Raw genomic sequence first — 87,268 nt, 5'->3', positions numbered from 1 at the left:
GCCGCGAGCAGGTCGCTGCCCGTCACGTGCAGCGTATTGCCGGCACTGATGGACAAGTTGCCGTTGAGCGAGCCGATCGTGCTCGCGTTGTTCGTGACGCTCGATTCCTCATCCGTCGTCGCGAGCTTCTTGCTGCCGATCGATACCGACAGCCCCCCTCCCCCCATCAAGCCCGAGTGATGTTCCTCGTAGCTGCCCGACGACTGCATCGTGTCCTGCGTCGTCGTGATGGTCACGTCGTGCGCGGCACTGAGCGACACGTCGTTCGTCCCCACGACGGTGCTGCCCTTGACGTTCAGGTCCCGCCCGCTCGTGATCGTCACCGCGTCCGCCGAGATCGTGCTGCCGTCGGCCTGCGTGGTCGTCGTATCGCGCGTGCTCGCCTTGCTCGTGCTGCTCAGGAATCCCCCGTGGCTACCCGAACTGTAGCTATCGGACACGTGCGTCTCGGTCGCCGCGCCGATGTTCACGTCGCCGCCCGCCGCCAGCGTCGCAGTGCCCTTCGTCAGATCGATGCCGCTCCCGATCACGTTCAGGTCCTTGCCCGACACGAGGGTCAGGCTATCGCCGCTCGTGAGCGCCGTCCCCGTCACCGCATCGTCAGACGTGTGCAGCGACGTCGCATAAGCGCCGCGGCGGTCACTGCCCGAACTGTGACTATCCACCGTCGAGGTCGCGCTCGCCGCTTGCAGCGTCACGTTGCCGCCCGCCGCGATCGTGCCGCCGCCTCCCAGACTGAACGTCGCGCCGCTCGCCGTCAGATCGCCGCCCACCGCGATCGTGGACGCGCCGCCCACCTTCACGCTGCTGCCCGTGTCGCTCACGAGGTGCGTGTCGGAGAGCGCGCTCGGCAGCACCATCACCTTGGTCTCGCCGGTCTGCGCCACCCCCAGCGTCCAGTTGCCGCCGATGCTCATGCCCAGCGCGCCGCCCACGTTCAGCGCCGCCGCGTCCTGCTCGAAGTTCCCCCCGGTCACGATCGCCGCGTTGCCCGTCACGTTGATGCTCGCCAGCGGCCCGAGCGTCGAGGTATCCCGCGTCACACCGGCGCCGTTGACCTGGTGGAGCGTATTCACCGCGGTGCTCAAAGTCAGGTCCCCGCCCGCCTGCAGCGCCAGGCTGCCCGCGTTCACGGTCGCCGACGTGAGGTTCACGTTGCCCGCCGACACGAGCGACATCTGGCCGCCGCTTTGCAGCGTGCCGAACGAACTGTCGATGCTCTGCGCACTGAGCGCAAAGCTGTTGGCCGCCTTGATCGTGCCGCTGTTCGTCACCGACTGCGCGTTCTGCAAATCGAGGTCCGTCGCGGCGACGACCGGGCCATTGCCCATGTTTTCCTGGCTGGCTTTCGCCAGATAAACGACCGGCACGAGCACCGGCTGCCCGTCGACGACCTGCGTCTGCATGATCACGACGTTGCTCGTCAACTGCGCGACCTGTTCCGCCGACAGGCCCGCGCCCGGCGCCAGAGCGAGCGACTTCGCGAGTTGCGCGCCCAACGTCATCAGCGCCTGGAATTCATCCTGCGTGCTCGCGTAATTCGTCAGCACCGACTTGCCGGTCAGCGACAGAATCTGATCCTGCACGAGCTTCTGCTCGTAGAACCCGTCGCCCAGCCGCATCCGGATCAGGCCGGGGTTCATGCCCATCTGCTGGAAGTAGTAGTCGCTCGACAGCCACTGCTTCTGGTTCGTGAACGCCGGGTTGGTCTCGATCAGGTAGGGCGCGTTCGGGGCGCTATCCGCGTGGAAGAGCCCGCCCTGCGGCACCGTGAGGTTGTTCAGCACGTTGACCGCCGTCGCGGCCGCGATGATCGGATTGTTGAAGTTCGCCAGGCCGCTGCTGCCAACAACAGGGCCGCCCCGGAGCACGGCCACCGCCGTCGGACGCGTGCCGCCTGCACTGACGATCCCGCTCGCGGCACCGGCGCTCGTGCCCGACACCGTCTGCCCCGGCAGCAGTCCGAGCGGCTTCACCCCTGCGTTGCCGGCCGTATTGTTGATCGTCACACCCGTGCCGCTGATCGTGCCGCCCGCCGTGAAGGTGGACTCGTAGCTCGGCAGCGCATAGGTCCGAATATCCGCCGGCGCCGGTTGCGAGTAGCCGCCCGGATTGGCCGTCACGAACCCGGCATTGCCGAACGGCAGCTGCCAGTTGTGGATCGAATTGTCATAGTTGTTGTAGTGATATTCCCCCGAGTACGTGACCTGGACCTGGGGCGCCGTCTGGCCTGCCCAGCTGTTCTGGTCGAGCGTCTGGGGCGATGCGAGGTTGCCCGTGGCGGCCACCTGGCTCCAGTAGTTCTGGAACGTGCCGGACGACGACGCGTTCAGGTTGCCGCCGGCGAGAATCTGCGACTCGGGACTGGTGGAGGCGACCGTGTTGGCGACCGCGACGCCCGTATAGGTCGTGTACTGATACCCGCTGTTCCACTGGCCGCCGCCCCCTACCGGAATGGTGTATACACCGCCAATGAGGCCGACGAGGGCTGGATTGTTGGGCACGGTCCAGCCCACGTTCTGGCCGGCGCAGGCGGCCATGTGGAGGGCGGTGCAGCCGGACAGGCTGATGCCGAGGCTTTGCAGCAGGTTCGGATCGACCGACGACGTGAAGCCGGTGGTGGTCATCACGCGCCGGGTGTTCGTCACCTGGCTGGCGTGGATCTCCATGTCGCCGCCCGACTGGATCAGCGCGGACTGGTTCCGGATCAGGTTCGCGTTCGTGTAGTTGCCGCTCGCGTCCTTGCCACCTGCCAGGACGACCCTGCCGAGCCCGTAGATCGCGGTCGTCGCCTGGGTGTCGGTCGCCGTCGTGTCGTCCCGGTTCTCGATGTCGGGCGCGAGCAGCTCGAGCGTGCCGGCGCTGTCCGTCGCGCCGATCAGCGCGCTGGGGCCGAGATTGGACAGGGTCTGCGTGGCATTGAGCGACACGCTGCCGCCCACGATCGTGCCGGTATTCGTCAGCGTGTTCGACTGCGTGGTCAGGAGGCCCCCGGCCGCGAGCGTGCCGGAGTTCGTGATAGCGCCGGCGTTGACGGTCAGGCCGTTGACCGCCGTGAACGTACCGCTATTGCTGAACGTGCCCGGCAGCGTGAACGCGAGGTTGTTGCCCGCAGTGAAGCTATAGTTCGTCGAGGTGGTGAAATTCCCCTGCAGGTGCAGCGTGAGATTGTTCACCGCGCTGTACGAACCGCCGCTATATAGCGTGTTCGCGGTGACGGCCAGATTGCGCGATGCGTTGATCCGTCCGCTCCCATTGGTCAGGGTGCCCGTCGCGATCCCGACGTCGCCCGTGGTGTTCGCGGCATTGCCGATTTCCCCGCCGGAGTTATCGAAAGCGCTCGTGTTGATCTGCAGGTTCGCGCCGCTCACTTGGCCGCCCTGCGTGTTGGAAATCGACGCCGCGTTCAGCGTGACGCTTCCGTTGCCGCTGATCGAGCCCATGCCGGACACGCCGCCGGCATTGCTGTTCGTGATCTGGCTGCCGCCGTTGATCGTCGTCGCGCCGGTCCCGACGTTGGTGATCGCGCCTCCAGCGTTGTCGATCGACGTGGCGGTCAAGCTCAGTGTGCTGCCGGTCACGGCGCCGCCCGCGCCGATCACGCCGCCGGCATTGATCAGCTCGCCGCCGCTTGTCGCGGTGAGGCCGGTGCCCGACGACAGCTGGCCGTTCGTGTTATTCAGCGTTCCCTGGCCGGTCACGGACATCACGCCCTGCGAAGCCAGCGTGCCCCCGGTATTGTCGAGACTGCCAACCGACACCGATGCCTGACCGTTCGTCACGATCTTCCCGCCGACATTCGTCAGCGACCCCGCGCCGTTACCTGGATCGATCGTCAGCGTGCCGGTGCCTGCGTGCGTGATGGCGCCGCCGTTGTTGTTCAACGCGGCCGGGGCGATCGCGAGGTCCGTGCTGTTGGTCTGGATCGCACCGCCGCTGGAATTGTCGAGCGTGCCGGTCACGCCGAGCCCCATCGTGCCGGTCCCGAGCTGCGTGATGGAGCCGCCCTTGTTGGTCAGGTTCGTCGACGTGATGCTGAGCTGATTGGTGATGATCCGGCCATGGCTGTTGTCGAGCTGCGGAATCGACATCGACACCGCGTTGCCGCTCACGACGCCGCTCGCGTTCTTGAACGACGCGGCATTGGCCGTGACCGTCTGGGCGCTGAGCGTCCCGCTGCCGTTGTCGAGCGTGCCGCTGACGGTGGCATTCAACGCCTGCCCGGCCGTGATGCTGCCGCCGTTCGTCAGCGACGCGGCCTGTAGCGTGCCGTTGTCCGACGCGGCGATCGTGCCGTTGGTGTTCGTGATCGCCGCGCCGCTGGTGACGCTCAGATTCGCGTTCGATTCGAGCTGGCCGTTCGTGTTGTTCAGGGCGCCGCCGACTGTCGCGCTCAAGCCGGTCTGCGCGGTGATCGTGCCGCCCGTGTCGTCCACGCTGCCGGCCGACAGGTTGGCTTGCCCGTTGGTCACGATCTTGCCGCCGACGTTTGCGAGCGAACCCGCACCGCTGCCCGGCGTGATCGTCAGCGTGCCCGTGCCCGCATGGGTGATCGTCCCGCCGTCGTTGTTCAGCGTCGACGGCGCGAGCGTCAGGTCCGTGCTCTTGGTCTGAATGACGCCGCCATTCGAGTTGTCGAGCGTGCCGCTGACATTGACGCCCATCGCACCCGAGCCGAGCTGGGTCACGCTGCCGTTCTGGTTCGTCAGATTCGTGGCGATCACGTTGAGCTGATTCGCCGTGATCGTCCCGCTGCTGTTGTCGAGTTGCGGAATCGACAACGACACGGTGTTGGCGCTGATCGCCCCGCTTACGTTCTTCAGCGACGCGGCGTTGGCCGTCAGCGTCGCGCTGGTCATCGCGCCACCGCTGTCGTCGAGCGCGCCGGAAGTCGTGACGCCCAGATTCTGCGCGGCCGTGACCGTCCCGCTATTGGTCAGCGACGCGGCCTGGATCGCCGCGTTGCCGTTGCCGCCGATGACGCCGCCCATCGCGCCTTGCGCCGTCGTGCCCGCTGCGTTCGTGATCTGGCCGCTTGCCGTGAGCGTGAGGCCGTCGGCGTTCTGCGACACGATGCGCCCGCTCGTGTTCTGCACGTTCGCGCCCGACACGTTCACCGCACCGGCCGCTTCGACCCGGCCCGCGGTGTTGTCGATGTCGCCGCTCGACGTCACGCTGAGCGCCTGCGCCGACGTGATCGAGCCGGAGCGGTTCACGAGGCTCGCAGCCGCAATGGTCGCCGCGCCATTCGTGGCGATGCTGCCGTGGCTATCGTCGAGCGCGCCGGTCTGGACGCTCAACGCTCCCGTGCCGGCATGATTGATCGTCCCGTTCACGTTGGCCAGACTGGCCGATCGGATCGCGGCGGTTTGCCCGTTCGTCGTGACCGTGCCGCCGGTATTGTCGAACGCGCCCGATGCCGACAGTGTCGTGGCGAGCGTGCCCGTTTGCGACAGCGTGCCGCCGCGATTCGAAAGGGCGGCGGCCGACACGCTCAGCTGTGCGGCGCTCACCTGCCCCTGGTCGTTCGTGACGGTTCCTGCGGCGTTCGCGCTCAGGCTTCCTCCCGCCTGCAGCGCTGCGCCCGTATGCACGATGTTGCCCGTGTCGCCGCCCGCGCCCGTCGCCGTCAGGGAAACACCGCCCTTCGCCAAGGTTTGCGCGCCCGCCATGTTCAGGCTGCTGCCCGACAGGGCGAGATCGCCGCCCGCCATCTGCTGGCCGGTCGCGCTCACCGCTCCCGCGCCTGTCACCGAGAGGCTGCCGCTGCCGGTGACGTTGCCGTTCGCATCGATGCCCGCGCCAAGCGCGCCCGTCGCATTCACACCCGCGCCGCTCACGCTCGTGTTGCCGAGCGCGGCAAGCGTGCCGCTATTGGCGACCTGCCCCTGCGCGCTCACCGTCGCGTTCTGTGTGGCGTATAGCGAGCCGCTGTTCGACACGTCGCTCGCCGTCGAAATGCCCACGTTGCCGCTCGCGGTCGTCGTGCCCGTGAGCGTCACCTTGCCTTGGCTGCTCAGCGAGATGTCGCCCGCCTGCGCCTGCAGCGTGCCGGCCATGTTGACGCCGACGCCCGCCTCGGTGCCGACCAGCGTGATCTTGCCCGCGTACATCCCGCCGAGCTGCGCGACGTCGATGGCGACGCCCGGCGAATTGCCGTCCGGCGCGAGCGCCTGCGCGCTCAAGTCGTCATAGCGCACGTCGCTGGCGCCGGTGACGACGTTGAGCGCGCGGCCGGCCCACAGCTTGCCGTTGACCTGCACGCTGCGCGCGATCAGGTCGACCTGGTCGACATTGCTCGCGTTCAAGCCGCCGCTGTCGATCTGGATCTGGCCGCCGGTCACATGGAACGCATCGAGACTGCCGCTGCCGCCGAACACGGGCGTGCCCGTCGTGAGCACGCCGCGGCTCGTGTTGATGAACCCGCAGCCGTTGCAATAGATGCCGGCCGGATTCGCGATGACCACCTGCGCCTGCTGGCCGGCCACTTCGGTATAGCCGAGCAGTTGGCTGGTCCCGCCGCCCACCACCTGGTTGACGATGATGCGGGCGCTGCCCGACGCCAGATACGGATTGCCCGCCACGAGGCCCGCCTGCTGCGTCTGCACCGAGCCCGGCGAGTTGTTGAGGATGAGGCCTTGCTTGCCGACGTTGAAATTCGAATACACGTTGTTCGACACGCCCGCCCCGTTGGGCGTCGTGATCTGCACGATCGGCAAGCCGTTGGCCGTCGCGCCGACGGCCGGCTTGTTGGCGGGCGACGCCGAAGGCGAAGCTGCTACTTGAGCGTGCACCAGCACCGGCTGCATGCCGAAGACGCACAAGCCGGCGAAGACGATCTCGCGCATGTGCAGCATGTCGATGAAGCCCGCCGTGGCGGCCTTGGCGGCGCTCGCGCGCGGGCTGCCGGCCGAGCGCCCCTTGCCGAGGCTGCTGGCGGTCTCCTGCACGGCGACCCATAGTCCACGGGCTGCGTTGAAGATCACGCGATAGAGGAACCGGTTCATATCTGGAAGCTCACGCTGAAACCCGCAACCGGCCACCGGTTGGGAAACTGGGCGGGCTGATAGAGCGGGCCGCCGATGAACACGTCGTAATAGACGTTCTTGAAGGGACTGCCGCGCAGGCCCGCCACCGCGCCGGCCAGGCGCCGGCCCAAGAGGTTCTGCGCCTGCGGGCCGAACACCTCGCCGCCGTCGATGCCGATGTACAGCGTCTGGCCGGTTTGCAGGATCGGCACTTCGAGGTCGTTGCGCATGAAGACGCCCTTCTCGGCGGCCAGCATCGTGTCGCCGTCGAAGCCGCGCACCGTGTAGCGGCTGCCGATCGAGAAGTACTCGGTGGGGTAAAGGACGTTCGGCGAGTTCTGCGCGCGCACCGTCGCCGTATAGCGCAGCGGCAGCGAGCCGATCTGGAACGGCACGCTCAAGGTCGAGTCGAGCGTCTCGATGCCGTAGCGGTAGGTCGGCGCGCCGGGCAGGTCGCTTTGCGCGCCGAACCAGGGCACGCCCCAGCGATAGGCGATGGTGCTGTCCAGCTGCGCGGCGCCGAAATAGTGCTTGTGGACCCAGCCGACTTCGGCATAGCTGTTGTCGCGGTGCTGGACGTCGATCTCCGAGCCGTCGACGAACGCCTCGGCGAAGTACTTGCCGGTGCGGAATTCGATCGAGTTTTTCTGGACCTGGTTGCGGTAGAACAGGTACTCCGCCTTCACGTCGAACGTCTTCGACAAGCCGCTCGAGATGAACGTGGTGAACGCGCCGGCGATCTGCTGGTGGTAGTGGTACTGGTTCGCCGTCGCCGTGAAGGTCCAGTTGCCCCACGGGATCGAGTAGAACGCGCTGTCGCCGCGCGTGCCGTACTTGTCCGGATGACCGTTCGCGTCGTGGCTATAGCTGAGGTTGAACAGGTCCGAGAGGCCGAGCGGATTGACAATGGCGAAGTTCGCGCTGGCCTGCAGCTGGCCCGTCGACTTGAGGCCGCTGTCGTCGAGACTGAATGAGAGCGTCCACGGCTTGGTGCGCTTGACGGTGATGACGACGTCGCTTTCGCCGGTGGTTTGCCCCGGCACGATCTGCATGTCGACGTCCTGGTTCGTCACGCGCTTCATCTGCTCGAGTCCTTGCTCGAGGTCGCGCAGGTTCAGCAGGTTGCCGGCATGAGTCGGGAACGCGTTGCGCCAGATGCCGTAGGTCGACGGATCGGCAAAGCGGATCGCGCCGATCACGCCGGGGATCAGTTCGAGCGTGAGCTTGCCCGTCGACAGGTCTTGCGGCCCGATCACGACGCGCGTCGTCGTGTAGCCCTTCTCGAGAATCAGCGCGCCCAGACGATGGACGATCAGGTTGAGCCCTTCGCGGCCCACGCACTGGCCGCGGTAGCGCTGCAGGTAGTCCGTGGCGAACGCGAGCGCGCCCGGAAACAGCGGGTTCGGCGACAACGCGCGCGCGCCTGCGGCTTCCACCGCATCGCTGAGCCCCGTGGGAACCTCCAGCGCCAGCTGATCGACCTTGAAGCACGGCGACTCGACGGGCGCCTTGCCGTCGTCGGCCGCTTGCGGCTGCTTCTTCGGCTCGAGCTCGACGTTCGGCGCATTAAGCTGCCGCTCGCGCTCGATCGCCTGCTGCTGCGCGCGGCGGCGCTGCTCCTGCTCGTCGAACGCGCCCGTGCCCGACGCTTGGGCGTGCGCAACGCATGCATGCGCGACGACGAGCAGTGCGCCGCATGCGTGCGCCAGTCCCTTGAGATCCCGCGCCCCCGCGCGCGCGGAATGGGACCCAAAATGCGGCCAACCCCGGAGCCTGACGGCCTCAGGCTCACAACTTGGTTTCTTCATTGCTTCTTCTTGAATTCTTATTACGCGCCAGACGCCAAAGCGCCGCTCGAGACGCGTGAATTGTTTGACTCAACGGCAAAGCAGCGCCTAAGCAGCAGCTCCTAAGCGCGCGAATGCCATTGCGCAAACCAGCGACGAGTCAAACTCAAACTAAAAATCCGGACGACAGCGATCCAGGCATGCGCCTCGATCCTTGGGATCGCGCATGCCTTAATGCTTTTTTCGCGGAATGGTCCTGCTTGCGCTACCTGACCGGATGCGCTGCAACGGACGCGGAAAGAGGAACGAGCGCAGGCCTGCCGGCCTCGACGCTGAACGGTGCGGCGGTCGCGACGACTCTCAATATCGCGAACCGGGCGATGGCAATTGTTGTTGGCATTGTTAACCCCGAGCCATGAAAGCTATTTTTAATATTTACAGCAGCGACATTTCTGCTCTTGCATCGCAGGTGTCTATCGGTTGCCGTCTGTCGCCCTTGCGGGCGCTTTTGCACGGGTTTCCGATAGTCCACGCAACCTGTTCCGCATGAACTACATGGCGTATGTCGGCGGCAATGCCGTAATCTTTAGCAACTTTTCGTAATATCACCGCCTGAGATCTCTGGCCAGCGCACGCCCCCTCCTCCCCCGCAAACGCGCCGGACGCATATCCGCCGTATCCCGCCGCCTGCCATCGTGATCGCCGCCAACCGTCACCGTCACGACCACCCGCTTGTCGTCGCCCTGCCCGATCGCGCCATCTCGTGCGCCGGCGCCAGCCTTCATGAATCGTGTCTCTTCCATGCCTTTATCCTCGAACGTCAATCGGTTGATCCAACCATCACGCGCGCAGTGCAAAAAAAAGCGTCCCGCGAATCGCGGTCGAAAGACCGGATTCGGGGACGCCGTTGTCCTGCACCCTGTGACGATGCGGTGAAGCTCGCTGCCGTCACGCCGGATCGGCTTTGATCCGGCGCGTTGCTACCTTTCTTTGCTTCCCTTGTTAAGCCAGGGCCTTCGCCCCTTTGTCACTCACGCATCGCTTTCCACGCGCAACGCGGAGGCCGGCACCACACTCGCGACCGCCACGCCTTCCTTGGGCAGCGCCCATTCGAGCCAGCGCGCGCGATGCACGGCCACCAGTGCGAACGCCAGCGCCGACAAGCCGCCGAACGTCGCAAACCCCATCTGATAGCTGCCCGTGCTTTCCTTGGCGATGCCCATGATCACCGGCAGATAGAAGCCGCCGATGCCGCCGGCCGCGCCGATGATGCCGGACATCAAGCCGGTCTTGCCCACCCAGCGTTGCGGCACGAGCTGGAAAGTCGCGCCGTTGCCGAGGCCGAACAGCAGATACATGACCACGAGCAAGGCGATGCCGGCCGGCAGCGGCGGCATCCATGCCGCGAACGCGAAGTCGCACAGCGAGATGCCGGCCAGCAGGATCACGAGCGCGCGCACGCCGGAAATGCGGTCGGCAACGAGGCCGCCGATCGGGCGCACCAGCGCGCCGATGAACGCGAGCAGCGACATGAAGAGGCCCGCTTCGAGCTTCGGCAACTGGTAGAGCGAAATCAGCAGCGTGGTCACATACGAGGACATGCCGACGAACCCGCCGAACGTGATGCTGTAGACGAGCATCACGACCCACGTATCGCCCTCGACGAGCACGCCGCGGTAATGGCGCGGCAGCACGGCGATGGCGAGCAGCGCGCCCAGCACCGGCAGCAGCAGCACGCCGGTTTTTCCGGCTCCGAACACGCCTTCATGGACGAGGATCACCAGCGCGACGAGCCCCGCCAGCGTCACGATGAAGCTGCGGAACGCACCCGGCGCGCTGCCCGACTTCACGCCGAGATCCTTCGCCCAGAAGAACAAGGCGACCGCCGCGAGCGCGAGGAGCGGCAGCGCCGCGCCCGCCGCCTTGGCCCAGCCGAAATGCTCGGCGAGCCCAGGGAACATGAAGCCGTCGAGCACCGCGCCGATGTTGCCCGCTGCCGCGAGGCCGAGCACGAGGCCCTGGACCTTGGGCGGATAGTTGCTGCCGGCCATCGGCAGCGCCACCGCGAAGCTCGCGCCGCCGACGCCGAGGAACACGCCGAGCACGAGCAGCAGCGAATACGACGGCGCCACCGGCGAGAGCAGCAGCACGACCGGCGGAATCGCCGAGAGCAGCACGCCGAACAGCGCGACGCGGCGGCCGTCGTAAGCCTGGTAGAGGTTGCCGAGCGTCACGCGCAGGATGGCCGCGCCGAGCACCGGCACGGCGACGAGAAAGCCCTGCTCGGCGGGCGTCATCGCAATGTCCTTGTGGATGAACGGCGCGAGCGGGCCGAGCATCACCCACACGGTGAAGCCGGTATCGAAGTAGAGGAAACAGGCAAGCAGCGCGCGCCAGTTACCGCTCTTGAGCGAAGTCAGCAGGTGTTTCATGGGTCTCTCACACAGGGACGAAGGCTATTGAAAAGCGCGGCCGGCACTCGCGTGCCGGCTCTGCGGGATGGGACTGCCGGGGAGGCGTTTGGCGGACGCTTCGCGCGTGCCGCGAGTGTCGACCACGCTATGGATCAGCTGATCCATCTCCTTGATGATGTCGGCGAGGACCGTCGTGATCACCGCGAACTCGCGTCCGTATTGGCCCGCGCGCGCAGCCGCGATGCGCGCGTTGAGCGCGACGATGTTGGCCTGCATCGAGATGCTGCTCAGCTGCTCGGCGATCTCGGCCTGACGCTTGAGCGCCGCCGCTTCGATGCCGCGCATCTCGTTCTGATACGCGAGCGTGAGCTGCTGCAGCAGCTCGAGCAGCGGCGTGGCCTGCGCGACGAGCGCGTCGACCTGCTCGCCGGCGGACGCGGCGTTCGATTCGAGGCACGCGAGCGCCTCCGTGGTGTGCACGATGAACCGCCGGATATGGTCGTCCGCGCGCGCGGCGCCGAAATAGAGTTCCTTGAGCGCGTCGGAAAACACACCCGGCAAGTGCGCATTGCCGCCGACGAGATCCGCATGCGCCTTGGCGAATGTGGCGAGGCAGTCTCTTGCGACCGCGAGCGCGGCCCCGTCGCCGCGCGACGCGAGCAGCACGTGCAGCACGATCCGTTGCGAGAGCATCCGCTGCCGGCCGGATACGTTGATCAGCTCGCCGATCACTTGCCCGGAGACTTCGTCGTGACTGTAGGGTGTCCTTCGATTCATGGTTTGAAGCGGTTCTCTCGCGGCTGTCGATGGAGCACGCGAGGCGCTCCGCCGACAGCACAAAAAAAAGCGTCCCGAAGCAACTCCGCCCGGACCGGTTGCTCGGTCAGCGCAAGAGTCGCTTCGGGACGCCGTTGCCCCGTTAGCCGCACACAAAAGCAGCTAATAAGTCGTAAATACGTCAAGACCGCCGTTGGCCTTGCGGCGACTTAATGCAATAGGCGTGCCAGCCCGGTCTGGGGGCGTCGGGAGCCGAAGCTACGGGGACAAACGAGGGCGTGAGCGCCGCAGGAACCAGACCTTCGCGGTGCGGAAGGGATGGTGTTGGTGCAAGCCCGTGATGCAGCGCACCATGATCGCGCGCTTAGCTTGTCGCGTTATCGCCGTCTCACCTTCGTTGGGACGGCGGCACGACCGAAGTCGCGCTGCTGCCCTTGCTGATGGGCGGACTCAGGCCGGGTGTGCGCCAGACGCTGGCGAAGGTGGGGGAGCAGACGCGGGAGATCCTGGGACGTCTCACGGGCCGCGGAGCGTCTGAGACGCCTTGGAAGCTGTTGAGACATTAGTTAAACCAAGGCTTGAGGCGCGTCCAGCAAATCAAGGCGCAAGCTAACGAGAGGAAAGCCTCGTGGATATGAGCGTAGCGTTCATAGCGAATCTTCAGGCGTCGAAACGAGTGAAGCCAGGCAATCGAGCGCTCAACTTGCCAACGCGTTTTGCCGAGTCCGCTGCCATGGGGCGAGCCAATTTTTGCGAGCAAGGGCGTGATGCCACGTTCGCGCAAGCGCTGCCGATGTGGCTCGGAACTGTAGCCCCGGTCGCCCTGAACGATTTGCGGCTTGTGCAGGGGACGCCCCCGTTTGCCCCGGATATGTGGAATGGCCTGGACCAGTGCATCGAGCTGCGTAATGTCGTGGCGGTTTGCGCCGGTCAGGATGACCGCCAGCTCGGCGCGAATTGACGAGCTGTCGACGATGGCACGCGTTAAATCGATTTCGCCACGGCGGCGCAGTTCGGCCAGCAGCGTTTCGTGGATACGTTGCCAGACACCGGCCTTCTGCCATGCGACCAGCCGTCGCCAGCAGGCTGTGCCTGAACCGCAACCCATTTCCTGCGGCAGCAGGTTCCACGCAATGCCCGAGCGCAGCACGAACACGATGCCGGTCATTGCGGCCCGCATATTGGTGATTGCGCAGTGCTTGCGCGGGCAGAAGCGGTTCGATGAGTGACCACCGTGTTCAATCAGGATACCTCGCGCTTTCCGATGCCATGGATGCCGTCTTTCAGTGCATCCCTTCTATAAGGCCTTGCGCGCCATCCACAGGTTGCCCAGCGCAAACAGTGTTGTGATCTGGGCGGTGTTCTTCTTCAAGCCACGATATCGCGTCTTCGTGTAGCCCAATTGCCGCTTGAGGATGCGGAACGGATGTTCGACCTTGGCACGAACATCATCAGTCGTTCAATCTGATCGAATATCGCGTCCACTCGATCACTCAGGTCGAGCTTCCTGCGTCTGCCAGGCCTCATTGCAACGTGCCAGCGCACCGCCCCGCTTTTGCAGCGCTTTTCGATACCCTGATAGCCCGCATCGGCATACACATCCGCTTCTTCACCGTGCAGCTGTGCTTCGGCCGCGCTGATGAGCGGACCATAAGAAGGCTTATGGCGCACACCCCTCTTGCGGCATCGCACCATGCCGCTTCATTGAGGAAAGTCTTATCTTGAGCCACGGCTATTTCGCGACGTAGAATCGGTTTCACCCCGGCTTCTAGAGTGAATCCGTTCCATGACCCCGCTCATTTCCGTCAAGAAGCTCAGCAAAAGCTTTCCCGGCGTGAGAGCGCTTCACGAAGTGCAATTCGAGCTCATGGCGGGCGAAATCCATGCGCTGATGGGCGAGAACGGCGCCGGCAAATCGACGCTGATGAAAATCCTCGCCGGCGTCTACACGCGCGATACCGGCGACATCCTCCTCGACGGCCAGCCCGTCGCGTTCCAGAGCCCGCGCGAGGCGCAAGCGATGGGTGTGGGCATCATTCATCAGGAACTCCAACTGATGAACCACCTGAGCGTCGCCCAGAACATCTTCATCGGCCGCGAGCCGCGCGGGCGTCTTGGCCTGTTTCTCGACGAAGACAAACTCAATGCCCAAGCGCGCGACATTCTCGCCCGCATGCATGTGAAGCTCGATCCGCGGGCCGTGGTCGGCACGCTCACCGTCGCCAAGCAGCAGATGGTCGAGATCGCCAAGGCCTTGTCCTTCGATTCGCGCGTCCTGATCATGGACGAGCCGACCTCGGCGCTCAACGACGCCGAGATCGCCGAGCTCTTCCGCATCATCCGCCAGTTGAAAGAGCGCGGCGTCGGCGTGATCTACATTTCCCACAAGATGGACGAGCTCAAGCAGATCTCGGACCGCGTCACCGTGCTGCGCGACGGCGAATATGTGGCCACCGTCGCCACCCCGGACACCAGCGTCGAAGCGATCATCGGCATGATGGTGGGTCGCACGCTGACCGACGTCACGCCGCCCAACAGCGCCGCGGACAAAGGCGACGTCGCGCTCGAAGTCAGGCATCTGAACGCCGGGCCGCTCGTCAAGAACGTGAGCTTCACGCTGCACAAGGGCGAGATCCTGGGCTTCGCCGGCTTGCTGGGCGCCGGCCGTACCGAGGTCGCCCGCGCCGTGTTCGGCGCGGATCCGGTCGAGTCGGGCGAAATCGTCGTGAAGGGCGCCAAGGCGAAGATCAGAAAGCCGAGCGACGCGGTGGCGCACGGCATAGGCTATCTCTCGGAGGACCGCAAGCGCTTTGGCCTCGCGACCGGCATGGACGTCGAGTCGAACATCGTGATGTCCAACCTGAGCAAGTTCCTGTCGCTCAACTTTTTCCTGCGGCGCGCGCAAATACGCCGGACCGCCAGCCATTTCATCAAGCTGCTCGCCATTCGCACGCCCTCCGCGACGCAACAGGTGCGGCTGCTGTCGGGCGGCAATCAGCAGAAAATCGTGATCGCCAAATGGCTCGAGCGCGACTGCGACGTGCTGTTCTTCGACGAGCCGACGCGCGGCATCGACGTCGGCGCCAAGAGCGAAATCTACAAACTCCTGCGCTCGCTCGCCGGGCAAGGCAAGGCGATCGTGATGATCTCGTCGGAGCTGCCGGAAATCCTGCGCATGAGCGACCGCGTCGTCGTCATGTGCGAAGGCCGCATCACCGGCGAGCTTTCCGCCATGGACGCCACGCAGGAGCGCATCATGCAGCTGGCGACGCAACGCGAAACCTTGAAGGCGGCATGAGCCGCGAGAGGCGTATTACATGACACAGCCATCGGACACTTCGGCACTCGCGAGCGAGAGACGCTCATCCGGCCTGAGAGCCCGCATCTTTGCGCCAAATGCGCTGCAGAAAATGCTCGCGTTCGCGAGCCTGCTGCTGCTGCTGGTCTTTTTCAGCTTCGCCTCGTCCGCGTTCATGCAGATGGACAACATCCTCGGCATCCTGCAGGCGACGGCGGTCAACGGCGTGCTGGCGATCGCCTGCACGTTCGTCATCATCACGGGCGGCATCGACTTGTCGGTCGGCACGCTGATGACCTTCACCGCCGTCATTTGCGGCGTGTTTCTCACTTATTGGCATTTGCCGATGTGGACCGGCGTCATCGCGGCGATCGGGACGGGCACGATCTGCGGCACGGTTTCCGGCACCCTCACCGCGAAAATGAAGATCCCGCCCTTCATCGCCACGCTGGGCATGATGCTGCTGCTCAAAGGCCTTTCGCTCGTCGTCTCGTCCGACCAGCCGATCTATTTCAACGACACCGAAAATTTCTACATGATCTCGCAGGATTCGCTGATCGGCCGCATCCTGCCCAGCGTGCCCGTGCCGAACGCGGTCCTGATCCTGTTCCTGCTCGCGATCGCGAGCTCGATCGTTCTCAATCGCACGGCGCTGGGCCGCTATACGTTCGCGCTCGGCAGCAACGAAGAGGCGGTGCGCCTCTCCGGCGTGAACGCCGATCGCTGGAAGATCGCCATTTACGCCTTGGGCGGCGCGATTTGCGGCGTCGCCGGGCTGCTCATCGCCTCGCGCCTGAATTCGGCCCAGCCGGCGCTGGGCCAAGGCTACGAGCTCGAAGCGATCGCCGCCGTGGTGATCGGCGGCACCTCGTTGAGCGGAGGCTCGGGCACGGTGCTTGGCACCATCATCGGCGCGTTCATCATGAGCGTGCTGACCAACGGCCTGCGCATCCTGTCCGTCGCCCAGGAATGGCAGATCGTGGTGACGGGCCTGATCATCATTCTCGCGGTCTATGCCGACATATTGCGGCGCAAAAAAAGCTGACGCTATCCGCGGCAACGACAGCAACAAGATCAAGAAATGGGAGCGCCTCACTGCTCCCCCAACGGCTGGAGGTAGGCCCACCTTAGGAGGAAGACCCATGTTGAAAAGAAAACTCATCAGCGTTGCGATCGGCGTTGGCGCACTTGTCGGCGCAACGAGTCTTGCCCTTGCGGACGAGCCGTACATCCCGCTCATTTCCAAAGGCTTCCAGCACCAGTTCTGGCAGGCGGTGAAAGCCGGCGCGGAACAGTCGGCGAAAGAGCACAACGTCAGGATCACCTTCGAGGGCCCGGAAACCGAGGCCATGGTCGACAAGCAGATCGACATGCTCTCGGCCGCGCTCGCCAAGAAGCCCCAGGCGCTCGGCATCGCCGCGCTCGACAGCAAGGCGGCCATCCCGCTCCTGAAGCGGGCGCAGACCGACAAGATACCGGTCATCGCCTTCGACTCCGGCGTCGACAGCAACATTCCGCTGACGACCTGCGCGACGGACAACCTTGCCGCCGCCGCGCTGGCCGCCGACAAGATGGCCGAGATGATCGGCGATTCCGGCGAAGTCGGCGTGATCGTGCACGACCAGACGAGCCGCACCGGCATCGACCGCCGCGACGGCTTCCTCAACGAGATGAAGTCGAAGCATCCGAACGTCAAGATCGTCTCCGTTCAGTACGGCGGCGGCGACCACTTGAAGTCGGCGGAAATCGCCAAGGCGATGATCCAGGCCAATCCCAGCATCAAGGGGATGTTCGGCGCCAATGAAGGCTCGGCGGAAGGCGCGGCGATCGGCGTCAAGGAATCGGGCAAGAAGCTCGTGCTGATCGGCTACGACTCGGGCAAGGAGCAGAAAGAAGACATCATGTCGGGCCTGATGGCCGGCGCCATTACGCAGAATCCGGTCGGCATCGGCAAGTGCGTCGTCGACTCCGCGGTGAAGGCGCTCAAGGGCGAGAAGCTGCCCAAGAAAGTCGATACGGGCTTCTATTGGTATGACAAGACCAATATGAACGACCCCAAGATCGCGGCCGTGCTTTACGACTGACCGCCTTCAGCGTGGCGAAAGAGGAAGGGTCGCGGCCCTTCCTCTTCTTTCCGTCGTTCCGGGGGGAATGCTCAGATGACCACGATCACGAGGCTGTCCGTTCGCGACATCCGGTTTCCGACCTCGCGCTCGCTCGACGGCTCGGACGCGATGAACGCCGCGCCCGATTACTCCGCCGCCTATGTGACGCTCGAAACCGATTCTCCAAAGGGGCTCACAGGGCAAGGCCTCACCTTCACGATCGGACGCGGCAACGAAATTTGCGTGAGCGCGGTGCACGCGCTTGCCCCGCTGATCGTCGGCAAGACGCTCGAGGATATCGCGGCGGACATGGGCGCATTCTGGCGCGCGATGACCTCGGACAGCCAATTGCGATGGATCGGCCCGGACAAGGGCGCGATTCACCTGGCGACGGCCGCTGTCGTGAATGCGGCCTGGGACCTGTGGGCGAGAGCGGAAGGCAAGCCGGTGTGGAAGCTGCTCGTCGACATGAGCCCGGAAGCGCTCGTGCGCTGCCTCGATTTCCGCTATGTGACCGATGCGATCACCCCGCACGAAGCCATCGCGATGCTGCATCGTCATGCGAACACCAAGGGCAAGCGGGAAAAGGACATGCTCGCGCACGGCTATCCGGCCTATACGACTTCGGCGGGCTGGCTAGGCTACGACGACGACAAGATCCGCCGGCTCGCACGCGAAGGGGTCGCGCAGGGATGGACGCATTTCAAGCAGAAAGTGGGCGGAAATCTCGAAGAGGACGTGCGGCGAGCCCGCATCCTGCGAGAAGAAATCGGCGAGAGCCGCAAGCTGATGATGGACGCGAACCAGGTGTGGGACGTCGATGAAGCGATCGCGAACATGCGGCGCCTGGCGGAATTCGATCCGTGGTGGATCGAGGAGCCCACGAGCCCCGACGACATTCTCGGCCATGCGGCCATTCGGCAGCGGCTGCGTCCGATCGGCGTCGCGACCGGCGAGCACTGCCAGAACCGCGTGATGTTCAAGCAGCTGCTGCAGGCGAACGCCATCGACTTCTGCCAGGTGGACAGCTGCCGCCTGGGCGGCTTGAACGAAGTGATCGTGGTGCTGCTGATGGCGGCGAAATACGGCGTGCCCGTGTGTCCGCATGCGGGCGGCGTCGGCTTGTGCGAGTACGTTCAGCACATTTCCCTGTTCGACTATATCTGCGTGTCGGCGTCGCTGGAAAACCGGGTGCTCGAATACGTGGATCATCTGCATGAGCATTTCGTCGATCCGGTCGTGATTCGCAACGGGCGGTATATGCCGCCGCAACGGCCCGGCTATAGCATCGAAATGCATGCGGCATCGCTCGACCGGTATTGCTTTCCTGATGGGCCGGTCTGGCGCGCCTGATCGGAAAGAATCAACGCACGTTACTTTCGAGGACCGGCAAGTGAATCTCAAGGTCGATGAATTTCTAGGCAACGCCAAAAAGTGGCGGGAAGAATTCGAGCAATTGCGGGCGATCATTCTCGACTGCGCGTTGACCGAGGAATTGAAGTGGGGTGTTCCTTGCTATACGTTCGACGCCAAAAACGTAGTCTTGATGCATGGGTTCAAGGAGTACTGCGCGCTCCTGTTCATCAAGGGTGCTTTGCTGAAGGACGCCAAGGGCATTCTGATCACGCAAACGGAGAACGTGCAGGCAGGACGCCAGATACGGTTCACCAGCGCTTCGGAAATCACCAAGCTGAAAGCGGTCTTGAAGTCCTATATCCGCGAAGCCATCGAAGTCGAAAAAGCCGGCTTGAAGGTCCCGCACAAAAAGACCGAGGATTTCGCCATCGCCGAAGAATTCAAAAATAAATTGGATGACATTCCCGCATTGAAGACGGCGTTCGAATCGTTGACGCCGGGGCGGCAACGCGCTTACCTTCTGCATTTTTCCGCGCCAAAACAATCCAAAACCCGCGAGTCAAGGATCGAGAAATGCATGCAGCAGATTCTCGACGGCAAGGGGCTGGACGATCGGTAGATTCGAAGCTCACGCGCTGATCTGCACACGCCCGTTCACCACCGCGACGCGCGCGCCGCCGTTCAGGGACACGGCGGCCGGGCCGTGACCGAAGGGATGCACGGGCAGATCGGTCTGCCGCCACGCATGGCGCTTGAGCAGTTCGCCGTAGCCTCCGATCACGAAGCCGCTGCACTTGCTGCGGTAGGCGTCGCGCCGCATGCGGTACGCACGCGGCAGATGGAACCACGGCAATTCGGGCAGATCGTGATGCACGAGGTGGTAGTTGTTGTTCAAATACAGGAGCCGCATCAGCGGCCCTGCTTCGTTGATGACGATCCGCGCCTTGGGATGCGGCGCCGCACGGTGCTCGTAGAGCGAGCGCACCATCGCGAGACCGAGCGCCGGCCACGCCACGGCAAGCAGGTAATACCACCAAGGCACGCCGGCATACCGTTGCACACAGGCAAGCAGCACGGCCACGGCCGCAATGTGACCAACCCACATCGCGCCATGCCGCCCGTCGCCGCGCCGCAGCGCCTGCCATGCTTTCAGCAGCATGGCGCCGACGCTCATCGGCGGCCCGATCACGATGCGTCCGAGGAAGGTCTTGCGCGCATGCCACAGCGCACGCCGCCAGCGCGGCATCCGCGACCACTGTTCGCGCAGCACGTAGTTGGTCTCCGGATCGAAGCCCGGAACGGTCAGCGCCTCGTCGCGGTGGTGCTTCAGATGGTTTTCCCGATAGAGCGTGTACGGAACCCAGATCGCGAGCGGCGGCCAGCCGAGCAGTTTGTTCAGCCAGGGCCAGCGCGTCGGGTGCCCGTGCAATAGCTCGTGCTGCAGCGACATGTACCACGCGCACAGCACGATGAGCAGCGGCGTGCCCGCTGCAAGCGGCAAGCGCCCCGCCCCCAGGAGCCACAGCACGCTCACCCAGCCGCCATAGATCACGGCGATCAGCAGCCAGGTCGGCCACTCCGTTCGTGTGGTGAAGCTCGTCTTGAGCGCCGCGATCTCGCGCGCGTGGTCTACATCGAAATACTCGGCCATGTTCGTTTCGTTGGAAGGCCAGAAAACATCGACAGGAAGTCAGCTCGACAAAGGCGCGGGCGCGAGTACGCGCGTCGCCTGCCCCATCAAGTCATAAACGGCGATCGCCAGCAGCGCGACGACCAGGCCACCCTGCAACACGAACGCAGTGTTCGAGGTTTGCAGGCCGGCGATGATCACGTCGCCGAGACTCTTCGCAGCGACGGTCGAGCCGATCGTCGCGGTGCCCATGTTGATGACCACGGCAAGGCGCAAGCCGTTGAGAATCACCGGCAAGGCGAGCGGCAGCTCGACCGCGAAGAGACGCTGCCGCGCGTTCATGCCCATCGCGCGCGCCGCTTCGAGCGTCGTGCCGGGAATGCCCGCGAGGCCAGCGAGCGTGCTTTCGAAGATGGGCAGCAGCCCGTACAGAACGAGCGCCACCAGCACGGGCTTCACGCCGAAGCCCAATGCGGGCACAGCCAGCGCCAGCACGGCGACGGGTGGAAATGTCTGGCCGATGTTGACGACGCTGCGCGCGACCGGCAGAAATTCCGCGCCCGCGGGACGCGTCACGAAGATTCCCGCGCAAACCGCGAGCACCGAGCCCACCCCGCTCGCTGCCGCAACGAGCCCGAGATGCGCGAGCGCCAGATCGAGCAGGCTCGCGCGGTCGTAGAGCGCAGGCGCGCCGTTGTCGGCGAACGGCGCGAAAAGCGGCGCAACCCATTGGCCGCGCAGCAAGAGCACCAGCAACGCGAGCAGCAGCGCAATCCGCGCGACGGTGCCGGCGGGCTTCATTGCGGCCTCCGCGCGCGCGTGAGAATGGCGGGCAGCGAGATGCGCCGCCGCACGACACCATCGTCGTCGGCGACGGGAAGCGTCTCTACGCCGTGCCAAAGCAGCGCGCCCATGGCATCGCGCAGCGTCGCCGCGGAGGACAGCGGCGCCCCTGCCCGGCCCGCTGCTTCGCCGCTTCCGGCAGGTTCGGTCGACCCGACCGTCTCGGCGGCTTCGCCCACCCGCGTGAGTGCGAGCAGGCGCAGCGCGCGGTCGGCGTCACCGACCAGCTGCCGAACGAAATCCACTGCGGGACGCGCGAGGATCTGCTCCGGCGCACCCGCCTGCAGCACGCGGCCGTGATCCATCACGACGATCTGGTCGCCGAGGCGCAGTGCCTCGTCCATGTCGTGTGTGACGATCACCACCGTAATGCCTAGCCGCCGCTGCAGCGCCAGCAGGTCGTCCTGCGCACGCGCGCGGATGATCGGGTCGAGCGCGCCAAAAGGCTCGTCCATCAGCAGGATCTCGGGCTCGGCCGCCAGCGCACGGGCCACGCCCACGCGCTGCTGCTGGCCGCCGGACAGCGCGTGCGGCAGCTTGTTCGCATACACCGCGGGATCGAGCCCGAAGCGTTCGAGCAACTCGCGCACGCGCGCCTCGATGCGCGCCGCGTCCCAGCCGAGCAGCCGCGGTACCGTGGCGATGTTGCGGGCCACCGTCCAGTGCGGAAACAGGCCGTTGCCCTGGATCACGTAACCGATGCCGCGCCGCAACGCGACTTCCTCCAGCGTGGCGGTATCGATGCCGTCGATGCGGATGGTGCCTTCGTCGGGCGGGATCAAGCGGTTGATCATGCGCAGCAGCGTCGACTTCCCGCTGCCCGAGGTGCCCACGAGCGCGGTGATGCTGCCGCTCGGAACCGTGAGCGAAACGCGGTCAACCGCGACGGTGGCGCCAAAGCGCCGGCTTACCTGGTCGAATTCGATCACGCGCGGCCTCCACGGGCGAGTGCGGCCACCGCATCGAAGGCGGCGGCACTGACGAGGGCAAGGGCGATGGTCGGAATCGCGCCGAGCAGCACGAGGTCCATGGCGGATTGCCCGATCCCCTGGAAGATGAAGATGCCGAAGCCGCCGCCGCCAATCAGCGCGGCCACCGCCGCAAGCCCCACGTCCTGCACCAGCACGATGCGCACGCCGGCCAGAATCACGGGCAAGGCGAGCGGGAGCTCGACCTGCACAAGCCGCTGGATCGGCCTCATGCCCATGGCGGTGGCGGCCTCGACCGCCTGCGGAGAAATCTGCCGCAGCCCGACCACGACGCTGGACACGACCGGCAGCAGCGAGTAGACAAAGAGAGCGGTGAGCGCCGGCGCAGTGCCGATGCCGCTGATCCCCAGCGCCGCGGCGAGCGGCACATGCGCGGCCAACAAGCCGAGCGGGACCATCAGAAGACCGTACAACGCAATGCTCGGAATGGTTTGAACGATGTTGAGCGCAGGCAGGATCGTCGCGCGCAACGGCGCGACCTGCGCGCAGGCGATGCCGAGCGGCACGCCCACGACGAGCGCCGAGCCCACGGCGCCGACGACCAGCGCGACATGGCGGCCCGCTTCCTGCCGGAATGAATCGGCGCGCACTGCGTATTCCTGCATCACCGACAGGCCGTCCCACCAGCCGGAATGGCATAGCGCACCGAACACAGTCAGCGCACTCGTGAGCGCGGCAAGCCGCGCGAGCGGCCCGAAGCCGCGCTTCGCCCCGGCATCGACGACGAGCACCGCGTAGGCGAACGCGAGCGTCCACGCGCCGCTGGCGAGCGAAACGCGCGCCAGCGGCGTGTCAGCGCTCGTCACGAGGCGGCTGGGCGCGAGCCCCGTCACGACGGCGAGCCCCAGCAGCAGCGTCGCACCCGCGACGAAGCGCCAGCCCGGCCGCGCGCGCAGCAACGCGAAGCCCGCGCTCGCGGCGCCGACCGCATAGAGGGCGCTGGCCTGCCAAGCCGGGAAAACCTCGTCGAGGCGCATGCCATGCCCCTCGACGATGCGGTTCGCCCGAAACGTCACGAACGGCTGCGCGGCAAGCGCGAACACGACGAGCGCCGCGACAAGGCAGCCGACCTTGTCGACGCGCGGCAGGCGCCACACAGTGCCCGCAGCGGGAACGCCGTGCAAACGGCTGCTCGCACCCGTCGTCATTTCACGAAGCCCTTCGTTTTCAGGTAGCTGGCCGCCACGCTCGCCGCGGGCTCGCCGTTCAACTGGATGCGGCCGTTGAGCGTCTGCAGCGTCTTGAGGTCGAGGCTCGCGAACACCGGCTGCAGATAGCCCGCGATTTCCGGATGCGCCTTCAGCACGGCCTCGCGAATCACGGGCGCAGGCGCATACACGGGCTGCACGTGCTGGTTGTCCTCGAGCACGACAAGCCCCGCGGCGGCGATGCCCCCATCGGTGCCATAGACCATCGCCGCGTTCACGCCATCGGTCTGGTTAGCCGCGGCCTTGATGGTCGCTGCCGTATCGCCGCCCGAAAGCACGAGCAATTGGTCCTGCTGCAGCTTGAAGCCGTACGTTTTCTCGAACGACGGCAGCGCCGAGGCGCTGTTGACGAACTCCGCCGAGGCGACGAGCTTGACCTTGCCGCCGCTCGTCACCCACTTGCCGAAGTCGCCGAAGGTCTTCAGGTGATTCGCCTTTGCCTGCGCATCGACAACCGCGATGCCCCAGGTGTTGTTCGCCGGCGCGGGCGCGAGCCACACGAGCCGGTTGGCGGCGTAGTCGAGCTGCTTCGCCTCCTCATAGCCGCGCGCCGCGTCCTTCCAGAGCGGATCGTCGGCCTTGTTGAAGAAGAATGCCGCATTGCCCGTGTACTCCGGGCAGATGTCGATCTCGCCCGTCACCAGCGCCTTGCGCACGATGGGCGTCGTGCCGAGAGCGATTCGGTCCGTCACGGCGAGCCCGTGCGCCTTGAGCACCTGCACGATGAGGTTGCCGAGCAGATTGCCTTCGGTGTCGATCTTGGAGCCGACGGCAATCGGCGCGGCAACGCAAGCCGCGCTCGTGACGGCAAGCAGAAACGACGACGCCGCAAGGCGGAACGGGCGCAAATTCTTCATGGATGTGAAAGCTCCAGTGCAATACGCCAAAAGATGGCGAACAACGAACCGATGACAAAAAGCGGCGGCAAACGCCGCAGACCGCCAACCATAATCAATGCGCGCCGTGCGGCCAAACAACGAATTGGAAATTGCATATTTCGAAACGCGAAGCGGCAGCGCGAGCGCGCCCGCCGGCCGCTATTGCCTCGGCCTGAGAATCGATGTTCCAATTTGTTGGTTAGGCGGCATCGGATCGGCACGTATAGTCCGCATTCGCCTCCGCTTCAAACAACCCGAGCAGAGCAAGCGCAACCATGAGCCGCTGGACCGCCACCCTGCCGATGTACAACGTGACGCCGCAGCACGGCCGGTTGTGGCGCGCGCTGCTGCGCGACGCGCTGGAAGCGTTCGCGCGGGCCGGCGGTCCGGGCGACTTCGTGATCCTCGAAGAGGCGCCGGACGAGCTGATGCCGCTCTGGCGCCGGCCTGACCTGCTGCTCTCGCAGACCTGCGGTTTTCCATACCGGATGCTGGGCCTGCAGGAGGCCGTTCATCTGGTCGCCACACCGGTGTTCGACGCCGAGGGTTGCGAAGGCGCGCACTATCGCAGCGCTATTGCGGTGTCGGCCGCAGCGTGGGCGCGCGGCGCGACCACCCTCGCTGCCTGCCGCGGCCTGCGCGCCGCCTGCAACGGCAAGGATTCCCACAGCGGCATGAATGCGCTGCGTCACGCGGCGGCGCCGCTCGCACGCGACGGCCGCTTCTTCTCCTCGCTGATATGGACAGGCTCCCACCTGAACAGCCTGCTCGCGCTCAGCGCCGAAGCTGCGGACATCGCCGCCATCGACTGCGTCACGCTCGCCTTCCTGCGCGATGCGTGCCCCGAAAAGCTGCGCGACGTGAAGATCATTGGCATGACGGCGCTGGCGCCGGGGCTGCCATTCATCGCCTCCCGCGCGCTCGGCGACCGGCTCGGCGCGCTGCTGTTCGATGCGCTCGAAAGCGCCCGCCAGGCAGATGCGGGACGCGCCCGCTCGCTGCGCCTGCACGGGTTCGCGCGCCTCGCGAGCAGCGACTACGCGCCGATCGAGCAGATGGCGCAATTCGCCGCCGAGCTCGGGTACGGCGAGTTGCGCTAGACATCATGGTCGCCGCCTAGGCCGCCGGCTCGAAGTATTCGACGGCGAAGCCATCCGGATGGCGCACGATCATGTTGCGGCCTACGGGCGTTCGATGAAAATCCTCGGGCACGCTTGCGCCCAGCGCGCGCAGCGGTTCGACGAAATCGTCGAGAGCGTCCACGATCAGGGCCGCTTCGACATGCCGCACAGGAGCGAGCGCTTCGTCCGTGCCGGCCAGCACGATGAACGCACCGATGACGGCGGCCTCGATGCCCATTTCCGGAAAGCCGAGCCGCCGTTCGCATCGCATGCCTTGCAAGCTCTCGTAGAACGCGATGGTCGATTCGAATTGCACACCGTCGACATGACGCCGATACAGGGTCTTCAAGATCCGCACGGAACTCACTCCTCGTGGTTGATCAGAACGCACTCGAAACCCGGGGCATCGGCGGCGAGATCGATAGCCGTTTCGAGCTGCGCCATGCCGAAGATCAACGGACGCAGCGCGCCGAAATCCAGCGCTCCCGTGCCCGCCAGCGACAGCAGCCGTCGATAGGCATCGCGCGGATACATGAACTGGCCGATGATTTCCCAACCGTTCAACATCAGCTCGGTATACGGCACCGGCAGATCGACCGCCATGCTCCCCATCAGCACGAGCCGCCCTTCCCGTCCGAGGCTGCGCAGCGCCGCCAGCGTCATCTTCGGATCGCCTGCGTTGCCGACCATGTCGAACGCGAGATCGACGCGCCCTCGCGCGGCATCGCGGATCCTCTCTGCGTCGTGCGTGACGTCGCCGGTCACCGCCACCGGGACGATCCGGCCGTCGCCTTGTTCGGCGAGGGTCCCGAGCGTCTCTGCGTTGCGCCCGACGGCGACCACGCGGCCGGCCCCCATCGCCACGGCCAGCAATGCCGCCGCGCAGCCATATGCGCCGGTCGCGCCGGACACGGCCACGGTCTCGCCCACGGCAAGCCGCCCGCGCAACAGCCCGCCGAACGGCACGATGAATCGCGTCGAAAGCGCAAGCCGTGTCGCGTCGAGATCGGCTAGCGCGTCGGCGGCGGTCAACGTCGATGCCGGCAGCAACGCATATTCGGCGAGCGTGCCGTCCGGCCAATCCGATTGCATCGCATAGCCTTCGGCGCCCGCGGCGGTGACGCCGATCAGCATCTGCGCCGGGTCCCCCGCGTTCTCGTTGGCAACGAAATGCGACGAAATCACGACGCGTTGCCCCGGCTTCAGGTGCCACACGTCCTTGCCCACGGCATGAACGATGCCCACGCCGTTGCCCCCGGGAATGAACGGCCGGTCCGGCGCGTGATAGACCGGCAATTCGCCGGCGACGTAGCGGCGCATGTACGACATCACGGCCGACATCTGCATCCTGACGACGACGCTGCCGGGGCGTGGCTCGGGTAGCGGAAGATCGACGAATCGCAGGTCGCCGCCGAGGCGGGTAAGTTGCCAGGCTTTCATGGATGACGTCCTTGGGGAAGAAGGTACGCAGCACCCGTCAGTGCAGCGTTGACGTAATCTTCCCGCCTGCAACCCGAAGTTCATATAATCGATCAGCCCCATTTTCTTATCGATCGTACATTTATGGACGCTTTGTCCGACGTCTTGTCGGTATTGAAGGTGCGCAGCGGCCTCTCGTCGCGGTTCGAGGGCGAAGGCGCATGGGCCTTCCGGTTTCCCGCGTATCAGCACATGAAGTTCGGCACCGTGCTGCGCGGAAGGCTCTATCTGCGGATGGAGGGCGACGCCGGGCACCGCGTCATCGAAGAGGGGGATGTCTATCTGCTGACGAACGGGCAGCCGTTCTGTTCGGCGAGCGCTCCCGCCTGCGCCTTGCTCGACGGCCCTGCAACCTACCGGTCGATTCGCGGCGCGGACGGCGTCGTGAGATTTCGCGGGCCCGGCGATATCGCGCCTGTCAGTCTTGCAAGCGGACGCTTCATCTTCGACAACGACGTGACAGGCATGCTGCTCAAGCACTTGCCGCCGCTCATTCATCTGCGCGCCGCCGATGTCGCCGCGCATGCGCTTTCTCATGTGCTCGCGCTGCTCAGGATGGAAACGGACGACACGGCGCCGGGCTCCGACGTCGCGAAGACAAGTCTCGCGACGCTCGTCCTCGTGCAGGCCCTGCGCGCGTACATTTCCAGCGGCGAACTCGCGGACGGTTGGCTCAAGGCGCTATCCGACGCCAGGGTCGGCTCGGCGCTGTCGATGATGCACGGCTCGCCCGAGCGGCGCTGGACGATCGAAGCGCTGGCGTCGAACGTCGGCATGTCGCGCACGGCGTTCGCGTCGCGCTTCCGCCGGATGGTGGGCAGCGCGCCGCTCGAGTACCTCCAGCAATGGCGCATGGCGATCGCGATGACGGCGCTCAAGAGCTCCGACGAGCCGCTCGTATCGATCGCCGAACGCATCGGCTACCTGTCGGACACGGCGTTCAGCATCGCGTTCAAGCGCGCGACCGGCATCAGCCCCGGGCGCTATCGCGTCGAGCGGCGCCGCTTGAGCGAGGCGGTATGAACTCGATTCGTTTTCAACGACCCGCTCAAGCTCAGGTGATCGGAGGAAGGTCTGGCGACGCCAGGCTTCATTCCCCCGGCTTCTTGCGCTCCCTGCGGGCCGCGACACGTTTGAGCGTCATATACCGCTCAAATCCCGAATCCTGCTTCTTGTACCAAACCAGCTTGCCGCCTCGAAGCGCAAAGAGATCCGATTCCGGCTCGTAATTCGGGCAAACGAATTCTTCATTCCCGAACGCGCCATCGCTGCAAAAGCGCACGCGCAGCTGGTTTCCATGAACCACGCCTTTCAGCGACCCCGACCACACGCGCTGATCGCTCCCGTCACTCCATGTCACGGAGACTTGATTCAATCCTCATGCAGCGCGTCGACGATCAACGCCCTGAACCACCGGTTCCCCTCATCCGCATCGAACGCCTCGTGCCAATGCACGGTCACCTCCACCTCCGGAAGCTGAACCACTCCGTCCAAAGGAAATACGAGGATACGGATGGCGTAAATGACTCGAATAATGTCATTTGTGATGCTATGTCCGCAGACGGTTCGCGTCTATTCTGGGCGACAGAATACCTTCGATAGGGGAGCAGGCAATGTCCGAGGCAGCAGCAAGGAAAGATATCGGGTTATTCGATGCCCGCCCTCATTCACATGGAGGTGAGCGTGCGGCGACGCCTGCGAAGACCACCGACATGAAACACCGAGCTCGGGCCTCAGTGTCTTAAAGAGAGTTACGCATGCTGGCGCTGCTTGGTGGAGGCCTTGATCCCCATCGAGATTGCTCCGAACAGCAAATTGTGCAGAAGTGATATATGATGATCATCATGAACAAATCCTCATTGAATCGAAAAACCGCCAGCCGTAAGGAAATCACTCACGAGCGCATCGTCGAGGTTGCCGCGCGCGCAATTCGGCGCAGCGGCTACGACGGGACGGGAGTGGCCGACATCATGAAGGAGGCCGGCCTCACACATGGCGGCTTCTACGCGCACTTTCCATCGCGGGAGGCGCTGCTTGCCGAAGCGGCTGACCGCGCCGGTGCTGAGGCGGTGGCCCTGTCGGAGCAAATCGCCGCTTCCGTGCCGCCGGAGCAGGCATTGCCGTCGATGGTGCGTGCCTATCTTTCGAAGGAGCACCGCGACGCCATAGAGACGGGCTGCCCGGTCTCTGCCCTTGGCTCGGAGATGCCGCGCCAGGCGCCGCTCGTGCGGCGCGCGGCCACCCGCCGCATCAAGGAGATGATCGATGTCGTCGCGCGCCAATTGCCCGACTGGGGGCAGCCGGGCGCGCATGAACAGGCACTTCTGACCGTTGCCACTATGGTCGGCACCATGGTGCTGGCGCGCGCCGTCGACGACCCCAAGCTGTCGGACAGTTTTCTTGAAACCGCACTGAAAAAATTCGCACCCACGGATGAGTAATCCGCTTGCCCGGTGCGCTTTTTTGCTTGGGAAAAAATATGATTACCATCATTTTTATGGCGAAATGAATGTTCAACTAACCATGTAAAGACATTTCTCACTACTGGAAGGACATGATGAAAAGCGGAATAGCCCTCGTTACGGGCGCCTCATCAGGTATCGGCGAAGCCACGGCAAACCGCCTGACTAGGGCTGGGTACAAGGTCTACGGCACCAGTCGGCGCGGTGCACAAGCCGGCCAGCAGGCGTTCGAAATGCTACCTCTGGACGTGACCAGCGAAGCATCAGTCGAAGCCGCCGTCAAGGAAGTGCTGCGCTTGCACGGCCGCATCGACCTGTTGGTGAACAATGCCGGTTTCGGCGTCGCCCCTGCCGCCGCCGAAGAAAGTTCGCTTGACCAAGCCCGTGCAATCTTCGATACGAACTTCTTCGGGATTATCCGCATGACGCGTGCCGTGCTGCCCCATATGCGGCAACAAGGTCGCGGCCGCATCATCAACATCGGCTCCGTGCTGGGTTTCTTGCCCATGCCCTATATGGCGCTGTATTCCGCCACCAAGCACGCGGTAGCGGGCTATTCGGAGTCGCTCGATCACGAGTTGCGCACGATGGGCATCCGGGTATCGGTCATTGAGCCTGCCTACATCAAAACGCCGTTCGACACGAACCTCATGGCGCCCGATGCTCCCCTCGACGAGTACCGCGAGGTGCGCACGGCCCTGGAAAAGCGAGTCAAGGAAGTGGTCGAGAGCGCTGACGGTCCTGAGGTTGTGGCCGAAACCGTATTGCGGGCCGCTCTCGCGGTGCGCCCGAAACTCCGCTATGCAGCGGGAGGACTCGCCGGCCGTCTGCGATTGCTAAGCAGATTTGCGCCTGTGGGTCTGGTGGACGCCGGCATTCGCAAAGATCTGCGGCTCACAACGTAGACGGTATTACTTCACGCACCGAGAAACCGACAAGGAACAACGAACCATGATGAAGGCATTCGTCGTCGATCGATATGGACGCAAGAATGGCATGCGAGCCGGCGATATGCCGGTTCCGGAACTGCGTGAGGACGATGTATTGATCCAGATTCACGCCGCTGGCGTGAACCCGCTCGATTCAAAGATCAGGGATGGAGAGTTCAAGCTAATCTTGCCCTATCGTTTGCCGCTGATTTTGGGCAACGACCTGGCTGGGATCATTGTCCGCGTCGGATCGCGCGTGCAGCGATTGAAGCCGGGTGATGAGGTGTATGCGCGACCGCCCAAAGATCGGATCGGCACTTTCGCCGAATTTATCGCGATCAAGGAAGACGCCGTGGCGCTCAAGCCCAAAGCGCTCAGTATGGAAGAAGCAGCTTCAATCCCGTTGGTGGGCTTGACTGCGTGGCAGGCGTTGGTAGAACGAGCGCAACTGAAGAAGGGGCAGAAGGTGCTTATACATGCCGGCTCTGGCGGTGTCGGCACCTTTGCTATTCAACTGGCGAAGCATCTGGGCGCGACCGTCGCGACGACAGCGAGCGCCGCGAATGTCGGATTAATGAAGCAGCTCGGTGCGGATATCGTCATCGATTACAAGAAAGACGACTTTGCCGCTGTATTAAAAGACTGCGACGTGGTGCTGGATACGCAGGGCGGAAATACGCTCGAAAGATCACTTCAAGTGCTCAAGCCGGGTGGCAAGCTGATCGGGATCGCCGGTCCTCCCGATCCTGATTTTGCCAAGCAGATGGGTGCCTCCTGGTTCCTGAAAACGGCAATGCGGTTTCTAAGCTATCGCATCCGAAAGGCGGCGAGACGTCGTGATGTCGGCTATTCATTCCTCTTTATGCGTGCCGATGGGGATCAACTAGCCCAGATCGCCAAGCTTGTCGACACAGCCGCGATAAGGCCTGTGATCGATCGGACTTTCCCGTTTGAATCAACGCGAGAGGCTTTGGCTTACGTCGAAACAGGACGTGCAAAGGGTAAGGTCGTCATCAAGATCCGATAGAAGGAGAGATCTCTGTTGGTTTCCAGTTCGAAGACATGCGGCCCGCTGCCCGCCTCAATCCTCATGCAGCGCGTCGACGATCAACGCCCTGAACCACCGGTTCCCCTCATCCGCATCGAACGCCTCATGCCAATGCACGGTCACCTCCACCTCCGGAAGCTGAACCGGCAACGGATAAATCGCAAACTCGTCCCGCTCGCTGAAAAGCTGCGCAACGCGCTGGGGCACGGTGACCATCCAATCCGTGCGTCGAATGATCTGCGGCATGCCCGGCGCGAGCGCGATGCGCGCGCTGCGAGCAATGCTGGCAGCGTCAGGTCGATGGCGCTTTCGGCATGATCGGCCGCTGTCTGGCCGCGAAGCTCAACCGTATTGCGGATGTTGCCCACGGAGTCCCCACTCGAAAAGCGTTCGACCCAGTCTAGGTTTCGCGGGGATTCAGCGTCAAATTCATCAATTTACGGTCGCCCCATTCATTTCGTGGATGGTGAATGTGAGGCAGGCCTGGCGCGCGCCGCGCCGATCGTCACACGCTCGCGATCGGCGTGACGGGAGACCCCACTGCGCCCGGCAAGCGCAGCGGCGGCGCGGTCAGCAGGAAGCGGCTGCGTCCATTCGCATGCAACCAGTCGGCAAGCTCGCTCAGATGCCAAAGCTCGCCGAGATAGACGCCCAGCCTGAAGAGACAAAGATCGTGCAGCGGATGCGACGGGTAACGCTCGCTTGCCGACGGCGCGGCCGGCAGCATCTCGACGGCGGCGTTGTCCGCGATCAGCGCGACCACGTTCGAATCGACGATCCATCGGCGCAGCTTCTCATCGCGCCCGTCGAACGCGGCGAAGCGGCCTTCCAAAAGCGATAGATCGGGATCGCCGGCCATGTCCAGCAGCGCTTCGTCGGTGCCCGTGCGAAAGCACACCATGTCGCCGCTCTCGACGACAACCTGCTGGGCCTCCATCACTTCCATCAGCTCGCGATATCCGACCGCCACGCGCTTCGTGCCGAAGTGCCGCTTCAAGTCGATCATCACACCGCGCCCCTGCACGCCGGCAGCCGCCATGTTCTCGATGCCGAGCTTGCTTGCGCCGCTCGCGCGGCCCGTGGGCGGCGCGCCTTCGACGCGATAGTCGAGCGGACCCACGATCTCCTCGCCCGCCCGAAAGCCGTTGTAGAACAGCATTTCGGGCTTGCCGGTGCCGCTCGAATCGAACCATTGCCCCATGTGCGCGAGGCTGTCCCACTGCGTCGAATACTGCAGCGTCATCTGCACCGTGTCGTCGCAGATCACGTCGAGCAGATGCGGATTATCACGCGAGAGCGGATAGACCATGTTCGGCTTGTCGCCGCGCAGGGTCGGCTCGATTCGCGGCGGCTTGCGCCGCGGATTCAAGGCGGTGCCGCCGGGATAGTCGAGCGGCAGGCTCAGGCAGAACGTGCGTCCGGTTTTGACTTCGCGCACGGCTTGCAGCACCTTTTCCGGGGTCAGCAGGTTCAAGCGCCCAAGCTGATCGTCGGGGCCGAAATCGCCCCAGGTCGAGTCTTCGGGGCGGATCGTCCAGCGGCGTTCTTCGGGCATTGCCATCGGGGGGCTCTCTTGCGGTTTTGGTTGTGGCGGGTTGTTGGCGTTGGCGTTGGCGTTGGCGTTGGCGTTGGCGTTGGCGTTGGCGTTGGCGTTGGCGTTGGCGTTGGCGTTGGCGTTGGCGAGCAACTTTGATATCGCGCCGTTCCGTATAGTCCGTCCCTGCCCGGGACCGGGGTCACTTTTGTCCTTGCCAAAAGTAACCAAAAGCGCGTCCTCGGCGGACAGCCTCGGCCGAAGCGCACTCAGTCCTGTTGTCGGTATCGTTCTGTGGGCCACTGTTACCGCTCGCCGTGCGTCCCGTTAGCACGCGGCACGGAATGGCGCCGATTCGAATCAAATCAATACTGATGGTCAGGCAAGGCCCAAAGACGTTTGTCTTGCGATGCTGCGCCGTGCGCTCGTGCTTGTTCTCAATCGTAGTCAACATGCGGCGTCGCTAAACCGATGCGCTTGCTTTGTTTCGACGCAGCGCCATTCCGTGCCGCGTGCTAACGGGACGTACCGCGCGCGGTAACAGTTGCCCACAGAACGATACCGACAACAGGACTGAGTGCGCTTCGGCCAAGGCCGTCCGCCCAGGACACGCCTTTGGTTACTTTGGGCAAGACCAAAGTGACCCCGGTCCCGGGCAGGGACGGACTATACGCACCGCCACGAATTCAAAGTTGCTCGACAAACCCAACCAGACCCAAAACCCGCCACTGCATTCACTGCGACGCGCCACCGACCACCCATGCCTCGCGCTCGTCGCTGGTCCGCACATCATCCGCCGCCTTGCGCTCATCACGCGGCATCCAGCGCTCGGCATTGAAGAGACTGATCGCGATCATCAGCACCGCACCGCCCGCAATGAACGACGCCATGCCGAACTTCAAGCCGAGCGACGGCGTCACCAGGGCAATCGCGTACGGCGCAACGACGCTGACGGCCGTCATCGCATAGCTGATGCCGATCCCGGTGGCGCGCCCCGCCACCGGGAAACGCCGCGATTGATAGAGCGGCAGGATGCCGAACAGGCCATTCGCGAACATGCCCATGCAGAAGGCTCCAACGCCGAGCAGCAAGTGGCTCGACACGAGCGTATACAGCACCGTCGACGGAATGACGACGGCGAGGAAGAGCACGATCGTCAGCCGTTCGCCGATCCGGCTCGCGGCATAGCCCGAGAGCGGCTTGCCGATCACCGAGCCCACCGAGTACGCCACCACGAACGGGAAGATCCGGCTCGAGTCGAGATGCTGGACGGTAAGGAGGAACGTCGGGTACAGCACCTGCACGGCCCAGAGCATGAAGTTGATCGCCGCGGAAAAGAGCCATGACTGGAGGACTGCCGGATTGAACGTGAACGTGCTGAACGCGCCGTGGGCTTGCTCGCCGCGATGCTTGCGGGCCCAATCGGGCGACTCCTGCACATTGCGCCGCAGGAACAGCGTGAGCAGCGCCGGCAGCACGCCGAGAAAGAACATCCAGCGCCAGCCGAGCACCGGAAACACGAAGTGAAACGCAAGCGCGGCCAGCATGTAGCCGAATTCGTAGCCCGCGACCATGATCCCCGAGGCGAGCGGCCGGACTTTGTCCGGCACGGTTTCCATCAGCAGCGAAACGGAGGCCGTCCATTCGCCCCCGAAGCCCATGCCGAACAGGATCCGCATCACCATGAACGACGCGTAGCTCCAGGCCAGCCCGCTCAAGCCCGCCGCGCACGAGAACCAGAGCACGGCCGCCATGAAGGCGAGCTTGCGGCCGAAGCGGTCGGCGGCGAGCCCCCAGCCGATCGTGCCCGCGATCTTGGCGAAACCGGTGGCCGTCACCACGAGCGCCATGGCGGGCAAGCCGACGTTGAACACCTTGCCCAGATGCGGGATCAGGAACAGCAGGATCGTGAAGTCGAACGCGTCGAGCGCCCAGCCGGCGGTCGCGGCGAAAACGATGCGCCAGTGCGACTTGAGCAGCGCGACGTGGGAAGCGGTCTGCGCGCGTTGCGGCGATACGCTGCCGCGGGCTTCGTTACCCTGCATGTGTTGTCTCCTCTCTCTATGGCAAGCCGTATCGCGACAAGCAAGCTACATCGCGCGCGGCTCGACGAATTCGCTGGCGAGCTTGCGCGCCGCGTTGGCGAACATCACGATGTCGACGCCGGTCGCCACGAACGTGCAGCCCAGCTCGAGGTAATGCCGCGCGAGCGCCGGATCCGTCGTCAGCGTGCCGGCCGCCTTGCCCGACGCAACGATCGTGCGCATCGCTGCATCGATGGCCTGCTGCACGTCGGGATGCCCCGGCTTGCCGCGATGCCCCATCGACGCCGCCAGATCCGCCGGGCCGATGAACACGCCGTCGACGCCGTCGACTTCGCAGATCGCATCGAGGTTCTTGAGCGCGGTCGCGGTTTCCGCCTGCACGAGCACGCAGGTTTCATCATCGGCGATGTTCACATAATCGGTGCGCGCGCCCCAGCGCGACGCCCGGGCGGCCGCGCTGCCCACGCCGCGCGTGCCGTGCGGCGGATAGCGCACGGCGGACACGGCCGCGCGCGCCTGATCCGCGGTATCGATCATCGGCACGAGCAGGTTGCGCGCGCCAATGTCAAGCAGCCGCTTGATCAGCGCAGGATCGCCGTTGACGGGCCGCACCACCGCTTCCGCACGGTAAGGCGCGACGGCCTGCAACTGCGCGAGGATGCTGCGCACATCGTTCGGCGCATGCTCGCCGTCGATCAACAGCCAGTCGAAACCGGCGGTCGCGCTGATTTCCGACAGATAGCCGTCGGCCATCGAAAGCCAGAAGCCGATCTGCCGCTGCTTTTGCGCGAGTGCGGCCTTGAACGGGTTATGCGCTGAGATCGGCATTTCTCTCGACATGTGCATCAAGCTCCATAGGATTGTCGTCGAATCGGATCGGCTCCACTTTGCCGAGCAGGAACAGGTAGTTGAGAATCGCGAGCCCGATCAGCGCCGAGGAGAACACGAGCGCGGGAATGAACGAGCCGGTCGCGCCAACGATGGCGCCCGTCACGATCGGCCCCACCACGCCGCCGATGTTCGACACGGTGTTCTGCACGCCGGCCACCATCGACACCGCGTTGCGCGGCGCCACGTCGCTCGGCAGCGCCCACACTTGCGAGGCGGCAACCGTCGTCCCTGACTTGGCGATGCACAGCAGCACGACAGCCATCGCGGCGGAATGCGCGAACGCCGCGAGCCCGATGCTCGACGCCATCACGAGCCCGATGACGAGAAAGAGCTTGCGCGTCGCGGTGAGCGAGAGCTTGCCCGAGTGATGGACGCGATCGGACGCCCAGCCCGCGAAAATCTCCACGACGATCGAGGCCAACAGCGGCAGCGACGCCATGATCCCCATCTCCATCATCGAGAGGCCGCGCGCCTTGACGAGATAGGTCGGCAGCCACGTGATGAAGAAGTACGAGTTGTAGTTGATCATGAAGAAGCCGATGCACATCGCCCAGATGTTGCGGTGCGCGAGCAGCTTGCGCCAGGGCGGCGGAGCGCTGTCGTCGTCATGGAGCCGCGCGGCCTGGCCTTCCCGGATGTGCGCGAGCTCGGCTGCATTCACGCGCTTGTGCGCGGCAGGCGAATCCGTGAACGTGAATTGCCAGACGGCGAACCACGCGATGCCGAGCAAGCCGGTGATCGCGAACGTGATCCGCCAGTCGAAGATCGCGAGCAGGAAGGCGATCAGCGGCATCGCGATGGCGCCGCCGAGCTTCGAGCCGCTGTCGAAGATGCCGGCCACGGTCGCGCGCTCCTGGCGCGGGAACCACTTCGAGGTAATGCCCGCGTTGCTCGGATAAGCGCCCGCTTCTCCGGCTCCGAGCGCGACGCGCAACGCCACGAGCGATTTGAACCCGGTCGCGAACCCGGTGACGGCCGTGGCCGCCGACCACCAGAACACCGAGAACCCGAGCACTTTCTTCTGCCCGAAGCGGTCGGCGAGCATGCCGGCGGGCAATTGCAGCAGCGCGTAGGACCAGAAGAACGCGGACATCACGATGCCCATCTCCATCGCGCCCAGGCCGAACTCCGACTGGATGTGCGGCGCAGCCGCCGATAGCACGGTGCGGTCGATATAGTTGATTGCGATCGCGGCCCACATCAGGCCGGCCACCAGCCAGCGCACTTTCGAGCGCGGCTGCTGCGAAGCATCCTGCATGTCTTGTCTCCGGTCGTTCTGTCTTGCACGTCTTCGCATCGCGCGACGCTTCGAGGCGTCCGTTCGCGATGACCTGTGCCAAATAAAGCTAAAGCGGCTCGATCGTCGGCTCGCTCAGCTCACGATGCCCATGTGCCACGGCACGAACTCATGGTCTCCCAGGCCCAGCAATTCGCTCTTGGTGCGCTCGCCCGAGGCGGCGCGCAGGATGTGCTCGAAGATATCCTGCCCCATCGCTTCGATCGAGCGCTCGCCGTCGAGCACGAGGCCGCAGTTGATGTCCATGTCCTCGGCAAGCCGCGTGAACATCGGCGTGTTGCTCGCGAGCTTGAGCGTCGGCGCGGGCTTCGAGCCGAACATCGAGCCGCGGCCGGTGGTGAAGCAGATGAGGTTCGCGCCGCTCGCGATCTGCCCCGTCACGGCGACCGGGTCGTAGCCCGGCGAATCCATGAACACGAAGCCCGCGCGATCGATCGGCTCGGCGTACTCGTAGACCGCCTGCAGCGGCGTGGTGCCGCCCTTCATCGCGGAGCCGAGCGACTTCTCGAAGATGTTGGCGAGGCCGCCCTGCTGGTTGCCAGGCCCGACCACGCCGTTGAACTGGCCATTGTGGCCGCGCGTATAGCGCTCCCACCACGCGAGCCGGTCGAGCAGCTTCTGGCCGACTTCGGGCGTCACCGCGCGGCGCGTGAGCATGTACTCGACGCCGTGGATCTCCGGCGTCTCCGAGAGGATCGCGGTGCCGCCGTGACGCACGAGCAGATCCATCGCCGCGCCGAGCGCGGGATTGGCCGTGATGCCGGAAAACCCGTCCGAGCCGCCGCATTCGAGGCCGATTTTCAGATGGCTCGCGCTCACCGGACGCCGCACGATGTCGTTCGCGGCCGGCAGCATCTGCTGGATCGCGGAGATGCCCGCTTCGATCGTCGCGCGCGTGCCGCCCGTGTCCTGCATCACGAGCGCGTGCAGCGCACGGCCGGCCTCCAGTCCCTGCGATTCGAGCAGGCCGGCCACCTGGTTGCGCTCGCAACCCAGCCCGACGACCAATACGCCCGCCAGGTTCGGATGACGCGCATAACCGGCCAGCGTGCGCCGCAGGACGTCGAAATGCTCGCTTGGCGAGGACATCCCACAGCCGCTCGTCTGCGCGAACGCGACCACGCCGTCCACGTTCGGATAAGCCGCGAGACGCTCCGGCGTGAACCACGCGGCAATGTGCTTGATGGCCGTCGCCGAGCAGTTGACCGACGCGAGAATGCCGATGAAATTGCGCGTGGCGACGCGCCCGTCCGGCCGCACGATGCCGTCGAAGGTGGCGCGCCCGGACTCGGGAACGTAGTCGACGGGACGCACGTCGAGGCCGAAGCCCGGATCGCGCTCGAAGTCGATCAGCTCGATGTTGTGCGCATGGACGTGCTCGCCCGCTTCGATATCGCGCGCCGCGCGGCCGATGACCGCGTTGTACTTGCGGATCGGCTCGCCGCGCGCGATTCGCTGCCCCGCGACCTTGTGGCCCGGCGCGATCTGCGCGCGCATGCGCACCGACGTTTCGCCGACGCGCACCTGCTGGCCGATGGCGAGCGTCTCGCGTGCGATCAGGACGTTGTCGGCGTCATTGAGCTTGATGAGCGAGCCGTTGAAATGCGTGGTTGCCTGGAGCATGCGGTCGAGTCCTCCGTAGCCGCGCGCGGCGCTGCGCGGCCGTCTCCTTTGGTATTTCATATGTGGGGTGTTACCGGTTTATGTAACCGGTAACATTGGATGCCATGCTAGTACGCTTCGGGGAGAATTGCCAGCGGGATTTTTGGGGATGCATCGGGCGGTGCTCGAAGGCATTGCGTCCCGTTTGCACGGGCAATCGCATTGATATACGATATGTATATCACTCAACGGAGATGGCAATGAGCCGAGTCCTGGTTGACATACCCGATACACAGCTCGAAGCGCTCGCAGCCCTCGTGGAGGAAGAGCAGCGCCCTCGTGCCGCGCTCATCCGCGACGCGATCGAGGCCTATATCGCGGATCACAAGCGCTTGCGCGGGGCCGACGTTTTCGGCCTGTGGAAGAGCAAGAAAATCGACGGCCTCGAATACCAGCAGGAGTTGCGCTCGGAATGGTAAAAGCCCTTTTCGACACGAACATCCTGATCGATTACCTCGGCGGCATCGGCGCGGCCCAGAAGGAGCTGTCGCGCTATGAGTCTCGAGCAATCAGCACGATCACGTGGATGGAAGTTCTCGCTGGTGCAACGGCGAACGAAGCCAGGGCGATTCGCTTATGGCTGAACTCATTTGACATCATCGCCGTGGACAACGCGATCGCGAATCGCGCGGTCGCGATTCGCCAAGAGAAGCGGATTCGCTTGCCCGACGCGATTGTCTGGGCGTCCGCGCAAGTGAATTCGCTGTTGCTCGTTTCGCGCAATACGAAGGATTTTCCGGCGGACGAACCGGGTGTGCGTGTGCCCTACAAGGTTTAGAAGCCGTGACCAAGACCCCGACGCCGCAACTTCCGCAAGCACCGCGCCCCGCCGCGCGGCGCGCCCGCAAGAGCACCGGGCGCGTGACCTTGAGCGACCTCGCCGAGCTGATCGGCGTGACCAAGGTGACGGTCTCGCGGGCGCTCAATACGCCCGAGCTCGTATCGAGCGAAACACTCGAGCGCGTGCGCGAAGCCGTCCGGCAAACCGGCTACACGCCCGACCTGATCGCCGGCTCGCTGGCGTCGAACCGCAGCCGCCTGATCGTCGCGCTGATCCCGGCGATCGCGGGCAGCGTGTTCCAGGAAACCGTCGCCGCGCTGACCGCCGAGCTGGCCGAGGCCGGCTACCAGCTCCTGATCGGCCAGAGCGGCTACGACGAATCGCGCGAGGATGCGCTGCTCGATGCGATCGTCGGCCGGCGTCCCGCCGGCATTGTCCTGACCGGCGTCGTGCATTCGGAGCACGCGCGGCAAAAGCTGCGCGCGGCCGGCATCCCCGTCGTCGAGACGTGGGACATCACGCGCTCGCCGCTCGACATGCTCGTGGGCTTCTCGCATCAGAAAGTTGGCGAAGCGGCGGCGCGCTATCTGCAGGAACGCGGCGCGCGGCGTCCCGCGGTCGTGACGCCCGGCGACCACCGCGCGCAAGTGCGCGCCCAGGCCTTCGTCAAGTCATTCGAAAACGCCGAGGGCATCCCCATCGTCTCGGTCGCCTCGCCCGCGAACCTCGGTGACGGCCGCCGCGCGCTGGCCCGCCTGCTCGAAGAGCATCCGGGCATCGACGCCGTCTATTGCGGCGCCGACATCATGGCGCTCGGCGTGCTGATGGAAGCGCGCCACCGCGGCCTGGCCGTCCCGCAACAGCTCAAGGTCATCGGCTACGGCGACCAGAACTTCGCCGCCGACACCGATCCGCCGCTCACGACCATCCGCATCGACGGCACGCGGATCGGCATGCTCGCGGCGTCGATGCTGATTGACAAGATCGAGACGGGCGCGGGCAAGGCGCGCAAGGTCGATGTCGGCTTTACGCTGATCGAGCGCGAAACGGCGTAGTCACGCTTTCCAGGACGGCGCATTGCATCGTGTTGGTGTATCCGGCGAAGGGCGATATGGAGCCGTCGACGCGGCGCCCCATGAGCAGTGCACGCTCTCCGTCACCCAGTCCTTTTAATCTTCCGCCGGAACTGTCGACGTCTCACGCACCAACTTTGCCTGTCGCCGAGATCTGTCATTCAGAACCTGATGGCGCCGGTGGTCAGTCATCTTCTTCCAACCCCGAATTTCGTCGCGGGTACGAAAGCAGCCGAGGCAGAGCCCGGTCTTGCCATCGAAGGCGCATACGTCGATGCACGGCGACTTGAGCGCCATCGCTCAGGCCGCTGCGCGAGTTGGGTTGACTTCGACCGTCACATGCGACAGTCCCTTGAAGCGCTTGAGTGCGGCGTGATAGAAGCTCGGTCTGCGCTGCGCTTCATTAGTCGCGATCGATACGACGGCACTCATGTGCCCCGGACCGAGGCGCCACACATGGAGATCGAGCACTTTGTCGCCATGGTTCTCAATCACGTGCCGGACGTTCTCGGCCATACGCTGGTCCGGGTTCATGTCGAGCAGAATACCGCCCGTGTCGCGCATCAGCCCCCATGACCAGTTCGCGATCACGAGCGCGCCGACAATACCCGCGAGCGGGTCCATCCAGAGCCAGCCAAACGCACGAGCGAGCAGGAGACCGATGATTGCCAGCACGGAAACCGCCGCGTCGGCAATAACGTGAATGTACGCTGACCGGATGTTGTGATCGCGGGTCGCCGCAGCGTGTGCGTCGTCGTGGTCGTGGTCGTGGCCGTGCTCGTGCTCGTGCTCGTGCTCGTGCTCTGCAAACTCGATTTCGTGTTCGCCATCCGGCAGGCGGACAATCGCCTTGAATGCGTGCGGCTCGGGAATGTCCTCTTCCGATTCCAGGTAGCCGCCCCGATCTGCAAACGCAAAGGTCTGGCGCATACCATCGGGGCGAATCGTCGTGACAGAGACCGCGTCAGACGTGAGCTTCGAATCCGCGGTCTCCGGCGTAACACGGAATACCGGCGGGACGCCATCTTCGAAGATCGACACAGCAAACACTCCGGCAGTACCGAAGATGCGCTGGACCTCATCCTCGTGCGCGTGTTCGTCTTCATGTCCATGGCCGTGGCTATGTCCATGGCTGTGGCCGTGGTGGTCGCCGCTGAGCAGCCAGACACTCGCAAGGTTGACCAGCAGGCCAACCACGGCGATGGGGATCGCTTCACTGAAATGGATCGGCACGGGCGAGAAGAAGCGCGAAACAGCCTCATACCCAATCAGCAGGGCAATCATTGCCAGCACGATGGCGCTGGTGAAGCCCGCGAGGTCGCCCAGCTTGCCGGTCCCGAAGACGAAACGGGAGTCGGTCGCGTGCTTGCGCGCATAGGTGTAGGCCAGAGCGGCAATCAGCATGGCGCCGGCGTGCGTAGACATGTGCAGGCCATCGGCAACGAGCGCCAGCGAGCCAAAAAGGCTGCCGCCGACAATCTCGGCCACCATCATTGCGCTGCACAGCGCAATCACCATCCAGGTCCTGCGTTCGTTCTCCTCGTGAGCCGCGCCCAGGAAGATGTGGTCGTGTCCCGCTCCGAAAGCGGCGTTCTTGAAATCACTCATGTTTCCCTCTTACTTGAAGTAGCTGTGGACTACCTCGATGAGCTGCTCGGTTCCGCTGCCGTGTTCGTCAGCGGATTCTGCATCGACAAGATGGGTGCGGATGTGGTCCTCGAGCACCACGGCGAGCAACCCATTCATTGCGCCCCGGCAGCTCGTGATTTGCTGCAGCACATCCACGCAGCCCTGCTCTTCCTCGAGCGCTCGCTCGATGGCCTCGACTTGTCCCTTTATGCGGCGAACCCGATTGAGCAGCTTCTGTTTTTCGCGAATTGTGTGGCTCATGACAGCCTCCGATATACCGTGGGGGAGTATATCACCGATATAGGATAGGGGGGTATGTCACCTTGCGTTAGGTGAAGGCTTGCAACTGTTCGCAAAAACGTTCGTTTTGGCGAACGCTCGGGACTAGACGGGATTTGGGTAAGCCTGGCCGGCCGCTACGCCTGAGCGAGCGCAAGCGCCCCTACTGCGCCCGCTGCAAATCCGCGATCACCGCCGCGAGAAAGCGCGCCGCCTCGCCGCCCGTGACCACGCGATGGTCGAACGTCAGGCTCAGCGGCAGCATCCGGTGCACGGCCGGAGCGCCGGCCGCCGCCACCACCTGCTCGTGAATGCGCCCCGCGCCGAGGATCGCGACCGTCGGCGGCACCACGATCGGCGCCGCGTACTTGCCGGCGATCATGCCGAAGTTCGAGAGCGTGATCGTGTTGCCGCGCATCTCGTCGGGCGGAATCTTGCGCGCCCGGATGTCGGCGCGCATGCGGTCGAGTCCGCCGCGCAGATCCGCCGCATCGCGATGCGCGACGTTGCGCAGCACCGGCACGAAGAGGCCATCCGGCAAATCGACGGCGATGCCGAGATCGATCTTCGCGAGCACGTGACGCCGCCCCGCGTGCCCGTCGAACCAGGCGTTGAGGCCCGGCTCGGCGCGGCATCCGGCCACCAGCGCGCGGATCAGGCGCATCGTCACGTCGGTTTGCGGCGCCCACGCGTGGATGTCGGCGTCGTCGATCACCGTCGCGGCCGCCACTTCGTTCTGCGCGCGCGCCATGTTCTGCGCCATCGCGCGCCGCACGCCGCGCAGCACTTCGGGCGGCCCCAGCTCGGCCAGGACCTTCGCGACGCGCTGCACATCCGCCGGCGTAATGACGCCGTCCGGCCCCGACGGCGTCACCATCGCCAGATCCACGTCGAGCTTGCGCGCGAGCGCCCGCGCCGCCGGGATCGCCTTGATCGCGCCGGCCCCCGCGCCCGCCCCGCCGCCCAGCGCGGCCGGCGTTTCCTGCACGACCTGCTGGCCGACCGCCATGTGCCCGACCACCGTGCCCGCATCGGCTTCGTCGGCCTCGCCTTCGAACGCGGCGAGCGGCGCGCCCAGATGGACGATGTCGCCGGGCTGGCCGAACAGCTTCGCGATGCGGCCGGCTTGCGGCGACGGAATTTCGACGATCGCCTTCGCCGTTTCGACCGAGACGAGCGGCTGGTCCGCGCCGACATCCTCGCCGCTCTTGACATGCCACTCGACGATCTCCGCTTCCTGCAGGCCTTCGCCGAGATCGGGCAGTTTGAAGATCTTCATGATGCCTCCCGTCCCCCAAGAGGACTTCCTTCGGGCGCCGGTTCCGCCCCAAGGGGGGCATCAGCCCCCTCGGGGGGCGCTTTGCATGGGACCGGAGTAACCGCTAAAGCGCCAACTCCGGTCGACAGCGAACGATAGCGAGCGTGGGGGTCGTTCATACCTGACTAAGCCTCCAGCGCCTGCCTGACCGCGGCGACAATGCGCGCCGTGCCCGGCATGTATTGGTTTTCGAGCCTGAACAGCGGCACCACCACGTCATAGCCCGTGACGCGCTGCACCGGCGCGAGCAGCGTGTACAGCCCGCGTTCGGCGATATTGGCCGCGATCTCCGCGCCAATGCCGCCGGTGCGCGAACCCTCGTGCACGATCACGCAGCGCCCCGTCTTCTCGACCGATGCGAGGATCGTCGTCATATCGAGCGGCTTGAGCGTCGCCACGTCGATGACCTCGGCCATCACGCCTTCCTGGGCGAGCAAATCGGCGGCGGCCTGCGCGTCCTGCAGCGCCCCGCCCCAGCTCACCAGCGTCACGTCTGAGCCGTCGCGCAGCGTAAAGCAGCTGTCGAGCGGCAGCGCTTCGCCGTTGTCCTCCACCGGCTGCCGGAACAGGCGATAGAGACGCGTCGGCTCGAAGAAGATCACCGGGTCCGGGTCGCGGATCGCGGCGAGCAGCAAGCCATAGGCGCGCGCCGGCGACGAAGGCGTCACGACGCGCAGCCCCGGGATATGGGTAAACAACGCCTCGGGGCTTTCGGAGTGATGCTCCGGCGCATGGATGCCCGCGCCGCACGGCGAGCGGATCACGAGCGGGCAGCTCAAGCGGCCGCGCGTCCGATGGCGCAAACGCGACGCGTGATTCAGCACGTGATCGATGACCGGATAGATGAAGCCGCTGAACTGGATCTCCGCGACCGGCCTCAGGCCCATCGCCGCCATGCCGATCGCGGTGCCGGCGATGGCGGTTTCGGCGAGCGGCGTATCGACGACGCGCTCCGCGCCGAAGCGTTGCTGCAATCCCACCGTCGCGCGAAACACGCCGCCGTTCACGCCGATATCCTCGCCGAGCAGCACGACTGCGGGATCATGCGCGAGTTCGTAGGCGAGCGCCTGATTGAGCGCTTCGACCATGTTGAGGTCAGCCATGGTGCGCTCCGTTCTTATCGCCGTTGCCGTTGTTGCCGCCATTGACCGGCGCAAACTGCCGCGCCATCTCCAGTTGCTCGCGCATGGCCGGCGGCAGCGTCTCATACAAGTGATCGAACATCGCCGAGACGTCGGGCTGCGGTATCGCCAGGTACGCCTCGACGGCCTGCTCGACCTCGGCGCGGCACGTCTTGCCGAGCGCCTCTTCCTGCGCCTTGTCCCACGCGCCGGCGCGCATCAGGTACGTGCGCAGGCGCAGCAGCGGCTCGAATTCCCATTGCTTGGCGATCGCCTCGGCGTCGCGATAGCGCGTCGCATCGTCGGCGGTCGTGTGGTCGCCCAGGCGATAGCTGAGCGCCTCGATCAACGTCGGGCCATCGCCGCGGCGCGCCTTGGCGAGCGCAGCGTGGACCACGTGATGGACGGCGATCACGTCGTTGCCGTCGACTTGCAGCCCGTCGATGCCGGCCGCGATCGCCTTTTGCGCGAGCGTCTGCGCGGCGCTCTGCCGATTGCGCGGCACCGAGATCGCCCATTGGTTGTTGTTGACGACCAGCACGAGCGGCGCGCGCCAGACGCCGGCCAGGTTCATCGCCTCGTAGAAATCGCCCTTGGACGTGGCGCCGTCGCCGATGATCGCCACCGCGACGCGCGGCTCGCGCCGCAGCATGAACGCGTAGGCCGCGCCGGCCGCATGACATACCTGGGTGCCGATCGGCACGCAATTCGGGAAGTCCGCGCGCGGCCCGGCGAAGTCGCTGCCGCGCTCGTCGCCGCCCCAGTAGAGCAGGCTTTCCGTCATCGTGATGCCGCGCAGCAATTGCGCGGCGTGATCGCGGTAGGAAGGAAACAGCACGTCGCGCGGCTCCATCGCGCCGGCGACACCCACGCCGATCGCCTCCTGCCCGACCGAAGATGCGAACGTGCCGAGCTTGCCGGTACGCTGCAGTGCAACAGCCTTGGTGTCGAACGCGCGCGTGAGGGCCATCGCGCGATAGAGAGGAAGGAGCGCAGCGGGATCGCGCGCAAAGGCGGGCAACGGCTGGACGGGCTCGCCGTCCGGGCCGAGATATTGCGTGTAGCCGATATGAAAACTGGCAGTCGTGGTCATGACCGCCCTCCGGGTGTCTATCGTTCAGATAGGGTAGTCGTGCCGGAGTTCATCGGATATAGACTGAAACCATCCCTGCGTTGGCTGCCGCACCGAATGCCTCGGCCAACTGCGGGTTCGCGCGATTCACCCTTCGAGGAGGCGCACATGGCAACTGCAATCATCACCCCGCGCAACGACGGCCCCTACCACATCAAAGGCGACTTCACGATCGTCACGCAAGGCAGCAAGCCGATCGCCGTCGAGAAAGACGAAGTCTGGCTATGCCGCTGCGGCCAGTCTGGCAACAAGCCGTTTTGCGATGGAACGCACCGGAAGGTGGGGTTTTCCAGCAACCTGGACGAGAAACCGCAAGACGCGCCCGCACCTTGATCGGCCGCGCCGGCCAGGCGGCGCCCTACTTCACCGCCCCCAGCGCAAGCCCTTTGACGAGGTATTGCTGCAGCCACGCGAACACGACGGAAACCGGCAAGGTGGCGCACAGCGTCGCCGCCATCACGAGATGCCATTCGACGGTGTACTTGCCGGCGACCATGTCGGTCACCTGCACGGTGAGCGTCTTGTTCTCCGGCGAGCGGATCAGCGTGTAGACCACCGCGAACTCGTTCCATGCGCTGATGAACGTGAAGATCGCCGTCACGACGATGGCCGGCACGGCGAGCGGCAGGAACACCTTGAACACGGCTTTGGTGCGGCCGCACCCTTCGAGCCACGCCGACTCCTCGAGATCGCGCGGCACGGTCTGGAAGTACGAGGACAGCATCCATACGGCGAACGCGATATTGAACGCCGCGTACGAGACGATCACGCCGATCTTCGAATCCACCAGATTGCCGTCGCCGTACGGAATCATCGCCGCGAGCCGGAACAGGCCGACCACGAGCAGGATCGGCGAGAGCATCTGCGTGACGAGCAGGAACTGCCGGTACACGCCGCGCCCCGCGAACGGAAAGCGCGCAAGCGCATAGGCGGCAGGCAGGCTGACCGCGAGCGCGAGCGCCGTCGACAGGAAGCTGACGACGCAGCTGTTCTTCAGCGCGACGCCGAAGTTGGCGGCGTCCCACATGCCGGTGAAGTTGCGCCACTGCCAATGCACGGGCAGCCAGCGCGCGGGGTAGACGAAGATCTCGTCGGCCGGCTTGAGCGCGGTGCAGAACATCACCGCGAACGGGAACAGCACGATGACGACGAGCGGCGCCAGCGCCAGCCAGCACCAGACGGTGCGTTTCATCTTGGCGTTCACGACGTGCTTTCCTCCCGCTGCGGCTGCAGACGCAAATAAGCGACCGAGAACACGAACAGCATCACGAGCATGATCAGCGACACGGCCGCCGCCTGTCCCGGACGCCCTAGCCTGAAGCCAAGCTCATACAAATAGGTGACGAGAATGTGCGTGCTTTCGTCGGGACCGCCCTGCGTCATGACCCAGATGATGGGAAACGAGTTGAACACGTAGATGACGTTCAAGAGGATCGCCATGTTGATGAACGGCCGCAAGAGCGGCAGCGTCAGCGTGCGGAACTGCTGCCAGGCGCTCGCGCCGTCGATGCGGGCGGCCTCGTAGATGTCGCCCGGCACCGACGACAAGCCGCCGAGCAGGATCGTCACCGTGAACGGAATCGACACCAGGATGCCGATGGCGATCTCCACCGGAAACGCCAACTCCGGCGTCGCGAGCCAATGGATGGGGCCGCCGATCAGCCCGAGCCGCTGCAGCGTGACGTTGACCATTCCGTAGTCGTCGTTGAAGGCCCAGCGCCAGACGACCGCCGTCATCGTCAGCGACACGGACCACGGCAGCATCACGATCGTGCGGGCGACGCCGCGCCCGTAAAAGTCCTGGTTGAGCACGAGCGCGACCGGCACCGACAGCAGCACGGTGCCGCCGACCACGCATGCCGTCCAGACGAGCGTGCGCCTCGCGGAATCGATGAACACGGGATCGCTGAAGACGTTGTAGAAGTTCTGCAGCCCGTTGAAGCCGCGTATCGCCCCGAAACGCGACACGTCGTGCACCGACTGGTACACGATGTTGAAGATCGGATAGCTGATGATGAAGAGCGCGAGGATCAGGCTCGGCACGATCAGGAGCCACGGCGCGGTGAAGCGCCTGGCGCCGATGCGGCCGGCGCCGGCTCGATCGTAGGGGACGTGGGCCATAGGCGGCGTGTATGGAGGGGCGGCGCGGCGAAACTGAGAACCGCCCCTCTTCGCATCAATGGCCGAGCGACTTGTCGGCCTGGGCCGCCGCGGCTTTCAGCGCATCGTCCGGCTTCGCCTTGCCGAGATAGATCGACTGCATCGCGTCGGTCACGGCCTTGGCGGTGTCTTCCCAGCCGGTCACGGTCGGCGCGAAGCGGGCCGTCGGCAAGAGCGCGACGAAGGCCTTCGTGTCCGGGTCGTTGAACGCCGGATCGGCCGCCTCGGCCTTCGTGGTCGGCAGGAAGCCCTCAGTGCTCGTGAACTCGACGCGCGGCTCCTTCGTGAACAGGTAGTCGAGGAACTTCCAGGCCGACTTCTTCACCTTCGAGTTCTGGAACATCATGATCGAATCGGTGACGGCATAAGTGGCGGCAATGGTGCCTTTCGGAATGGGGGCAATCCCATACTTCAGGTTCGGCGCCTCCTTCTTGATCTGCTTCGCGAGGAACGGCGCCGAGATCATCATCGCCACGCGGCCCTGCTTGAAGAGGTTCTGCACGTCCTCGCGGCTGTAGCCCGTGACGCCTGGCTGCGTGAGCCCATCGTCGATCATCGACTTGTACATCGTCGCGGCCTTGACGCCGGCCGGCGAGTTGAACACCGCCTGGTTCGCCTTGTTGACGACCTCGCCGCCGTTGGTCCACAGCGCGTAGTAGAAATAGACGTCCGTTTCAATTTCCTTGCCCTGCAGGCCGAAGCCCGCAATGCCCTTCGCCTTCAGCTTCTTCGATGCATCGATCACGTCGTTCCAGGTTTTGGGACCATTCGGATAACCAACCGACGCGAGCAGGTCCTTGTTGTAGTAGAGCGCGCGCGCGGAAGCCGCGATCGGCAGGCCGTAGGTCTTGCCGTCGATCTGGCCCGGGGCCAGGAACGGGCCGATGAAGCGGTTCTTGAAGTTCGGGTCCATGTAGCTGTCGAGCGGCTCGGCCACGCCGTCTTTCACGAAATCGAGCAGCCAGCGCGTGCCGATGATCGCGAGGTCGGCGTTGGCGCCGCCCGAGATATCCGTCTGCAGCTTCTGTTGCAGCGTGTCCCAGTTCACGTCCTCGATCTTGATCGTCGTGCCGGGATTGGCCTTCTCGAAGTTGCGGGCCATTTTTTCGAAGTAAGGCGCGGTCGCGTCGCTGTAGTGCGCGACCGTGACGCGAACCGTATCGGCCTGCGCGGCCACGGCCATGCCGGCGAACGCGAGCGCCACGGCGAATTTGCCAAGCGCGAGGGAAGCACGGGATTGCAACGACATATCGTCTCTCCTGTGTCGGCCGGAGTCAGGGCTTCAGCGCTTACTCCGGCCCCATGCAGCGCTGAGTGATCCGCCGCCGTGACAGGCCGCCGGGTTGTAGATTGTTGGAATCTTGATTTGCGAAAAATCCTACGTTACGAAAATGGACTTGTCACGTAGGATCTGCGACATTTTTGGCGGTTCGGGTGTTTGCCTAATATGCTGTAAAGAAAGGGAATTTGATGCAGTGCGGGCTTCGGCCCGACAACCAGGCGAGGACAACGATGAATCGAGTAGTGCTGGTGACCGGCGCATGCGGCGGAATCGGCAGCGTGCTGTGCAAGCGCTTCCTCGAGGCGGGCGATACGGTGCTCGCGCTCGATGTCGATGCGGTGGCGCTCGAAGGGCTCGTCGTGGAGCTCGGCGCGGATCGCGTCACGCCGGTGGCGGCCGATCTGGGCGACGCGGCGGAGGTCAGCGAGGCCGTGTCGCGCGCCGTCGCGGCACGCGGCCCCGTGGACGTGCTCGTCGCCAACGCAGGCGGCGCGCAAAGCGGCACGCTCGCCACCACCGACGCCGCAAGCTGGCATCGCGACGTGCACCTGAACCTGGACGGCACGTATCACACCGTGGAAGCGGTGCGCGCCTCGATGATCGAGCGGCAGCGCGGCGCCATCGTGCTGATCGGCTCGGTCAACGGCATGACCGCGCTGGGACACCCCGCCTACAGCGCCGCCAAGGCAGGCTTGATCAGCTACACGAAGGCGCTCGCGATCGAACTGGGCCGCCACGGCATACGCGCCAACATCGTCTGCCCGGGCACCGTGAAGACACAGGCCTGGCAGGCGCGCGCCGCGAAGAATCCGCAGGTGTTCGAAACATTGAAGAAGTGGTACCCGCTCGGCGACTTCGCCACGCCCGACGACATCGCCGACGCCGTGATGTTCCTCGCCTCGCCGATGGCGCGCATGATCACGGGTGTCGCGCTGCCGGTCGACGGCGGGCTGATGGCGGGCAACCGGCTGATGGCCGGGGAGCTGACGCTGGAATCGTTTTGAGCGCTCTGGGTCCGCCCATCGCTTGGCGATCGCTTTCGACCCGTGACCGCGGCCGCGCCGCACGACGATGAGGACAGCATGGCAGCAGTGCAAATGAGCGGCATCTTCAAGCGCTATGGCGACACGCAGGTCGTGCACGGCATCGACCTTCACATCGACGACGGCGAGTTCGTCGTGCTGGTCGGCCCGTCGGGCTGCGGCAAGAGCACGCTGATGCGCATGGTCGCGGGGCTCGAGGAGATCACGGGCGGCGAGCTGACCATCGGCGGCAAGCGCGCCAACGGGCTGTCGCCGCAGCAGCGCAACGTGTCGATGGTGTTCCAGAGCTATGCGCTCTATCCTCATCTGTCCGTCTACGAGAACATCGCGTTCGGGCCGCGCATCCGCAAGGAACCCTCGACGAGCTTCAAGCCGCGCATCGAGGCCGCCGCCAGGATGCTCAATCTCACGGGCTATCTCGACCGCCTGCCGCGCGCGCTCTCGGGCGGCCAGCGGCAGCGCGTGGCGATGGGCCGCGCGGTGGTGCGCGAGCCGGAGCTGTTCCTGTTCGACGAGCCGCTGTCGAACCTCGATGCGAAGCTGCGCGTGCAGATGCGCACCGAGATCAAGGCGCTGCATCAGCGCCTGAAGAACACCGTGATCTACGTGACCCACGACCAGATCGAGGCGATGACGATGGCGGACCGGATCGTCGTGATGAACGCCGGGCGCATCGAGCAGATCGGCCGGCCGCTCGAGCTTTATGACCGGCCGGCGAATCTGTTCGTGGCGAGCTTTCTGGGTTCGCCGTCGATGAATTTCGTCGAGGGCGAATTGCAGCGCGGCGAGCAGGCTATCGCGCTCAAACTCGCGGACGGCGGCGAGATCGCGCTGCCGCATGCGGATCTATCGGCCGCGCATGGCGCGAAGATCACGCTCGGCATCCGGCCCGAGCACATCGAAACGCCGGCGGCGCACAACGGCGTCGCCATGGAAGTGGAAGTGATCGAGCCGACCGGCGCCGAAACGCACCTGTACGGCAAGATAGGCGGCAGCACATGGTGCGCGACCCTGCGCAAACGGACTGCCGTCGAGCCCGGCCAGCGCGTGGCGCTGCGCCTGCCCGGCGAGCACATTCATCTGTTCGATACGGAAAGCGGCCGCAGGCTCGGCTGACGCCGGGCGGCGAGCGAGTCAGATCACGAAGTGTTTCGCTTCGGCCGCGAAACTCGCAGCCGGCAGCAAATCCGCGCGCTTCACGCGCACCAGCGCCAAGGCGCGCGTACGTGATGGGTTCCCGGGGATGCGCGCCATGCGGAATTCGATCGGGGTGCCGGCTTCCAGGCTGTTGTCGTCGACTAGGGTATTCATGCGGTTAAGGCGCAGGCGCTGGGTCGTCACGTCGACATGTGCGGCAGGATCGGCGAGGACCGCGCAAACCAGCTCCAATTGCCGCGGCAGCGCATCGGCCTTTTGCCCGAGCCTCGCGAGGCGCTGCTCGTTTTCGTCGATTTGCGCCTGCACGCGGGCCAGTTCCGTGAGCTTGCCTGTCGGTCCCGCTGTCGGCCTCGCTGTTGACCCACTGCCCGCGAGCGAATGCATGCCGACGCTCCCCCGCTCCAGCAATTGCACGCGCGCCTTGAGCAGCGCGCGCTCTTGCTCGAGCTCGTCGCGCCGCGACGTATCGGCTTCGATACGCGCGAGCCCTTCGATGGCGAGCTGATCGATCACGAGCTCGACGAGCGCCTGACGCAGCGCGTCGACCGATCCGCAGCACAGGCGCACTAGGTGATCGTGGAAGCTGACAGTGGTCCGCGCGACGTCCGTGCGCACCATCCCGCCCTCCTGCTTCACGCCGAGCCCTCTGCGCTTGGTTATCGCCATGCTGAGGACCGCGATCGCTTCGTCTTCGGCGGGGTGCTGGTCGAAGTAGTCGCGCAGGTCCGCCGAGCGGCTCATGACCTGCGCGACGTCGTCGGCAGTGGCAAAGAAGGCATGCACTTGCGCATCGTCGGCCCAGCCGGCGGGGCTCGCTTCGAGAGGCGGCGGCAAGGTCTCCACGAGCTTGCCGATGTGCTTGAGGGAATGGGCGACGGCGGAGCCGAGCCGTTCCTGATGGCGGCTGGCGAGACGCAGTTGCGGACTCAGCTTGAGGATGCGCTCGACGGCCTGCCGCGTTTGCAGGGGAGCGGATTCAGAGGCGGCGCCATCGCGGCGCAAGAGCCAGTTGACGATACCCATGCTCGACCTCCTCGCCGGACAGTTGCGGATTTGCATGCCTCGCTGACGACCTCGAAAACGATCGTTCGGCGGGGGCACGCGGCAATCCGGAACGACCGTGCACAACCATGGTAGGTCAGCACCGGCACGGCTCCCTTGTCTTTCGTCAACGGCGGCCAAGCGCAGGTTTGCGGCGCGTCAACGACTCGCCTGACAGCCGTTCGGCCCCACAGTGAAACCGCGCGACATACTTTTGCAAGAGATTGAATCGACGGGTTTTTCTATCGTTCGTCCGTCGCCACGCCGCAGCGCGCGAAGTGGCCAGAACCGCGAAGGACGCCACCGTGAACACCCGATCGAATGCCCCCCTGACCGCCGGCGCCCGCCCGGCCCTTCCCGCGAACGGCGCACGCGTACGCCCCATCCTGCGGCATCTCGTGCTCGCCGCGACGACGGCCGCGCTCGCGCTCGGCAGCGCTTCGGCGTTTGCATGGGGATACTCGGGACACGGCACCGCGTACACGTCGCGCGGCACCTATAACGGCGCGCACTACGGCTCGTGCGGCGGCGGCAGCTGCTCGCACGGAGGCGCGGTCGCCGGGCCGTATGGCGGTGTCGCGAGCAATACGGGCACCGTCACCCGCACCGCGCCCGGACAGTTCTCGAACTCAGGAACCGCGACCGGCCGGTACGGCAACACGGTCGAGCACTCGGGCAACACGAACTGCGCAGGCGGCACCTGCTCGCACACGGGGGCAATGACCGGCCCCGACGGCAAGACCGCCACCACCGACGGCAGCGTGACGCGCACCGCGCCGGGCCAGTATTCGTCGTCGGGCACGGTCACCGGGCCGAACGGCAACACGTCCACGCATTCGGCCTCCACCTCCTGCGCAGGCTCGACCTGCTCGCGCTCCGGCACCGTCACAGGAAGCGATGGCGGGACCGTCACCCACTCCGGCACCGCCACGCGGGTCTCGACAGGTGTCGTGACCACATCCGGCACCGTCACCGGCGTGCACGGCACGACCGTGACGACCGGCGGCACGGTCGTCACCGGCGGGACGGTCGTTGCGGGCGGCGCTGTCGCGACCACCACGGGCACCGCGGTCGTCGTCGCGAAGCCGCCGGTGGTCGTCGCGCCCGCCCCCGTTTATGTGCCGCCGCCCCCGCCGCCGGTCGCCTACGTGCCGCCGCCCCCCGTCGTCGTCGTGCCGCCGCCCCCGCCGCAGCCCGTGCGGGTTGTCGTCGCCGCACCGCCCGTCGTCTATGTCGCTCCGGTGCCGCGGCCCGCCATCTGGGTTCCGGGGCACTGGGTCGGCCGGGTGTGGGTGCCGGCGCATTGGGCGTGAATGTCCGATCTTTGAATGGTTCTGGCCCGCCAAACGTTTGCGCCGGCGGGCAGCTTTTTTCAGCAGCCGCCGCGCAAATCCGCGACGCCGGCGGCGATCAGATTCGCCGCCAGTTCGCGCAGCAGATGGAGCGTCAGCGAGCCTGCACCACCCTGGGCCAGGCGTTTGAGTTCCAGGAGGTCTTGGGCAATGAGGCTCATGTGAATCTCCACTCGGGTCGTGATAAGGAAGCCGGAAGGCTTTGTCCTTGACCAAAGTATCGGTCAGCCCCTTCGCCGATCAAATCAGCCCGCGCTGAACTTCGCGTAGTACATCTCCAGCGATTGTCAGCGGTTTCCTACAGCGGAATCGGCGGGTTTCGCAGGCCAGATTCGGCCCGCATCCATCAATGCCGCGGAAGGCTCGCGTAATAGGCCGCCGCCTCGCCCATCTCCTCGGGCGTCATGTTCCGCGCGATGTTGCGCATCTGGCCGGAAATGTCGTTGTGCCGCTCGCCGGACGCGAACGCCCGCAGCTGCGCTTGCGTATAGGCGGCCGGCAAGCCGTCGAGCCATGGGCTGCCCGCCTTGTTGTCGATGTCGCCGTGACACGCCGCGCACGCCGGCACATTGCGCAGCGGCGCGCCGTGCACGACGATGCCGGGCGCGCCCGAGTCAGCGGGGTCGTCCACGCGCACAGGGCGCGGCATCGACGCGTAGTAGGCCGCCAGATCGCGCATGTCCTGGCCGCTCAGGTTCAGCGCCATCGGCGACATCGCTGCGTTCGTGCGCGCCCCGCTCTGGAAGTCCTGCAATTGCTTGTAGATCGCGAGCGCGTACTGCCCCGCGAGATTCGGCGAATTCGCCCCGCTCATGCCGTGCTCGCCGTGGCACATCGTGCAGCGCAGCGCGAGCGTGGCGCCGCGCCCGACGGACAGCGGCGTCGCCCCGGCCAGCAGCTGCGGCGTGAGCACGACCTGGCTCAGCTTCACCTGCGGCGCGACCGGCTCGCTCTCGGCCAGCCAGTTTTGCGGCACGCCCGCCGCGCTGCAGATCGCGTTCCAGAGCCCCTGGAACTGCGCATCGCGCTGCGCCGAGGGCAGCCACACGAAGCCCACCAGCACGCTGAGCACGAACACGGCGGCCGTGGCCCCGACGCTCGCGCGGAACCACGGATTGCGCCACGAGAACAGGCGTTCTTCGCTCATCGCTGGACTCCAATCGGAATCGCCGGCACGGTGTGACCTCTCGCCATCAGCTGCGCGATGGGGTAGCCATAGTTGAGCACCGTCAGCGCGACCATCAGGGTGAGCCACAGCGCGAAGCTGTTGAGCGCCACCGGCACCGTGCGCGGCTCGTGCACCGCCGTGCTGAAGCGGTATTCCGCGGGCGCCTCCGCGCTGCTGCGATGCCCCTGGATCAGGATCACGAAGAACACGGCCGCCGACACCACCAGGATGAACCCGCCGATCGCCGACATCACCACCCAGATCGCCTGCGCCGCGATCTCGGGATCGGAGTAGTCGTAGTAGGCCATGCGGCGCGGCATGCCGAGAATGCCGACCCAGTGCCATGGAAACGTCAGCACGATCATGCCGATGAACCACAGCCACAGCTGCAGACGCATGAGCTTCCAGTTCGTCATCGCGCGCCCGGTGATCTGCGGCCACAAGTCGTAGGCGATCGCGAAGTACATGACGACGATCGCGCCCGCATAGATCAGGTGGAAGTGTCCGGTGATCCACTGCGTGTTGTGGATCGTCGAGTCGAGCTGGTAGCTCATGTTGATGAGCCCGCCCGCGCCGCCGAAGCCGAGCATCACGAACGAGAGCGCGACCGCGAGCATCTGCGGGTTGTCCCACGGCAGCGCCGTGAGCCAGCCGAACGCGCCCTTGCCGCCGCGCAGGCGCGCCGCGATCTCGACCGACGCGCAGATCGTGAACACGGTCAAGAGCGTCGGCACCGCCACGAGCGCCGTGAACACCGATTGCAGGAACTTGAAGCCCGAGCCCACCTGCGGATCGGCGAACAGGTGGTGAATGCCGATCGGCATCGCCACCACGAGGAACAGGATGAACGAGATGCGCGCCATCGTATCGCTGTACAGACGCCCGCCGATCGCGCGCGGCACGATCGTGTAGTACGCGATATACGCGGGCATCAGCCAGAAATAGACGATGGCGTGCAACGTCCACGAGAAGAACACGCGCGCCAGGCCCGCGTCGATCGTCGCCTTCCATCCGAAGGCGACCGGCAGGATCTGGAAGATGACCTCGACGGCCGCGCCCACTGCCGTCCAGCCCCACAGGTAGGCGCCCGCCACGCTCGCGAACATCGGCAGCGGCACGGGCTTGCCCGGGTTGTCGCGCTTCCACGCCGCGAGGTTCACCGACATCAGCGCCACCCAGATCCACGAGCCCACCACCACCAGCACCACACCGAGGTAATAGAACACGTTGCCGATCATCGGCGGATAGAACGTGTAGAGCACCGAGGCGAGCCCCGCCGCCACCGTGATCGACGCCATCACCGCGCCGGCGGCCACCAGCGCGAACCCGGCCCACGCCCAGCGCGCACCGACGAGCGCGCGTTTCAAGGAAAGCTCGGAAACCGCATAGCCGAAGCCCATCGCGATCAGCGTCGGGAACACGTAGCCCATCACGGTGCCGTGCTCGGTCACCGAGCGGTAGTAGATCTCCGGGTCCTTCAGCCACGGGTGCAAGGGGCTGCGCACGTACATCTGCCACGCGCCGAGCAGGAGCGCCACGGCGAATACGCCGAACGCCAGCCAGAAATGCGCGAGCACGAGTCGCTTGTTATTTAACACAGCTGAGTCTCCTTGATGCGGCCGCCATTTGCATGAACGCATCCTTGTCGATGACCTTCACGTGCGCCCACATCCCCTGGTGGCCCGTGCCGCAGTACTCGTGGCACGGCATCAGGTGATCGCCCGGCTGCGCGAAGGTGGTCCTGAACGTGGCGATATAGCCCGGCTCGACCATCGAGTTGACGTTGGTGTTGGTGATCAGGAAGCCGTGCACGACGTCGGCGCTCGTCGCGCGAAACGTGATCGGCACGCCGGCCGGCACCAGCAGGCACTGCGGCGTGAACGAATACTGCTGCGCGACGATGCGCACGGTCACCGAGCCGTCGGTCTCCAGCGCGCTGCCGAGGTTGCTCTCGATGAATTCGCCCGACACGCCGAGCGTCCCGGGGTCGATGGTCTCGACGCGCGAAGGCGGCATCATCGACCAATGCAGGCCGGTGAAGACCACGACCGCGACGGTGCTCGCGATGAGCAGCACCGCGAGCAGCGCCCAGCGCCGCTCGACGCTTTCGGCGACTCTGGCGGAGGCATGCGGATCGGGAACGGTAGGGTTCGACATGGGGCCGTGCTCTCAGGTTATTGGATGACGCCGCGCGGCAGAAACACCAGGAAATAGAACGCGTACCAGAGGCCGATCACGATCGCCGTCGCGATGCCGGCCACCGCGATTGCGCCGCGCGGGCCGTGCCGCACGATCTCGTCGACGCGTTCGGCTTCGGGACCTGCGCCGCCATCGTCGGGAGCGGGGGAATTGATCATGAGCGTTGGCCTCGGATAACTCGGAAGACTCAAAAAATCGGCGCCGAGCGGAGCGTGTTGACTTCCTTCACGGTCACCGGCGTGCCGTGGTTGCCCCAGGCGGTGCGGATATAGGTGACGACGGCCGCGACCTCCTCGTCCGACAGCGACTGGGCGAACGGCGGCATGCCATACGGCGCCGGGTTCTTCATCGTGCCCGGCGCATAGCCGCCGTTGAGCACCATCCGGATCGGGTTGACCGCCGACGTCATCTGGATCGACTGGTTGTTCGCGAGCGGCGGGAAATGCGGCGGCTTGCCCTGCCCTTCGCTCGAGTGGCAGAGCGCGCACTGCGCGTCGTAGATCTTCTTGCCGAGCGGGAAAAGCCGGTTCTTCTCTTCTGTCGCGGCGACCGTCGGCGGCGCGCTGCTGACCTCGCCCGAATGCCCCGGCAGCGCCTTGAGGTAGACGGCCACCGCGCGCACGTCGTCTTCGCTCAGGTACTGGAAGCTGTCGTAGACGACTTCGGCCATCGGCCCGTACACGGCGCCGCGGTTGGAGACGCCCGCATGCAGCAGGCCGACGATGTCCTCGATGCTCCACTCGCCGAGCCCCGCCTCCTTGTTCGAGGTGAGCGACGGCGCGTACCAGTCCTGAATCGGAATCAGCCCGCCCTGGAATTCCTTGGACTTGGTGTTGCCGCCAAGCGCGTTGATCTCCGTATGGCACATCGTGCAGTGGCCGAGGCCTTCGACCAGATATGCGCCGCGGTTCCATTCCGCCGATTGCGCCGGATCGGGCTTGTACTCGCCGGCTCGGAAGAACAGCGTGCGCCAGCCGAGCAGCAGCTCGCGCCGGTTGAACGGAAAGCGCAGCTCGTGCGGGCGGTTCGGCTGGTGGATCGGCGGCGTCGACAGCAGGTAGGCGTAGATCGCATCCGAGTCGGCGCGCGCGACCTTCGTGTAGGACGCGTAGGGCATCGCCGGATACAGCACCGAGCCGTCGCGCGACTTGCCTTCGTGCAGCATCCGGTAGAACTCGTCGGCACTCCATGCGCCGATGCCGGTTTCCTTGTCCGACGAGATGTTGGGCGAGAACAGCGTGCCGAACGGCGTGGCCATCGGGCGGCCGCCGCCGAACAGCTTGGCGCCCGGAATCGTATGGCAGGCGATGCAGTCGCCGGCGCGCGCGAGGTATTCGCCGCGCGCGATCACTTGCGCGTCGCTGCTTGCGGGCGCTTGAGCCTGGGTTTGCGTCTGCGCGGCGGCGCGCGGCGCGCCAAGCCACAGCGCGGCGCCGCACGTCAGCGTGGCAAGCGCCGCCAGCGCGGCGAACGCCTTGGCCTTGAGGAAGCGATGACTGGTCACGCGGTGCACGGATGAGCCTCGCTTAGTTGGGAACGCTGCCGCAGGCGAGCGGCAGCTTCAATGAGCCGGCGGCGGCAGGCGCCGGGTTCGCCGGCGCGGGCAGCGAGGCGAGCCACGCCGCGATCGCGGTGATGTCGCGATCGGTCAGGCGCGTGGCGATCTCGTGCATGCAATCGGGCGCGGCCGCGTGGCGTGTGCCGTAGCGGAACGCGCCCAACTGCGCGCTGACGTAGTCGGCATGCAGGCCGAGCAAGCCCGGAATCGCAGGCTCCATGCCCGTGAGCGCCGCGCCGTGGCAGCTCGCGCACGCGGGCACGCCGCGCGCCGCTTCGCCGCCGGTCGCGAGCGCCTTGCCATGCGCGAGCGTGGCGGCGTCGACGGCCGGCGCACCCAGCTCGGGAAACGGCGGACGCTGCGAGGAGAAGTAATCGGCGATTTGATGCAGGTAGGCATCGGGCAAATACGCCAACAGGTAATTCATCGGCGGATATTTACGCTGCCCGTCGCGAAACGCGATCAGCTGGTTGTAGAGATAGCCGGTGGGCTTGCCTGCGAGACGCGGGAAATAGTCGTTGTCGGTGCCTTCGCCATGCGCGCCATGGCACGCGGCGCAGCCGAGCACTCGGGCTTCCATGGTGTCCGGCGCTTTTTCGGCAGCCGGGCTTCCGGCATCAGCCTGTGCGCTCCAAAAGGCGCACGGGATCATGAGTGCGGCGATGAATAAAGCAAGGCGATTCGTCACCGGGTTCCTCGCGCGAGTGGCTTGTCAGGGGCGATTGCTCGTTATGACCGCTTGACTTGCTGCGCGAGCCGCTCGCGCAACCTACTGCGCCTGCAAACTACGGATTCGGCAGGCCGGGGAGAGCCTACGCGAACCCTATGACCCATCATTTACAGGACGCATGATAGTTCTAAGCCGCCAAATCATCTCAAAAACATCTCAAAAATTTTTTGCGCTAAATCAAATTCCTTTTAATCAATTCGTATTGCGTGTGCCGCGCCGTATAACGATCTTTCGCGCGATCATTTCAAGCCGAGCCGCTTCGCCAGCCGGTTCAGGTTGGCCGGATCGAGGCCCAGTTCGCGCGCGGCGGCCGCCCAGTTCTGTTGCTGGCGCGCGAGGGCATCCAGGACCATCGTCCGCTCGAATTCGGCGACGGCGCTGCGCAAGTCCTTTCCTGCGCGCTCGTCCATATCGCCTTCGAGCGGCGCTGCGCCGCGCGCATCCGGCGCATGGGACACCGCATCCGACAAGTTCAAATCCGCCGCCGTCAGCGTCAGGATGCGCGGACGCGAACGATTGGCCGCCAGCGCCTTCAACGCGCTGCGCCCGATCAGGTGCTCGAGCTCGCGCACGTTGCCGGGCCAGCGATATTGCAGCAGCGCCGCCTGCGCATCGGACGACAGGCGCACGCTGAGCAGGCCCAGGCGGCTGCGGTTCTCTTCGAGGAAAAACCCGGCGAGCAGGAGGATGTCGCGGCCGCGCTCGCGCAGCGGCGGCACTCGCACCGGATAGACGCTCAACCGATGGTAGAAGTCCGCCCGGAAGCGCCCCGCCCTGACCTCCTCGGCCAGATCGCGATTGGTCGCGGCAATCACGCGCACGTCGACCTTGTGCTCCTTGTCCGAGCCGAGCCGCTGGAGCTGGCCGTTCTGCATCACGCGCAGGAGCTTCGCCTGCACCGCAAGCGAGAGCTCGCCGACCTCGTCGAGAAAGATCGTCCCGCCGTGGGCGAGCTCGAACTTGCCGAGGCGATCCGACGAGGCCCCCGAGAACGCGCCGCGCACATGTCCGAACAGCTCGCTTTCGACGAGCGTATCGGGCAGCGCCGCGCAGTTCAGGCTAATGAGCGGCTTGCCCGCGCGCGCCGAAAGCGCATGGATCGAGTTAGCGACGAGCTCCTTGCCGACGCCGGTTTCGCCCGTCACGAGCACCGTGAGATCGCTTGCCGCAACGATCTCGATCTCTTCGAGCAGGCGCTTGTAGGCATCGCTGCTGCCGATGAAATCGCGGCGATGCTGCCCGCTCGCCTGCCGGAACGCTTCTTCCGCACGGCGGCGCTCTTCCGCGCCGGTGCGCTCCAGCGTCTCGATGCGCTCGACCACGCTGACCGTCGCCGCGGCGAGGCTCAGGAAGGCTTGCAGCGCGGGCATGTCGAGCGCATCGAACTGGGCGGGGTCGAGCGCATCGAGCGTCAGCAGCCCCCATGGCCGGCCGCCAATGAAGAGCGGGCAGCCCAGGCAGTCGTGCACCTCCAGCTTGCCGGCGACGCCTTGCACGAGGCCGTCGTACGGGTCGGGCAAATCGGAATCGGCCGCAAAGCGCGTCGGCTCGGCGCTCGCGAGCAGTTGCGCGAAGCGAGGATGGTCGCCCACGCGAAAGCGCCGGCCGAGCGTATCGCTCGCGAGGCCGTCGATGGCGAGCGGCACCAGCGTGTCGCCGTCGAGGCGCAGCAGCGCGGCGGCGTCGCCAGGAAAAATCGCCCGCAAGCTCTGCAAGAGACGCCGGTAGCGCTCGGTATCCGGCAGATCGAGCGAGAGGTCCTGCATCAGGGGCGCCAGCGCGTCGAGCAGTGCGCGCGCAGTCAATTTGACTTCATACGCAGTCGATTTGACCATCGTCGGATTGACCATCCAAACACCCAATCTATTGATTTATTGACGTTTTTATCATGGCACAGATCGTGATTATAGAGGTTGCCGGCCGAATCCTGGCCGCAGTCCAACCGATAAAAGGAATTCACACCATGCTGTCTGCCGAACACCGTGCCATCGTCAAAGCCACCGTGCCGCTGCTCGAGAGCGGCGGCGAAGCGCTCACCACCCACTTCTACAAGCTGATGTTCAGCGAATATCCGGAGGTGCGCGCCCTCTTCAACCAAGCGCACCAGGCAAGCGGGGAGCAGCCGCGCGCGCTCGCCAACGGCGTGCTCATGTACGCGCGCCACATCGACCAGCTCGAACAGCTCGGCGGCCTCGTCTCGCAGATCGTCAACAAGCACGTCTCGCTGAACATCCTGCCCGAGCATTATCCGATCGTCGGCAAGTGCCTGTTGCAGGCCATTCACGAAGTGCTCGGCGCCGAGATCGCCACCGATGCCGTGATCGAAGCCTGGGCCGCCGCCTACGGACAGCTCGCCGACCTCCTGATCGGCCTCGAAGAGCAGGCCTATTCGGAGAAAGAGCACGCGCCGGGCGGCTGGCGCGGCACGCGCCTGTTCCGCGTGGCGCGCAAGGTCAAGGAAAGCGACGAGATCACCTCGTTCCACCTGCGCCCCGATGACGGCGGCGAATTGCTCGCGTTCAAGCCCGGCCAATACATCGGCGTGCGGTTCGCGATCGACGGGGAGGAGATGCGGCGCAATTACTCGCTGTCCGCGGCGGCCAACGGCAGCGAGTACCGGATCAGCGTGAAGCGCGAGCCCAGCGGCAAGGTCTCGAACTACCTGCACGCGCTGGTGAACGAAGGCGACGCGCTCGAACTGTTCGCGCCGTCGGGCGACTTCACGCTCGAAGCCAGCGACAAGCCGCTCGTGCTGATCAGCGGCGGCGTCGGCATCACGCCGACGCTCGCGATGCTGCAGGCCGCGCTCGAAGCCGACCGTCCCGTGCATTTCATCCACGCGGCGCGGCATGGCGGCGTCCATGCGTTCCGCGAGGCGATCGACAAGCTCGCTGAGCGTCATCCGAAGCTCAAGCGCTTCTATTGCTATGAGGAAAGCCGCACCGGCGACCGGCAAGCCGATGCGACGGGGTACCTCGACGAGGCGCTGCTCGAGCGCTGGCTGCCGCAAACGCGCGACGTCGACGTGTACTTCCTCGGACCCGTCGCGTTCATGAAGGCGATCAAGCGGCACTTGAAGGCGATCGGCGTGCCGGAATCGCAAAGCCGGTACGAGTTCTTCGGGCCGGCTGGGGCGCTCGAGTAAGCGCCAGGGAGCCGTTTGCAGCCGGTTTTGCACAACGGCTTTTCTGGCCGCCGCTTCCGCGCGCGATCGTCTGGATTTCACCTGGTGCGGCATCTAATCTTAATCAACATCCCTCCGCAAGCTCCGGAAAGAAACGCCATGTCCCACCCTCGCGTTTCGGAGTCGTCCAACCCGCCGGTTGCCGCCGGATGGACCGTGCTGGTCAAACGGGAAAACCTCTTTCCGGGTGCCGCGCTCCTGCTGCTGACCGCGGCAAGCTGGGCCTACACCGTCCAGCAAGCCCGCGCGATGGACGAGATGGGCATGGCCGGGCAAATGGACAGCCGCATCGCTCTCTTTCTCCTCGCCTGGGCGGTGATGATGCTCGCCATGATGCTCCCGGCCGCGCTGCCGCTGGTGCTGCTTTATCGCGCCACCACGCGCGAGCGCGCAGGGCGTCCCGGTGCGTGGGCAGGAATGGCCGCGCTACTCGCGGGCTATGCGGTACTCTGGACCGCTGCGGGGCTTCCGGTGTACGCGTATCAGCAGGCCATCGAGCGCGTGAGCGCAGGGTGGTCCATCGGACCCGCCCTGCTGCTGATCGCCGGGGGCGTCTATCAGTTCACACGGCTCAAACGCGGTTGCCGCACACGGTGCAGCAACCCGTTGTTTTTCCTGATGCGGCACTGGATGCCGGGCGCGCGCGGCGCACTGCGTCTCGGTGTGCTGCACGCTGCCGACTGCATCGGATGCTGTGCCGGCCTGATGGCCGCGCTGGTCGCGCTCGGCGCGATGAATATGGCATGGATGCTCACGGCCGCAGTCATCATTTTCATCGAGAAGACCTTGCCGGGCGGGCACCGCGTGGCTCGGCCCCTGGGGGCGGCGCTGATCGCCGGAGGGATCGCGATGCTGGCGATGCCCTGGCTCGGGCGCGGCCCGTGACCGGAAGGAAGGCGGCGACATCGCTCGCGAGTGCGCGTCGTGTCGTGTCGCATTCGACAACCAGCGAATACAAGGAGGCACGCTATGGCTTGGCATATCGCGGGAACTTACTATGCGCCATGCAGCTGCAAGGTTGGCTGCCCTTGCGTACTAGGTGAACCGGAAGGCGATCAGGTCTGGTGCTCGGGCGGCCAGTGGGTCGATATCGGCAGCGGGAGCGTCGATGGCGTCGACGTGAGCGGCACCAAACTGGCGTGGATTGCCGATTGGCCTAAAGGCTTTCTTGGCGGCGAGGGCGTGGGGCGCATCTACTTCGACTCCTCGGTTTCGGCCGCGCAGCGCTCGGCGCTCGAGCCGCTGTTCAAGGGCCAGCGGGGCGGCGTCTACGAGGTCGTCGGACAACTCGTCACGCAATGGCTGTCCAGCCAGGAGGCACCGATCGACATCCAAAGCGGTCCGGACGAGACGCGTATCACGGTGGGGAGCATTGGCGTGGCGATCGCCAGACCGTTGCGCGGCGCCACTGGCGAGACCACGCGCTTGCTGCACGGTGCGGCGGCCTTCCGCGACAACATCGGGCTTGCCAACGGCAAAGGCACCTACTGGCGCGATCCCGACATGCGGCAATGGGAGAGCTTGGGGCACGCGGAGATTACCGAGTTTGACTGGAGCGCGTGACAGCCACCTAAGGAAGTCGATCGCCGCGCGGCGGTGTTCCGTTCGGAGCAGGCTGCCGGGTCGCAACCGTAAGGATGCTGCCGCCTCAGCCACCGCTAAGTTTCCTTCCGTATGCTTTGGCGCACGCAAATGTCGAAGCGCCAAGCCTCATGGAAGAACTGAACCGAACGCTGTTCCTGCTGCTCAACGCGCCCGCGAATCCCGGCCCCTTCGTGCTGAACACCGCGATTTTCTTCGCCGAATACGCGATCTGGGCGGTTCCCGCCGTCATCGCCATCGGCTGGCTGCGCGGCGCCAAGTTCACGCGGCAATTCATGCTCGAAGCCACCGCCGCGGCGGCCGTGGCTCTCTTCATCAACCAGCTCATCGCCTTGATCTGGCTGCATCCCCGGCCGTTCGTGCTGGGCCTGGGCCACACCTTCGTCGATCACGCCCCCGATTCCTCGTTTCCGAGCGATCACCTGACCTTGCTGTGGTCCGTCGCGTTCAGCCTCGCGATTCATCGCGGCCAGCGCGCGACGGGGCTCGCGCTGGCGCTGCTGGGGCTGCCCGTCGCGTGGGCGCGCATTTACGTCGGCGTGCATTTCCCGCTCGACATGGCCGGTGCAGTCGTGGTCTCCGCCTGCGGCGCGTGGCTTGCGGCGCGTCCGCTGCATCGCTTGACGCGGCTCGCCTACCGTCTCGCGATCCGCATCCATCCGCTGCTCTTCGGCAGGCTTATTGCACGGGGCTGGGTGCGTCCCTGATCTGATGCCTCTATCCCTGGCCTAAGCCGTGCTGCCCAGACTAGCGGCATGCGCCGATTCTGCGCGCCGGCCCGCCGTCGAATACACTCTCCACCCAGTCAACCCAGCGAGTTCCCATGACCGCCACAACCCGCCACGCATTAAGCAAGGTTCCCGAAGTCACCCTGATCTTCTGGATCGTCAAGATCGCCGCCACCACGCTCGGGGAAACCGGCGGCGACGCCGTCAGCATGTCGATGAATCTCGGCTACCTGGTCGGGACGCTGATCTTCGCCGTGCTCTTCCTGATCGCCGTGACCGCGCAGATCCGCGCCAAGACCTTCAGCCCGCTCCTGTACTGGACGACCATCATCGCGACCACCACCGTCGGCACCACGCTCGCCGACTTCGCCGACCGTTCGCTTGGCATCGGCTATGCGGGCGGTTCATCCTTGCTGCTGGCCTTGCTGCTGATCTCGCTGTTCGTCTGGTATCGCTCGCTCGGCTCGGTCGCCGTCGATACCGTCAGCTCGCCCAAGGCGGAGATGTTCTATTGGGTGACGATCATGTTCTCGCAGACGCTCGGCACCGCGCTCGGCGACTGGATGGCGGATACCGCGGGGTTCGGCTACACGGGCGCCGCCGTCGTGTTCGGCGGCCTGCTCGCGCTGATCGTCGCGGCCTACTACTGGACGAACGTGTCGCGCACGCTGCTGTTCTGGGCCGCGTTCATCCTGACGCGCCCGCTCGGCGCCGTGCTCGGCGACTTCCTCGACAAGCCGGTCAGCCATGGCGGCCTGGCGCTCTCCCGCTACTCGGCGTCCGCGGCGCTGCTCGCGTTCATCCTGACGGCCCTGCTCGTCTACCGGCAGCGCGCCGCAAGCAAGGCGCACTGAAGCGCGCCGCCATCGTCAAGCGTCACCCAGGAGCCAAGGAGAAAGACCGATGCGGGTATTGCTGGTCGAAGACGATCCGATGATCGGCGAGGCGATCCACTCGGCGCTCAAGGACGCCTCGTACGCGGCGGACTGGGTCAAGAACGGCCAGACTGCGCTCACCACGCTCGGCTGCCAGCACTACGACCTGGTCCTGCTCGACCTGGGCCTGCCCGGCAAGGACGGCCTGCAGGTGCTGGATGCGATCCGCGCCGACGCCAACCCGGTCCCGCTCGTCATCATCACTGCGCGCGACGGCCTCAACGACCGTCTGCGCGGCCTCGACGGCGGCGCCGACGACTACGTGGGGAAGCCCTTCGAGATGGCCGAGCTGCTGGCGCGCATGCGCGCCGTGCTGCGCCGCAAGGGCGGCAGCGCGACGCCGGTGCTGAGCAACGGCGTGGTGTCGCTCGATCCGTCGACGCGGCAGGCCACCGCCGGCGAGGCCGAGCCCGTGCAGCTCTCGAACCGCGAGTTCGCCTTGCTGCAGGCGCTGCTGGTGCGCCCTGGCGCGATCCTCTCGCGCCGCGATCTCGAAGACCGCATCTACGGCTGGGGCGAGGAAGTCGAGAGCAATGCGGTCGAATTCCTGATTCACGCGCTGCGCCGCAAGCTCGGCAGCGACATCATCAAGAACGTCCGGGGGGTGGGATGGATGGTTTCAAAAGGCGGCTGAGCGAGTCGGTCCAGCTCAGGCTGTCGTTCGGGGTCTCGCTCGCGATTTTGCTCGTCGCGATCGTGGCGGGCGTCTTCTCGTTCGCCTCGGCGTTCGACGAGGCGCATGAATTCCAGGACGACATGCTGCTGCAAGTCTCGGCGCTCTTCGACCGGCAGCACCTGCCGCTTCCCCACCTCGGCGACACCGGCCGCGCGGCGCACAGCGACGAGGAATCGCGCGTCATCGTGCAATATCTCGCCGCCGGCCCGAACTCGCCGGTCAGCCAGGACACCGCCGCGCGCCGCGAAGACGATCCGAACGCGGCCCTGCCTGACGCGGCCCGGCCCATTCCAGCAGGCGTGCCCGACGGCGTGCAGACGCTCGAGATCGGCGGCGAGCCGTTCCGCGTCCTGGTCAAGACGATGGCGACCGGCGAGCGCATCGCGGTTGCGCAGGAGACCGGCTTTCGCGACGAAATGGCGCGCGACAGCGCGCTGCGCACGGTGACGCCGTTCCTGATCCTGGTGCCCGTCCTGCTGCTCGTGACGGCGAACCTCGTGCGCAAGATGTTCCGGCCGATCGCGTCGCTCGCGGCCGAGATCGACCGCCGCGGCGAGCGCGAGCTGCACGCGATCGACGAAGGGCATTTGCCGTCGGAGGTGCGGCCGTTCGTCGTCGCGATCAATCGCCTGCTCGGACGCATCGGGCAGTCGATGGAGGCGCAGCGGCGGTTCGTCGCCGACGCGGCTCATGAGCTGCGCTCGCCGCTCACGGCGCTGTCGCTGCAAGCGGAGCGGCTCGCCGACGCACAGATGTCCGATCAGGCGCGCGAACGGCTGCACGTGCTGCGCAAAGGCATCGAGCGCGGACGCAGCCTGCTCGACCAGTTGCTGACGCTCGCCCATGCGCAGTCCGCGCCGGAATCGCCGGGCTCGCCGGTTTCGGTGATGCGCGTCTACCGGCGCGTGCTCGAAGACCTGATGCCGCTCGCCGAGGCCAAGCTCATCGACATCGGCGTGGAAGGCATGGAGAGAGGGAGCGACGCCCGGGTGCCCGTCAACGAAGTCGACCTGATCGCGGTGGTCAAGAACCTCGTCGACAACGCGATTCGCTATACGCCCGAGCGGGGACGCATCGATCTTTCGGTGACGGCCGGCGGCGGCCATGCCGTGCTGCGCGTCGTTGACTCGGGACCGGGCATTCCTGCGGCGGAGCGGGAGCGCGTGTTCGATCCGTTCTATCGCGTGCTGGGAAGCGGCGAAGTGGGCTCGGGCCTGGGGCTCTCGATCGTCAAGACGATCGCGGAGCGCCTCGGCGCGGATGTAACGCTTGCCTGCGCCGACGAGGCTTCGCAAACGGGGCTCGCCGTGACGGTACGGATTCCGCTGGCGGACGCCTGAAGCACGCAGAACGCGCTAGGGACTGTTCGGAATCGTGGCCGATGGCGTGGAGGCCGTTGGCGTTGTAGCCGATGGCGCCGAAGCGGAGGGTGTCGCGGCCGGATTCCCCCCGCCCAGCGTCGCGGTGGGAAGCCGCCCGACGAACACCCAATCCTGGTAGCTGCGCTTGTCGTCGAACCCCTGGAATTCCGCCGGAAAATGCGCGATCTGGATCGGATGGGCCTTGGACACACTGTGTATGCCCACGATGGTCTGCCCATCGGGCGATTTGACGAGCACCCAGTCGGCTTGGCCCGTCATCGGGTCCGCATACAGTTTGCGCAGATGGCGCACCACGTTCGGGTAGCGCGGGTCGCGCAGGAGGTCGTCGAGCGTGCGAGGCTGGGTCGGCGTTCCCAGCGGCGAGGTAGAAGCGTAGTCCAGCAGCGCCCGCTGAAATTCGCCGCCGACGAAGAGCAGCTCCTGCTCCGCCATGCGCCGCTCGTAGATCGCGCCGAGCTGGGCCGCGGCAGCGGCCGCCACGCCGATGACGGCGATCGAGATCATCAGCGCGAGATACGCAAAGCCGCCTTGAGCCGCACGCCGCCTGCCGACGCTGCCTTGCATGTCTACATGTCCTCGTACGGCTTGCCGTCGCGATTCGCGCCCTGCGCACCGCTCTTGATGTCGTAGACGTTGCCGGGAAACTGCTCCTCGGGCGGCACGATGTGCCAGGTGGCCGTGCTGTCCGTGACCGGGTCGACGGGCAGCGACCGCAGGTAATGCTTGTCCACGAGCTCCTGCAACGACTCCGGATACCGCCCTGCGTCGCCGTAGAACTTGTCGATGGCGTCGCGCGTCACGAGCAGGTTCTCGGCCAGGATCTTGTCCTTCGACGCTTCGACCGAGTGAAGATACTCGGGCAGCGCGAGCGTGAGCATCAGCGCGATCACGGCCAGCACGATCAGCAGCTCGATCAGCGTGAATCCCTTCGCGGAGAAGCGCCTCGCCATCTCTTTCACCATTTCCGGTAAGGAACGCCGTCGAGCCCGATGCCCATCGAGGTCGAGTAGACGTCGTACACGTCGTCGCCTTCTTGCGGGTCGTCGGGCTCGCTCGCATAGCTGCGCTTGCCCCAGGTGGCGGCGTCGCTGAGCTCGGCGTCGCTGTTCATCGGGTCGCGCGGAATGCGGCGCAGGAAGTAGATCTTGTGCTCTTTGAGATCGCGCTGATCCACCACGCCCTGCACGAGGATGTCGAGCGACGGCGGGTAGCCGGTGGCGCCCGCCTCCTTGGGCACGCGCCCTTCCTTGCTTGCTGCCTGGTACGCGTCGATGGCGCCGCGTATTTCGTGCAGGGCTGAGCGCAGCGCCTGCTCGCGTTCGCGCTGGCGCATGACCTGCGCCACGGGCACCGTCATGGCGGCGAGCATGCCGAGAACGGCGAGCGTGATGAGCAGCTCGATCAGCGTAAAGCCTTGCGCTTGCCTGCCGCGGGCATGCCGGCATCGGCTCGCCGTCATGGCGAAGCCACCGCGACGTCGTACGGGGACGGCGGCGACGCCGCGACCGCCGCGCCGCCCGCGCTGGTAACGGCGCCGGGCTGCACTTTGATAGCCGTTTGCGCAGCCGGCGCGAGCGCGCGGAACGTCAGCACCGCGAACGTGCCTTGCGCCGATGCGCCGGCGCCGCCCGTCGCCGTATCGGCGAGCGTCAGCTGACCGCCCTGCCCCAGGCGGCTCGAAAAGCTCGTGGGCGCGCCGCCCTGCTTCAGGAAATCGCCTTCGGTCACGCCCGTAAATTGCAGCTTCGTGCTGTCGAAGGTGACTGTCGCCGGCACGCTCGTCACAGGCTGGTCCGCCTGCATCAGGATCGCCACCGTCAGCGAATCGCCCACCTTGACCTGCGGCGGACCCTGGATCGACATCTGGGCAGTGCCGCTCCCGCCGCCGCCGAGCCCCCCCGTATCGGTCCCGGCGCCCTCGACGGCGCTGTTCCCCGCGTTGTAGGCGCTGTTCGCTGCATTGGCGGCGCTGCTTCCGGAAGCCCCGCTGCCGCCCGTTTGCGCAGCGTCCGACGCGTTGCGCGCGGCGGTGTCGGCGGGCGTCGCAGGCGCAGGCGCTGCAATTGCCGGCCCAGCTGAGCCAACGCCATTCGACTGGATCATGCTTTGCGCGTTCGATTCCGTGCCGGCCGTGAAATAGGCGAGATCGGCGTCCGGACGCCGGACGTTGCGGACCAGATGCGGCGTGATCGCCAGGACGATTTCCGTGTTCTTGTCGTCGTCGGTGGACGCCCCGAACAGCCGGCCGAGAACGGGCAGATTGCCGAAGCCGGGAATCTTGTTGCCGGAGGTGCGCTCCTCGCTGTCGATGAGGCCGGCCAGCACGTCGGTCTCGCCGTTTTTCAGCTGCAGCACGGTGCTGGCCGTGCGCGTGCCGATCTCGTAGGCGGTCGTGCCGGAGCTGCCCGTGATCTGGTTGAGCAGGCTGCTGACCTCGAGCGACACCTTGATGCCGACCGAATCGTCGAGGTAGATCGCCGGCTCGACGTTCAGCGTCAGGCCGACATCGAGGTAATTGACGGACTGCGAGACGAAGCCCGTCGAGGTCGCGGTCGACGTGATGTTCGGCACGCGCTCGCCGATCAGGATCTTGGCCTTCTCGTGATTGCGCACGCGGATGCGCGGGTTCGTCAGCAGCTTGGCGGTGGAGTCCTGCAGGTTCGCGTTCGCCGTGGCCGACAGGGACGAGACGCCGAGGCTGCGGCTGGTCTGATGCAGCAAGTCGCTGAGCGAGAGGGCCGGCGACGAGCCGCTTCCCGAAGTCGTGCCGGTCGAGGTCGAGGTCGTGGTCGAAGACGAGCTGGTGCTGCCGATCACACTGCCGAGCGGCTGCGGCGCCACCGTCACCGAGCCCGGCCACGCGACGCCCAGATTCAGCGTGCTGTTGCGCTGCACCTCCAGCACCTCGACCTCCAGCATCACTTCCGGCTCGGGCACGTCCTCGAGCGCGACGAGCTTCTCGGCCAGCTTGATGGCCTCGGGCGTGTCGCGCACGATCACCATGTTGAGCTTCTCGTCGATGACGACGTCGTGCGACTTGAGGATCGTCTTCAGCGTATTGGCGACCGTCTTCGCCTCCGCATTCGAAAGATAGAACGTGCGGACCGCGAGCTCCTGGTAGTCCTTCAGCTTGGCGGCGGTGTTCGGGTAGATCAGCACCGTGTTCTCGTCGAGGACCTGCTGCGCGAGCTGGTTCGTCGCCAGCACGTAGCGCACGGCTGCCTCGATCGTGCTGTTCTTGAGAAAGATCGAGGTGCGCTGGTCCGTTTTCACATCCTTGTCGAACAGGAAGTTGAGCCCCGAGGTGCGCGAGATGATCTCGAATACCTGCTTGAGCGGGGCATCCTTGAAGTCGATGCGGATGGGCTTGCGGTACGCGCTGGCGAGCGCCGTCTCGACGCGCGCCGCTCCCGTGCCGCCGGCATCGAGCTGGCGCTCGAGCGCCAGGGCGCGCCGCTGCGCCGGCGCCTCGGTCAGCACCTCCGTCAACAAGCGGCGCGCGCCGTCGATGTTCTTCTTCGCGGCAAGGGCCTGCGCGCGATCGACCAGCGCGTTGAGCCGCGCCGCGTTCTGGAGCGCCACCAGGCCCGCCAGCGCGCGCTCGTTGGCGGGATCGACGCCGAGCGCATGCTGGTAGGCCTTGCGCGCGGCGGCGTACGAGCCGTCGGCGGCCAGACGGTCGCCCTCATCGTTGTAGCGAAGCAGCGCCTGCTCGCGCGCAGCCAGCCACGCCGAACGATATTGCGCGTCATGCGGCTCCCGCGTGACGGCCTCCTGAAGCTTGGCCATCCCTTCGTCGAGCTTGCCCTGGGCGACGAAGTCCTGCCCGCTGCGATAGGCCTTTTCCGCCGCGCAGCCGATCAGGAGCATCGGCAAAGCGACGACGATCGCGAGCCGCCGCCAATGGCCCGGCGCGAAGCCGCAGCGGAATTCAAGTGTGTTTTGCATAGAAAATTGCGAAGGCAACGGTCCCATTCCTCGTATCGTGCGATTCAGTCCGCGCTGCCGATGTCCACGGTCTGGACCAGTTTCGCGGGCAGGTAGACGATCTTCATGGTCGGAGGCGCAATCGACTGAACCCGGTAGGCGCCGTCGATGATCGATTGCTCGTGGACGATCAAGGTATCGTCCCCGCGGGCCAGGTACACCTCCCACCCGCCGTCCGACGATTTCTTGCCGAGATAGATGAACGGGATGCTCGGCACCACCGGCCCCGGCGGCAGCGGCGGCACCTCCGCTTGCGGCGGCGCCGCGGAGGGCAGCGGCGACGGTATCGACAGGCTGCCGAAGAGCTCGTGATGCCCGTTCCCGCCGCCAAAAAGCACCGCGCGCGAACGCAGCGCCGCAATGCCGGCGACAGCGGCGGCGCCCGGAGACTGCGCCCCACCCGGCGCCCTGGCGCGCGGCGCCGCCTCGACGACCGGGTCCGACGGACTCCGGTTGCCGAAAACCAGCAGCGCGGCGCACACGAGGAAAGCGAGCGCGAGGACGATGTGCCGAGACTTCATTGCCGCACCTCGCCCGGTGCGGTGGGCGTGCTCGCCGGGACGTCGGCGCGCAGGAACGCGGTGAAACGCAGGCTCGCCTCGATGCTCCTGTCATTGGCGGAGCTGCGCTTGAAGCGCATGTCGTCGAGCGCGAGATAGGGAAGCGTCAGCAAGACTTGCTCGCAAAAGCGCCGCACGCTCGCGTAGTCGCCCTTGACGGGCAAGACGATCGTGTAGGTGTCGTAGCGCCCCGCGGCATCGTGTGCCGGCCGGTACTCGGCTTTGTTCAGGGCAACGCCCGTCTGGGCCGCCGCTTCGAACAGGCGCGTCACGATCTCGTCGGTACGCCCGGCGTTGCCGAGCACGCCGTGGAAATCCGCCAGCCGTTGCGCCGCCAGGGCCGCGGGCGGCACGACGCGCGCCGGCGCCGGCGCGGACCGCGCGCGCGCCACCGCGCGGGCCTGCTGATCGATGCGGGCCGACATGCCGGGCAGCAGCCCGAACCATAGCGCGGCGGCGCCCAGCGCGCATGCGCCGGCAAGCAGCGCGCCCGTATCGAACCGCCCCGGCGCCAGGCGCAGGTGCAGCAGGCTCCGCGCAAGATTCGGCATCCTCACGGGGCGCCCCCCCGCCATGCGGCTTCGATCTGAAAGCGGAACACGCCGTCCATGCCGTCCTTGGCGAGCTCGTGCTTGACCAGATAGACGCGTGCGAACAGAGGCTGCCGCCCGAGCGCCTTGAGGTACGCGATCATGTCCTCGCTGTTGTTTCCCTCGGCCTCGATCCTGATGAGCGCGCTGCCCGCCTCGGGCGTGATCGACAGCACCGCGACCTGCGAAGGCGTGGCGGCTTCGAGCGCATTGAGAATGTCGTCCCAGGGCAGATTGAGGCGGGCGACGGCCGCGTTGACGGCGGCCGCCTGCTTCGCGTCGATGGGCTCGCGCGTGGCCGTCTCCGGCGCCCGGGCGGCCGCGGCCGCCCGGACCGCGTAACGCGCCGCTTGCGCATCGAGCGCGTCGAGGCGGCCGAGCAGCTTGTGCGCGCGCACGCCGGCGAGCACGCACAGCAGCAATCCCGCCATGGCCAGCCATCGCGCGGCCGGATGGATCCGATGGAGCTGGCGCCGCCAGCCGAACGGAGCGAAATCGATGAGCAAGTGTTTCATCGCATCGCTCCGCGCGCGGCGATGAACGCCGCGACCGACGCGCGAATGCCTTCGAAGCGGGGCGCCGCATTCGCGGACTCGCACCAGTGCACGGTCATCCCTTCCCGCGCATGCGGCGATAGCGCTTGCCACGCATCCGGCTGCCGCCCGTCGAGATGCAGGACGGACGGCGCCGGCACGTTGTCGAGCAGTGCAATGCGCGCCACCTGCTCGCGCAGCCAGGCAGCCGTCGGCAGCTCGCCGGGAAGCGCAAGCGTGCGCACCGCGGCGAGGCGCGGCCTGGCCGCGCCGGCCGAGCCGGCCACGAGGCCGAGCGTCAGCACGCCGCTATCGAGCGTCGCGAGCCACGCATCGGCGCCGAGCTGACGGCGCCAGCGATTCCAGGCGGCAACGAAGTTCGGCGTCGCCGACACGAGGCAGCCGCGTTGCGCCTTCACCGCGAGCTGCAACGCCCGGTGGAAAGACGCGGGGACCGCGCACGCGAGAAACGGCGTGCCGGCCTGCCAGTCGGCCACGAGCTGCCAGGCCGAGGCCGGCTCGCCGTACAGCGCCTGGAAGCGCACGTTGGCGGCGGCGCGCAGGTCCTGCATGCGCGCCGCGTTGGACGGCGGCGTGACGATGAAATAGCGCACGAGATCGTCGCCGAAGGTCGCATGGACCGGCAGCCTCGCGCCGCCGGCCGCATCCAGCGCGGAGGCGATGAGCGCCGCCAGCTCGTCCGGCGCGGCCCCTGGCCGCTCGAGCCGCTCGGGCAGCGGCAGCTCCGCCACCCGCGGCGCGGCCAGCTTGCCCGAGCCGCCCACGCGATGCACCGAAACCGCTCGGCGCGCGAGGTCGAGGCGGCAATGTCCGCCCAGCCGGATGGCCGTGAAACGTTCACGTATCGGTTCAAGCATTGAGCGTCACCCGCTTGACTTCGGCAAGCGTCGTCTCGCCCCGCTTGACGAGCGCCAGCGCCACTTCGCGCAAGTGACGCGTGCCGTTCCTCCGGGCCGCCTCCTTGATGAGCCGGATCGGCTGTTTCTCCACGACCATGTCGCGAATCTGGTCGTCGAGAATCAGGATTTCCGCGATCGCGCGGCGCCCGCGGTAGCCGGTGCCGCGGCAGTCGCCGCACCCGGCGCCCTGGCGGAAGTCGAAATCGGCGACATCCGCGCGGGTCAGCCCGAGGCGCGCGAGCTCGGCGTCGCCCGGAACGTAAGGCGCCGCGCAGTGCGTGCAGTTGAAACGCAGGAGCCGCTGTGCCCAGATGCCGTTGAGCGCCGACACGAACGCATACGGATCGATGCCCATGTGGCTGAAGCGGCCGAACACGTCGAACACGTTGTTGGCGTGCACCGTCGTCAGGACGAGGTGGCCCGTCAGCGCCGACTGCACGGCGATTTCGGCCGTCTCGCGGTCGCGGATCTCGCCCACCATGATCTTGTCCGGGTCGTGCCGCAGGATCGAGCGCAGGCCGCGCGCGAAGGTCAGCCCCTTCTTTTCGTTGACGGGAATCTGCAGGATGCCGGGCAGCTGGTATTCGACCGGGTCCTCGATCGTGATGATCTTGTCGCGGCCGTTGTGAATCTCCGTCAGCGCGGCGTACAGCGTCGTCGTCTTGCCCGAGCCCGTCGGGCCGGTGACGAGCAGCATGCCGTAGGGCTCCTCGGCAAGCCGGCGCAGCGCCGCCAGCGATTCGCTGTCGTAGCCGAGCGCCTCGAGCGTGAGCGAGCCGTAGGCCTCGATCATCGCGCGCTTGTCGAGAATCCGGATCACCGCGTCCTCGCCGTGAATGCTCGGCATGATCGACACGCGCAGGTCGATGTCGCGCCCGCCTGCCGCCACCCGGAAGCTGCCGTCCTGGGGGACGCGCCGCTCCGCGATGTCGAGCTCCGCGAGCACCTTGAGGCGCGAGATCACCTGCTCGGCAGTCTCCACGCCGTTGATGGTCGCCGCCGCGTCGAGCACGCCGTCCACGCGGTATTTCAAGGCGAGACCGCTCGCCGTGCTCTCGAGGTGGATGTCCGAGGCGCCGGCCTTGAGCGCGTCGTAGAGGGTCGAGTTCACGAGCTTGACCGCGGGGCTCGCGGCCTCGCTCACCGTCTCGAAGGACAGCACCTCGGCCCTGCGTCCGTCGGCCAGCGTCGGCTCGCCGCTGGTCACGAGGCTGTCGACGGCGCGCGCGGACTCCTCCATCCGGACGTGGTAGGCCTGCAGGTCGGACGGCAGCGCGAGCCGGATCTCGATCGCGGCGCCCGCCTGCGAGCTCAGCCAGGTCTGCAGATCGAGGTCGAACGGGTTCGTCACCACGCCGACGAGCGTCGCATCGCTTTCGCGCAGCAAGGCGCAGCGCCGCTGCATGGCGCGCGAGAGCGGCACGCGGTCGAAGACCGGCTGCAGCGCCAGCATCTCCGCGGTTTCGATGACGCGCATGGCGAGCTGCCGCGCCAGGGCCAGCAGCAGCAGGCGAGGCTCCGCGCCGGTCAACTCCGCCAGTTCGACCAGGAGGTGACGCTGCGTGGCCAACGCCGCGGCGCGCGCGCGGCCCAGGAGCTCGGCGTCGAGCACGGGCGCCGTCGTCTGAGCGGTCATGACAGGCTCTCCGCAAGATCGAAGATCGGCAGATAGAGCAGGATCACGATCGTGCCGACGACCAGGCCGATCGCCGACATCAGCAGCGGCTCGAACAGGCGGGTGAAGCGGTCGATCCAGCGGCTGATCTCGCCGTCGTAGAACGCGGCGGATTGCGTCAGCATGTTGCCGAGCTCCCCCGAGCGCTCGCCGACGCGCAACATCCGCAGCGAGATGGGCGTGGTGAGGCCTTCGGCGTCGAAGGCGCCCGACAGGGGCGCGCCCGCCTGCACGGCGGCCCGGGCCTGCGCAAGCCGCTCGCGCAAGGCGGGCGAGATCGTCCCGCCGGCCGTTTCCATCGCGGCGACGATCGGAATGCCGCCCTCGAGCAGCATGCCGAGCGTCAGATAGAGCCGCGAGAGCTGGTAGATGCGCAGGTGCGGCCCGAGCACCGGAATGCGCCCCAGGAGGCTCACGAGGCCGACTTTGGCGATCGCGGCGCGCACGAGCATGCCGAGCGTCACGGCGGCGGCGACGGCGCCCGCCAGCAGCGGCAAGCCGTGCGCCGCCGCGAACCGGCCCCAGTCGAGCAGCGCCTGCGACATCCACGGCAGCGCCCGGCCCGTGCCCTCGTAGATGGTCGCAAAACGCGGCACCACGAAGCCGATCAGAAAGCCCGCCACGCCGCCGCCCACGACGAGCAGGATGCTCGGATAGATCGCGGCGCTGATGAGCTTGTTGCGGACCACGTCGATGCGCGATTGATAATCGACGTAGCGCCGCAGCGAGCGCGGCAGGTCGCTCGTGCCCTCCGCCGCGCGCACAATGCCGATGTAAAGCGGCGGAAACACGTCCGGCTGCTCGGCGAGGAGGCTCGAGAAACGCTTGCCCTCGCGCAGCCCCGCGAGCAGGCGCCCGAGCACGCCGCGCAGCCGCGCGCCGCCTTCGCGCTCGAGCAGGGCTTCGAGCCCTTCGACGATGGAAAGACCCGCCGTCAGGAGCGCGAGCAGCTCCTGGCTGAACAGGACCAGCGAGACGCCGCCGCGCGAGGCGGCGGGCCGCCGCAGCGCGCGCGCCGGGGCGAGCTTCGTCGCGAACAGCCCGCGCGCCTCGACTTGGCGGCGCGCGTCGTGCTCGTCCTGTGCGTCGACGACCAAGGCGACGATCTGGTTATCGGGCGAAAGCGCCCTGACTTCGTATTGCATGTTGAGGTGCTGCCGATTGCTGCCGATTGCTGCCGATTACTGCCGCACAGCCGCGTTTGCCTGGCGTGGCCGCGCGCGCTCCCTGGTCCGCATCATTCGTTGCTGATGGAGGCATCCTCGCCGGCGCCGCCGGCCTGGCCGCCGGGACCGTTGGAGATCACCGCGTAGTCGCTCTTGTTGCCGGGCACCTTGTAGACATACGGATGCCCCCACGGGTCGAGCGGCACGTCCTTCTTGAGATACGGGCCGGCCCACTTGTCCGCGTTGGCCGGCTTGACGACGAGCGCCGCGAGCCCTTCCTCGGCAGTCGGATAGCGGCCGACGTCGAGCCGGAAGTTGTCGATCGCCTTCGTGAACACGTCGATCTGCGCGTGCGCGATCGTCACCTGCGACTTGCCGAGCTGCGAAAAATAGCGCGGCCCGACCAGCGCCGCGAGCATGCCGATGATGACGAGCACGACCAGCAGCTCGAGCAGCGTGAAGCCGCGTACCTTCCCTGCCCGCGCGCATCGCCCGCCCGCCCCGCTGACTGCCCGGCCACCTGTTGCCAACCGCATCGATCACCTCTCCGATCTTCAAAAATGGCGCCCGCTCATGCGTGCGCCCGTTCCCGTTGCAAACCGCGACCCTCGCGAGCCGCCGTCACCAGCCGATGCCGAACGTGATGTGCTCGGGCTGCTGCATCACGATGGACGAGCTCGCGTTCGACACGTCGTCGTAGGCGAAACCGTAGGCGAGACCGCTGATGCCGTGGTCGTGCCAGAACTTCGCGTACTCGTTCGACGGCGACGCCGCATACCACGCCGACGGCGTCGCCCACTTGGTGACGTCCTCCATCACGTGGCGGTTGAACGCCGCGCAGATCTGGGCTTCGAGCTGCAGCACCTCGGCCGTGCTGCCTTGGGCCAGGGCGCCGGCGCCCAGAAGCACGTCCTGCGTCGTCGGCTTGTTGATGACGTAGGGACCGCTGATGACGGCGCCCGAGCTCTTGTTGACTTCGTTGAACACCAGCTGGTTGTTCTGCACCGTGCCGACGAACCGCCGGGTGCCCCCGAACAGGTCCACCACCAGGCTCGTCGACGCGTACTGGGTCCAGATCTGGTTGATGTAGGCATCGAAGTAGTTGCCGTTGGTCCCTCCCGCCGCGAAGCTCCCCTTGGCCGGCGCCATGATGCGGTACGTCGAGGACGGCGCCGGCTGGAACGCGGACGACACTTCGTTCGCATAGGCCGTGAACAGGTCCGAGCGGCGCTGCGTGATGCCCGTCTGCAGATGCTGGGTGTGGTTGGCGCCGTAGACGTCCTCGGTCAGCGGGAAGCCGAACTCATCGACCTGCGTCGTGTTGATGAACAAGGTGCCGTTGTAGGTGAACTCATACCAGTCGAAGTTGACGTCGATGTTCGGATCGGTCCCGTTTTGCGGGTTCGGTCCGGCGAAACCGACATTGCCGTTGGCATCGTTGAGAACCTTGATGAACACCGGACTGCCGAGCCCGACGTAGATGCGGCCGGAGCTCAGTTGCGGCAGCAGCATCGTCTTCGCCTGCGCGAGCGTGAAGAAGTAGTTGCTGTAGTTCTGGCCGCCCGCGCTGAGGTGGTTCGCCGCGTCGTTGTCCGAGACCTGCATATCCGTGATCGTGCCGTCCGGCTTGACCCACGCGAACTTGTTCGTCGCCGGGTCGATGCCGATGATCGCCACATACACCTGGGCGTCCGTGAAGGCGCCGTTGGTGTTGTTCTGCAGATCCACGCCGATGAAGCCGGACGTGACCGCATAGCCCGGAATCACGCTGTTGACCGTCAGCGTCGCGGGATTCGACGTCACCGAGCCGTTCGCACCGGTCACGCTCACGCTGTACACCGCGCCGCTGTCGGCGGCAGTGGTGGCGGGCGTGTCGTAGGTCCGGCTCGTGGCGCCGGCAACCGCCGCCCCGTTCTTCAGCCATTGGTAGGTGAACGGCCCCGTGCCCGACACCACGACGGCGAAGTGGCCGTTCTGGCCCGCCGGCACGGTCTGCGTGGCCGGCTGCTCGACGAAGGTCGCGGCGGGCGCCGCCGAAGCGGCGTTGTTGTAGACCTCGAACTCGTAGAGCGAATAGCCGTACGGCGTCGCGCGCTGGGTGCCGTACATGCGCACGTAACGCGCCGTGACGCTCGGGAACGTGAAGTCCTCGACCCCGCCCTTGCCCGCAGTCTGCGTGTAGACCGTCGTCCAGTTCGCATTGTCGTCGGACGTCTGGATCTGGTAGGCCACGCCGTAGGCGTTCTGCCAATGCAGGACGACGCGATTGAACGTCTGCTCCCCGCCGAGATCGACGGCAATCCAGGACGGGTCGACGAACGCCGAGGACCAGCGCGTGTTGAGGTTGCCGTCGACGGCATTCGACGGCGGGTAGGCGTCGGCTTCCTGACCGCTTGCCGTGGCCGTCTTGTTCGCGGCCAGATTCACGCTCGCGGCGAGCGGCACGAAGCTCACGCTGACGCTGTGCGGCGCCGTGACGTCCGTGAACGTATAGCTCGACTGCACGCCGACCTCCTGGCCGTCCACGGTCATCGAGCCCACGCCATAGCCTTGCGCCGGCTGCGCGGTGAACGTCTGCGATCCCCCTTGCAGCACGCTCACCTGGCCCGACGGGCTGATCGCGCCGTTCGCGCCCGCGCTCGCCGTGATCGCGACACTGGGCGTCGCCGCCGAGTTGTAGATTTCGAACTCGAAGAGCGAATAGCCGTACTGCGTCGCGCGCTGAACGCCCTGCATGCGGACGTAGCGAGCCGTCGTGGCCGGCACGCTGAGATCCTCGGCGCCGCCGGCACCCGCGTTCTGCGTAAAGACAGGGGTCCACGTCTGGTTGTCGTTCGACGACTCGATCACGTACGCCTTGCCGTACGCGTTCTCCCAACGCAGGACAACACGGTTGAAGAGCTTCGGCTGACCGAGGTCGACCGTGATCCAGGCGTTGTCGTTGAAGTCCGACGAAAAGCGCGAGTTGAGGTTGCCGTCGACGGCGTTCATCGGGCCCAGGCCTGCGTTCTCCGCGCCGCTCGACGTGGCCACCATGCCGAGCGCCAGGTTCGCGCTGCCGGAGCCCGTGCTCGCGGCGGCCGACGGCGTGACCGTCAGCGTGGCGCCGGCGCTCGTCGCGCTGCCCGCTGCGTTGCTCACGACCACGGTGAACGTGGCGCCGTTGTCGCTCGCCGTCGTGGACGCCGTCGTGAAGGTCGGCGTCGTGGTGGCGCCGACCGGCGTGCCGTTCTCGAGCCACTGGTACGACAGCGGCGCGGTGCCGGTCGCGGCCACCGTGAAGGTGGCGGAGCCGCCCTGGTTCACGGTGACGGCCGCCGGCTGCGCCGTGATGACAGGCGCCACCGCCTTGACCGTCAGCGTGGCGCCGGCGCTCGTCGCGCTGCCTGCCGCGTTGGTGACGGTCACGCTGAACGTGGCGCCGTTGTCGCTCTCCTGGGTCGGCGGCGTCGTATAGCTCGACGCGGTCGCGCCCGACACGGCCGTGCCGTTCTCGAGCCACTGGTACGACAGCGGCGCGGTGCCGGTCGCGGCCACGCTGAACGTGGCGGCGCTGCCCTCGCTCACCGTGACGGCCGCCGGCTGCGCCGTGATGGCCGGAGCCACCGGCATGTTGTAGACCTGGAACTCGAACAGCGAGTAGCCGTACGGCGTGCTGCGCTGCGTGCCGTACATCCGCACGTAGCGGGCGCTGACCGTCTGGAAGCCGATGTCCTCCACGCCGCCCTTGCCTGCGGCCTGCGTGTACACCGTCGTCCAGTTCGACGCGTCGTTCGACGTCTGGATCTGGTACTGCACGCCGAAGGCTGCCTGCCAGAACAGGATCACGCGGTTGAATGTCTGCACCGAGCCGAGATCCAGCTGAATCCACGAAGGATCGACGAAGGCCGACGACCAGCGCGAATTCATGTTGCCGTCCACGGCGTTCGATGCCGGGTAGGCGTCGCTCTCGAGGCCGCTCGCCGTCGCCGTCGAGCCGAGCGCGAGATTCACCGCGGCCGACGCGGGGCCGAAGGTCGCGCTGATCGTGTGCGCAGCTTGCACGTTGTCGAACGTGTAGCTGTTGACGAGCCCGATTTGCTGGCCGTCGACCAGCACGCCCGTGACGGCGTAGCCCGAGGCCGGCGTGAACGTGAACGTCTGCGAGCCGCCCTGCAGCACGGACGCGCTGCCGCTCGGCGCGATGGCGCCGTTGGCGCTCGTGCCGGCCGCGATCGCGTATTGCGGCGTCTTCGCCGTGTTGTAGACCTCGAACTCGAAGAGCGAATAGCCGAACTGCGTCGCGCGCTGCGTCCCGTACATGCGCACGTAGCGAGCCGTCGTGGCCGCAAAGCGGATGTCTTCGATGCCGCCCTTGCCGGCCGTCTGCGCATAGACAGTCGTCCAGTTCTGGTTGTCCGAGGACACCTGGATCTGGTAGGCCACGCCGTACGAATCCTGCCAGCGCAGCACGACACGGTCGATCGTCTGCGCCGAGCCGAGGTCGACGTCGATCCACGACGGGTCGACGAAGGCCGACGACCAGCGCGAGCCGAGATCGCCGTCGACCGCGTTCAGCGGGCCAAGGCCCGAGTTCTCGTCGCCGCTCGACGTGGCGGTCTTGCCGAGCGCGAGGTTGGCGCTCGCGGTGGCGCCCGTGGTGGCGCCCGTATTGCCGGTGCCGGTCGTACCACCACCGGTCGTGCCGGTCGTGGAGCTGGCCGCATTCACCGTGAGCGTCGCCGCCGCACTGGTGACGCTGCCGCCGCCATTGCTGACGACCACGGTAAAGACTGCGCCGCTGTCGCTCGTCGCCGTGGCCGGCGTCGTGTAGGCCGGAATGCTCGTGATGGCGACTTCCGTGCCGTTCTTGAGCCACTGGTAGCTCATCGGCCCGGTGCCGGTCACGCCCACCGTGAACTGGGCGGACTGCCCCGCGCTCACGGTCTGGCTGGCCGGCTGCGCCGTGATGACGGGCGCGGCCGCCGACGGGCCCGAGACGCAGAGCGACCAGCCCGGCGTGTTGTCGATGATGGCCGGCACCGAGTTGCCCGACGAGAACACGAGATATGCGCGCGTCGAATCGGTCGGCACCACGGTCGTCGTCCAGGTGCTCCACGGCGCCGGGAAGGCGCAGGACGCAAAATTGGAGCGGGCAATCGTCAGCGCTTCGCTTTGCGTCGGCAGGCGCATGCCCACCGAGGCGCAATACTGCGCGGCCACCGTTTGCGTCCATTGCGCGCCCTGGGCCGGGAAGGTCGTGTCGTACTGCTGCCAGGTCAAGCCGCTCAGGTTGTCCTTGACGGTCGGCACGTTGGGACCGGACGGGAGACCCGCAATGGTCGACTGGTAGAGACCGGGCGCCGCGCCGAGCGGCGTAAAGCGCTCGGTCGCGCCGCCGCACTGCGGCGCGTCGAAGACTTCGAACTCGTAGAGCGAATAGCCGTACTGCGTGCCGCGCTGCGTGCCGTACATGCGGACATAGCGGGCCGACGTGCTCGGGAAGGTGATCGTCTCGGCGCCGCCCGTGCCCGCATTCTGCGTGTACACGGTGGTCCAGTTCTGGTTGTCGCTGGAAACCTGGATCTGATAAGCCTTGCCGTAGGCGTTTTCCCAGACGAGCAGGACTTTGTCGAAGGTCTGGATGGCGCCCAGGTCGAGTTCGATCCACGACGGGTCGACGGCGGCCGAGCTCCAGCGCGTGGTCAGGTTGCCGTCGACCGCGTTCTGCGGCCCGAGACCCGCATTCTGCGAGCTGCTGGCCGTGGCCGTCGCGCCGAGCGCGAGATTCGAGGCGTCGGCGCCGCTCACGGTGAGCGTGGCCGCCGCGCTCGTCACGCTGCCGGCGCTGTTGGTGATCGTGACGCTGTAGGCGCCGGCATCGGTGCCTGCCGCGGACGCAATCGCGATGCTCGACGAATTGCCCCCGACCGGCGCGCCATCCTTGCTCCACTGGTAGGTAAGCGGCGCCGAGCCGCTCGCGAGCACGTTGAACGTCACTGCCTGGCCGATCGGCACGCTCTGGCTTTGCGGTTGCGACAGGATGACCGGCGGCGTCGCGGCATTGACCGTCAGCGCCGCGGCGGCCGAGGTGACCGTGCCCGCGCTGTTGGTCACGACGACGCTGTACGACGTGCCGCTATCCGACGTCTGCATGGTGGGCGTGTCGTACACGGCCAGCGTGGCGCCCTGAATCGGCGTGCCGTTTTTCAGCCACTGATAGCTCAGCACGGGCGAGCCGGCCGCCGCCACCGTGAATTCCGCGCTCTGCCCGGCCGTGATGCTCTGCGCCAGGGGCTGCGTCGTGATGGTCGGCACGGCCGGCGCTACCACCGTCATGACCGCCGCGCGCGACGTGACGCTGCCGCTGGCGTTGCTGACGGAAACGCTGAACGTCGCGCCGTTGTCGCTCGCGGCGACGGGCGGGGTCGTATAGGTGAAGCCCGTGGCGCCGGCAATCGGCGCGCCGTTCTTCATCCACTGGTAGCTCGGCGACGTGCCGGCCGTGAGCACGGTGAACTGCGCGGTCTGCCCCACGGTGACGGTCTGGTCCGCCGGCTGCGAGATGATCTGCACGGTGCCGGCTTGCTGCTGGCCGATGACGAGGTCGGTGCCGTTGAACATCGAGCCCGTGTCGCTCGGCAGCACGTTGAACGTGGCCGTGCCGGCGGCGAGCCCGGGCGCGCTCGCCGTGACGGTGACCGCGCCGGCCGTGAACTGGGTCTTCACCACCACGCGAGCCAGGCCGCCTTCGAACGACAGGTTCGGGTCGCCCGGGGCATGGTAGTTGATCGGCTGATTGGCCGTCACGTAGTGATCGGCGCCGCCGCGGTAGGTGCCCGGGCCGCTTACGCCGAACGTCACGATCTGGCTCGCGTCCGGCACGCGAACGCCGTTTGCGTCGACCACGGTCGCCGTGACGATGGCCGCATCGGTGCCGTTCGCGTGCAGCGCGAACGACGTGCTGTCCGGCTTCACCAGCTCCGGTTCGACCGTGAGCAGAATATGGTCGGCCGGACCCGCCGTGACGAGCTGGTCGGTCGCCGCGATCTGGCCGTTGTTGTCGAGACACTCCGCGAGCAGCGTGCCGGACGCCCAGGTGATATTGCTCCAGTGCACCTGTCCGGGCAGCAGCGTCGTGTTCTCCGTCATGTCGGCGCTGGGGTCCGACGTCGTCGGATTGGGAATCTGGTCGCCGCCGATCGGCGCACCGTTGAGCAGGACCCGCACCGACGGACAGTTGCTGAACGCATTGACAGTGACGGCGCCCGAGCGATTCCAGGTGTTGGCGAGCTTGACGACGGGCTTGCTCTGGAACGGCGTCCAGATCGCCTCGTAGGCGTAGTAAAGCAGGCGCGGAAGGCGATTGAAGTCCATCATCGATGCGCCGTTGCCGCGCACCATCGTGTTCGGCGTGCCGTCGACCTGGTCGACGATCTCGCCCGGGGTATCCGCCAGATACCAGTGCGCCATGCCGAACGACTTGATGGCCACGCTGTGCACCCAATTCTTCAGGTACAGCGCGGCAAATGCGAGTTCGAAGTCGTACTTCGCGCGGCCGACCCCGTTGTCCCAGTACTCCGATCCCCAAGCCGGCGTATTCGGGTACGCCTGCTTGACGCCGATGTCGCAGCCGTCGCCGCTGCAACCCAGGATGTCGCCGTTGGCCGGGTTCGGCGTGCGGTCCGACTGCGCGCGCGTATTGACCGGGTCCCATTGCTGCGAGATCGCTTTCAGCGATTGCGCGATCGACGTATCCGTCGCGCCGTTGTCGGCTTCCCATGCCAGCACCGAGGGGTGATTGCGATCGTGAATGATCATGTCCCGGTGCAGCTCTTTCTTGAGCTCGACGTTGTTGGCGCTCACGCAGCCCGTCGTGACAGTGGCCGTGCAGGGGACGGCAAAGCCGTTCTCGCCGTCGCCGCTCGGCTGAATCATCATGACGCCATAGGCGTCCGCCGCAGCGAGGAACTCCGGCCCCTGGCTCGAGTGGCCGGGCCGGTACAGGCTGCCCCCGGCCTGCGCGAGCAGGTTCAGGTCGCGCCATTGCAGTTCTTCCGGCACGGCCGAGCCGAGCGCCGGATAGTCATAGCGGCCCGACGCCCCCCACAAATGGTGCGGATGCCCGTTGATGCTCGGGAAGTTCTCGTCCCAGCTGATCGTGCGAATGCCGAGCGGACTTTCCGTCGTATCCACCACGGTGCCGTTGATGCTGACCGAGTGAATCACGCGGTACAGGTACGGGCGGCCGAAGGTGCTGTTGTTCGGATACCAAAGGTTCGGGTTCGAGACGGTCAGAACCTGGTCGAAGAGCGTCGGGTGCAAGCCTGGCGAGGCGTTGGCCGGCACGGTGCCGGTATCCTGCGCGGTCGCCACGACGTTGCCGCCGGCGTCGACGATCTGCGTCGTCAACGTCACCGGCTGGGCCGTCGAATACTCGTTCAGCACGTTGGTCTGCACGCGGACCGTGGCCACGGAGCTGTTGGCCGCGACCGTCGAGACGTACGTCCCCCACGTGTTCAGCACCGCATAGACGTTCTCGGGAATGTGCACCCGGTCCGTGATGTACATGGTCACGGGACGGAAGATGCCGGTATCGTCCTGGCCGAAGCGGAACGCCCCCGAAAAGCTCGGCGACTCGAAGAAGGCGTCGCCGCGTGAGACCTTGACGGCCAGGACATTGTCCGTGCCGTCGAACTTCACGTAATTCGTGAGGTCGACGATGAACGGAACGAAGCCGATGACGTGAGTCGCATTGGGATTGATGAGGCTGTTGCCCGGGATGAACTGGCCGTTGATGTAGACCTGCACGCCCGTATGCGCGCCCTCGAACTCGACGTACACCTTCCGGTTCGCATACGACGAGTCCAGCGTGAAGTGCTTGCGGTACCAGTTGGTGTTGCCTGTCAGGTATCCCTGACCGCCGCCCGATTGCGTGTTGATGAAGGTGTCGTTGTCGGACGGCGACTGCGGCACGCCCACCGATTGCCAGGCCGAGTCGTTAAAGCTCGGCTGCATCGAGTTGGGGTCGTCGACGTCCTTGACATACTTCCAAGGCGTCTCGCCCAGATTGATCGTGACTCGATTCGACGGCGGCAGTCCGTCGCTCGCGACTGCTTGAACCGCAGCAAACGTCAAGAATGCCCAAAGCACGACAAACCAGCCCGCACCCCGGCAGGCAAATTGCCAAACGCGTTCACGCATTTCTTCGAATCCTCTTGTCTTTTTTTTGGCACGTGTGGCTTCGATTCGCCGCGTGCGGCACCGCTCTTCGGTCCGCTCATTGCGTCGATCCGCCACCTCTTACTGCCGGACCGGCTCGAACGGTCCAATCGCAGTAGCTGTTCTCAAGCCGACTTCTATCTCCAACCCCCACCCCAAGTTGCCGACGAACGAACGTTCAGCTTTGCCAAACGTTTGCGCGGTTGTTCAACAACTGGCGATGCCGGAGTTTAAGGTGTGGGAGGACGAACGCTGAAGCGAAAATTTGGTAGGGATTTGATGATTTTTTTGTAGGGAAAGGTCTATCAAAAAACATGCGTCTTT

General features: G+C 66.0%; 74 protein-coding genes and 2 pseudogenes. 25 read left to right on the top strand and 51 right to left on the bottom strand.

All coding sequences use genetic code 11. The features are described from left to right. Positions 1-7,007 (bottom strand): two-partner secretion domain-containing protein (locus FAZ69_RS21235; RefSeq protein ID WP_136897048.1); only part of this gene is annotated, 7,007 nt, incomplete at its 3' end. Next, entirely contained in the window at positions 7,004-8,836 is a 1,833-nt protein-coding gene (locus tag FAZ69_RS21230; RefSeq protein WP_169708713.1) for a ShlB/FhaC/HecB family hemolysin secretion/activation protein, read from the bottom strand. The genes FAZ69_RS21235 and FAZ69_RS21230, both read right to left, overlap by 4 nt. Positions 8,837-8,949: 113 nt before the next feature. Here FAZ69_RS21230 and FAZ69_RS21225 point away from each other — a divergent pair, with 113 nt between their 5' ends. After that, positions 8,950-9,234, top strand: a complete 285-nt coding sequence (locus tag FAZ69_RS21225) for a hypothetical protein (protein WP_136897047.1) — start codon at positions 8,950-8,952, stop codon at positions 9,232-9,234. Between the two features lie 186 nt (positions 9,235-9,420). Here FAZ69_RS21225 and FAZ69_RS21220 read toward each other — a convergent pair whose 3' ends face one another. The 5 genes and pseudogenes from FAZ69_RS21220 to FAZ69_RS21200 form a co-directional block, all read right to left on the bottom strand. Beyond that, a complete protein-coding gene (locus FAZ69_RS21220) occupies positions 9,421-9,639 on the bottom strand; it encodes a hypothetical protein (protein WP_136897046.1) in 219 nt (72 codons plus the stop codon). 207 nt (positions 9,640-9,846) lie between these two features. Further along, a complete protein-coding gene (locus FAZ69_RS21215; RefSeq protein ID WP_136897045.1) occupies positions 9,847-11,247 on the bottom strand; it encodes an MFS transporter in 1,401 nt (466 codons plus the stop codon). A gap of 24 nt (positions 11,248-11,271) precedes the next feature. Continuing rightward, a complete protein-coding gene (locus FAZ69_RS21210) occupies positions 11,272-12,006 on the bottom strand; it encodes a methyl-accepting chemotaxis protein (RefSeq protein WP_136897044.1) in 735 nt (244 codons plus the stop codon). A 562-nt stretch (positions 12,007-12,568) separates the two neighbouring features. Continuing rightward, positions 12,569-13,229, bottom strand: a pseudogene (locus FAZ69_RS21205) (transposase). A 74-nt stretch (positions 13,230-13,303) separates the two neighbouring features. Then, positions 13,304-13,456, bottom strand: a pseudogene (locus FAZ69_RS21200) (transposase); the annotation flags it as partial. A 336-nt stretch (positions 13,457-13,792) separates the two neighbouring features. Between FAZ69_RS21200 and FAZ69_RS21195 the strand changes: the two are divergent. The 5 genes from FAZ69_RS21195 to FAZ69_RS21175 all read left to right on the top strand — a co-directional run bounded on the left by FAZ69_RS21195 (position 13,793) and on the right by FAZ69_RS21175 (position 19,384). Continuing rightward, on the top strand, positions 13,793-15,304 hold the full coding sequence (locus FAZ69_RS21195) for a sugar ABC transporter ATP-binding protein (RefSeq protein WP_136897043.1): 1,512 nt from the start codon (positions 13,793-13,795) through the stop codon (positions 15,302-15,304). A gap of 19 nt (positions 15,305-15,323) precedes the next feature. Further along, the gene (locus FAZ69_RS21190) at positions 15,324-16,349 is read left to right on the top strand and encodes an ABC transporter permease (RefSeq protein WP_136897042.1); all 1,026 of its coding nucleotides are present in this window, start codon (positions 15,324-15,326) and stop codon (positions 16,347-16,349) included. Between the two features lie 97 nt (positions 16,350-16,446). After that, positions 16,447-17,388, top strand: coding sequence for an ABC transporter substrate-binding protein (locus tag FAZ69_RS21185; protein WP_136897041.1), 942 nt, complete (start codon positions 16,447-16,449; stop codon positions 17,386-17,388). A gap of 75 nt (positions 17,389-17,463) precedes the next feature. Next, positions 17,464-18,762, top strand: a complete 1,299-nt coding sequence (locus tag FAZ69_RS21180; RefSeq protein ID WP_136897040.1) for an L-fuconate dehydratase — start codon at positions 17,464-17,466, stop codon at positions 18,760-18,762. A gap of 40 nt (positions 18,763-18,802) precedes the next feature. Next, positions 18,803-19,384: a YdeI/OmpD-associated family protein gene (locus tag FAZ69_RS21175; RefSeq protein WP_240702386.1), complete on the top strand. Its 582-nt coding sequence runs from the start codon at positions 18,803-18,805 to the stop codon at positions 19,382-19,384. Between the two features lie 9 nt (positions 19,385-19,393). Here FAZ69_RS21175 and FAZ69_RS21170 read toward each other — a convergent pair whose 3' ends face one another. The 5 genes from FAZ69_RS21170 to osmF are packed head-to-tail and all read right to left on the bottom strand — an operon-like array spanning position 19,394 to position 24,292. After that, positions 19,394-20,416 carry a fatty acid desaturase gene (locus FAZ69_RS21170; protein WP_136897039.1) on the bottom strand — a complete coding sequence of 341 codons (1,023 nt, stop codon included), beginning with the start codon at positions 20,414-20,416 and terminating at the stop codon, positions 19,394-19,396. Positions 20,417-20,455: 39 nt separating this feature from the next. Next, positions 20,456-21,196 (bottom strand): ABC transporter permease, encoded by a 741-nt coding sequence (locus tag FAZ69_RS21165; RefSeq protein ID WP_136897038.1) that lies wholly within the window; start codon positions 21,194-21,196, stop codon positions 20,456-20,458. Then, the gene (locus FAZ69_RS21160) at positions 21,193-22,167 is read right to left on the bottom strand and encodes an ABC transporter ATP-binding protein (protein ID WP_136897037.1); all 975 of its coding nucleotides are present in this window, start codon (positions 22,165-22,167) and stop codon (positions 21,193-21,195) included. Before FAZ69_RS21160 ends, FAZ69_RS21165 begins: the two co-directional genes overlap by 4 nt. Then, complete coding sequence (locus FAZ69_RS21155; RefSeq protein WP_136897036.1) at positions 22,164-23,375, bottom strand: ABC transporter permease; 1,212 nt, start codon at positions 23,373-23,375, stop codon at positions 22,164-22,166. Before FAZ69_RS21155 ends, FAZ69_RS21160 begins: the two co-directional genes overlap by 4 nt. After that, positions 23,372-24,292, bottom strand: coding sequence for a glycine betaine ABC transporter substrate-binding protein OsmF (gene osmF, locus FAZ69_RS21150; RefSeq protein ID WP_136897035.1), 921 nt, complete (start codon positions 24,290-24,292; stop codon positions 23,372-23,374). The genes FAZ69_RS21155 and osmF overlap by 4 nt, the downstream gene beginning before the upstream one ends. A 296-nt stretch (positions 24,293-24,588) precedes the next feature. Here osmF and FAZ69_RS21145 point away from each other — a divergent pair, with 296 nt between their 5' ends. Beyond that, complete coding sequence (locus FAZ69_RS21145; RefSeq protein WP_136897034.1) at positions 24,589-25,413, top strand: phosphate/phosphite/phosphonate ABC transporter substrate-binding protein; 825 nt, start codon at positions 24,589-24,591, stop codon at positions 25,411-25,413. Between the two features lie 16 nt (positions 25,414-25,429). Here the strand turns inward: FAZ69_RS21145 and FAZ69_RS21140 are convergent, their stop codons facing one another. Continuing rightward, on the bottom strand, positions 25,430-25,792 hold the full coding sequence (locus tag FAZ69_RS21140) for a VOC family protein (RefSeq protein WP_136897033.1): 363 nt from the start codon (positions 25,790-25,792) through the stop codon (positions 25,430-25,432). 5 nt (positions 25,793-25,797) lie between these two features. Further along, positions 25,798-26,874, bottom strand: a complete 1,077-nt coding sequence (locus tag FAZ69_RS21135; protein WP_136897032.1) for a zinc-binding dehydrogenase — start codon at positions 26,872-26,874, stop codon at positions 25,798-25,800. A 123-nt stretch (positions 26,875-26,997) separates the two neighbouring features. Between FAZ69_RS21135 and FAZ69_RS21130 the strand changes: the two genes are divergently transcribed. Then, complete coding sequence (locus tag FAZ69_RS21130) at positions 26,998-27,936, top strand: AraC family transcriptional regulator (protein ID WP_136897031.1); 939 nt, start codon at positions 26,998-27,000, stop codon at positions 27,934-27,936. Positions 27,937-28,003: 67 nt separating this feature from the next. Here the strand turns inward: FAZ69_RS21130 and FAZ69_RS21125 are convergent, their stop codons facing one another. After that, entirely contained in the window at positions 28,004-28,288 is a 285-nt protein-coding gene (locus tag FAZ69_RS21125; RefSeq protein WP_136897030.1) for a hypothetical protein, read from the bottom strand. A 457-nt stretch (positions 28,289-28,745) separates the two neighbouring features. Here FAZ69_RS21125 and FAZ69_RS21120 point away from each other — a divergent pair, with 457 nt between their 5' ends. The 3 genes from FAZ69_RS21120 (at position 28,746) to FAZ69_RS21110 (ending at position 31,331) form a co-directional block, all read left to right on the top strand. Continuing rightward, positions 28,746-29,354, top strand: coding sequence for a TetR/AcrR family transcriptional regulator (locus tag FAZ69_RS21120; protein ID WP_136897029.1), 609 nt, complete (start codon positions 28,746-28,748; stop codon positions 29,352-29,354). A 116-nt stretch (positions 29,355-29,470) separates the two neighbouring features. Beyond that, complete coding sequence (locus FAZ69_RS21115) at positions 29,471-30,280, top strand: oxidoreductase (protein ID WP_136897070.1); 810 nt, start codon at positions 29,471-29,473, stop codon at positions 30,278-30,280. A 49-nt stretch (positions 30,281-30,329) separates the two neighbouring features. Beyond that, on the top strand, positions 30,330-31,331 hold the full coding sequence (locus tag FAZ69_RS21110) for an NADP-dependent oxidoreductase (protein WP_136897069.1): 1,002 nt from the start codon (positions 30,330-30,332) through the stop codon (positions 31,329-31,331). Between the two features lie 54 nt (positions 31,332-31,385). On the opposite strand, the gene FAZ69_RS21105 is transcribed toward FAZ69_RS21110, so the two are convergent. From FAZ69_RS21105 to FAZ69_RS21075, 6 genes are all read right to left on the bottom strand, one after another. Then, entirely contained in the window at positions 31,386-31,598 is a 213-nt protein-coding gene (locus tag FAZ69_RS21105) for a type 2 periplasmic-binding domain-containing protein (protein ID WP_136897028.1), read from the bottom strand. A gap of 259 nt (positions 31,599-31,857) precedes the next feature. Continuing rightward, entirely contained in the window at positions 31,858-32,907 is a 1,050-nt protein-coding gene (locus FAZ69_RS21100; protein WP_136897068.1) for a cyclase family protein, read from the bottom strand. Positions 32,908-33,620: 713 nt separating this feature from the next. Next, positions 33,621-34,931 carry an MFS transporter gene (locus FAZ69_RS21090; protein WP_136897026.1) on the bottom strand — a complete coding sequence of 437 codons (1,311 nt, stop codon included), beginning with the start codon at positions 34,929-34,931 and terminating at the stop codon, positions 33,621-33,623. 45 nt (positions 34,932-34,976) lie between these two features. After that, the gene (gene hpaI, locus FAZ69_RS21085) at positions 34,977-35,771 is read right to left on the bottom strand and encodes a 4-hydroxy-2-oxoheptanedioate aldolase (RefSeq protein ID WP_240702384.1); all 795 of its coding nucleotides are present in this window, start codon (positions 35,769-35,771) and stop codon (positions 34,977-34,979) included. After that, the gene (locus FAZ69_RS21080; protein WP_136897025.1) at positions 35,740-37,080 is read right to left on the bottom strand and encodes an MFS transporter; all 1,341 of its coding nucleotides are present in this window, start codon (positions 37,078-37,080) and stop codon (positions 35,740-35,742) included. The genes hpaI and FAZ69_RS21080 overlap by 32 nt, the downstream gene beginning before the upstream one ends. 114 nt (positions 37,081-37,194) lie before the next feature. After that, entirely contained in the window at positions 37,195-38,742 is a 1,548-nt protein-coding gene (locus FAZ69_RS21075; RefSeq protein WP_136897024.1) for a UxaA family hydrolase, read from the bottom strand. Positions 38,743-38,981: 239 nt separating this feature from the next. Between FAZ69_RS21075 and FAZ69_RS21070 the strand changes: the two genes are divergently transcribed. From FAZ69_RS21070 to FAZ69_RS21060, 3 genes are all read left to right on the top strand, one after another. Continuing rightward, the gene (locus FAZ69_RS21070) at positions 38,982-39,200 is read left to right on the top strand and encodes a CopG family ribbon-helix-helix protein (protein WP_136897023.1); all 219 of its coding nucleotides are present in this window, start codon (positions 38,982-38,984) and stop codon (positions 39,198-39,200) included. After that, positions 39,194-39,559 (top strand): type II toxin-antitoxin system VapC family toxin, encoded by a 366-nt coding sequence (locus tag FAZ69_RS21065; protein ID WP_136897022.1) that lies wholly within the window; start codon positions 39,194-39,196, stop codon positions 39,557-39,559. The genes FAZ69_RS21070 and FAZ69_RS21065 overlap by 7 nt, the downstream gene beginning before the upstream one ends. Positions 39,560-39,648: 89 nt before the next feature. Further along, entirely contained in the window at positions 39,649-40,617 is a 969-nt protein-coding gene (locus tag FAZ69_RS21060; RefSeq protein WP_136897066.1) for a LacI family DNA-binding transcriptional regulator, read from the top strand. A gap of 114 nt (positions 40,618-40,731) precedes the next feature. Here the strand turns inward: FAZ69_RS21060 and FAZ69_RS21055 are convergent, their stop codons facing one another. The 6 genes from FAZ69_RS21055 to pdhA form a co-directional block, all read right to left on the bottom strand. Continuing rightward, positions 40,732-40,932: a DUF1289 domain-containing protein gene (locus FAZ69_RS21055; protein ID WP_136897021.1), complete on the bottom strand. Its 201-nt coding sequence runs from the start codon at positions 40,930-40,932 to the stop codon at positions 40,732-40,734. A gap of 3 nt (positions 40,933-40,935) precedes the next feature. After that, positions 40,936-42,243: a CDF family Co(II)/Ni(II) efflux transporter DmeF gene (gene dmeF, locus FAZ69_RS21050; protein WP_136897020.1), complete on the bottom strand. Its 1,308-nt coding sequence runs from the start codon at positions 42,241-42,243 to the stop codon at positions 40,936-40,938. A gap of 9 nt (positions 42,244-42,252) precedes the next feature. Next, positions 42,253-42,525 (bottom strand): metal/formaldehyde-sensitive transcriptional repressor, encoded by a 273-nt coding sequence (locus FAZ69_RS21045; RefSeq protein ID WP_136897019.1) that lies wholly within the window; start codon positions 42,523-42,525, stop codon positions 42,253-42,255. Between the two features lie 181 nt (positions 42,526-42,706). After that, positions 42,707-43,822: a dihydrolipoamide acetyltransferase family protein gene (locus tag FAZ69_RS21040; protein WP_136897018.1), complete on the bottom strand. Its 1,116-nt coding sequence runs from the start codon at positions 43,820-43,822 to the stop codon at positions 42,707-42,709. Positions 43,823-43,986: 164 nt separating this feature from the next. After that, positions 43,987-44,964 (bottom strand): alpha-ketoacid dehydrogenase subunit beta, encoded by a 978-nt coding sequence (locus tag FAZ69_RS21035; protein WP_136897017.1) that lies wholly within the window; start codon positions 44,962-44,964, stop codon positions 43,987-43,989. Beyond that, positions 44,957-46,075 (bottom strand): pyruvate dehydrogenase (acetyl-transferring) E1 component subunit alpha, encoded by a 1,119-nt coding sequence (gene pdhA / locus FAZ69_RS21030; RefSeq protein WP_136897016.1) that lies wholly within the window; start codon positions 46,073-46,075, stop codon positions 44,957-44,959. Before pdhA ends, FAZ69_RS21035 begins: the two co-directional genes overlap by 8 nt. 147 nt (positions 46,076-46,222) lie before the next feature. Here pdhA and FAZ69_RS21025 point away from each other — a divergent pair, with 147 nt between their 5' ends. Continuing rightward, positions 46,223-46,447 (top strand): CDGSH iron-sulfur domain-containing protein, encoded by a 225-nt coding sequence (locus FAZ69_RS21025; RefSeq protein ID WP_136897015.1) that lies wholly within the window; start codon positions 46,223-46,225, stop codon positions 46,445-46,447. Positions 46,448-46,472: 25 nt separating this feature from the next. On the opposite strand, the gene FAZ69_RS21020 is transcribed toward FAZ69_RS21025, so the two are convergent. The 3 genes from FAZ69_RS21020 to FAZ69_RS21010 are packed head-to-tail and all read right to left on the bottom strand — an operon-like array spanning position 46,473 to position 49,523. Beyond that, a complete protein-coding gene (locus tag FAZ69_RS21020; RefSeq protein ID WP_136897065.1) occupies positions 46,473-47,306 on the bottom strand; it encodes a carbohydrate ABC transporter permease in 834 nt (277 codons plus the stop codon). 8 nt (positions 47,307-47,314) lie between these two features. Next, the gene (locus FAZ69_RS21015; protein ID WP_136897014.1) at positions 47,315-48,235 is read right to left on the bottom strand and encodes a carbohydrate ABC transporter permease; all 921 of its coding nucleotides are present in this window, start codon (positions 48,233-48,235) and stop codon (positions 47,315-47,317) included. Positions 48,236-48,290: 55 nt separating this feature from the next. Next, positions 48,291-49,523, bottom strand: coding sequence for an ABC transporter substrate-binding protein (locus FAZ69_RS21010; protein ID WP_136897013.1), 1,233 nt, complete (start codon positions 49,521-49,523; stop codon positions 48,291-48,293). A 263-nt stretch (positions 49,524-49,786) separates the two neighbouring features. Between FAZ69_RS21010 and FAZ69_RS21005 the strand changes: the two genes are divergently transcribed. Continuing rightward, positions 49,787-50,560 (top strand): SDR family oxidoreductase, encoded by a 774-nt coding sequence (locus FAZ69_RS21005; RefSeq protein WP_136897012.1) that lies wholly within the window; start codon positions 49,787-49,789, stop codon positions 50,558-50,560. A gap of 78 nt (positions 50,561-50,638) precedes the next feature. Further along, positions 50,639-51,715, top strand: a complete 1,077-nt coding sequence (locus FAZ69_RS21000) for an ABC transporter ATP-binding protein (RefSeq protein WP_136897011.1) — start codon at positions 50,639-50,641, stop codon at positions 51,713-51,715. A gap of 18 nt (positions 51,716-51,733) precedes the next feature. Here FAZ69_RS21000 and FAZ69_RS20995 read toward each other — a convergent pair whose 3' ends face one another. Continuing rightward, complete coding sequence (locus tag FAZ69_RS20995; protein WP_136897010.1) at positions 51,734-52,780, bottom strand: hypothetical protein; 1,047 nt, start codon at positions 52,778-52,780, stop codon at positions 51,734-51,736. 347 nt (positions 52,781-53,127) lie between these two features. Here FAZ69_RS20995 and FAZ69_RS20990 point away from each other — a divergent pair, with 347 nt between their 5' ends. Continuing rightward, positions 53,128-54,111: a hypothetical protein gene (locus FAZ69_RS20990; protein ID WP_439654784.1), complete on the top strand. Its 984-nt coding sequence runs from the start codon at positions 53,128-53,130 to the stop codon at positions 54,109-54,111. A 59-nt stretch (positions 54,112-54,170) separates the two neighbouring features. On the opposite strand, the gene FAZ69_RS20985 is transcribed toward FAZ69_RS20990, so the two are convergent. From FAZ69_RS20985 to norR, 8 genes are all read right to left on the bottom strand, one after another. Continuing rightward, positions 54,171-54,311, bottom strand: coding sequence for a hypothetical protein (locus FAZ69_RS20985; protein ID WP_136897009.1), 141 nt, complete (start codon positions 54,309-54,311; stop codon positions 54,171-54,173). A 185-nt stretch (positions 54,312-54,496) separates the two neighbouring features. After that, the gene (locus FAZ69_RS20980) at positions 54,497-55,297 is read right to left on the bottom strand and encodes a c-type cytochrome (protein WP_136897008.1); all 801 of its coding nucleotides are present in this window, start codon (positions 55,295-55,297) and stop codon (positions 54,497-54,499) included. Further along, positions 55,294-56,916: a b(o/a)3-type cytochrome-c oxidase subunit 1 gene (locus FAZ69_RS20975; RefSeq protein WP_136897007.1), complete on the bottom strand. Its 1,623-nt coding sequence runs from the start codon at positions 56,914-56,916 to the stop codon at positions 55,294-55,296. The genes FAZ69_RS20980 and FAZ69_RS20975 overlap by 4 nt, the downstream gene beginning before the upstream one ends. Next, on the bottom strand, positions 56,906-57,475 hold the full coding sequence (locus FAZ69_RS20970; protein WP_136897006.1) for a cupredoxin domain-containing protein: 570 nt from the start codon (positions 57,473-57,475) through the stop codon (positions 56,906-56,908). The genes FAZ69_RS20975 and FAZ69_RS20970 overlap by 11 nt, the downstream gene beginning before the upstream one ends. A gap of 17 nt (positions 57,476-57,492) precedes the next feature. After that, positions 57,493-57,675: a hypothetical protein gene (locus FAZ69_RS20965; protein WP_136897005.1), complete on the bottom strand. Its 183-nt coding sequence runs from the start codon at positions 57,673-57,675 to the stop codon at positions 57,493-57,495. Positions 57,676-57,704: 29 nt separating this feature from the next. After that, entirely contained in the window at positions 57,705-59,021 is a 1,317-nt protein-coding gene (locus FAZ69_RS20960; RefSeq protein ID WP_439654783.1) for a c-type cytochrome, read from the bottom strand. A gap of 22 nt (positions 59,022-59,043) precedes the next feature. Beyond that, the gene (locus FAZ69_RS20955) at positions 59,044-59,727 is read right to left on the bottom strand and encodes a c-type cytochrome (RefSeq protein ID WP_136897062.1); all 684 of its coding nucleotides are present in this window, start codon (positions 59,725-59,727) and stop codon (positions 59,044-59,046) included. Positions 59,728-60,044: 317 nt separating this feature from the next. Then, entirely contained in the window at positions 60,045-61,655 is a 1,611-nt protein-coding gene (norR, locus tag FAZ69_RS20950; RefSeq protein ID WP_136897004.1) for a nitric oxide reductase transcriptional regulator NorR, read from the bottom strand. A gap of 113 nt (positions 61,656-61,768) precedes the next feature. Here norR and hmpA point away from each other — a divergent pair, with 113 nt between their 5' ends. From hmpA to FAZ69_RS20915, 7 genes are all read left to right on the top strand, one after another. Next, positions 61,769-62,950 (top strand): NO-inducible flavohemoprotein, encoded by a 1,182-nt coding sequence (gene hmpA, locus FAZ69_RS20945; protein WP_136897003.1) that lies wholly within the window; start codon positions 61,769-61,771, stop codon positions 62,948-62,950. Between the two features lie 138 nt (positions 62,951-63,088). Continuing rightward, the gene (locus tag FAZ69_RS20940) at positions 63,089-63,874 is read left to right on the top strand and encodes a DUF2182 domain-containing protein (RefSeq protein WP_136897002.1); all 786 of its coding nucleotides are present in this window, start codon (positions 63,089-63,091) and stop codon (positions 63,872-63,874) included. An 84-nt stretch (positions 63,875-63,958) separates the two neighbouring features. Continuing rightward, on the top strand, positions 63,959-64,552 hold the full coding sequence (locus FAZ69_RS20935; protein WP_136897001.1) for a DUF1326 domain-containing protein: 594 nt from the start codon (positions 63,959-63,961) through the stop codon (positions 64,550-64,552). A gap of 149 nt (positions 64,553-64,701) precedes the next feature. Next, complete coding sequence (locus FAZ69_RS20930; protein WP_136897000.1) at positions 64,702-65,298, top strand: undecaprenyl-diphosphatase; 597 nt, start codon at positions 64,702-64,704, stop codon at positions 65,296-65,298. Between the two features lie 116 nt (positions 65,299-65,414). Then, a complete protein-coding gene (locus tag FAZ69_RS20925; RefSeq protein ID WP_136896999.1) occupies positions 65,415-66,173 on the top strand; it encodes a COG4705 family protein in 759 nt (252 codons plus the stop codon). 49 nt (positions 66,174-66,222) lie between these two features. Beyond that, positions 66,223-66,888: a response regulator transcription factor gene (locus FAZ69_RS20920; RefSeq protein WP_136896998.1), complete on the top strand. Its 666-nt coding sequence runs from the start codon at positions 66,223-66,225 to the stop codon at positions 66,886-66,888. Next, on the top strand, positions 66,864-68,270 hold the full coding sequence (locus tag FAZ69_RS20915; RefSeq protein ID WP_136896997.1) for an ATP-binding protein: 1,407 nt from the start codon (positions 66,864-66,866) through the stop codon (positions 68,268-68,270). Before FAZ69_RS20920 ends, FAZ69_RS20915 begins: the two co-directional genes overlap by 25 nt. A 15-nt stretch (positions 68,271-68,285) precedes the next feature. Here the strand turns inward: FAZ69_RS20915 and FAZ69_RS20910 are convergent, their stop codons facing one another. The 12 genes from FAZ69_RS20910 to FAZ69_RS20855 all read right to left on the bottom strand — a co-directional run bounded on the left by FAZ69_RS20910 (position 68,286) and on the right by FAZ69_RS20855 (position 86,926). After that, entirely contained in the window at positions 68,286-68,876 is a 591-nt protein-coding gene (locus FAZ69_RS20910) for a type II secretion system protein (protein ID WP_206171225.1), read from the bottom strand. Between the two features lie 2 nt (positions 68,877-68,878). After that, positions 68,879-69,274, bottom strand: a complete 396-nt coding sequence (locus FAZ69_RS20905) for a type II secretion system protein (protein ID WP_136896996.1) — start codon at positions 69,272-69,274, stop codon at positions 68,879-68,881. Further along, positions 69,268-69,771: a type II secretion system protein gene (locus FAZ69_RS20900; RefSeq protein ID WP_136896995.1), complete on the bottom strand. Its 504-nt coding sequence runs from the start codon at positions 69,769-69,771 to the stop codon at positions 69,268-69,270. Before FAZ69_RS20900 ends, FAZ69_RS20905 begins: the two co-directional genes overlap by 7 nt. Continuing rightward, complete coding sequence (locus FAZ69_RS20895) at positions 69,768-72,260, bottom strand: secretin GspD/PilQ domain-containing protein (protein WP_240702383.1); 2,493 nt, start codon at positions 72,258-72,260, stop codon at positions 69,768-69,770. Before FAZ69_RS20895 ends, FAZ69_RS20900 begins: the two co-directional genes overlap by 4 nt. A 44-nt stretch (positions 72,261-72,304) precedes the next feature. Next, a complete protein-coding gene (locus tag FAZ69_RS20890; protein ID WP_136896993.1) occupies positions 72,305-72,820 on the bottom strand; it encodes a hypothetical protein in 516 nt (171 codons plus the stop codon). Further along, entirely contained in the window at positions 72,817-73,410 is a 594-nt protein-coding gene (locus FAZ69_RS20885) for a hypothetical protein (protein WP_240702382.1), read from the bottom strand. The genes FAZ69_RS20890 and FAZ69_RS20885 overlap by 4 nt, the downstream gene beginning before the upstream one ends. 2 nt (positions 73,411-73,412) lie before the next feature. Further along, positions 73,413-73,964: a PilN domain-containing protein gene (locus tag FAZ69_RS20880; protein ID WP_136896992.1), complete on the bottom strand. Its 552-nt coding sequence runs from the start codon at positions 73,962-73,964 to the stop codon at positions 73,413-73,415. Beyond that, on the bottom strand, positions 73,961-74,860 hold the full coding sequence (locus FAZ69_RS20875; RefSeq protein WP_206171224.1) for a hypothetical protein: 900 nt from the start codon (positions 74,858-74,860) through the stop codon (positions 73,961-73,963). Before FAZ69_RS20875 ends, FAZ69_RS20880 begins: the two co-directional genes overlap by 4 nt. Then, the gene (locus tag FAZ69_RS20870; protein ID WP_136896991.1) at positions 74,853-76,538 is read right to left on the bottom strand and encodes a GspE/PulE family protein; all 1,686 of its coding nucleotides are present in this window, start codon (positions 76,536-76,538) and stop codon (positions 74,853-74,855) included. The genes FAZ69_RS20875 and FAZ69_RS20870 overlap by 8 nt, the downstream gene beginning before the upstream one ends. Further along, positions 76,535-77,722, bottom strand: coding sequence for a type II secretion system F family protein (locus tag FAZ69_RS20865; protein WP_136896990.1), 1,188 nt, complete (start codon positions 77,720-77,722; stop codon positions 76,535-76,537). The genes FAZ69_RS20870 and FAZ69_RS20865 overlap by 4 nt, the downstream gene beginning before the upstream one ends. 92 nt (positions 77,723-77,814) lie before the next feature. Next, the gene (gene gspG / locus FAZ69_RS20860) at positions 77,815-78,279 is read right to left on the bottom strand and encodes a type II secretion system major pseudopilin GspG (RefSeq protein ID WP_136896989.1); all 465 of its coding nucleotides are present in this window, start codon (positions 78,277-78,279) and stop codon (positions 77,815-77,817) included. Positions 78,280-78,364: 85 nt separating this feature from the next. After that, complete coding sequence (locus FAZ69_RS20855) at positions 78,365-86,926, bottom strand: discoidin domain-containing protein (RefSeq protein WP_136896988.1); 8,562 nt, start codon at positions 86,924-86,926, stop codon at positions 78,365-78,367. Positions 86,927-87,268: the final 342 nt, after the last annotated feature.

Origin of the sequence: Trinickia terrae, assembly GCF_005144415.1 — a bacterium.
Classification (GTDB): Bacteria; Pseudomonadota; Gammaproteobacteria; order Burkholderiales; family Burkholderiaceae; genus Trinickia_A; species Trinickia_A terrae.
The sequence above is the reverse complement of the archived record's forward strand: the minus strand, read 5'-3'. Positions and strand labels throughout refer to the sequence as shown.

Bases quoted from the DNA above. Each gene is read 5' to 3' on its own strand.
- FAZ69_RS20965 (WP_136897005.1), bottom strand. From the start codon at position 57,675: ATGATCAATTCCCCCGCTCCCGACGATGGCGGCGCAGGTCCCGAAGCC.
- FAZ69_RS20995 (WP_136897010.1), bottom strand. From the start codon at position 52,780: ATGGGTATCGTCAACTGGCTCTTGCGCCGCGATGGCGCCGCCTCTGAA.
- FAZ69_RS20890 (WP_136896993.1), bottom strand. From the start codon at position 72,820: ATGAAGTCTCGGCACATCGTCCTCGCGCTCGCTTTCCTCGTGTGCGCC.
- FAZ69_RS21025 (WP_136897015.1), top strand. From the start codon at position 46,223: ATGGCAACTGCAATCATCACCCCGCGCAACGACGGCCCCTACCACATC.
- FAZ69_RS21000 (WP_136897011.1), top strand. From the start codon at position 50,639: ATGGCAGCAGTGCAAATGAGCGGCATCTTCAAGCGCTATGGCGACACG.
- FAZ69_RS21010 (WP_136897013.1), bottom strand. From the start codon at position 49,523: ATGTCGTTGCAATCCCGTGCTTCCCTCGCGCTTGGCAAATTCGCCGTG.
- FAZ69_RS21015 (WP_136897014.1), bottom strand. From the start codon at position 48,235: ATGGCCCACGTCCCCTACGATCGAGCCGGCGCCGGCCGCATCGGCGCC.
- FAZ69_RS20910 (WP_206171225.1), bottom strand. From the start codon at position 68,876: ATGCAAGGCAGCGTCGGCAGGCGGCGTGCGGCTCAAGGCGGCTTTGCG.
- FAZ69_RS21230 (WP_169708713.1), bottom strand. From the start codon at position 8,836: ATGAAGAAACCAAGTTGTGAGCCTGAGGCCGTCAGGCTCCGGGGTTGG.
- FAZ69_RS20870 (WP_136896991.1), bottom strand. From the start codon at position 76,538: ATGACCGCTCAGACGACGGCGCCCGTGCTCGACGCCGAGCTCCTGGGC.
- FAZ69_RS21090 (WP_136897026.1), bottom strand. From the start codon at position 34,931: ATGCAGGGTAACGAAGCCCGCGGCAGCGTATCGCCGCAACGCGCGCAG.
- FAZ69_RS21210 (WP_136897044.1), bottom strand. From the start codon at position 12,006: ATGAATCGAAGGACACCCTACAGTCACGACGAAGTCTCCGGGCAAGTG.
- FAZ69_RS21165 (WP_136897038.1), bottom strand. From the start codon at position 21,196: ATGAAGCCCGCCGGCACCGTCGCGCGGATTGCGCTGCTGCTCGCGTTG.
- FAZ69_RS21180 (WP_136897040.1), top strand. From the start codon at position 17,464: ATGACCACGATCACGAGGCTGTCCGTTCGCGACATCCGGTTTCCGACC.
- FAZ69_RS21135 (WP_136897032.1), bottom strand. From the start codon at position 26,874: ATGAAAGCCTGGCAACTTACCCGCCTCGGCGGCGACCTGCGATTCGTC.
- FAZ69_RS21190 (WP_136897042.1), top strand. From the start codon at position 15,324: ATGACACAGCCATCGGACACTTCGGCACTCGCGAGCGAGAGACGCTCA.
- FAZ69_RS21110 (WP_136897069.1), top strand. From the start codon at position 30,330: ATGAAGGCATTCGTCGTCGATCGATATGGACGCAAGAATGGCATGCGA.
- FAZ69_RS21195 (WP_136897043.1), top strand. From the start codon at position 13,793: ATGACCCCGCTCATTTCCGTCAAGAAGCTCAGCAAAAGCTTTCCCGGC.
- FAZ69_RS21170 (WP_136897039.1), bottom strand. From the start codon at position 20,416: ATGGCCGAGTATTTCGATGTAGACCACGCGCGCGAGATCGCGGCGCTC.
- FAZ69_RS21120 (WP_136897029.1), top strand. From the start codon at position 28,746: ATGATGATCATCATGAACAAATCCTCATTGAATCGAAAAACCGCCAGC.
- FAZ69_RS21100 (WP_136897068.1), bottom strand. From the start codon at position 32,907: ATGCCCGAAGAACGCCGCTGGACGATCCGCCCCGAAGACTCGACCTGG.
- FAZ69_RS21070 (WP_136897023.1), top strand. From the start codon at position 38,982: ATGAGCCGAGTCCTGGTTGACATACCCGATACACAGCTCGAAGCGCTC.
- FAZ69_RS21115 (WP_136897070.1), top strand. From the start codon at position 29,471: ATGAAAAGCGGAATAGCCCTCGTTACGGGCGCCTCATCAGGTATCGGC.
- hmpA (WP_136897003.1), top strand. From the start codon at position 61,769: ATGCTGTCTGCCGAACACCGTGCCATCGTCAAAGCCACCGTGCCGCTG.
- norR (WP_136897004.1), bottom strand. From the start codon at position 61,655: ATGGTCAATCCGACGATGGTCAAATCGACTGCGTATGAAGTCAAATTG.
- FAZ69_RS21215 (WP_136897045.1), bottom strand. From the start codon at position 11,247: ATGAAACACCTGCTGACTTCGCTCAAGAGCGGTAACTGGCGCGCGCTG.
- FAZ69_RS20885 (WP_240702382.1), bottom strand. From the start codon at position 73,410: ATGCCGAATCTTGCGCGGAGCCTGCTGCACCTGCGCCTGGCGCCGGGG.
- FAZ69_RS21225 (WP_136897047.1), top strand. From the start codon at position 8,950: ATGCCATTGCGCAAACCAGCGACGAGTCAAACTCAAACTAAAAATCCG.
- FAZ69_RS20970 (WP_136897006.1), bottom strand. From the start codon at position 57,475: ATGTCGAACCCTACCGTTCCCGATCCGCATGCCTCCGCCAGAGTCGCC.
- FAZ69_RS21020 (WP_136897065.1), bottom strand. From the start codon at position 47,306: ATGAAACGCACCGTCTGGTGCTGGCTGGCGCTGGCGCCGCTCGTCGTC.
- FAZ69_RS20985 (WP_136897009.1), bottom strand. From the start codon at position 54,311: ATGAGCCTCATTGCCCAAGACCTCCTGGAACTCAAACGCCTGGCCCAG.
- FAZ69_RS20865 (WP_136896990.1), bottom strand. From the start codon at position 77,722: ATGCAATACGAAGTCAGGGCGCTTTCGCCCGATAACCAGATCGTCGCC.
- FAZ69_RS21065 (WP_136897022.1), top strand. From the start codon at position 39,194: ATGGTAAAAGCCCTTTTCGACACGAACATCCTGATCGATTACCTCGGC.
- FAZ69_RS21055 (WP_136897021.1), bottom strand. From the start codon at position 40,932: ATGGCGCTCAAGTCGCCGTGCATCGACGTATGCGCCTTCGATGGCAAG.
- hpaI (WP_240702384.1), bottom strand. From the start codon at position 35,771: ATGTCGAGAGAAATGCCGATCTCAGCGCATAACCCGTTCAAGGCCGCA.
- gspG (WP_136896989.1), bottom strand. From the start codon at position 78,279: ATGCGGTTGGCAACAGGTGGCCGGGCAGTCAGCGGGGCGGGCGGGCGA.
- FAZ69_RS20920 (WP_136896998.1), top strand. From the start codon at position 66,223: ATGCGGGTATTGCTGGTCGAAGACGATCCGATGATCGGCGAGGCGATC.
- FAZ69_RS20925 (WP_136896999.1), top strand. From the start codon at position 65,415: ATGACCGCCACAACCCGCCACGCATTAAGCAAGGTTCCCGAAGTCACC.
- FAZ69_RS21155 (WP_136897036.1), bottom strand. From the start codon at position 23,375: ATGACGACGGGTGCGAGCAGCCGTTTGCACGGCGTTCCCGCTGCGGGC.
- FAZ69_RS21035 (WP_136897017.1), bottom strand. From the start codon at position 44,964: ATGGCTGACCTCAACATGGTCGAAGCGCTCAATCAGGCGCTCGCCTAC.
- pdhA (WP_136897016.1), bottom strand. From the start codon at position 46,075: ATGACCACGACTGCCAGTTTTCATATCGGCTACACGCAATATCTCGGC.
- FAZ69_RS21045 (WP_136897019.1), bottom strand. From the start codon at position 42,525: ATGAGCCACACAATTCGCGAAAAACAGAAGCTGCTCAATCGGGTTCGC.
- FAZ69_RS21040 (WP_136897018.1), bottom strand. From the start codon at position 43,822: ATGAAGATCTTCAAACTGCCCGATCTCGGCGAAGGCCTGCAGGAAGCG.
- FAZ69_RS21080 (WP_136897025.1), bottom strand. From the start codon at position 37,080: ATGCAGGATGCTTCGCAGCAGCCGCGCTCGAAAGTGCGCTGGCTGGTG.
- FAZ69_RS20935 (WP_136897001.1), top strand. From the start codon at position 63,959: ATGGCTTGGCATATCGCGGGAACTTACTATGCGCCATGCAGCTGCAAG.
- FAZ69_RS21105 (WP_136897028.1), bottom strand. From the start codon at position 31,598: ATGCCGCAGATCATTCGACGCACGGATTGGATGGTCACCGTGCCCCAG.
- osmF (WP_136897035.1), bottom strand. From the start codon at position 24,292: ATGAAGAATTTGCGCCCGTTCCGCCTTGCGGCGTCGTCGTTTCTGCTT.
- FAZ69_RS21130 (WP_136897031.1), top strand. From the start codon at position 26,998: ATGGACGCTTTGTCCGACGTCTTGTCGGTATTGAAGGTGCGCAGCGGC.
- FAZ69_RS20875 (WP_206171224.1), bottom strand. From the start codon at position 74,860: ATGCTTGAACCGATACGTGAACGTTTCACGGCCATCCGGCTGGGCGGA.
- FAZ69_RS21005 (WP_136897012.1), top strand. From the start codon at position 49,787: ATGAATCGAGTAGTGCTGGTGACCGGCGCATGCGGCGGAATCGGCAGC.
- FAZ69_RS20930 (WP_136897000.1), top strand. From the start codon at position 64,702: ATGGAAGAACTGAACCGAACGCTGTTCCTGCTGCTCAACGCGCCCGCG.
- FAZ69_RS20955 (WP_136897062.1), bottom strand. From the start codon at position 59,727: ATGATCCCGTGCGCCTTTTGGAGCGCACAGGCTGATGCCGGAAGCCCG.
- FAZ69_RS20940 (WP_136897002.1), top strand. From the start codon at position 63,089: ATGTCCCACCCTCGCGTTTCGGAGTCGTCCAACCCGCCGGTTGCCGCC.
- FAZ69_RS20915 (WP_136896997.1), top strand. From the start codon at position 66,864: ATGGATGGTTTCAAAAGGCGGCTGAGCGAGTCGGTCCAGCTCAGGCTG.
- FAZ69_RS21185 (WP_136897041.1), top strand. From the start codon at position 16,447: ATGTTGAAAAGAAAACTCATCAGCGTTGCGATCGGCGTTGGCGCACTT.
- FAZ69_RS20895 (WP_240702383.1), bottom strand. From the start codon at position 72,260: ATGCAAAACACACTTGAATTCCGCTGCGGCTTCGCGCCGGGCCATTGG.
- FAZ69_RS20855 (WP_136896988.1), bottom strand. From the start codon at position 86,926: ATGCGTGAACGCGTTTGGCAATTTGCCTGCCGGGGTGCGGGCTGGTTT.
- FAZ69_RS20980 (WP_136897008.1), bottom strand. From the start codon at position 55,297: ATGAGCGAAGAACGCCTGTTCTCGTGGCGCAATCCGTGGTTCCGCGCG.
- FAZ69_RS21075 (WP_136897024.1), bottom strand. From the start codon at position 38,742: ATGCTCCAGGCAACCACGCATTTCAACGGCTCGCTCATCAAGCTCAAT.
- dmeF (WP_136897020.1), bottom strand. From the start codon at position 42,243: ATGAGTGATTTCAAGAACGCCGCTTTCGGAGCGGGACACGACCACATC.
- FAZ69_RS20880 (WP_136896992.1), bottom strand. From the start codon at position 73,964: ATGAAACACTTGCTCATCGATTTCGCTCCGTTCGGCTGGCGGCGCCAG.
- FAZ69_RS20905 (WP_136896996.1), bottom strand. From the start codon at position 69,274: ATGGTGAAAGAGATGGCGAGGCGCTTCTCCGCGAAGGGATTCACGCTG.
- FAZ69_RS21145 (WP_136897034.1), top strand. From the start codon at position 24,589: ATGAGCCGCTGGACCGCCACCCTGCCGATGTACAACGTGACGCCGCAG.
- FAZ69_RS20900 (WP_136896995.1), bottom strand. From the start codon at position 69,771: ATGACGGCGAGCCGATGCCGGCATGCCCGCGGCAGGCAAGCGCAAGGC.